At 47.3% G+C, this 90,682-nt stretch carries 83 protein-coding genes and 1 pseudogene (1 of these 84 running past the window's edge); 67 read left to right on the top strand and 17 right to left on the bottom strand.

Annotated elements, in window-relative coordinates:
• Positions 1-236: 236 nt before the first annotated feature.
• The 7 genes from PGL02S_RS16380 to PGL02S_RS16350 all read left to right on the top strand — a co-directional run bounded on the left by PGL02S_RS16380 (position 237) and on the right by PGL02S_RS16350 (position 7,342).
• Positions 237-1,352 carry an aminopeptidase gene (locus PGL02S_RS16380; RefSeq protein WP_036638359.1) on the top strand — a complete coding sequence of 372 codons (1,116 nt, stop codon included), beginning with the start codon at positions 237-239 and terminating at the stop codon, positions 1,350-1,352.
• Positions 1,353-1,820: 468 nt separating this feature from the next.
• Entirely contained in the window at positions 1,821-2,252 is a 432-nt protein-coding gene (locus PGL02S_RS16375; RefSeq protein ID WP_036638358.1) for a GNAT family N-acetyltransferase, read from the top strand.
• A gap of 255 nt (positions 2,253-2,507) precedes the next feature.
• Positions 2,508-2,903 (top strand): hypothetical protein, encoded by a 396-nt coding sequence (locus tag PGL02S_RS16370; RefSeq protein ID WP_036638357.1) that lies wholly within the window; start codon positions 2,508-2,510, stop codon positions 2,901-2,903.
• A 247-nt stretch (positions 2,904-3,150) separates the two neighbouring features.
• On the top strand, positions 3,151-3,819 hold the full coding sequence (locus tag PGL02S_RS16365) for an HAD family hydrolase (RefSeq protein ID WP_036638355.1): 669 nt from the start codon (positions 3,151-3,153) through the stop codon (positions 3,817-3,819).
• A 389-nt stretch (positions 3,820-4,208) separates the two neighbouring features.
• Positions 4,209-4,697, top strand: coding sequence for a hypothetical protein (locus PGL02S_RS16360; protein WP_051449133.1), 489 nt, complete (start codon positions 4,209-4,211; stop codon positions 4,695-4,697).
• Positions 4,698-5,366: 669 nt separating this feature from the next.
• Complete coding sequence (locus PGL02S_RS16355; RefSeq protein WP_006209879.1) at positions 5,367-5,975, top strand: sugar O-acetyltransferase; 609 nt, start codon at positions 5,367-5,369, stop codon at positions 5,973-5,975.
• A gap of 242 nt (positions 5,976-6,217) precedes the next feature.
• Complete coding sequence (locus PGL02S_RS16350) at positions 6,218-7,342, top strand: nucleotidyltransferase domain-containing protein (RefSeq protein ID WP_235187328.1); 1,125 nt, start codon at positions 6,218-6,220, stop codon at positions 7,340-7,342.
• A gap of 61 nt (positions 7,343-7,403) precedes the next feature.
• Here PGL02S_RS16350 and PGL02S_RS16345 read toward each other — a convergent pair whose 3' ends face one another.
• Positions 7,404-8,273, bottom strand: a complete 870-nt coding sequence (locus tag PGL02S_RS16345) for a cation diffusion facilitator family transporter (RefSeq protein ID WP_036638352.1) — start codon at positions 8,271-8,273, stop codon at positions 7,404-7,406.
• Positions 8,274-9,311: 1,038 nt separating this feature from the next.
• Positions 9,312-11,258, bottom strand: coding sequence for an elongation factor G (locus PGL02S_RS16340; protein WP_036638349.1), 1,947 nt, complete (start codon positions 11,256-11,258; stop codon positions 9,312-9,314).
• 266 nt (positions 11,259-11,524) lie between these two features.
• Here PGL02S_RS16340 and PGL02S_RS16335 point away from each other — a divergent pair, with 266 nt between their 5' ends.
• From PGL02S_RS16335 to PGL02S_RS16320, 4 genes are all read left to right on the top strand, one after another.
• Entirely contained in the window at positions 11,525-11,965 is a 441-nt protein-coding gene (locus PGL02S_RS16335; RefSeq protein ID WP_036638347.1) for a GNAT family N-acetyltransferase, read from the top strand.
• A gap of 228 nt (positions 11,966-12,193) precedes the next feature.
• Positions 12,194-15,832: a response regulator gene (locus tag PGL02S_RS16330; protein ID WP_036638380.1), complete on the top strand. Its 3,639-nt coding sequence runs from the start codon at positions 12,194-12,196 to the stop codon at positions 15,830-15,832.
• Positions 15,833-15,868: 36 nt separating this feature from the next.
• Positions 15,869-16,711 carry a CheR family methyltransferase gene (locus PGL02S_RS16325; protein ID WP_255308641.1) on the top strand — a complete coding sequence of 281 codons (843 nt, stop codon included), beginning with the start codon at positions 15,869-15,871 and terminating at the stop codon, positions 16,709-16,711.
• Positions 16,712-16,895: 184 nt separating this feature from the next.
• Positions 16,896-17,645 carry a metallophosphoesterase family protein gene (locus PGL02S_RS16320; RefSeq protein WP_306765997.1) on the top strand — a complete coding sequence of 250 codons (750 nt, stop codon included), beginning with the start codon at positions 16,896-16,898 and terminating at the stop codon, positions 17,643-17,645.
• Between the two features lie 345 nt (positions 17,646-17,990).
• On the opposite strand, the gene PGL02S_RS16315 is transcribed toward PGL02S_RS16320, so the two are convergent.
• A complete protein-coding gene (locus PGL02S_RS16315) occupies positions 17,991-18,806 on the bottom strand; it encodes an alpha/beta fold hydrolase (protein WP_036638342.1) in 816 nt (271 codons plus the stop codon).
• Between the two features lie 179 nt (positions 18,807-18,985).
• On the opposite strand from PGL02S_RS16315, the gene infC reads away from it, so the two are divergent.
• Together infC and PGL02S_RS16305 are read left to right on the top strand one after the other, a co-directional pair.
• The gene (infC, locus tag PGL02S_RS16310; protein WP_036638335.1) at positions 18,986-19,474 is read left to right on the top strand and encodes a translation initiation factor IF-3; all 489 of its coding nucleotides are present in this window, start codon (positions 18,986-18,988) and stop codon (positions 19,472-19,474) included.
• A gap of 294 nt (positions 19,475-19,768) precedes the next feature.
• Positions 19,769-20,065, top strand: a pseudogene (locus tag PGL02S_RS16305) (glutamate--tRNA ligase family protein); the annotation flags it as partial.
• Between the two features lie 49 nt (positions 20,066-20,114).
• Here the strand turns inward: PGL02S_RS16305 and PGL02S_RS16300 are convergent.
• Positions 20,115-20,978, bottom strand: a complete 864-nt coding sequence (locus tag PGL02S_RS16300) for a pentapeptide repeat-containing protein (protein WP_036638329.1) — start codon at positions 20,976-20,978, stop codon at positions 20,115-20,117.
• A 369-nt stretch (positions 20,979-21,347) separates the two neighbouring features.
• On the opposite strand from PGL02S_RS16300, the gene PGL02S_RS16295 reads away from it, so the two are divergent.
• From PGL02S_RS16295 to PGL02S_RS16245, 11 genes are all read left to right on the top strand, one after another.
• Entirely contained in the window at positions 21,348-21,773 is a 426-nt protein-coding gene (locus PGL02S_RS16295; RefSeq protein WP_006209895.1) for a DMT family transporter, read from the top strand.
• A 51-nt stretch (positions 21,774-21,824) separates the two neighbouring features.
• Complete coding sequence (locus tag PGL02S_RS16290) at positions 21,825-22,526, top strand: Crp/Fnr family transcriptional regulator (RefSeq protein ID WP_036638327.1); 702 nt, start codon at positions 21,825-21,827, stop codon at positions 22,524-22,526.
• Between the two features lie 39 nt (positions 22,527-22,565).
• Positions 22,566-23,024, top strand: coding sequence for a DMT family transporter (locus PGL02S_RS16285; protein ID WP_036638325.1), 459 nt, complete (start codon positions 22,566-22,568; stop codon positions 23,022-23,024).
• Positions 23,025-23,055: 31 nt separating this feature from the next.
• Positions 23,056-23,460, top strand: a complete 405-nt coding sequence (locus PGL02S_RS16280) for an NUDIX hydrolase (protein WP_036638322.1) — start codon at positions 23,056-23,058, stop codon at positions 23,458-23,460.
• Positions 23,461-23,744: 284 nt separating this feature from the next.
• A complete protein-coding gene (locus PGL02S_RS16275; protein ID WP_036638320.1) occupies positions 23,745-24,986 on the top strand; it encodes an MDR family MFS transporter in 1,242 nt (413 codons plus the stop codon).
• A gap of 147 nt (positions 24,987-25,133) precedes the next feature.
• Positions 25,134-25,586, top strand: coding sequence for a DoxX family protein (locus PGL02S_RS16270; protein ID WP_036638318.1), 453 nt, complete (start codon positions 25,134-25,136; stop codon positions 25,584-25,586).
• A gap of 26 nt (positions 25,587-25,612) precedes the next feature.
• A complete protein-coding gene (locus tag PGL02S_RS16265) occupies positions 25,613-26,239 on the top strand; it encodes a TetR/AcrR family transcriptional regulator (protein WP_036638316.1) in 627 nt (208 codons plus the stop codon).
• Entirely contained in the window at positions 26,236-26,697 is a 462-nt protein-coding gene (locus tag PGL02S_RS16260) for a DUF2269 family protein (RefSeq protein WP_036638314.1), read from the top strand. Before PGL02S_RS16265 ends, PGL02S_RS16260 begins: the two co-directional genes overlap by 4 nt.
• A gap of 214 nt (positions 26,698-26,911) precedes the next feature.
• Complete coding sequence (locus PGL02S_RS16255; RefSeq protein WP_036638312.1) at positions 26,912-29,422, top strand: WG repeat-containing protein; 2,511 nt, start codon at positions 26,912-26,914, stop codon at positions 29,420-29,422.
• A gap of 196 nt (positions 29,423-29,618) precedes the next feature.
• The gene (locus tag PGL02S_RS16250) at positions 29,619-30,854 is read left to right on the top strand and encodes a Bcr/CflA family efflux MFS transporter (protein ID WP_036638309.1); all 1,236 of its coding nucleotides are present in this window, start codon (positions 29,619-29,621) and stop codon (positions 30,852-30,854) included.
• Complete coding sequence (locus tag PGL02S_RS16245) at positions 30,851-31,156, top strand: Dabb family protein (protein ID WP_036638307.1); 306 nt, start codon at positions 30,851-30,853, stop codon at positions 31,154-31,156. The genes PGL02S_RS16250 and PGL02S_RS16245 overlap by 4 nt, the downstream gene beginning before the upstream one ends.
• Positions 31,157-31,285: 129 nt before the next feature.
• On the opposite strand, the gene PGL02S_RS16240 is transcribed toward PGL02S_RS16245, so the two are convergent.
• From PGL02S_RS16240 to PGL02S_RS16230, 3 genes are read right to left on the bottom strand one after another with little or no spacing between them, the layout of a single operon-like run.
• Entirely contained in the window at positions 31,286-32,338 is a 1,053-nt protein-coding gene (locus PGL02S_RS16240) for a Ger(x)C family spore germination protein (RefSeq protein ID WP_235187326.1), read from the bottom strand.
• A 32-nt stretch (positions 32,339-32,370) separates the two neighbouring features.
• Positions 32,371-33,465 (bottom strand): GerAB/ArcD/ProY family transporter, encoded by a 1,095-nt coding sequence (locus tag PGL02S_RS16235; RefSeq protein WP_036638302.1) that lies wholly within the window; start codon positions 33,463-33,465, stop codon positions 32,371-32,373.
• Entirely contained in the window at positions 33,458-34,792 is a 1,335-nt protein-coding gene (locus tag PGL02S_RS16230) for a spore germination protein (protein WP_036638300.1), read from the bottom strand. Before PGL02S_RS16230 ends, PGL02S_RS16235 begins: the two co-directional genes overlap by 8 nt.
• 68 nt (positions 34,793-34,860) lie before the next feature.
• Between PGL02S_RS16230 and PGL02S_RS28235 the strand changes: the two genes are divergently transcribed.
• On the top strand, positions 34,861-35,091 hold the full coding sequence (locus tag PGL02S_RS28235; RefSeq protein WP_164762869.1) for a hypothetical protein: 231 nt from the start codon (positions 34,861-34,863) through the stop codon (positions 35,089-35,091).
• A 144-nt stretch (positions 35,092-35,235) separates the two neighbouring features.
• Here the strand turns inward: PGL02S_RS28235 and PGL02S_RS16220 are convergent, their stop codons facing one another.
• Positions 35,236-35,601 (bottom strand): hypothetical protein, encoded by a 366-nt coding sequence (locus tag PGL02S_RS16220; RefSeq protein WP_006209915.1) that lies wholly within the window; start codon positions 35,599-35,601, stop codon positions 35,236-35,238.
• A gap of 145 nt (positions 35,602-35,746) precedes the next feature.
• On the opposite strand from PGL02S_RS16220, the gene PGL02S_RS16215 reads away from it, so the two are divergent.
• Both PGL02S_RS16215 and PGL02S_RS16210 read left to right on the top strand, forming a co-directional pair.
• Positions 35,747-36,337, top strand: coding sequence for a DJ-1/PfpI family protein (locus tag PGL02S_RS16215; RefSeq protein WP_036638298.1), 591 nt, complete (start codon positions 35,747-35,749; stop codon positions 36,335-36,337).
• A 232-nt stretch (positions 36,338-36,569) separates the two neighbouring features.
• Complete coding sequence (locus PGL02S_RS16210) at positions 36,570-37,091, top strand: GNAT family N-acetyltransferase (protein ID WP_036638295.1); 522 nt, start codon at positions 36,570-36,572, stop codon at positions 37,089-37,091.
• A gap of 97 nt (positions 37,092-37,188) precedes the next feature.
• Here PGL02S_RS16210 and PGL02S_RS16205 read toward each other — a convergent pair whose 3' ends face one another.
• Positions 37,189-37,662, bottom strand: coding sequence for a MarR family winged helix-turn-helix transcriptional regulator (locus PGL02S_RS16205; RefSeq protein ID WP_036638293.1), 474 nt, complete (start codon positions 37,660-37,662; stop codon positions 37,189-37,191).
• A gap of 175 nt (positions 37,663-37,837) precedes the next feature.
• Between PGL02S_RS16205 and PGL02S_RS16200 the strand changes: the two genes are divergently transcribed.
• From PGL02S_RS16200 to PGL02S_RS16150, 12 genes are all read left to right on the top strand, one after another.
• Positions 37,838-39,211: an MFS transporter gene (locus PGL02S_RS16200; RefSeq protein ID WP_036638292.1), complete on the top strand. Its 1,374-nt coding sequence runs from the start codon at positions 37,838-37,840 to the stop codon at positions 39,209-39,211.
• A gap of 175 nt (positions 39,212-39,386) precedes the next feature.
• Entirely contained in the window at positions 39,387-39,938 is a 552-nt protein-coding gene (locus tag PGL02S_RS16195) for a sigma-70 family RNA polymerase sigma factor (protein WP_051449131.1), read from the top strand.
• Positions 39,935-40,702 carry a DUF4367 domain-containing protein gene (locus tag PGL02S_RS16190; RefSeq protein WP_036638291.1) on the top strand — a complete coding sequence of 256 codons (768 nt, stop codon included), beginning with the start codon at positions 39,935-39,937 and terminating at the stop codon, positions 40,700-40,702. Before PGL02S_RS16195 ends, PGL02S_RS16190 begins: the two co-directional genes overlap by 4 nt.
• Positions 40,703-40,719: 17 nt before the next feature.
• On the top strand, positions 40,720-41,217 hold the full coding sequence (locus PGL02S_RS16185) for a hypothetical protein (protein WP_036638290.1): 498 nt from the start codon (positions 40,720-40,722) through the stop codon (positions 41,215-41,217).
• A 219-nt stretch (positions 41,218-41,436) separates the two neighbouring features.
• Positions 41,437-41,997, top strand: coding sequence for an RNA polymerase sigma factor (locus tag PGL02S_RS16180; protein WP_370511103.1), 561 nt, complete (start codon positions 41,437-41,439; stop codon positions 41,995-41,997).
• Positions 41,958-42,923: a hypothetical protein gene (locus tag PGL02S_RS16175; protein ID WP_235187325.1), complete on the top strand. Its 966-nt coding sequence runs from the start codon at positions 41,958-41,960 to the stop codon at positions 42,921-42,923. The genes PGL02S_RS16180 and PGL02S_RS16175 overlap by 40 nt, the downstream gene beginning before the upstream one ends.
• Before the next feature lie 113 nt (positions 42,924-43,036).
• Complete coding sequence (locus PGL02S_RS16170) at positions 43,037-43,831, top strand: hypothetical protein (RefSeq protein WP_036638288.1); 795 nt, start codon at positions 43,037-43,039, stop codon at positions 43,829-43,831.
• Positions 43,832-43,963: 132 nt separating this feature from the next.
• The gene (locus tag PGL02S_RS28525; RefSeq protein ID WP_006209929.1) at positions 43,964-44,092 is read left to right on the top strand and encodes a hypothetical protein; all 129 of its coding nucleotides are present in this window, start codon (positions 43,964-43,966) and stop codon (positions 44,090-44,092) included.
• Positions 44,093-44,281: 189 nt separating this feature from the next.
• The gene (locus PGL02S_RS16165) at positions 44,282-45,931 is read left to right on the top strand and encodes an FAD-binding dehydrogenase (RefSeq protein ID WP_036638286.1); all 1,650 of its coding nucleotides are present in this window, start codon (positions 44,282-44,284) and stop codon (positions 45,929-45,931) included.
• Positions 45,932-46,114: 183 nt separating this feature from the next.
• Positions 46,115-46,435, top strand: a complete 321-nt coding sequence (locus PGL02S_RS16160) for a GNAT family N-acetyltransferase (protein WP_051449130.1) — start codon at positions 46,115-46,117, stop codon at positions 46,433-46,435.
• On the top strand, positions 46,423-46,890 hold the full coding sequence (locus PGL02S_RS16155) for a GNAT family N-acetyltransferase (protein ID WP_051449129.1): 468 nt from the start codon (positions 46,423-46,425) through the stop codon (positions 46,888-46,890). The genes PGL02S_RS16160 and PGL02S_RS16155 overlap by 13 nt, the downstream gene beginning before the upstream one ends.
• A gap of 24 nt (positions 46,891-46,914) precedes the next feature.
• Positions 46,915-48,243: an MFS transporter gene (locus PGL02S_RS16150; RefSeq protein ID WP_036638284.1), complete on the top strand. Its 1,329-nt coding sequence runs from the start codon at positions 46,915-46,917 to the stop codon at positions 48,241-48,243.
• A gap of 49 nt (positions 48,244-48,292) precedes the next feature.
• On the opposite strand, the gene PGL02S_RS16145 is transcribed toward PGL02S_RS16150, so the two are convergent.
• On the bottom strand, positions 48,293-49,210 hold the full coding sequence (locus tag PGL02S_RS16145) for an aldo/keto reductase (protein ID WP_036638282.1): 918 nt from the start codon (positions 49,208-49,210) through the stop codon (positions 48,293-48,295).
• 191 nt (positions 49,211-49,401) lie between these two features.
• Between PGL02S_RS16145 and PGL02S_RS16140 the strand changes: the two genes are divergently transcribed.
• The 3 genes from PGL02S_RS16140 to PGL02S_RS16130 all read left to right on the top strand — a co-directional run bounded on the left by PGL02S_RS16140 (position 49,402) and on the right by PGL02S_RS16130 (position 52,975).
• A complete protein-coding gene (locus tag PGL02S_RS16140) occupies positions 49,402-49,911 on the top strand; it encodes a hypothetical protein (RefSeq protein WP_036638279.1) in 510 nt (169 codons plus the stop codon).
• 178 nt (positions 49,912-50,089) lie between these two features.
• Positions 50,090-51,001 carry an NAD(P)/FAD-dependent oxidoreductase gene (locus PGL02S_RS16135; RefSeq protein WP_036638276.1) on the top strand — a complete coding sequence of 304 codons (912 nt, stop codon included), beginning with the start codon at positions 50,090-50,092 and terminating at the stop codon, positions 50,999-51,001.
• A 237-nt stretch (positions 51,002-51,238) separates the two neighbouring features.
• Entirely contained in the window at positions 51,239-52,975 is a 1,737-nt protein-coding gene (locus tag PGL02S_RS16130) for an ABC transporter ATP-binding protein (RefSeq protein ID WP_036638365.1), read from the top strand.
• Between the two features lie 101 nt (positions 52,976-53,076).
• On the opposite strand, the gene PGL02S_RS16125 is transcribed toward PGL02S_RS16130, so the two are convergent.
• Both PGL02S_RS16125 and PGL02S_RS16120 read right to left on the bottom strand, forming a co-directional pair.
• A complete protein-coding gene (locus PGL02S_RS16125; RefSeq protein WP_006209941.1) occupies positions 53,077-53,901 on the bottom strand; it encodes a TerC family protein in 825 nt (274 codons plus the stop codon).
• 319 nt (positions 53,902-54,220) lie between these two features.
• The gene (locus tag PGL02S_RS16120; RefSeq protein WP_036638274.1) at positions 54,221-55,129 is read right to left on the bottom strand and encodes a DMT family transporter; all 909 of its coding nucleotides are present in this window, start codon (positions 55,127-55,129) and stop codon (positions 54,221-54,223) included.
• A 126-nt stretch (positions 55,130-55,255) separates the two neighbouring features.
• On the opposite strand from PGL02S_RS16120, the gene PGL02S_RS16115 reads away from it, so the two are divergent.
• The 3 genes from PGL02S_RS16115 to PGL02S_RS16105 all read left to right on the top strand — a co-directional run bounded on the left by PGL02S_RS16115 (position 55,256) and on the right by PGL02S_RS16105 (position 58,063).
• A complete protein-coding gene (locus PGL02S_RS16115; protein WP_036638272.1) occupies positions 55,256-56,125 on the top strand; it encodes a LysR family transcriptional regulator in 870 nt (289 codons plus the stop codon).
• A 188-nt stretch (positions 56,126-56,313) separates the two neighbouring features.
• Entirely contained in the window at positions 56,314-56,907 is a 594-nt protein-coding gene (locus tag PGL02S_RS16110; RefSeq protein WP_006209946.1) for an RNA polymerase sigma factor, read from the top strand.
• Positions 56,873-58,063 carry a DUF4179 domain-containing protein gene (locus PGL02S_RS16105; protein ID WP_036638268.1) on the top strand — a complete coding sequence of 397 codons (1,191 nt, stop codon included), beginning with the start codon at positions 56,873-56,875 and terminating at the stop codon, positions 58,061-58,063. The genes PGL02S_RS16110 and PGL02S_RS16105 overlap by 35 nt, the downstream gene beginning before the upstream one ends.
• A 59-nt stretch (positions 58,064-58,122) precedes the next feature.
• Here the strand turns inward: PGL02S_RS16105 and PGL02S_RS16100 are convergent, their stop codons facing one another.
• A complete protein-coding gene (locus tag PGL02S_RS16100; protein ID WP_036638265.1) occupies positions 58,123-58,674 on the bottom strand; it encodes an NADPH-dependent FMN reductase in 552 nt (183 codons plus the stop codon).
• Between the two features lie 259 nt (positions 58,675-58,933).
• On the opposite strand from PGL02S_RS16100, the gene PGL02S_RS16095 reads away from it, so the two are divergent.
• The 11 genes from PGL02S_RS16095 (at position 58,934) to PGL02S_RS16050 (ending at position 69,923) form a co-directional block, all read left to right on the top strand.
• Positions 58,934-59,398 (top strand): GNAT family N-acetyltransferase, encoded by a 465-nt coding sequence (locus PGL02S_RS16095; RefSeq protein ID WP_006209949.1) that lies wholly within the window; start codon positions 58,934-58,936, stop codon positions 59,396-59,398.
• Positions 59,399-59,446: 48 nt separating this feature from the next.
• The gene (locus PGL02S_RS16090; RefSeq protein ID WP_036638263.1) at positions 59,447-60,625 is read left to right on the top strand and encodes a GNAT family N-acetyltransferase; all 1,179 of its coding nucleotides are present in this window, start codon (positions 59,447-59,449) and stop codon (positions 60,623-60,625) included.
• Positions 60,626-60,642: 17 nt separating this feature from the next.
• Complete coding sequence (locus tag PGL02S_RS16085) at positions 60,643-61,422, top strand: GNAT family N-acetyltransferase (RefSeq protein ID WP_036638261.1); 780 nt, start codon at positions 60,643-60,645, stop codon at positions 61,420-61,422.
• Positions 61,423-61,625: 203 nt separating this feature from the next.
• On the top strand, positions 61,626-61,769 hold the full coding sequence (locus tag PGL02S_RS28230; protein ID WP_006209952.1) for a hypothetical protein: 144 nt from the start codon (positions 61,626-61,628) through the stop codon (positions 61,767-61,769).
• A 372-nt stretch (positions 61,770-62,141) separates the two neighbouring features.
• Positions 62,142-64,049 carry a threonine--tRNA ligase gene (gene thrS, locus PGL02S_RS16080; protein ID WP_036638260.1) on the top strand — a complete coding sequence of 636 codons (1,908 nt, stop codon included), beginning with the start codon at positions 62,142-62,144 and terminating at the stop codon, positions 64,047-64,049.
• 209 nt (positions 64,050-64,258) lie between these two features.
• Positions 64,259-65,728, top strand: a complete 1,470-nt coding sequence (locus PGL02S_RS16075; protein ID WP_036638258.1) for a spore germination protein — start codon at positions 64,259-64,261, stop codon at positions 65,726-65,728.
• A gap of 58 nt (positions 65,729-65,786) precedes the next feature.
• Positions 65,787-66,995 carry a Ger(x)C family spore germination protein gene (locus tag PGL02S_RS16070; RefSeq protein ID WP_036638257.1) on the top strand — a complete coding sequence of 403 codons (1,209 nt, stop codon included), beginning with the start codon at positions 65,787-65,789 and terminating at the stop codon, positions 66,993-66,995.
• Complete coding sequence (locus PGL02S_RS16065; RefSeq protein WP_006209956.1) at positions 66,992-67,213, top strand: hypothetical protein; 222 nt, start codon at positions 66,992-66,994, stop codon at positions 67,211-67,213. Before PGL02S_RS16070 ends, PGL02S_RS16065 begins: the two co-directional genes overlap by 4 nt.
• Positions 67,214-67,233: 20 nt before the next feature.
• Entirely contained in the window at positions 67,234-68,328 is a 1,095-nt protein-coding gene (locus PGL02S_RS16060) for a GerAB/ArcD/ProY family transporter (RefSeq protein WP_036638256.1), read from the top strand.
• A 156-nt stretch (positions 68,329-68,484) separates the two neighbouring features.
• A complete protein-coding gene (locus tag PGL02S_RS16055) occupies positions 68,485-69,270 on the top strand; it encodes a MerR family transcriptional regulator (protein WP_255308643.1) in 786 nt (261 codons plus the stop codon).
• Entirely contained in the window at positions 69,267-69,923 is a 657-nt protein-coding gene (locus tag PGL02S_RS16050; RefSeq protein WP_036638253.1) for a GAP family protein, read from the top strand. Before PGL02S_RS16055 ends, PGL02S_RS16050 begins: the two co-directional genes overlap by 4 nt.
• Positions 69,924-70,050: 127 nt before the next feature.
• On the opposite strand, the gene PGL02S_RS16045 is transcribed toward PGL02S_RS16050, so the two are convergent.
• The 3 genes from PGL02S_RS16045 to PGL02S_RS16035 all read right to left on the bottom strand — a co-directional run bounded on the left by PGL02S_RS16045 (position 70,051) and on the right by PGL02S_RS16035 (position 73,094).
• On the bottom strand, positions 70,051-70,998 hold the full coding sequence (locus PGL02S_RS16045; RefSeq protein WP_036638250.1) for an iron-hydroxamate ABC transporter substrate-binding protein: 948 nt from the start codon (positions 70,996-70,998) through the stop codon (positions 70,051-70,053).
• A gap of 241 nt (positions 70,999-71,239) precedes the next feature.
• Positions 71,240-72,031, bottom strand: a complete 792-nt coding sequence (locus tag PGL02S_RS16040; RefSeq protein WP_036638361.1) for a class I SAM-dependent methyltransferase — start codon at positions 72,029-72,031, stop codon at positions 71,240-71,242.
• A 292-nt stretch (positions 72,032-72,323) separates the two neighbouring features.
• Positions 72,324-73,094: a CAP domain-containing protein gene (locus PGL02S_RS16035; protein ID WP_006209962.1), complete on the bottom strand. Its 771-nt coding sequence runs from the start codon at positions 73,092-73,094 to the stop codon at positions 72,324-72,326.
• A 226-nt stretch (positions 73,095-73,320) separates the two neighbouring features.
• Between PGL02S_RS16035 and PGL02S_RS16030 the strand changes: the two genes are divergently transcribed.
• The 4 genes from PGL02S_RS16030 (at position 73,321) to PGL02S_RS16015 (ending at position 80,383) form a co-directional block, all read left to right on the top strand.
• The gene (locus tag PGL02S_RS16030; protein ID WP_036638248.1) at positions 73,321-75,162 is read left to right on the top strand and encodes a fibronectin type III domain-containing protein; all 1,842 of its coding nucleotides are present in this window, start codon (positions 73,321-73,323) and stop codon (positions 75,160-75,162) included.
• A 243-nt stretch (positions 75,163-75,405) separates the two neighbouring features.
• Positions 75,406-77,109 carry a molecular chaperone HscC gene (locus PGL02S_RS16025; protein WP_036638247.1) on the top strand — a complete coding sequence of 568 codons (1,704 nt, stop codon included), beginning with the start codon at positions 75,406-75,408 and terminating at the stop codon, positions 77,107-77,109.
• Complete coding sequence (locus tag PGL02S_RS16020; RefSeq protein WP_036638245.1) at positions 77,109-79,706, top strand: J domain-containing protein; 2,598 nt, start codon at positions 77,109-77,111, stop codon at positions 79,704-79,706. Before PGL02S_RS16025 ends, PGL02S_RS16020 begins: the two co-directional genes overlap by 1 nt.
• Positions 79,703-80,383 carry a DUF1266 domain-containing protein gene (locus PGL02S_RS16015; protein WP_063456003.1) on the top strand — a complete coding sequence of 227 codons (681 nt, stop codon included), beginning with the start codon at positions 79,703-79,705 and terminating at the stop codon, positions 80,381-80,383. The genes PGL02S_RS16020 and PGL02S_RS16015 overlap by 4 nt, the downstream gene beginning before the upstream one ends.
• A 111-nt stretch (positions 80,384-80,494) precedes the next feature.
• Here the strand turns inward: PGL02S_RS16015 and PGL02S_RS16010 are convergent, their stop codons facing one another.
• Positions 80,495-81,736 carry an MFS transporter gene (locus tag PGL02S_RS16010; protein WP_036642767.1) on the bottom strand — a complete coding sequence of 414 codons (1,242 nt, stop codon included), beginning with the start codon at positions 81,734-81,736 and terminating at the stop codon, positions 80,495-80,497.
• Between the two features lie 127 nt (positions 81,737-81,863).
• Here PGL02S_RS16010 and PGL02S_RS16005 point away from each other — a divergent pair, with 127 nt between their 5' ends.
• From PGL02S_RS16005 to PGL02S_RS15975, 7 genes are all read left to right on the top strand, one after another.
• Complete coding sequence (locus PGL02S_RS16005) at positions 81,864-82,652, top strand: AraC family transcriptional regulator (protein WP_051449290.1); 789 nt, start codon at positions 81,864-81,866, stop codon at positions 82,650-82,652.
• Between the two features lie 218 nt (positions 82,653-82,870).
• Positions 82,871-83,887: an ABC transporter substrate-binding protein gene (locus PGL02S_RS16000; protein WP_244892262.1), complete on the top strand. Its 1,017-nt coding sequence runs from the start codon at positions 82,871-82,873 to the stop codon at positions 83,885-83,887.
• Between the two features lie 207 nt (positions 83,888-84,094).
• Complete coding sequence (gene metE, locus PGL02S_RS15995) at positions 84,095-86,383, top strand: 5-methyltetrahydropteroyltriglutamate--homocysteine S-methyltransferase (RefSeq protein ID WP_036642764.1); 2,289 nt, start codon at positions 84,095-84,097, stop codon at positions 86,381-86,383.
• A 339-nt stretch (positions 86,384-86,722) separates the two neighbouring features.
• Complete coding sequence (locus tag PGL02S_RS15990; RefSeq protein WP_036642762.1) at positions 86,723-88,159, top strand: N-acetylmuramoyl-L-alanine amidase; 1,437 nt, start codon at positions 86,723-86,725, stop codon at positions 88,157-88,159.
• Between the two features lie 97 nt (positions 88,160-88,256).
• Complete coding sequence (locus PGL02S_RS15985) at positions 88,257-88,955, top strand: response regulator transcription factor (protein WP_036642760.1); 699 nt, start codon at positions 88,257-88,259, stop codon at positions 88,953-88,955.
• A gap of 3 nt (positions 88,956-88,958) precedes the next feature.
• The gene (locus tag PGL02S_RS15980; RefSeq protein WP_036642758.1) at positions 88,959-90,413 is read left to right on the top strand and encodes a sensor histidine kinase; all 1,455 of its coding nucleotides are present in this window, start codon (positions 88,959-88,961) and stop codon (positions 90,411-90,413) included.
• Positions 90,410-90,682, top strand: the beginning of a protein-coding gene (locus tag PGL02S_RS15975) for a hypothetical protein (protein WP_036642756.1). 870 nt of this gene lie beyond the right edge of the window; only the first 273 of its 1,143 coding nucleotides appear in the window; the start codon lies at positions 90,410-90,412; its stop codon lies off the right edge, out of view. The genes PGL02S_RS15980 and PGL02S_RS15975 overlap by 4 nt, the downstream gene beginning before the upstream one ends.

The following is a 90,682-nucleotide window of genomic DNA, read 5'->3' as shown; positions in this document are numbered from 1 at the left end:
CCCCCCCGAGGTGGAAGCAGGGGAGCATATACTCAGGGGACAACCCTGCACTGGCTAAGTCTTCGACCCGGCAGACCGATCGTTGCGCTCGATCGACCGGCTGCTTAAGCCAGTGAGGGTTCGTGAATGCCATAACGTTAGACGAAATTATTGTATGATAAACATCTACATGTATCCAAATACTATCAACAATAATATGAACAACAAATATAATGAAGTACTGAAGGAGACTAACAATGAAAGATCCAAGAATTGAACAACTCGCTAAAAATCTTATTCAATATTCGGTGAAGCTGCAACGAGGGGAAAAAATACTAATTGAGGTGGATGGATTGGAAATTCCCTTGGCCAAAGAATTGGTAAGGCAGTCTTATTTCGTAGGTGGAGTCCCATTTCTATTAATAAATAATCATGAGTTATTAAGAGAGATTTTGATTGATTGTACTGAAGAACAATTAATAGCAATGGCATCTTACGACCTAAATCGAGTAAACGATATGCAAGCCTATATACTTATTAGAGCTGGGGAGAATTTGAGTGAACTAAGTGGTGTTTCTCCTGAGAAAATGGGCTTGTTTAGAAAATATTACTCACAACAGATCAATGGCAGACGTTACACTCATACAAAATGGTGTATTCTTCGTTATCCCAATCATGCCATGGCACAGCAGGCGAACATGTCAACAGAGGATTTTGAGAATTTATATTTTAATGTATGTAATCTGGACTATTCAAAAATGGATGTAGCTATGGATAATCTAGTTGAATTAATGGATCGAACAGATAAAGTAAGAATTTTAGGAGTAGGAACAGATTTAACATTTTCGATTAAAGGCATGCCCTCTATTAAAGACGTAGGAATTATGAACATTCCAGATGGAGAAGTGTATACAATGCCAGTTAAGGATTCGGTCAACGGAGTTATCTCGTATAATACACCTTCTTTAAAAGAGGGCTTCACTTACGAGAACATTCGTTTTGAAATTAAGGACGGCAAAATTATACATGCTACCGGAAATGATTCAGAAAGAATTAATAAATTACTGAATACGGATCAAGGATCGAGGTATTTTGGTGAATTTGGAATTGGTCTTAATCCATATATTGAGAATGTTATGAAAGATACTTTATTTGATGAAAAAATATGGGGAAGCTTTCACTTTACACCTGGATGTGTTCCAGTTAGTTCACCTGGAAATGAAAATTGGTCCGAGCTTCACTGGGATATTGTTAATATCCAAAGGCCAGAATATGGCGGTGGAGAGATATGGTTTGATGATATATTAATCCGCAAAGATGGAATGTTTATTCCTGATATTTTAAAAGGATTAAACCCTGAAAACTTAAAGTGATGATATTGACTTCATATTTACATCCTTTACTTAGAAGACCCCTTCAAAAGTATAGAAAGTTCTAAATAATCCATTTTCTCTTTTTTGGGCTACATAAAAAAAATGGAGAACTAGGGTCTATCTTTGCAAAATCAGATATTTAGTGAAGGCATTGGTAGTAATTTCACTATTGTACGTTTTCATAGATTAAGAGAATTAGAAGAGACATGGATAAGATAGAGGAGTTTGAAGAAGCGCTCATTATTAGGAAAGTGTAATCGAAGAAGGCAGATACATCGCCTAACACAGTATCTAGACTGCGGGCTACGCCCTTGGTTCGCAAGATGAGGTAGTCAGGGAAGTAGAATCAGCTCACAACCCTGCGAGGCTAAGTCCGTCGGACCCGGTCGCGTTGCTCCCTTAATCCCCTCGGGTTCGTAGATATACAAACGTTATGTGAAATAAGCCTAAATACAGAGGAGAATGTGAATGATAATTCGTGAAGCTGAAACAAAGGACGCCGAAGCGATTGAACGACTATATAAAGAATTGCTTCCAAACAACACAAAAATAAAAGTGTTGGAAGATAGAATAGAAGAAATTAAACAAAATCCTAATAGTTTCTTGTTCATTTGCGAAGTAGACCAAGAGATCGTTGCAACTGCACATCTGCATCTATGTTTAGATGCGTTGATAGAGTCACAACCTTTTGGGGTTGTAGAACGTGTAGTTGTATCTGGAAACAGACAAGGTCTAGGTTATGGATCGCTCATTATGAAGCATATTGAAGATCTGTGTATTTCAAGGGATTGCGTTAAGGTCTTTTTAACCAGCGGAGCTTCGAGGAAGCAAGCACACGAGTTCTATACAAAGTTAGGTTATGATGGTGATTCGAGTAAAGCCTTTAAGAAGTACTTATAATTTTTGAAAGTTTTTCGAAGATGAGGCAGATATTACATAACACCATATTCCCGCAGCGGGGCGTTTGCCCCTTGGTGCGCCAAGAGCGAAGGGATTTCACTGCGGATAGAATTCAGAGGTACAGGGAAGCGTTGGCGGACAACCCTGCGAGCCTAACCGCGTCGCGGGCCGCCCTTCGGGCCTTAAGGTTCTCGGTTCGGGAATACATAAACGTTATGTGAAATCCTTGTAAAATCATTAAGAGAAGGAGATTAAATGAGGTATTTAATAGTATCAATAATTTTATTTTCTCTTATTACAGTTGGCTGTAACAATAATAATGAAATCGATTTTAATCAATTAGTAGATTCATTAGTTAAAGCGGAAAAGACCATGAATAGTAAAGAGCTAGTTACTACTACTGCAACGAGTTCGAGTTCAAGTGATGGTATGATCAATATTAGAATTATGGTAGAAGATAGAGTAACTAATGAACAAGCAAAAGAATTAGTCTTTGATTTCTTTGATGAAATAGAAAGAGGAATTACAGATTTAAACCTGTTTAGAAGAAGCTATCAAATTAATTTTGATATAAAGTCAGAAAAAGATGGAGATTTAATATATAAAGGGCAAAGAAATAAAGGTGAAGAGCAGATTTGGTGGCAGTTCTAGAAGACAAGGACATCGTATAACAGTATATTCACGCTTCGGCAGAAAAGCTGCCTCGGTCCGGCATGAAGTTAGAAGTGGATTCCGTGAGGCATTTCAGTTGCAGGGAAGCGCAATAAGCCGGACACATCCTCACCGACTAAGCGCACATCGCGCCCGGCGACATTCGTCGCTTTAAGTCGATGGGACGTCATGAATACAGGAACGTTAGGCGAACATCACTGAAACGCATTGAAAGGCGGAAAAACATATGATTCGATCAATTATCTTTGATCTTGATGGTACTATATTAAACCGTAACAGTTCACTATATGAATTCATTGTCGATCAATATGAACGGATCATAAAGAAGGCTAAGAATATAGATAAGGAGAGCTACATTAATCGCTTTATTGAACTGGATAATCGGGGATATGTTTGGAAGGATAGGGTCTACCAGGAATTAATAAAGGAATTTGATCTGCAACTTGATTGGAATGAGTTATTAGCTGATTATAAAAATGGATTTTGTAAGTATGCTATACCATTTCCAAATACCTTTGAAATACTTGAAAAGCTCAAAGAACAAGATTACAAGCTTGGGATGATCACTAATGGATTCAGTGACTTTCAATCTAGTAATATCCACGCTCTAGGAATACAGAAGTACTTTGAAGTGATATTGATCTCTGAGGTAGAGGGCCTTAGAAAACCTGACCCAGCTATATTTCTTAGAGCAGCTGATTTGATGAAAGTATTACCTGAGGAATGTGTATATGTAGGTGATCATCCAATTAATGATGTCACTGCAAGTAAGAATGCTGGTATGAAGGGGATCTGGAAGGAAGATACTTATTATACAGATCAATTTGAACATGATGGACTAGTAAGAGATTTGCTAGAAATCGAAACAATTATAGAACAATGGAATTGCGAGTAATACAAAGAAGTAGTGATCTTTGTATAACAATGTGTTCACTCATAGGCAGTCAAACTGCCTCGGTCCCGGAAGAAAAATCGGAGAAGTGATCGCCGGGACACATCCATTCACCCAACCGCATCGCGGCCGGCCGAGATCGAACAAATTTTGTGATATTCCAATTGAACTCCGCCTAACATAGTATTCACGCAGCGTCCCCTAACGGCCCCTTGGTCTGCAAGAGGTGATTCGAAGAAGTGAATCAGCAGACAATCCTGCGAGGCTATGTGCTGCGCACCCAGTCGCTGATCGCTCTTTTAAGCCTCTCGAATAGAATGTAAGAACGTTATGTGATATCCTTCAAAAAAAGATTGATATGTATGAGGGCTAAAAGACAAGGAGTGGAAAATATGTTTGAAAAAAGAAGGCATATTCATATAGGTGCAGAAGGATGGGCAGATGATGTAGAAGATGCTCAGGTGGATGTAGTCGTCACATTCCCTGATTCAACAAAATGGATTTCAAATTTCTATACCATCAAATGTATTGAATCAATTAGAAAAGATTATTTGCAAAATGGACATTGTTTAAACGGGGCATATTGGTGCGGATCTTCTCCAGTAGTCATTGTAGATAATATAAGCCGTGAAAGAATAGAACAAGTAGTTGATGAACTAATTAAGAATGCCGGATTTCAATATGTATTTGAATATTTTGGTGCAGTTCGAGAAGAAGATATTAGCCGATCCGAATACCCTGAAAATTTTTTTGATGAAGAATCTAAAATAGATTCTTCTTATGTATCTTATTATGCAAGTCAGTTGGTACAAATGTTAGAGCAATCAAGTGAAAAAGTTAGACAAACAATAATGAAAGACATATTTAGGGTGTCTCAATGAAGACGAGGATTTTGGATAACACGATATTCGCACTGCGGGCCAATTTCACCATCTGGTATGAGGAAAGTCGGAGTAAAGCTAATTGAATATCCTCGAGCCTCCTTTACAAAATGATGAAAATGACCTCATTTCAAAAAGCTGGGGAAGAATGCTGGGGCGTAGCATTTAACGAAAACTTATTTGACAGAGTTTCTGAAATTCTCGATTATTTATTGCCTGTAATTAAAGACAACAGAGACATCTGCACTGACTAACTGCCCGCAAACCCACTCAGGCTTTCGGCCTTAAAGTCGATGAGACGTCGTGAATGTCGAAATGGCATGAGAAGTGTAAAGCTACAGATAACATAGTATTAACATATCGATACATATAGGTCTCTTAATCTACAGAAGCTTATTCGGAGAAGCATGAGCAGCAGATAACCCTGCGAGGCTAAGTCTTCGACACGGCGCTAAAGTCGATCGAAAATACAGAATAGACGATGAAAGGTCCGGCCAATAGAAATATGGCCGGGCTTTCTTCATTGGTCATGACACCACCAAAGGAAGCTGATACTGGATAACCGTGTTGAGGAGACCGCTTTATCCAGCGGATTTAAGCGCAAGCGGCTTATTTGGTACAATAGCATGGACCAACATCATTTACATAAAGGAGATTATAGAAGAAATGATGAACCATAAAGAGAGAATGCTGGCTGGTCTTCCGTATAAAGCATGGATGGATGGACTTGCTGAAGAACAATTAGCGAACAAGAAGAAGATCCGCGAATATAATCTATGTCCTCCCGAGGAGAAGGAGAGAATAGATGAGATTATGAGAAGCATTCTGGGAAAAGCCGGATCAAATCTTAATATTTTACCGCCTTTTCATTGTGACTATGGCAAAAATATTGAGGTTGGGAATAACTTTATGTCCAACTTCAATTGTACGATCCTGGATGTAGGCAAGGTGACGATTGGGGATAACGTCATGTTTGGCCCCAATGTATCCATCATCACGGCTGGACATCCGATTCATCCGGATTCAAGAAACTCAGGATATGAGTATGGGATCCCCATTACCATAGGCGACAGCGTCTGGATAGGTGCTAACGTGGTCGTTAATCCGGGTGTAACCATCGGTCATAACGTAGTCATCGGATCAGGCAGCGTGGTTACCAAAGACCTGCCGGACAACGTGATCGCTGTCGGGAATCCGTGCAGAGTCTTAAGAACGATTACGGAAGAGGACCGACCGTATTATTATAAAGATAGGAAATTCGACGTGGAAGACTACTAAAGTGCGCTAGGATCACGCTGTTGGAGGAGGTTTATCCTCCTTGCTAAGGCGTTCATAAAAGAGTGATGCACATTAGGCTCGACTAATATGCATCACTCTTTTTTACATGTCTGCTCATTTTGCTCATTGGCTTTTTATTACGGAGTGTAAAATTAAACTATACTTGAAGTTTCCCTTAAGATGTTCGAATCCGTTCTGTTATCATAGAGCAAGCCATTCGAATTTGAAAGGGGGGAATCCTGGTGTTACATATAATGGACGTCGCTGAAACGTTGGTGGATCATATCAAAAATAATTATCCACAGGATATCGCAATTGTTGCCTATTACGGATCATACTCACAGGGCACGGCTACCAAGCGATCGGATCTGGATTTTTTCTTCATACCGGCCACGCCAAAAGGTTATCGTGCAAGTATACAGTTTGTTATGCAAGATATCAGCTTCGATTTCTGGCCGATCAGCTGGGAACGTGCCGAACGCATGGCAACCTATCAGGAAACGAACACCTCCATCATCGCGGACTCGATTCTGCTGTATTCGCGGAGCGATGAGGATCTGTCACGCTTTAAGAAGCTGCAGCAAACGATTATCGATATGCCTCCGAGCCAGCAGTCGTTTATTGATAAAGCCGAAGAACAGTTACGTGCCGTGTATCTTCATTTGTATAAGCTCGGGAAGGCGCCATGCGAGGGAAACATCACATACTACCGCAATGAAGCTCATGATGTACTAATCCAGGTGCTTTCGAGTCTGGCACTTCTCAATAGAGCCTATCTCAAGAGCGGCTGGGGCAAGAACCAAAGCCAGATCATGAATTTTGCGCTAAAACCCGCCTGTTTGGAAGAACAGATGGATTTCATCATGTGTGCAGATTCGGCAGAGAGCATTCGCGATGCATGCGAACATCTCGTCGAGAGTATGCTTTCGTTATTGATCGAGGAGAAAGCTGCGCTAACGGGGCAGCCCTCTTATCCGGACCGAATGAAGGGATTTTATGAAGAAGTGAAGGGGATTCTGGATAAACTCAAGACGGCCTGTGAAACTGGGAATTATCCAATCGCCTATTTCTGGTCGATTGGTGCCCAAGATGAGATCGCCCGTTTTATTTATTACGCTGAACATGGGTATTGGCCGACCTCATTAGACTCAAGTCTGAACTACCAACAGGTTTATCTCAGCAAAGGGCTGCCGGATCTGGTGTCAGTGCTGGATCCCGGCAATTTCGCTCCGCTTTACGAAGCGGTTCTATGCCTGGAATCGGGTCTGGAGAAACTCCTCATCGAGGAGGGAGTTACCATCATTCGTTATGAGACGCTGGAGCAATTTAAGCTTGATCTTGAAAAATCGCTCGAAGACGCAAAATAGACAAAACAAGGTCCGGCCAGTGTAGATACGGCCGGACCTTGTTTTGTCGTCTGTTGGAAGCTTAATTCGGTTCGATATGAACATGAACATCATAAACGCCGTGCGTTTCTTTTAACTCATGCTCCACTTGATCCGAGATATCGTGAGCAACCCGGATATCCAGATTTGATTTTACGAGAATAACGATATCGACAACTGTGTTGCTGCCATAATTTCTTGCACGAATGTCTTTGACTCCCTTTACTCCATAAACCTGCTTCACCGTTTCTTTATAACTCTTAATGATGTTCTCATCGAATCCATCGGTTAAATGGTGAGAGGCATCGCGGAAGATATCCCATGCGGTTTTGCATATCAGAAAGCCGACCAGGACGGCAGTTAGCGGATCAAGCCATGGCACATGAAATTGGGCGCCAACAATACCGACAACCGTACCGATGCTGACCCAGGCATCCGAGAGGTTATCCTTGGCGGCTGCCATAACGGCTTGACTGTTTATTTTCGTTGCGAGTCGTTTGTTATAGCGATAAACCATAAACATCACAATGGCACAAAAGATACCGGTCCACGCGGATATGAGATCAGGGGACTCATGATTTCCTTCAAATACGGAAGATATGGCCCCGTACAATACTTGGATACCTACGGCCATCATAATAAAGGAAGCGATTAAGGACGCCACCGTCTCCGCTTTCCAGTGTCCGTAGGGGTGATCCCGGTCAGCCGGTTTTTGTGACAATCGAAGTCCGATCAAGACTGCAATGGAGGCCACGATGTCCGTGGCGTTATTTAATCCGTCCGCCCGCAGGGCCTCGGAGTTCGCGGTATAGCCTATGAACAGTTTGATTGCAGATAAACATATATAAGCAATGATACTGATAATGGCACCTTTTTCACCTAATTTTAAATCATTGAAACGTTGTTGCTCCACATCTAGCCGACTCCTTCCGCACGCCCCTGAATAGTACCTGACTATATTACCAAGCCGATTATGGGTGGGTCTAGAGCAACGTTTTTTCCTCTCTCTTAATAATTGACAAGGGGCAAAAAGAGTTGCACCAGACTAAGAAAGATAGAGCGAGACTACGATGGGGCTTGAAGCGTTAATTAAGTATAACAGCTTAACAAACAACTTGGCTTGCTGGAGGTTATCGTTATTGAACGGATATGATAGGGGGATGAACCACTATGGATGATGATCAAGGTCTACTAGATCGCAGAAATAACCCAGCATAAGCTGCAGGGATGAAAGGTTGGTATTCGTGCGAAAAAGAGAGAATGGCGGTTACCTTAACATGAACTGGTGGATTATCGGACTATTGATCTTACTTACACTTGAAACCAGCTTAGACCCACAACCTCCGCGAAAAGAGAACGAGAATAGGCATAGGCATGCTTCCATTTCATGTGCCGCCTATAATTATTGTGAGGAGGTATTTACGGACCAGAATATCAATAGATTCAGTAATAATTCATTGTGGATGACAAATATGGCGAAATCGTGCTTATAAATGAATCTGAACAAGAAAGGTGGCTGCATTTGTACAGGATAAGTACCGGTCCATGGGGTTCTTCATACACATACACATACACATAAACATAAACAATAAACCGCCAGTAGGAGAACTGGCGGTTTTCTTATGGGTATGGGAGGGAAAGGTGGCTTAGCGATTATTCCTCCGGGATCTGCGTTTAACGACGCGCAACATCAGTATAACGGAAAGAACCCCTATTATTGCAGGCATAGCGTCTAGCCTCCTGATATATCATGATTAAGAATCATCTTACCTCTTCATAGTATAATATTCAGATTATATGAATAATGATTGGGTTGTTCGCCGCCTTTCGTAAGTGTAGCGTGCTCGAACTTATCTTTTCGCTTATTAGATATGGTGTTAGACAGAAGAAATTCCCTTCGCTTGGGCGGAGGGAATTTTCTTCTGTGGTGTATTGTGCCTGCTTCTCTTCATTACATGATCTTATTCAAGTGAAGCATATATTCACCGCGATTCAGCGGATTTACTTGTCGCCGTTTATTCTCAGGGATGGTGGTCTGCACCTTCACGTAGCCGCCTGGTCTAACGGAGAGCATGCCTTCACCGCTTGTCAGGGAATGGACTTCTGATTTCAGCTCGTCGGAAGTGCGCACAGGAATCGTGCCATGAAGATGAACGACGTTGTTACGGAATTCAGGTTCCTGGTAGGTTCCTTCAAGTGCAGCTAACCTGGATAAAACTTTGCTTAAGCTGCTTTCCGGCAGGATGAATTGGATATCATTCATGGGCTCGTATACCTCCGTCCCGGCTTGGTTCAGCGCTTCCATAAGGACAAGCGGGGTTAAGCTGCGAAAATCCTTGGCCGTGGATACGGGACTTGCGTAACCGGTATGCGTCAGCGTCACGATGATATCCGTTACGGACCATGCGTACAGCCCTTCCTGAAGCACCTCAATGACGGTATCCTTAATCGCTTTCTGGAAGGATAGAGGAAGGGAGCCCAGCTCAACGTCCAAGCGATACTGCAGACCGGATCCCGGTTCTCCCGGTTCAACCCGCAAGCCGACGGTTGCATAGAATGGGCACTCCCCTATATATTCAACAGCTTCTCCGACACCGCAGGGTTTCTCGATGCAAATGACCCGGGGAGCTGAAAAAACAGCTTCGATGCCGTATTGCCGCTGAAGCGTCTCTACCAGAATCTCTTGCTGGACTTTGCCGAACACATGGATGATGTTTTCCTTTGTGTTTGTATCCTGAACGTACTGCAGAAATGGATCCTCAACGGTCAGATCGCTTAGTGCATTGTGCAGTTTATGTTCGTCTTCGGGTTGTTTCGTTGAGACATGGACCTGAATGGGTGGCTTCTGAAAGTGAACAACCTTCATCTTGTCAGACACGGCTCCGATAACATCGCCGACCCTTAGCTCGCTACCGATCAGGATGCCGATATCCCCTGCATCAATATGACCGGCCGGAGCGGATTTTCCATGCTGCAGTGCATGCAGCTGCTTCACTTTAAGCATCGTGGTTTGTCCGTCCTGTGACGTAACCGAGATTTCATCACGGGCCTGGACTTTCCCGGCGAACAGCCGAAAATAGACATTCCGTTCCCCGTTCGGCTGTTTAATCACTTTGAACACCAAGCCGGATAGCGGTTCATGATTCAGCTCAGACGGGTCGTTAACCGGGAAAAAGTCGTTCAGTGCCGCTAGCAGCGGCTCCATGCCAACTCCTTTGGCGGCGGAGCCGGCAAACAGGGGATAAGCTTTACCCTGCCGGGTTTGCTTGCGCAATTCTTCCTTCAGCCGTTCGCTGGATACAGGAACATCATGAGCGTAATCTTGCAGCAGCTCGTCGTTAAGCAGCGCCAGGATCTCCAGCCAACCTGAGTTATGGGGATCTGCCATGTCCACGTGAACGGATGTGCTGCCTTCATTATCAACACGGCTCATTTCACAAATATGTTCATCCAGCAGATTCCGCAGCATGGTACGAACTCGGTTGTAGTCCGCACCCATTCGGTCGATTTTGTTCATGAACAGTAGGGTAGGGATACCTTGTTCCTTCAAACTCTGTTTAAGCACCCGGGTTTGGGCCTGTACACCTTCAACGGCGGAAATAACCAGAATGACGCCATCCAGAACACTTAAGGAATGCTCGACCTCCGAGATGAAATCCGCATGCCCCGGCGTATCGATGAGATTGACTTTAAGATCACCCAGCGTGAACGATACCGCCGCGGATTTAATCGTAATTCCCCGTCTTCGCTCAATTTCGAGGGAATCGGTGGTTGTATTGCCCTGATCGACCGAGCCAGCCTGCTCAATGATACCGGATCGGTAGAGAATTTGCTCTGTTAGTGTGGTTTTACCGGCGTCAACATGGGCCAGAACCCCAATATTCAATATTTTCTGCATATAGTATAACCCTCATTCGTTTCATGTTTTGTAGTCCTTTCGATTGGGTATGGTTTTTGAATTGCCGCATAGATAAACGCCTCCATTTAAATAAAGTTAACTTTAGTTTATCCGTCGCAGCATGTTCGGAATATGGAACAAACGCTTATAATTATTAATTATCTTGTTTTGAAGAGCTCTATTTGGATTTACATATTTAATACCGTGAAAAATAGCTCGCATTGGATTAGGATAGAGGCATAAACCATATTGAAGGGGTCTTGCACTTGATAACACTTCATGTCATAGATAAAGATAATTGGGAGGATTGCATCCGTCTCAAACCCAAGCCGGAACAAGAGAAATGGATTGCACCTAATCTATACTCGATAGCCGAGGCACAATTTATGGAAGGATTCGAAACCAGGGCGATCTATCATGATGACGAGATGATTGGTTTTGTCATGTACGGTCCTCATTCTTGCGATGATAACTACTGGATATACCGGTTTATGATCGACGGCAGGTTTCAAGGGCAGCATTATGCCAAACCTGCGATTCGGCTCGTTCTTGATGAGATTCGAAAGGCTTCGGACCGAACAGACCATGTGATGTTATGTTATAAACCCGAGAATGAGCGGGCCAAAACGGTATACACCCAAATGGGGTTCCAGGAAGCGGGTTATGCTCCGTGGGGAGATGCGATGGCCAAATATAGTTATATATAAAAGCCCCCTATGTAATCTAGACATCATCATAGAAACTATCGTAAACTTAAACGTGAGTGATAGAGACATTATCATATCAAGCTTCGAGTACGACATGTGCCAGAAGTATCCGTAATTACGCCAAGTCCTTTTTTCGATGAAAGGGTTCGGCGTATTCTTCTTTATGGTTTGGTTCCTCAAAAAAGGATGGATGCCGGGGAAAGGGAAGTGAAAAACGTGTTACATAATATGAGGCTTACCATAGGATCAAAGATTGTGCTTGGTTATTTGATCATCGTTATTTTTCTGGGAGCTTCCATCTTTGTTCTCAGCGATCGAATTTCATCTCTTGAGAAAGAGATTGATTTTATCGTGGAGCATGATATTGAAGTTCACAATTTGACGAATCAGATTGAAAAACATGTGCTCGATATGGAGACAGGACAGAGAGGTTTTGCCCTTACCGGGGATGACCGATACTTAATACCCTATACAGACGGACAGGCCAATTGGCAGAAGGATTTTTCCAATCTCCATGAGTTAATAGCCGATAATCCCGATCAGCAGAATCGTTTGGAGGAGATCAAGGCCAACATCGAAGAATGGATTGATACCGCTGGAGAGTCCGTTGTTGCTATGAAAAAAGCGAATGACAACGAAGGAGTCCTTCAATTCTTCATGGAGGACCCGGGTAAAAAAATCGTTGATCAAATGCGGTCACAGCTGGCAGATTTCCGCAGCACGGAGAAAAGTCTGACACAGAAGCGCGTAGATGAGCTCGATCAAAAAAACGCGGACTTCAAAAACGTGCTTTATATTGTTCTGGCATTGGTCATTGTTCTCTCCATTACAGTTGGCGTGGTGATTTCGAAGTCTATCGTGAACACGATCCGGGAAGTGGTCCATGCGATTTCGGACATTGCGTCTTCCGAAGGCAATTTACGCTCCAAGCGTATTGTGGTTCGAACCAAGGATGAGGTCAGGGATTTGGGTGAAGCCACCAACCGGCTGCTCGAAAATCACGAGAGACAAAGCTGGCTCCAGACCAGTACCGGGGATGTAGCTATCTCGTATCAAGGCATTAGCCATATCAACCCGCTTGCCGAGGCCTTCATTACCAAAATGGCACATCTGGTCAACGCCTCCTATGGTGTTTTTTACCTGCGGAAGGGTGACAAGCTTCATAAGACGGCTTCATTCGCTGCTTCAGGCACCGATATGGGCGCCTCGGTATTCAATATGGGTGAGGGTATGGTCGGTCAATGCGCCGTTGAGAAAAGAACCATCGTTATGGAAGCGATTCCTGATGATCACGTGAAAATAACGACCGGTCTCGGGCAATCTGCCCCGCGCAGCATTCTCATTTTTCCTGTTGAATATGAAGGAGAGCTTGAAGGGGTTATTGAACTTGCTTCGCTAGAAGCCTTTACTCCAATACAATTGAAGCTGGTAGATCAGGCACGGAGTACGCTGGGCATTGCGATGAATAACGTTCTTGCCCAGATGGAAGTCAAGCGTCTGCTGGAGGAGTCTCAGGCGATGTCCGAGGAACTTCAGGTGCAAACGGAAGAGCTAAAGGCACAATCGGATGAGCTGCTGTCACAGCAAGATGAGATGAAGGCGTCCAACGAGGCCTTGAAACTATCCGAAGAACGGCTGCAGCGTCAGCAAGAAGAGCTGGAGAAGAACAATATGGAGCTGAGCAACCGTACGGAGCAAGTGGAAGCGCATATGCGCAAGATTGAAGAAATCAAAGACGAGATTGAGAAGCAGAACTTCATGCTGGAGAAACAGGCTTCCGACCTGCAGTCTGCATCGAAATATAAATCGGAGTTCTTGGCGAATATGTCCCATGAGCTCAGGACGCCGCTGAACAGTTTATTGATCTTGTCCGAAATTCTGATGGGGAACAAGGAAGGGAACCTGAATGAGAAGCAGGTGGATTTCGCGCGAACGATTCACTCTTCCGGCAATGATCTGCTGCATCTGATTGATGATATTCTCGACCTGTCGAAGGTAGAGGCGGGACAGATGAAGGTTGAGTTGGAGCCTGTTATTCTCGAAGAGATTAAGGAAACCCTGCAGCGCAGCTTCGAGCCGCTTGCGGCGAAAAAAGGCATTGAGTTCCATATCGAGATGGAGCAGGGTCTGCCTCATTCGTTACATACCGATGTACAGCGCGTGCAGCAGATTCTGAAGAACTTGTTATCCAATGCTTTCAAATTTACCAGCCAGGGCTCTGTAACATTGCAGGTAACCCGTACGAATCATCAACAGCCTTTCAGTGAAATGAGTCAAGGGGGATGGACTGCATTCTCCGTGACCGATACGGGCATCGGCATATCGATGGATAAAAAGGATGTCATCTTCCAGGCGTTCCAGCAGGCGGATGGATCCACTAACCGCAAATACGGCGGCACGGGACTTGGGCTTACAATCAGCCGCGAGCTGGCTGGATTGATTGGCGGATACATTGATTTTAAAAGCCAGGAAGGCACAGGCAGCACCTTCACGCTATATGTGCCGGAAACTCCGGTTCTACCAGAGGCATCAGGTATTCAGGAAGCTGCCGCTGCCCAGGAAGCCGTTATCCCGGGCGTACCCTCATCTTCTTCGTCTTCGGAAGAGGTTCTGGCAACGGATATTGAATTATCCGATCCCGATCTGTTGACCGTCTCCGAAATGGAGGACGACCGGGAACATATTAAGCCTGGCGACCGGATCTTATTAATCATTGAGGATGATATCCATTTTGCGAAAATACTGCTGGATATCGTTCGCGCACATAAATTTAAAGGGATTGTTGCGCTGAAAGGGGACCGGGGCTTGGCGCTTGCGCATACCTATAAACCGGATGCCATTATGCTTGATATTCAGCTGCCTGTCATCGATGGCTGGACCATACTCGAGCGGCTGAAGCAGCAGCCGGATTTGCGCCATATTCCGGTGCATGTCATTTCCGTGGTTGATGAGCCGCAGCAGGGCTTAAGCATGGGGGCAATGGCCTACCTGAAGAAACCGGCCAACAAGAATCAGATTGAGGGAGCTTTGGCTCATATCGAAACCTTTGTGGATCGTGATCTCAAGCGGCTGCTGATTGTTGAAGACGATGTTATTCTGCGCAGCAGCATGGTAGAGCTGATTGGCCATGATGATGTCATCATAACGGCCGTTTCCACGGGGGCGGAAGCACTGCGCGAGCTGGGGCGGGAGCATTTTGACTGCATGGTACTGGATTTGGGGCTGGCTGACATTACGGGCTTCGAGCTGCTGGACCGCATTCGGCAGACCAAGCATCTTCAGCAGCTGCCGATTATTATTTATACGGGTAAAGAACTGGATATGAAGGAAGAAATCGAACTGAAGAAATATGCGGAGAGCATCATCATTAAGAACGTGAAATCGCAGGAACGGCTGTTTGACGAGACGGCGTTGTTCCTGCACCGGGTAGAGGCCAATTTACCGGAAGATCGACGCAATCTATTGCGTAAGCTGTATAACAATGAAGATGCGTTCGAAGGAAAACGGATTCTGCTGGTGGAGGACGATATCCGTAATATTTTCTCGCTGGTCAGTGTGCTGGAATCCTATAAACTGAACGTGGTCTTCACAGAAAACGGGCGGGAAGCGCTTGAGATGCTCCAGAAGGATCACAATTTTGATCTGGTGCTGATGGATATCATGATGCCGGAAATGGACGGTTATGAGACGATGAAGGCGATTCGAGAGATCCCGCAATTCGACAAGCTGCCGATTATCGCCCTGACAGCGAAGGCCATGAAGGAAGACCGTCAGCGCTGCATTGATGCGGGTGCTTCCGATTACATCACCAAACCGATTGATGTCGAGAAGCTGCTGTCCTTGCTGAAGGTATGGCTTTACACATAGAGGAGGCAGAAGATTATTCTCAACCAGGATGAGATGATGAATCCATCGGTCAACGATGAATATGCGGAACGCGAGAAGATTGAGGTAGAGCTGCTGCTGCAGGCTATCTATCGGATGTACGGTTATGACTTTCGAAATTATGCGTATGATTACATCCGGCGCAGGATTCGACATGGCATGCAGCGGATGGGTGAGGAATCGATTGCCTCTCTCATTCCCAGAGTGCTTTATCAACCGGACAGTATGCAGCAGCTTGTGAATTACTTCATGGTGAATGTCACGGAGATGTTTCGGGATCCTTCCATGTATTTGACCTTTCGGCAAAAGGTGGTGCCGTACCTGCGGACATACCCGCATATCCGCATCTGGCATGCGGGGTGCTCTACGGGCGAGGAGGTGCTCTCCATGGCGATTGTTCTCCAAGAGGAAGGCCTGTATGACAAAGCGCGTATCTACGCAACGGATATTGATGACGATGCGCTGGAATCGGCGCAAAAAGGCATCTTTCCCTTGCGTAACATGAAGGCATACACGCAGAATTATATCCGATCCGGCGGAATGCGGGATTTTGCGGATTATTATACAGCGCAGCATGAATCGGTTATCTTTCATTCTTCATTGATGAAAAATACCGTGTTCGCCAGACATAATTTGGTGACGGACCAGTCGTTTAATGAGTTCAATGTCATTCTGTGCCGCAATGTGCTCATCTATTTCAATAGAGAGCTGCAGCACAGCGCACATCAGCTTTTTTATGAGAGTCTGGCTAAACTGGGCTTTCTGGTTCTTGGGGATAAGGAATCCATTCTGTTTAATCCCTACACCCACTGTTATGAAGCGATGGATGACAGGGAAAAGCTGTATCGAAAAATAAAATAGAGATGACTGCAAGCTAAAAGAGGCGTTCCCAGCGGGTCAATAGGACTTGATGGAGCGCCTTTTTTTATGTGAGATCCACGGCAGGCCGTATAGAAGTGTTCTTCGCGAATGATAAGATTATGCTAGAATACCTAATTAGAATGTACAATTTATGGGTGTTTGGGTTTATATCATTTCCTAAGAAGTGGAGGGGATCACGATTCGGGTCTTAGCTATTAGTGACATTCATGGCTGTTATGATGAGTTTAATCAGTTATTGTTAGACGTTTGTTTTGATCCGGATGAAGATCGGCTCATCCTGCTTGGTGATTACGTGGACCGGGGACTGCGAAGCAAGGAAGTTGTGGAACAGGTAATGGCACTGCAAGATTGCGGAGTCATCACCCTTCGCGGGAATCATGATCAGATGATGCTGGATGCTATTCTGCTGGATACGGAGGAAGTGAATTCGCGCTGGATTCGCAACGGTGCGCGACATACGATTGAGAGTTACTGCGGCGCTGATTTCTTTGAAGGTGAAATGGAGCGGGACAAGTATAACGAGGGTAAAGCCTATATTAAGAAGCATTATGAACATCATCTCGCATTCCTCAATACACTCCGGCTATATTATGAGACAGACACCCACATCTTTGTGCATGCCGGGATTAATCCGGCTGTGGAGGATTGGAAGCAGCAGGTGCAGGATGATTTCATATGGATTCGCGACAAGTTCTATAATTATCCGACCCGTCTTCCCAAAACCGTTGTATTCGGGCATACGCCGGCCATCAACCTGCATGCATCCGAGAAGGTTTGGTTCAGTGAGGATGGAGACAAGATTGGCATTGATGGGGCATGCGTGTACGGCAAACAGCTGAACTGCCTGGAAATCAGGGAAGGAGAGGTTTACCAAACCTATTATGTCCCGTTAAAGCAGAACCTCGAGGAATGAAAAAAAACACCTTAAGTCGACAAAAGGGTGTAATTTCGTCGAGTAAAGGTGTTTGCTAGTAAGACTAATAATCCCTGCTATTTCTTAGCTTATCCACCATTACAGCGGACAAAAACATTTTGAAAAATGCGCTTGTCAAAATTTATGATATCAAATATCACAAACCTACCTAATAAGTAAAAAATCAAGAATAGAGGGATAAAGATGAGTATTCTGCCAAGCAGCTGCATACTCTTATCACCACGCTTACGTAGTTTCAGGGAGAATGTTATCTTGAAAGTCTATCCTAAATAAAAAAATTTCAACATTCTTCTCGTTATGCTGCCTGCTATCTGTTTGGATTTTTTATGTTAGCGTGTCTAGGAACTCCTTCACTGCCTGGGTATATCCTTCCAAATCGGTAGAATGGATATCGTGGCCGCATTGTTCAAAAACAACGAGAGAAGTATGAGGTCTCCGAGTTGCCATCAACTTGGCATGGGCTTCGTCCAAGGCGAAGCTTTGTTTGCCGTGAATAAGCAGGATCGGGCAAGTGGAGGCCAACCAATCCTTCCACCAGTCGCCTTTCGTATGCTGTGCAGAAACCGGAACTCCCTGAAGATCTGAACGGAAGCCCCAGCCTCTCTCATCTTCAAATACGCTTTCAGCAAAGTAATCGACATTTCTTAGGCCAATACGCAGAAGAGCCTCTTTAAGGTCGTCTAGTGTATCTGATCGTTCCGGCAGGTTCCCGATAAAGGACATGTCGACGTCAATCTCAGCCCCGATGTCTTCTACGATAACGGCTTTAACGTACTGCGGATACCGGGCGGCAAACTGGTATGCGTTGATACCTCCTAAAGAATGTCCGAGCAATGTTACCTGTTGTCCCTTTAACTCGGATGTAATCAAGGTGTGGATATCCTCCACATAACTCTCTCTTGAATAATTTTTATCCGGGGAATGCTCACTCCAGCCGTGACCGCGTTGGTCAAGCCCGATCACCCGCCAATCCGTAAACTTTGCGGCTAATTTCGTGAAGGTTTCGGCATCATTCATATGCCCATGCAGCATAAGGAGAACATTATGACTCTCGCCACCATAATCGAGGTAGGAGAGTTTCAAATTGCCTGATTGAAAATACTTGCGTTTGGTTGATTGAATATCCTGAGCGGACTGCATATCATATCCTCCTTAGGGCAATGGAACCTATCCCATTGCTTGTTGTTGTTTGTAGTTCAACTATAACCCATAATAGTGACAACTATTGTCATTATTAAAACAATCCATGCAGATAAGGGAATATGTTATTCTATCAAGAGAAGAAATGGGAGAGACACGTATGATGGGAGGATTTGTTTATGTTGATTATGAATGAAAAGATAAAGGCACGCGAGGTTGAACTTACCGGGTTAAACGGCGAGAGTCTGGGCATCGTCACAAGGGAAGTGGCGCTCGCACTGGCCAAGAGCCACAAAGCCGATCTGGTGTGTACCTCTTTGTTTAGCAGCCCGCCGCCATGTAAGCTGGTGAGCCGGGGGCAGGCTAAGCAGGTGGCTGCGAAGGAAAAGAAAGGCCATAATGAAACATCCGGTCCAATTAAAGTGAAGGAATTCCGCTTGTCTGTACATATCGAGGAGCACGACTACGATACCAAGCTGTCACAAATGCATAAGCTGCTTGCAGCGGATAAAGCCGTGCAGCCGGTCATCCGCATTCAAGGCAAGGAGGGAGAAGCAGCCCGCAAGCTGCTTGAGCGTCTGGTCCATGATCTGGCCGAGGTCGGCAAGAAGGAGACCGGCATTCAGGTCAGCGGCAAGTTGGCTACCGTTAAATTGCTGCCAATCTGATTCCTGGACCGTTTAACGGAGGGATTTTCATAAGATTTTTTGCGATTTTAAGTGACGCTTACGGTTTACTTTTTTATTTATAGATAGGATGGTGCGACAGGAGCTCCTGTTACAGAGCTAGGGTATAAGCTTGTTTTGTGATAGCCGTACCCGATAAGACTGATATCGTGATATATCGGTAAACAGGGGTGGCACCGCGAAACCAATCTCGTCCCCAAGACTAATGTCTTGGAGACGGGATTTTTTTATTTTTTCAGGAAGTTATTCGGGATGAATTCGAAGGAGGAGCTCAGCATGATTCATGATAAGAGTTTGGGAGAAGAAACGGTGAATTTTTTGACAAGAATGGTTAAGGAAGATATTGAAAAGGGAGTGTACCACAGACCCGTGGCCACCCGCTTTCCGCCTGAGCCTAACGGCTACCTGCACATTGGCAGCGCTTATGCCATACACATCAACCATTCCATAGCAAGCCAATTTCAAGGAACATTCAACCTTCGGTTTGACGATACGAATCCTCTGAAGGAGGATGTAAAATACGTACAAGCGATCCAGGAGGATATCGCGTGGCTCGGGTATACGCCGGAGATTTTGGTACGTTCGTGACCCATTTCATATGATATACCGTCCCTCATTAGGCTTAATCCACCCAATGTATCGGATGTGACAGGGAGGGTGGCAGTTTGGTATTGGCGTCGCCCTTCGCTGCATTAAGCTGGGACTGGGTAAGGAAAATGCTGTCCGTCAGGTCAGCTCCCCTTAGATCGGCATCCCTGAGATCCGCACCGATCAGATCAGCGGCTCTCAAATCAGCTCCACTGAGATCTGCGGCGATCAGATATGCGCCTCTTAAGTTCGCGTATCTCAGGTCGGCTCCTTTCAGTTTAGCTCCGATGAGATCGGCTCCACGGCTGCCGATCTTCCGGCGGACAGGATTATCTCTGTGTAAACGGCGCGCATTCTCCCGTACGAGTTCACTTGTTTGAAGGAGCAGCCGGTTCATCTCGGACCGGTGTGCTGAGATATCCAGCCGTAACAGGGATTCGGGTGGAAGCAGAGTGAACCGCTTCGTCTCGTCCAGTGCCTCTCTTAAATTGGAATGTATCTCCTGCGCAGGCTGCAATGTCATGGCTTCGTTCAGGTACCATAACAGTTCATGAAGCTGTCGCATGACCGGGAATACATTGAACATTTCCTGTGCCGTTTCCGGAGCTTGCCTCCAATCACGGCCGTTATAGGTAACCTGCGAAACCATCTGTCCCGCTCCGAAGCAATCAAATACGGCGCAGCCTCGCATGCCGCGCTGCCTCAAGCTGCCGTGAACGCCGCAGCGAAAGTCGGATTGCAGATGGTGACAAGGCGTCCCGCCATCTTTATTCATGGCAAAGTCAACCGAGGCCGCGAAGGGCAGAGCGACGCAGCATAATCCAAAGCAGCTGCTGCAGTCGGATTGCAGATTCATACGGTTGCGTTCATTGTGAGCATGGTCTTGTCTGTCTAACATCACTTACAGGAGCTCCTTCCCGTTCCAATATGTAAAGCGGTTTACATTTATATATTTATAGTAAAACATAATGATGGCCGCACCATATAAGCAAACTTGGTTATAACTGTTTTATACCATGCAAGACGATTAATATGAGGGGGCGTAAATGGGGCGTGCTATACGAATAAAACTTAAGTTGTCAAGAAACGCGGGCAGCTTATTTGTATGTTAAATGCAAAGTTGACGGATAGTATATAATGGAATTCGTGATTTCTTATAAGGAGAGCATGCAGGTTTTAAACCATTTCAGGACATATGTCCTTTCCTGAGTTCAGCCATTTCACTTTTAATAGTATACAGACCTATATATATGAAGGAGTTTGAACCATGAGGGGAATTATATTTGCATTCATTGGCGGAGCTTGCATTACACTGCAAGGCGTAGCGAATGCCCGGATCAGTCAGGATATGGGCACCTGGCAAGCCGCAACGGTAACGCAGTTGACCGGATTCATGATGGCTTTGGTTATTCTACTGTTCGTCCGGGACGGAAGCAAGCAAGGATTTGGACAGGTAAAGCCGCTTTATCTGATTGGAGGAGCCTTGGGAGCGCCCATTATATTCAGTGAAGTTACGGCCATTCAGAATATCGGTGTTACGTTAACGATATCTGCATTGTTAATAGCGCAGCTATTTTTGACTTTCCTGATCGATAGCAACGGCTGGTTCGGAGTGGTGAAGAAGAGGATGAGTTTGCCACAATTCATTGGCATCGGGATGATGATCGCTGGAGTGGTCATTATAAAATTATGATGAGGCACGGCTGGTGCCGAAGATTGGAAGGCTGGAGAGGGAGATAGAAACGTGAAGGAAATTCATAATGCAGAGCTTCTGCGAAACTTTCTGCTGAACCATGAGATGGAGTCCGTGTTTCATGAGGAGTTAATGCCTTATTTGGTGTTGTATCGCTTCGATCAGGGGGATATCATCTGCACGCAAGGAGAACCTGCCGAAATGCTGTACATCCTTGTCCAGGGGAAAATCAAAATATACACAACCTCTGCGGAAGGCAAAGCCCTCGTTCTTTCCTTCAAAACACCTCTTGAGGTGATTGGAGATATTGAATATATCCAAGGGAATCCGATGATTAATACGGTTCAAGCCGTCTCGCCCGTGTACATGATTGGCGTGCATTATCGCTGGTTACGAAAATACGGACAGGAGCATTCGCCGCTGCTGCAATTTTTATTGCGCATCATTACACAAAAATTTTATATTAAATCCAATTTCCTAAGCTTTAATTTGCTGCATCCGGTAGAGGTGCGGTTGGCCAGTTATTTGCTGTCGGTCTCGGTAGAGGATTCGGACACGCTCAAGACAGATGATCCAACCGCATTCAACCTCACCGATATCGCGAATTTACTCGGAACCAGTTACCGGCACTTAAACCGCGTGATTTTGAAATTTAGCCAAGAGGGTCTGATTGAACGCCGCAAGGGATTCATTCTGATTAAGAATCGAGAAGCTTTGACAATTGTAGCCGGCGGCAATATTTATGAAGAGTAACACGCAACAATATGAATCATTCAGCAAGGGAGATCGAGCATGATAGCAGGATTAATATTAGCACTTATCGCAGGTTCACTGGTCAGTCTGCAAAATATCTTCAATAATAGAGTCAATGAAAAAACAGGATCATGGTCCACAACCACCTTGGTGTTAGGCATGGGCTTTGTGGCTTCATTAAGCATGAGTCTTATCGTGGAGGGTAAGGGTACGTTTAATATTCAAAATATGGAGCCGTGGTACTGGATCAGCGGATTGATCGGTGTCGGTGTGGTGATCTGTCTCGTGCAGGCGACAAGGCTGCTGGGAGCAACGTTCGCTATTTCGATCGTCATGACCTCACAGCTCGGCTTTGCTTTGTTATGGGACTCCCTCGGCTGGTTAGGCCTGGAGAAGGTTCCCTTTACGATGAACCAACTGATCGGTGTTGTCGTTATTGTCGGAGGCATCATGGTTTTTAAACTGGGCGGGAAACATGAGCAGCAAGAGGCGGCATAAACACGCGTTGAAATGATGAGGAGGAATCCATATGAATACGGAGATTGATAAAATCGCCTGGCTTCATATCGTAGATGGAAGGATATTAACTGCTCGTTCCAAAGGCAAGGACACCTATTATCTGCCTGGAGGGAAACGCGAACCGGGAGAATCCGATATCGATACGCTGGTGAGAGAAATCGAGGAGGAGCTGTCTGTTCGAATCAACAGAAAGACGGCAGCGCGCGTCGACAGCTTTCATGCGGCCGCTCACGGTAAATTAGAGGGCGTTCAAGTAACGATGACCTGTTACACCGCGGACTATGAAGGAGAGCTGAACCCAGCTTCGGAGATTGAAGCATTAGCTTGGTTCACTTATAAGGACAGGGAACGTGTATCCGCCGTTTGTCAGATGATTTTTGATTATTTGCATAACGAGAAGATGCTGGCTGATTGAGCCTTCAGGCAAGCTGGAACAGCATGATAATGGCATATATGAATGCACTAAAAAAGACGCTCCGACCGGAGCGTCTTATTATATGTGGAACAAATGTTCGTTTTATGGGGCATCGAAATTAAATACTTGTATATTCGGCTTTGATATTATTAGTATAACTCAGCCCTCATTATAAGTCTATATTTTGGCAGGGAAATGCTCTATAGTTTGTAATACCCGGCCGGGAGACGTGTTAGCGCGGAAGCTTTTTACCATGCGCTGTTTGGATAGAAAGAGGGAGTCTTGTGCACATACGATTATGGGATAACAATTTAAAGGTCCGGTTGTTGGGCGAAGGGCTGTTCAATATGTTGTATTGGATGTACTTTCCCTTCATAACGGTTTATTTTGGTCAGTCTCTGGGCAATCATATCGCGGGTGTTCTAATGACGGTCCCCCCGATATTCAGCATTATCGGCAACCTGCTTGGGGGTGCCTTGGCGGATCGGTTAGGCCGACGGCCCATCATGCTGCTCGGTGCTTCGTTACAAACGCTCATGTTTGCGCTGTTTGCGCTATCGCCTTCACATTGGATGGATTATGCGGCTTTTATAGCGATTGGATTCGGCGGAGCTATCTATAGACCGGCCAGCACGGCGATGGTGGCGGATCTGGTTCCGGCACAAGAACGGCGACAAGTATTCGCCATGTTTACGACAGCCAACAATGTGGGCGCTGTACTGGGTCCGGCACTCGGGGCTGTTTTTTTCTTCCAATATCGGCAAGAGCTCTTGTGGTCCTGTTCCATCGTTTTGCTGGCATACTTCATCTCCATATACTTCATTGTTCATGAAACATTGCCAGCGTCAGCGAGAATCACGGAACGTTCAGCCTCGATTAAACATGCATTCAAGGAACAATGGAGAGGCTATGGCATCATATTCAGGGATAAGGTGTTTCTGCTGTATATTTTGGCGGGGATCTTTGCGCTTGTGACGATCATGCAATTGGATATGTATTTAGCGGTGTATGTCATCCATTATGTACCTTCCCAAGCACTGATCCATTGGAACGGAAATTCGCTTATGCTGTCGAGCACAGAAATATTAGGCTGGCTGCTGGGGTATAGCGGACTATTGTTTGTCCTGTTTCTGATCCCGATCACAAAATGGTTCCACCATTGGAAGGAGCGCAACGTATTTGTCCTGTCTTCACTGTTGTCCGGAATCGGTACGTTTGCCCTTGGTTTACACACGAATATTTGGTTCCTGTTCTTTGTAACGACGGTGTTCACGTTTGGCGAAATGGTTCGTTCTCCGGTGACACAGAGCTTTATCAGCCGTTATGCTCCCGAGCATGCAAGAGGTCAGTATATGGGGGCGGACAGTTTGCAGTATACGATCGGCAGGTTTTTTGCACCGGTGACGGTATTCCTGTCCGCTTGGCTGCCGCCTATGGGAATCTTCACCATCATTCTGGCAGCAGCACTGATCAGTGCGGTGCTGTATACCCTGCTGTTCAGAATTTATGAAGAGGGCAGGGCGTAGGAAGAGAATAGTGTTTGCAAAAGGGAGCAAGCCCGGTTGTATCACAGCCGTGAGCCTGCTCCCTTAAACATACAATAATTATATTTACAAACCGATGGTCGGTATATATAATAAAAATACAGAATATTCAAATTGGAGGTGAAGGAGATGGCACCATTAGCAGCCATGCTGGTTTCGCTTATATTGTTTCGGACGCTGGGCTGGGCAGGGTGGGATTACATGAATGATTGGGTTATTTCCCTGCGGTTTGCGGTTGCCATTATGTTTTTGGTAGCTGCATCCGCGCATTGGTGCAGACTTCGAGGTGATCTGATTGCCATGATGCCGCCAAGAATACCGAATGCCCAGATCCTGATCAGTCTTACAGGTATTCTTGAGATTGCGGGTGCGATTTTGCTCCTCATCCCAGCAACTGCGATGGCTGCCTCTACAGGGCTGGCACTGATGCTCCTGGCTATGTTTCCCGCCAACATATATGCGGCCCATAAGAAGCTGACACTTGGGGGCAAACCGGTCACCCCGATCGGGGCAAGAGTGATTATGCAAATGCTGTTCCTTGCTGCGGTTCTTGCAGCAGGATGGCTTCCGCCCCAGGGGTAACCAACCGAGAAGAAGGAGGATTCCAGATGAAGCAGGAAGAACGGCGCGAGCAGACCAAGCGGATATTGCTTGAATCCACGGAAGAACTGATAAGGGAGAAAGGCTGCAGCCAAACGACGCTTAATGACATAATGAAACGGTCCGGCATGTCCAAAGGAGCTATTTTTCATTATGTATCCAGTAAAGACGAACTGTTTGTCCATGTATTGAAAGCCAGGCTTGCGGAACAGAACGAGCATTTCATGAGTGAAGTGAACAAGCAAGGGGACATCAAGGAATTTGATGGTCCGATGAATACCATCATAAACAGCATGTCGAGCCTGGAAAGCCGGGATGACGTGAGCAACCTCATCTTGATGTACCTTATCGGCAAAAGCGATCAGCCCGAGATTGCTGACATCGTTGCGGGCTTCTATAAGGAAGCCACGGCCACCTCCAAGCAGTGGATTGTAACAGGCCAGGAGGCAGGTGTTATCAACGATACAATTGATGCTGAACGGACAGCCGAGCTGTTCGAGCTGTTATCCTTCGGGCTGCGGATGCGGGGACTGATCGGAGTGAAGGGAAATGTATTCAGTACCAAGGAATATTCGGATTTTATAACCGACATTCTGCGGCCCGGGAGCAAAGAGGGAGGCAGGGAAGGCCTATGACATTGTGGTTATTTCTTCACATCGCCGGATGCGTGCTGTTCCTGGGCAATATCATCACGGCGGCTTTTTGGAAAGTGAGGGCAGACCTGAAGGGGGATCCGACGGAAATCCATCATACGGTCAAAAATGTTATGCTAGCCGATTATGTGTTTACCTTGCCAGGCTTGCTGCTGCTGATTATTTCTGGAGTCGTCATGTCTGTACAGGCGGGATATGGAATGGGTGGAATGAGCTGGCTGGCGGTCTCTTTGATCCTGTTCGGCATCACAGGCATATTGTGGGCAGGGATTTTGATACCTCTGCAAAAAGGAATGATTCGCCTCAGTCTGGAATCGATAGGCGGCGGAGTTATTTCCGATAGATACAAGAGAGTGTCGATGTATTGGGCGGTAGGCGGGACGGCAGCAACACTACTGCCGGTAGTCATCTTGTACTTGATGATCAGCAAGCCTTTTTGAATCAAGAAGGACGGTCGCCTTGGTGACGGTCCTTCTTTTTAGTTGAGGATTAAATGGCAATCAGCTGCACTTGATTGACCGAGCGCCGACAGATGTTCCGGACCGCATCACGTAGTGGCGTCAGTTCCTCTTGCAGCTTCTCAAGCCAGCGAATATTTGGTAATAGACGGCATACGATTAGGCGAGAAAGCTTGCGAAGAGGGAGGATGCTGATATGTCCGCTTACAATGAGCAGCAGTTGGTGCAGGCGGTTAAGGCCAAATTGCCTAACGGCGCAGAACTGGTAGGGAAGGATGCGTCGGGTGCGCATGAAGCCGTTTATGCAGCTGACATTACGGGAGATCGGGTGCCTGAAATTGCGGGAGTATATCGATTAAACGGTGAACTTTATGTAATGGTCCTCATGCACCGTCAGGGAGGCTGGGAAGTCGTTGCCAACGTGAAGGGACAGGGATATGGCGTCACTTTAATGACGGCCGCACCGGTGCTGGGTCATAACGTAAACCAGTTGATCATAGGCTGGCAGATCGGCGCCATCTGGTCTAAGCTGTCGATATATGCCTGGACACCGGAGGGGCTGAAGGATGCAGCACCCGCGGATATGACCTACAGCCATATCGATATCGTTGATTTGCCAAGTTCGATCGGGACGGATGGTCAGGCTGAAATCGCGCTGTGGATTCATGATACAGGCGAAGCTTACCGGGTTGAGATCGTTAGATGGAATCATGGGGCGTTTGAAGCTGCGCCGGACGTTTATCCGTATTATTTTCCCGCCGTAGTGGGTTACTACGAGAGGCTGACCCAGGAACACCCGGGTTATTCATTCTATTGGTATTATCTGGCGGATGCGCAGTATCGTGCGGGAATGCCGGAAGCTGCGCTGAAGTCCGTCCGTAAGGCACTCTCTTTTGCAGAGCCATACCCTGAGCGCCATACGCTGCTTGAGCTTGAGCGCCGGATTCAGGAGATGCTGGCTGGAAGAGGAGAGGCACAGCTGGGTTCCCGGTTATACCCGGCATCTGTGAAGACAACGAGTGGAACCCGATGGGGATACATTAACCATAGCGGCGAGATGGTGATTCATCCGGTATATGATGATGCACAGGATTTTCAGGATAACGGTCTTGCAATCGTAAGTGCACACGGCAGCTATGGTGTCATTGATAGAAGCGCCCATTATGTTGTGCAGCCCCAATATCAGTCCATCAGTCCTTTCTCGGAGCATCGCGCGACGGTCATGGATGGTCAAGGCTTTAAGATGATTAACGAACAAGGGGTAATTCTGACAAGTCGGGCGTATCCATACATTGCAGAACTGCGTGAAGGAAGGGCCGTGTTCTATGTTACCGATCATAGCAGCGGTGATGGGGCAAACAGCCGTTACGGCTACCTTGATGCCGATGGTCATGAAGTGATTCCTGCTCGGTACGCGGACGCGAATGATTTTGTTGATGGTAAAGCTGTTGTGAAGTTAAAAGATGATGATTATGCGCTCATTGATCTTCATGGACGGAAACTGGCCACGTATCACTTTGCCTATTTCGGACCGCTTGGCGAGGGCTTGCTTGCCTTTCAGAAGGAGAGCACGGGCAAATATGGCTACATCGATGAGCAGGGGGAAATCGTCATTCCGCCGACCTATACATCGGCATTTCCGTTTCACGATGGCAGAGCTATTGTAAATACAGCTGAAGATTACAAGTCGAAGTATGGCGTCATCAATAGACAGGGGACCTGGGTGATCCATCCGGAATACAACGATATTCGAGATTTAACGGAAGAACGGTTTGCGCTTGGGCGCGCGATTGATCCTGAACAGCCTTTCATCGGCTCGATATATGCGATTGCAGATTTGGACGGGAAGCAGCTATCTGACTTTACGTATCGCGATATCTCCGACTACAAGCACGGTTTGGCCTCCGTGTATGATGCGAAGCAAACGTATTTGATTGACCGTACCGGCAAACCTGCGCCAGGTTTTCCCCGAGTGAACGGCAGCGGTACGCTTACGCTGGAACCCGGAGGGTTGATTAAGGCATCGGTCGATCTGCGTCTATCCTATCTGGACCGTTCGGGACGTATCGTCTGGGCGCAGAATACCGTTATTCCGCTGCAGCGGCCTTATCAGGTAACAGAAGAGAAGTATAAGCCGAATCCGGATTATCTGGTCTATTATCCGCAGGTCACAGGAATGAGAGACCAGGGGACTCAGCAAACCGTGAATACCAAGCTGAAGGATATGTCTGGGGTGAAGCCGATTCCTGCCGATAAGAAGCTGGATTATTCCTATTCCGGTGATTTCGATGTAATTTTCTTTAAGCAGAAGCTGCTTGAAATGGAGCTGAACGGATATCATTATCCTTTTGGAGCCGCCCATGGCATGCCAACCAAAGTGTATGCCGTGATCAACATGGAGAATGGCAGCATGTACAGCTTGAAGGATTTGTTTAAACCGGGCAGTGATTATGTTGCAGAGCTCAGCCGGATCGTTGGCAAGCAGATTAAGGAAGATCCCCAATATTCGTATGTATTCCCCGGCAGTTATACGGGAATCGCCGCAGACCAGCCCTTCTATGTGACAGAGAATGCCCTTCATCTGGTGTTTGCACCGTATGAGATCGGCCCCTATGCCGTAGGTTTTCCCACTTTCACGATTCCTTTTGTTCAGATTAAAGACATCCTCAATACGGAAGGCGAGTTCTGGAAGGCGTTTCATTCCTGATGCTGAGCACGGAGAAGGTGAACCGGATCTTGTATAAAAGCGTCGAAGAGCTCGGTTTGATCAGAACCGGGCTCTTTGGCTTGTGCAAATGCAAATATGTTATCATGCTGCCTTGCAATGGCACTATTCTATTTGGGACAAAGCTGTTACATTATATGAATACAAAACAATAGTAGAGTAGAGGTGTTTGACACGCATGCTTCATAACCCAACAGGAAAAGAACGCCTCGGATTAGCCTTGCTTCTCAGCTTGCTTGGTATATTAGGACCGTTCAATATCGACATGTATTTGCCCAGCTTTCCCGAGATTGCCCATGATTTTGGGGCGCGGGCTTCGCTTGTCCAGCTGAGTTTGACCTCCTGTCTCATCGGACTCGCGGTTGGTCAGATCATTGTTGGACCGATCAGTGACGCTCACGGAAGAAGAAAGCCGTTATTAGTCTCGCTAGCCTTATTTGCGATATCCTCCTTGTTCTGTGCACTGGCACCGAATATTACGGCACTGGTTGTTGCCAGATTCCTGCAGGGATTCACGGCGGCGGCCGGGCTTGTGATTTCACGTGCTGTTGTGCGCGATGTGTTCAGCGGGCGTGAGCTTACTAAATTCTTTGCGCTGCTGTCGGTCATTAACGCGGTTGCCCCGATGGTTGCCCCGATGTCAGGCGGAGCCATCCTGCTGATGCCGTTTGCAAGCTGGCACACGATCTTTTATTTCTTGAGCATATTCGGTGTCTTCATTGTACTGATTGTTGCCTTTCGTCTGAAGGAAACCTTGCCGCAGGAGAGAAGAACGCCAAGCTCGCTGGGCCATTCCGTCCGTACGATGGGAAGTTTGTTCAAGGATCGTTCCTTTATCGGGTACGCCCTGACGGTGGGTTTCATTCACGGAGGCAGCTTTGCTTACGTTTCGGGAACGCCGTTTGTGTATCAGGGAATTTACGGTGTTTCACCACAAATGTTTAGCGTACTGTTCGGGATTAACGGGATCGCTATTATTACGGGAAGTTTCATTATTGGACGGTTTGGCGGCATCGTTCATGAACGAAGCTTGCTCCGGGTCGGAGTCATCATGGCGGTGAGTGCAACGTTCCTGTTGTTGCTGATGACGATGCTGAAAGGGCCTCTGGCCATCGTTGTTATATTGATATTCATCTACATGATCACCATAGGAATGGTAGCAACAAGCACATTTACGTTGGCCATGGAGAAGCAAGGACACCGCGCAGGAAGTGCAAGTGCTGTCATAGGTTTGCTTCCACTCCTGCTGGGATCCATCGTATCACCGCTTGTCGGTATGGATGAGTCTACAGCCGTGCCGATGGGAGCCATCCTGTTCATCACGTCCGTACTCGGCTCGTTGGCTTTTTTCAAATGGACCAGGAAACATGAAACCGAATCAAAAGACGACATGAGAGGAGCGGGATTGACATGACATCAAACCGAATGATTCACTCCGTTATTTTTTCATTGAAGCATGAGAAGGGCTCTGCAGAGGAGCTGCGTTTTCTGGAGGATGGGCGATCTGCCCTTAGTACGATTGAAGTGGTTCAGGAGTTCAAGGTGTTCAAGCAGATCAGCCACAAGAATACATACGATTTCGGATTCTCCATGGCATTTGATAGCGAAGCTGATTATGAAGCATACCATGTGCATCCGCAGCATGTTGCCTTTGTAGAGGATCGCTGGGAGAAGGAAGTCGTACAGTTTTTGGAGATCGATTACAGCGAGGTTTAATATTCGCATCTCTGTAGGTACCGCCGAGGAGAATCAAAATACTGTTTGAGGCATTAAATGGAATTTTACTGCTTATGAAATAAGAGGAACGTAAAAAAAGGACCGCAAAGGGTCCTTTTTTCATATCTATCATAAATTTTTGAGATTGCCCCGGTTCTCGATTTTGGTCGTGACCTTAAGCTCGAAGTCCAGCTCCGGGTAATATTCGGATCGCCATCTGGACAATTGCTCACGGGTCAAATCGTTTCTGAAATATTGGCCTAATGCTAATATATCCGCTTCGTCCTGCTGGGTTTGCTTAAATAAATGCTCTAGTCGAGAGGTGAGCAGTTGCTCCAATTTATCTTTAATCTCTTGTTCCGTGGGATGGCCCTTTGAATCCAGAATGGTGACATTCAGCTTCAGATTGCTCCTCAAAAAAGCCTGGTCATTCTTCATCCAGCTCTTATGGGTAAGTTTGTTGCTGATAATCTGTACCGTCGCACTGTCCATAACTTCGAGCTTGCCATAGGCGCTTTTTCCATAAAAAGCATTAGCGACCAGCGTTTCCTCGGGACTGATCTGTCCCGTCATCTTCCCATTCTTGATAATGGCCGAGCCAATGCATTCGATATTCGTTGTCTTTCCTGATCGAATAAGCGGAACGATGACATCATGCGTATAGGAATTAATGCTGCGGAACATTTGCCATACCCTCGTGTCGGCTAATTGGGGATTCCATCCGGCGTTTTTTTCGAAAAAATCATAAAGGACATTCCCGCTGTTCAGAGTTTTTGCCTTCATCTCGGAGAAGAATTGCTCCAACGGCTGTTCACTGATAGCAAACAGCGTTTTGGAAGAAATATCACGGGAACGATTAAAGGCCGACACGACGTCCTGCATTCCGCTTTGCGCAAAGTTCTTATCCACAATAACAATTTTCAGATGAAGCAAATCAACTTGAGATTCCATATTCATGCTCATATGATCGATGATCTCGTTAATGGTGTCTCCGGTACCCGATACAATCGTAATGTTGTTGGAATCATCCGTTGACGGGATATCCAAGAAGATTTTGTACTGATTGTGCTCGGTCAAGGATATCCCCATGATGACAGGGAGGGCTCGATGGTTAATATCTTTGTTGTCCCAGCAGCCGCTTAATAAAGGGAGAAGGATTATCGAAACAGTCAGAAGTTTCATCCTCCAACGAAAAGGGGTTCGTATGATCATCATCAAGATACCTCCGCTTTACGATTGGCTTTGTTCTTGAGCCGCCATCCCATAATGAAAGTGAGCACGGGGATGACAATGAAAATGTATAACCTGAGCGGGATGATCCCGATCTGCAGCTGTTTCAGGAAGTCCCAGTCCGGAATGGCCAATGAGATAACAAATAGGAGAATCGTCAACCCGATTAGCCCGTAAGGATCGGGGATAAAGGGCAGTGCTTTTTTCGTTAAAGTCATTAAAGTCCATAGGGTGACTGCCATGTATAGCAGAGCAAAAGCCATCAAACTGAGCAGGAAGAATATGGTGATCCGGTCAAACATCAGCCAGGTCACGTTCACCGTATCGATCGTCATCAGCATGGGGAATTCATACAGCTCAGCGGTCGATTGGCCAAAGGTCAGCAGGGGAAGATATACCGACAGCAGGTACATTGGGAGCAGCAGCAGTCCGCCGATGGCCATCTTTTTCATGTTGATAGGAATAGAGACGGGGAGTAGTCCCAGAAAAAAGAATCCCCCCGCATACACAAACAGACTAACTTGAAATTCTACATCCATTATGAAGGTAAACGTTTGTTTATGGCCGACGAACGGCAAAGCGTAATACCAATCGACATTCTGAAAGGATAGATACAGGACAAACAGGAGTGGACCCGAGAACAAGATAGCAAGTAATAAGGCTGTTCTGGCCATACTGCCAATTCCCTGCCAAGCCATTACAAAGGCGACAAGGAACAGGAGCAGCAGGATGGCCCACAGGGGTGTGTTGGATAAGAAAATCAGCGTGAGCATTTCAGAGTAGGCACGAATAGTTACGATAAACGCAACGACCAGGTACAGGAAGGCAGGCAGCAGGACAATCCATGGAACAACCCTGCCTGCACTTCGGAATATATCAATGACCGTTTGATTTTTGGCAAATCGCAAGCCCATGATATATAAGAAAACAACGGTCATCTGTACGGCGTAGCTGAATACAATGCCTATCCAGTGCCCGGTTTGCATAGCAGAAAAAAACCTCGAGGGATATAGAAAAAAGATAAGCCCCATATGACAGACCACGTACATCACGGCTGATTGAAGTCCGCCTTTAGCCATTGGGTTCATCCTTCTGGGTCAATGAGGGCATGGACAAGTAAGGAACACCCATGCTGCTCTGGTTGCCTATGTAGGCGCAGATAAGCACAATCCCCGCGAGCAGACCCAATACCCCGTAAATAGCAGATAAAATAATGAGCAGATACTTGAAGACCCTGATCGGCACAGAGTTCTGAAATCCGACTACCGTCGAAGAGGCAATGGTGGTGCCCGCCAGCACGATGATTAACAGATTGCTGACGAGTTTCGCCGCAACTGCGGCTTGCCCGAGGATAATGCCTCCGACCATCGTAACGGTCGGTCCTATGCTCTTGGGCAGGCGAATGCTGGCTTCCAGTATGAGCTCCAGCACAACCAGAAGCAGTAAAGTTTCAACCATGGCGGGATACGGGACGTCTTGACGGCTGTGGGCAATGGATAGCGCCAATTGCAGCCTCAATACTTCTGGGTTTACGGACACCAGGGCAACATAGAGACCCGGAATGATGGTGGCAATCAGCGCGCCCAGAATGCGAAGTAAGCGGATAAGATACATGAAGGGCAGCGGGAAATTGTGATCATCCTTCATGCAGAACATATCCCAGATCAGACTTGGGATGATGACCGCAAACGGCAGTCGATCAATCATTAACACGACTTTCCCTTGCTGCAGGGAATGTGCCGCATTCTGCGGTAGCTCGGTTGCGTTAAACCGGGCTACCACCGTCCAGGGGTTTGATCCCAGAATTTTCTCAAGCTGCTGCAGATGCTGGATATCCTTATCCAAACCGGCTTCAATTTTCTTCCGGAGGTTGTCGATAAGCGCGGGCTTAACCTGATCCTCAACGTAGATTAACAAAACGGCTTTGGGATTGCTCTTTCCGACCTTGTAAGTTTCTACTTTCAAGTTGGCGCTTGTGCAGTGTTTCCGAAGGATGCCGATATTGGTGTTGAGATCTTCAAGAAAAGAGCTGCTGGACCCATACAGGGTGTTCTCCGTTTCAGCCGGTCCGATCGATCGGGTAACAACTTTGGATATAGGAAGGACAGCGCAGCATGTTCCTGACAGAGGTTCCAGCACAATCAAGTTGCCCTTTATGATGTCAGGCACAATTGCACCCAGATCAGGGTCCACAAGCTGTCCAATAATCTTGAGCAATGAATCCGGTGACAGCGAGTCATCGACCATGTTTGTTGTCTGCGTCTGGAGCATAGCAATGCTCTGAGGAAGATCGACCAAAGAATCCAAGCCGATCACCTGAACTCGATATTGCAGCAATTGAATTTCTACATTGAAATAATCGGCATTTGTCCTGAAATAATCAGCCAAACGCAGTTTGAGATCCATACACTCACTCCCTAGTCCATGCAATACATGATTTAGTTATCATTTCCATTCTATGTTTTAATTTATGCATGAAAGGAGAATGGGGAGGAGAAGCAACAGTCAAGTACAAGGATTCAACGTCCGGTATTGTTAACACCGATAAGCGATTGTATCTGCTGAAGGACTCGAGACAACACGGGTATCTGCGGCGGCCTTTATCCTGTGTCTCATTCCATTATGGTTCGAAAATCCGGCAGCTTCCCTTGCTGCAATTGGAATGCAAGAATGGCTGGCGCTCGTATGGTACGGACCGATCGTAACGGCGCTGGCATTCATTTGGTGGTACGCGGGTATTAAACGATGTCAAGTTGCGACGGCGGCTGCTTTTTCCGGCATGATGCCCTTTACCGCCTTAAAAAAAAGGAAACAGCACAGGAGCTGCTTCCTTTTGTAGGAGGAATGCTTTATTGTCGCTTGAGATTAAGGTGCCAGCTGTCAGAACGACTGAGTGAACGCTTGTTACGGGACGTATTGACGGCACTTACCAGTAAGAAGATCAAAACGGATGACCCCGTATTATTATTGAACAATACTTTGTTCGGGTGCAAATCACCAGCGCCACCTCTGGCAATATATACGCCGGGGGATGGCTGTGCCTCAATTTTGATTGCAAAAGCATCATTGTTAAACAAAAAGTTAATATCTTTGAGAACCAGTTTTCTGCCGTTTCTCACGTTGATTACAATTTGCTGCAACAAAATGGTCTTTCCAGCACCTACATCAATAGGATTCTTCCCACCTACAATCCCATTCAACTGTAACGGAGTCATATGCTCACCTCTTTTAATTAAGTCTTACATTCTATTCATCAAAGAGAGAAAAGGATATAGACAGATAGAATAGTTTCAGGAGGTATATTTCCATGAGAGGTAATGGGGACTATAATTATTAGTAAACATAAAGGCAGGGATGACGATGAAAAGAGTGCTGTTGCTGCTGGCCGATGGATTCGAGGCAGTGGAAGCAAGCGTCTTTACCGACGTATTAGGATGGAACATGCTTGAGGGAGACGGCACCACGCAGGTGGTAACGACCGGATTGCACGACCGATTAAAGTGTACCTGGAACTTCACCGTGATTCCTGAAGTGACACTGGATTCAGTCCGGGTTGATGACTATGATGCGCTTGCGATTCCAGGCGGATTTGAGGAAGCCGGGTTTTACAAGGATGCATACGATCCCAGGTTCTCCGCCGTCATTCAGGCATTCCATGCACAAGACAAGTGGATCGCCACCATATGTGTTGCAGCCCTGACGCTTGGCAAGGCCGGGCTGCTGGAGGGGCGCAGGGCAACAACCTACGATCATCCAACGAGCATCAGAAAGAAACAGCTGCGCGAGTTTGGCGCCATCGTGGTGGACGAACAAGTCGTTGTCGATGGGAATCTGATCACTTCCTGTAACCCGGCAACAGCCTTTGAAGTGGCCTTCACTTTGCTGGAAAAGCTGACAACGCGAGAAAATACGTTACATGTGAAAGATTTGATGGGTTTTGCGGAAAAGTAACGGACTAACACGCATATTAAGCAATGAGCATGTCTGAGCTGGACAGTGCTCGTTGCTTTTTTTATTGCGGCCGACGTCAGTTTATATAAAAGTTAATTATACTCATACCTCCTCTATTTATGGTTTTGGAACGATGTTACGCTTACGTTGAAGCCGTTAAATATCTGAATTAATAGGGCAAGATGCCGTATCTCAAAGGTTTCGAGATAGCCGACAGAATGGGGGAGAACGGATGAAAGTCACGGTGGAGTTAAGTGATGCCTCGACTAAATTTATCATTAATAATATGTATCCGCTGTACCTGCACGATTTGTCGGGAATATGGGGATGGAAGCCGAATCGATATGGCGTGTTTGAAGATGATGATACCAGAACCTTGAATGACCAGATTCAAGTGTTTGATATATGGTGGGATAAGCCAGAGGTGTTATTCCCGTATCTTATTCGGGCTGATGACATTCCTGCGGGCTTTGCATTGGTTGCAGCCCCGCCGTATACCTTTGGCAGTGAATTCTACATGAACGAGTTTTTTGTGATGAAGCCCTTCCGTGGCCAGAATATCGCAGAAGCGGCTGCGGCACAGGTACTCAACGAGCATTCAGGCAGCTGGGAGATTCAGACGAACGCCACGGACAGCAATAAGAGGGCACAAGCCTTCTGGAGAAAGACGCTTCATAGTTATAGAGCGGAACGGGGTTTTCAGGAATCTGTCGAAATCACGAATGATCATGTAAAGATCGTCTTTCGATTTTGATCATCATAAAGCAGGGAAATGAAATGGATGTTGAAGGAGCAGATCTCTCTGCTCCTTTTTCTATGGATGCAATCATGGGTTTTCGGAAACAAATCCGCTATTTAAGTTCTATACAGGCGGACAGATCCTTGTTCTTCGAGAGGCTTAACAACATGTCATAGAAAACCCTGCGGTCACTCTCGGTAAGGCTGCCGAGGATTTTCTCGGCGATTTCCGTTTGATAGTCCAGTACGGGCCTAATGGTCGCTTGTGCCTGTTCCGTGAGCTGAATCAGGATAGCCCGGCGGTCTTGCGGATCCTGGACACGGACAAGAAGTTGTTCCTTCTCAAGAGCATCCACTAAATCGGTAAGCGTGCGGGCTTTAATGCCCAGCCTTGCTGCTAATTCATTCATTCGAATGCTTCCGGTTTCCAGGACGACAGAGAGCACGCGAAGTCTCGGTCCGGACACTTGATATGGGGTTGGGAACATACCTAGTTGAGCGTCGAATTCTTTTTGGATGGCATGAGTAGTTCTTACAAGCATGTGAATGATATCGATGAATGAGGGTACAGCGTCGTTTGGTTTCATAAGTTCCTCCTTGACAAAAGCAGGCTTTATACTTAAGCTCATAATTAGTGAGGTTACTCACTATATAATAAACATATAATGAGTAGACTCATTAAATTATACACTCATTTCCATGCTGCAGCTAGGTGTTTATTATGGACGATTTTATCTTTCAAACGCGGGGGAAGGGATAACCATGAAAAATGATACGTATGCCAACGGGGACAAGCTGCTCCGCGTCCTCGTTGTAACACTCATATTCTCCGTCATGAACGGTACGATGTTCAATGTGGCTTTACCGGCCATCGGTAAAGAATTCGAATTGCTTCCATCTCAGGTAAGCTGGATTATGACCAGTTATATGGCTCTCTATGCAATCGGCTCGGTTGTCTTTGGTAAACTTGCAGACAGCTATAGCCTGAAGAGCCTGATTACGTGCGGGCTGCTCTTGTTTGCTGTCGGCTCGGTTGTCGGGATGCTGGCCGTTGATTTCTGGATGATTATTCTCGGCCGAGTGCTTCAAGCAGCAGGTGCTGCCGTACTGCCAGCCATAGCCATGATTATTCCAATCCGTTATTTTGAACCTGAGAAGCGCGGGAGAGCGCTCGGTACATCGGCTATTGGCTTGGCGCTTGGAGGTGCTCTGGGTCCGATCGTGTCCGGGATGATTATGAGTTTTGGCAGCTGGCGCATCTTGTTCTTGTTCTCATTACTGCCCCTGCTGACCATACCTTTCTTCAGAAGATATCTGAACGATGAGAGAGGGACAGCCAAGCCGCTGGATGTGATAGGCGGAGGATTCCTTGCGGCAGCGGTGGGCTTGTTCCTGCTAGCCATCACACAGAGCAGCTGGGCGGCTGCTGTTATCGGGGGGCTATTCCTACTGATGTTTGCGATCCGCATTCGAAAAGCGGTCCATCCGTTTATTCAGCCGGAGCTGTTCATGAATGCCAGATATACCGGTGCGTTGGTCATCGCTTTTATATCGACCTCCATGAATTTTAGCATTACCTTTATTACGCCCCAGTATTTGACGGCACTGAACAATCTGTCTGCAGGGAGCATTGGCTTTGTCCTGGTGCCTGCTGCCATTGCAGCGGCCACGCTTGGCCGTGTCGGGGGTAAACTTGCGGATGAACGCGGGAATTCAACTCTATTTTCTATTGCGGCTGCACTGCTGGTTCTATGCTTCATTCTGACCTCCACTTTTGTTGGCATTTCACCGTATGTCATTGCACTGCTGTTAATCATGGGTCAAGTAGGACAAACCTTTATGCAGATTGCGATGTCCAACACGATCTCAAGAACGCTTTCCAAAGAACAGGTCGGTGTAGGCATGGGATTGTTCTCCATGCTGAACTTTATATCCGGCGCGATGGCAATGAGCATTATAGGCAAGGTATTGGATCAGTCGGCAACCTGGCGGTTGAATCCGCTGACAGGTAACGAGTCGGCTTATGTTTACAGCAATATTTTCTTTATAATGACCGCTTTAAGCATCCTGGTATGGGGGCTGTATCAAATGCAGTTTGGTCCCAAGACGGACCGGAGACCGTTCAGGAATACCTGATGACATATGGGGTCCGTTATTTAAAAGCCTGATGAATCAGGCTTATTCGTATGATCGGGTCAGCCAGAATCTACTGGCTGGCCTTTTTTTCGACCGTTTTTATTTTCTTTTTTTCAGAATTCATGTAGCGGAATCGAGAGTTACCCCGTCTATAGGGTATGGAGGTGGTCAACAGATGGCAAGGCCGGCCGGCCCTAACGACAAATCCAGATACCCGTCTGAGCCCTCCCTGGCACTGGAGCAATTCATGACCGAGTATGGCACCTCCATACTGCGTACAGCCTACTTCTATTTGGGCGATCGACATTTAGCAGAGGACGTCAGCCAGGAGGTATTCCTGCGAGCTTTTCGCCACTGGACATCGTTTCGGGGAGATAGCAGCGTGAAGACGTGGCTCACCAAGATTGCAATCCATGCATGCCGGGATAAACAGGGATTGAAAATGATGAAAGAGCAGCCAACAGATCCGCTGCTAATGGAGAATTCCGTTCTCCGCAGCGTGGAGGAGGAGGCTTTAGAACGCTTGGATCAAACAACCATTCTTAAATTTATTGCTGCACTGCCGGTTCATTATCATGAGGTTATCTACTTGTATTACTACCTGGATTTGGGAACCCGTGATATCGCTGAAGCAACCGGCGCACCGGAAGGAACCGTTCGCGGAAGGCTTCACCGGGCAAGGGCGCTTCTGGGCGAATACCTGGCAAGGGAGGGACTCGCGTTATGACATCTCAGGAAGACAAACTTCGAGACTTTGTGAAAAGCGAAGCGGATGAAATGCTGTTCAGCAACCTTCACTTTGATTCGCATATGTGCGAAAAGGTGAAGCAGCGTATCCAGCATGAAGCGAACCTGCAGGAGGAGAGCCCGGTGCGTAGAACGAGAATGAGAAGTCTTCGGTGGTTCGCCGGAACAACAGTGGCCGCGATATTCATCGGACTATTTCTGTTCCTTGCTGAGCCCGATTTCTCCAATTCTCCGGGATCACCTCCATTAGATCAGGAACCGCCTGTAACCCTAATGGACCCTGACCCTCCAATCGATGATCCGCCAGTTAACTACAATAACGAGCCACGAATCCTTGGCAGTTATGAAGAGGCGGGCCAGGCATTTGGCGACAAGCTCCGCGTCCCGTCCTATCTTCCGGAGGGTTACTCCCTTCAGCAAATTTCAGTGACGGGACCGAATGAAGCGGCAAGAGCGGCCGTATTCAGTTATACAGCAGGCGAGCGTTCCTTCGGTTTATTTGCTGACAAAAGCGCGAATTCAAGCATGCCGCAGCATTTCGATGAAACCGTCGATGTGAACGGTGCCGCTGGTTACCTGATCGCAGGTGAACCTTTGCAGGATGACGGATTAACCACACCGAATGTTGAGCTTCACTGGTACACGGATGATATTCATTTCATGATATCAGGGCTTGTGAGCGCTGAGGAAGCTCTTCGCATTGCACGATCCATGGAGCCTGTTAAGCACATAAACCAGAGATAATCAGGAGGTAGTGAAAAATGAATAAGGATAATATAAAACAATGGGTTAAGCTCATGATGCTGGGGTGTGTCTTGCTCATGGCAGGGGCAGGCAATGCTGCGGCTGCGCCGAATGGCGTGATGTCCGCGTCCATGCATATCGTATCCGCCGCAGATGAGAGCCTGGATGATAAACAAGCGGAAATCGATGATTATGTTGCCGGAGCAGGCCAAGAGGAGCTTTCACGGGAGGGCTTTACTGTAACCCACACGGTTGTAGCAGGAGATAAGGTGGAAGTTGGCATTACGCCTTACAATGAAGAGCATGCGAACTTCCTCTACGAGAAATTTGGACGTGATCAAGTTCAAGTGGTGGAAGGAGAGCAAGCGATTCTCTATGGAGCGAATACGGTCGAAGCCAACGTGGTCGCAGCGGAGGAAGCGGGCATGAATCTGTGGATCTGGATCGGCGCAGCGGTGGTCATCGTGACTGGTGGACTGGTGCTCGCACGCAAGAAGCTCTTTTCACGGAGTTGATTGTACCTTGAAAAAGGGACCGGGGGCCTGGCCGCTGGCGGGCATTTCCGATTAAAAAGAAAATATCGACATTATATGAAAACAATTCATACTTAAGGTATGGATTGTTTTTTTATTTTTTGATTGCAGATGTCCCTTTTTCGGCAAGAGGGGTGTTATATAACGTAAATATGGTGTACGCGGGGGTGCGGCTTCGAATTGGATTACATCGAGGAGTGTGTGAGACGCGTTAAGGCCGGTGAGGTAGATTGCTTTGAGCCTATCGTCGAAACGTATAAAAAACAGATCTACATATACTGCTGCCGAATGCTTGGCTGCAAACAGGATGCGCAGGATGCCGTCCAGGATATATTCATCAAGGCTTTCACCAAGCTTCATCTTTATGAAGCCAAGGTATCGTTCTCGTCATGGTTGTACAAAATTGCCTATCATCATTGCCTCAACCTGATTCGCAAGCGACGCGTGCGTTTACGGGTAAGTCGGCTTATGAAACCGGCAGGGCATGCTGATAGCGTGGAGCAAACGTTGGAGCGCCGATGGTTCAGCGAACCGCTGGAGTATGCTATGAGCAAGCTGTCGGTTGAAGAACGGAATTTGCTGGTGCTGCGGGTGTTTGAAGATAAACCGTTCTCAGAGATCGCTCAGATTCTGGATAAGAATCTTAGTGCAGTGAAGAAAAAATATGCACGCATGAAACAGAAAGTCATCAAATTGATGGAGGAGAAGGGGGGCACGGAGTTATGCGAGATTACGGACAGTCGGACCAAGATCGAATGCTGAGAAGTTTGGAATTGCAATCGGTAGAGGATGAGGTTGACGTAACCCCTGCCATCATGCGCCAGGTTCGTCAAATTCATCAGAAGAAACAGGGAAGGGGATTCCGTAATCGGAGGAAATACATCATGATGGCCTCACTGTCTGCCATATTGATTCTTTCGTCGATGAGTGTCTACGCCAGTCAATACTTCATACAGATCAAAAACAAGGAAGGCGAAATCATACTGACTACCATGAAGCCATGGAAATACACCGAATCGGAATATAACGCCAAACGTGAAAGGGAAACGGAAGAAGAACTGAGCAAGAGGTTAAAGCCGGGAGAACAGGCCGTGTATTATATCAAGGACAGGCACATGACTTCATCCGCCAAAAAATATCCTCTGAACTATTTTTACAAAACGATTCAGCATCCGAATTATAACGATCTGGCCAAAGAAATCAAGGAGAAGGGGGCTCCCGTGTTACAAGAACCGGAATATGTCCCGGCAGGGTACTTCTTTGACCGGGGGCAAATCCAAATTAGGAACGAACCTGTATGGGGCACGCCAGAGTATGAGAGCCTTCTGAATGAACTCAAGGAGCAGGCTGCAAAGTCTGATGAAGAACAGGGGCTGTTTTATAAAAGGGTCTCTTGGTCGAAGATTGCGTCTACGGTGATGGAATACCGAAAAGACGAAAGCCGGATTATTTTCATCGCATTTGCCCGAGAAAAGGGCTCAAAGGCGGGTGTTCCTACAGAGCAAGCTGTAAAACTAACGGTGAATGGAAAAGAAATGATCCTGTCCTCCAACTCTGTTTCCGCGAACCGTAAGTTAACATGGCTCAGCGACAATGAAGAAGTGATGTATGTGATTACGGACGACCCGAAGGATCCGCTGTCCAACGATGATTTTGCGAAAATTGCCGCCGGTCTCCTGCCGGAATAAAGAATCCCCCTGATTTTTTAACAAAATGTCCCTTTTATTCGCGGCTGGGCGTTATACGAAATGTATTTAAAAACTTAGAAGGCCTAGCCGCCGAAAGGAGCACGAATTGTACCATGATGAAAAACAAGATGAAAGTTGCCTTATTTCTCGCCGCTACGATGATGATCGGATCCGCTAATGCTTATGCAGCAAGCACAACGGTACCGCAGACCAAGATCAAGCCTGCAGCAGCCTCTTCCGTGAAATCAGAGAAGTTGACGTCTTCGCTCGATGATCAAATTTATGAGCTGACCAAAGGACTTAAGCCGGGACAGATGGTTGCATACTATGCTGCCGACAAAGAATATAATCCATTGGATCAAATTTACTTTGCAAGCAAGGGTTTTGTTTACGATACGTATTCTGATTACTTGAAGAAGGCGAAGGCCATGGACGCCCCCGCGCTGACAAAACCGAATGTATTGCCCAAGGGCTATGTCTTTCAAAATGCCGTTCTATACTTAAAGAGCCCGGAAAAAACATCCGACCTCTATAAAAAGTTAGAGAAGGAACTGAAAGCAGAGGCCGCGAAAGGAAATAAAACGTTATACACCCAAGCAATACCTGACGTGAATGAAGCAACAGCAGTTGTTCTCAATTATGAGAAAGGCAGCGTGAAATTGGATGTCATTGCAAATTATATTCATCCGGCTCCGCCAATGAACGGAACTCCTGTACCGGCTGAGAAGCCAAACGAGAAAACAGAGACCATCGTCATCAACGGAGTGGAGTGCGTGTATACAGATGACTCCAAAGGGAGAGATCATTTGGATTGGGTAGATGAGGAAAGTCAGATTCGCTACACCATCTGGGCAGAAAGCGCCAAGTCGGACGTACTCAGTTTCGCGAAGAAAATGCTGGCGGATTAAGGTTTTTTCATGACATCGGATTTCCTGCCGCTTCCAAACGCCCGTTTGCTTTATTTTTTTCTCGAGAGTCTAGTCTCTTTGAATTATTGAGCATAGGATATGGTGTTCGGAAAAATAAAGGAGGTTAGACAAATGGGTGAAGTTGCTGGATATGGAGTTGGCGGTTACGGCGGAGGTTACGGATCCGTTGGTGCAGTACTGGTTCTCTTTATTCTCTTGGTAATCATTGTATCTGCATTCGGATTCGGATTCGGCGTTTAATAATTGAATACGGAAACCCACACCGGCTGCTCGGTGTGGGTTTCTTTTGTTATTGTACGGGCTTACATAGCAAGCTGTTTTGGCTTGGCAAACTATTTGGTTCTGTTACAGGAAAACGTTTACGCACCGACGAATATGATTTCTACATGACTTGAATTAGTCAGCTTAAGCTGAAGAACGGGGGCATGCATGAAATATGACGTGATTGTGGTGGGAGCCGGTCTATCCGGTCTGGTAGCAACCGCGGAGATGGCTGAGGCCGGGAAGAAAGTGCTGCTGCTTGATCAGGAGCCGGAAAGCTTCATTGGCGGGCAGGCCTGGTGGTCTTTTGGCGGACTATTTCTCGTTGATTCACCAGAACAGCGAAGATTGGGAATCAAGGATTCCCGCGACCTTGCATGGCAGGATTGGGTTGGTTCCGCTGGCTTTGATCGGGATGAAGACGAAGATCTATGGGGTCGAAGGTGGGCGGAGGCTTATGTTCACTTTGCGGCAGGTGAGAAGCGGGCATGGCTTCACTCACTGGGCGTACGATTCTTTCCGGTTGTAGGATGGGCAGAGCGCGGGGGATATTTGGCAGAGGGACACGGCAACTCCGTTCCCCGTTTTCATATTGTGTGGGGGACCGGTCCGGGAATTGTCAAGCCTTTTGAGTTCAGGGTTCGAGAGGCTATAAGCTCAGGACTGGTTGAATATCGGCCCCGGCATCAGGTGGATGAGCTTATGACGCATGATGGAGCGGTGATGGGTGTCAAAGGCTCGGTGTTAGCCCCAAGCCCGGTGTTGCGTGGCGAAAAAAGCTCGCGGGATGTAATTGGTGAATACGAGTGTTATGCAGAGGCCGTTGTTGTATCCAGTGGAGGAATCGGGGCCAACCATGCGTTGATCAGACAATTATGGCCGTCACGGCTTGGGAAAGCACCTCAAAATATGCTCTCCGGTGTCCCGGCTTATGTTGACGGACGCATGCTGGGAATCGCCGAGCAAGCAGGTGGCCGGATGGTCAACCGGGATCGGATGTGGCATTACACGGAAGGGATCCAGAATTGGGATCCAGTCTGGCCGATGCACGGAATTCGGATCTTGCCGGGCCCTTCATCTCTCTGGCTGGATGCAAGGGGGCAGCGGTTCCCGGCACCGAATTTTCCGGGCTTTGATACACTGGGAACGCTCAAAGCGATCCAGGATACAGGATATGATTACTCCTGGTTCATCTTAACCCGAAAAGTGATTGAGAAAGAATTCGCGCTGTCCGGCTCAGAGCAGAATCCCGATTTGACGGGGAAGAGCATACGTCAAGTGTTGGGAAGAGCAGGTGCCGGTACGCCGGGTCCGGTGCAGGCCTTCCTGGATCGGGGAGAGGATTTTGTCCAAGCGGGAACGTTGCCTGAGCTTGTAAGCAAGATGAACGAGCTTACGGGTCACGGACTCATTCAATTGGCAGATATGGAGAGACAGGTTCTTGCGCGAGATCGGGAGATGGACAACAAATTCACAAAGGATTTGCAGATTACAGCCCTGCGGGGAGCAAGGAACTACATAGGGGATCGTCTGATCCGCGTTGCCAAGCCTCACAAATTTCTGGATCCTGCCAACGGTCCGTTGATTGCGGTGCGTCTGAACATTCTAAGCCGCAAAACCTTAGGCGGACTGCAAACGGATTTATCCGGTCGAGTGTTGAACGCCTCCGGCAAGCCTGTGCCAGGGCTTTATGCGGTCGGAGAAGCGGCGGGATTCGGAGGGGGAGGCTTGCACGGATACCGGGCGCTGGAGGGAACTTTCCTCGGAGGCTGTCTCTTTACGGGCAGACAGGCCGGAAGATCGATTGCGAGGTTGTGATTCGCTCGGATGATGAAGAACAAGAGGATGGATGCAGTTGATGCAAACAGCATGCCGTATTCCGAAGATTGTTCATCTGATTTTTAATAAAGCTGTTTGTTCCCTTGAATTGTGATCCAATTGCTTATACATGAACTTGAACCAGCACAGTTTCATCGATGCCGAAATCTGGTGAATCGGGGGATGAACTTAGAGAGTAAGGCCATCATAGCAGGCATGAATCCTGGGAGGGTATTCGTTGATGACGTGGATCATCCACGGTCAGGCATGATATGGCAGGGTAATTTAGACGGTTTTCATTTTGTCGGGGATTCCGGAAATCCGGCATTCAATTACGAAATTCGGGCTTTTATCGATACCATCATTACACCCCAAGCCGTAGAACTCGGTGTCGAGTGGTTTGAATGTCTCGGTGACCATTTGAGCTGGTATCGGGTTTTTCAAGAAGAGCTTTTTGCGGATCGTCAGCTGGCGGAGACTGGAATCAATATGTGTATAATCTGAATCCTGCGGACTTTCGTTCCATTCGTAGACCTGAGCTCGGTGCGGACTATGAGGTTCAGCAAGTGACTATGGAATTGCTCCGGAATCATCCAATGCAGCATCTTGAGATGATTGAGGCAACCATCGGGGAGTTTTGGCAGAGCCAGGAAGATTTTTTGGAAAACGGCCTGGGTTTCTGTGTACTTTATCATGGGCAGGTCGTAAGCTTGTGTATGACCGGTTTCAGATATCGGAATATACACGCCCTTGATATCAAGACCATGGAATCACATCGAGGGAACAAGCTTGCACAATGCGCGGTTTATGCTATGGTAGAGCATTGTTTGAGACATGGTTTCATCCCTTATTGGGATTGCTCGGAAGGGAACTTGCCTTCAAACGGGATTGCACGTCGCATCGGTTTTCAAATAGAATTTGCTTATAAGGGATATGAATTCAACCTGGTTCCATCATGATTACTTAACTAAAGGAGAAATGGGATGACACAAGAATCTTCATCTTCCGAAGCAGGAAATAAGCGAACACCAACGATTCAACGTTATGTGGGTTCTCCGAAGCTGCAGGAGCAGCTATATAAAAAGACACTTATTGTTGTTATTCTATCGCAAATATTCGGTGGTGCAGGGCTTGCGGCAGGCTTAACCGTCGGTGCCCTGCTGGCACAGGATATGCTGAAGACGGACAGCTACGCAGGAATCCCCGTTGCTCTCATTACGGTCGGCTCGGCACTGGGAGCGTGGTTTGTCGGACGTCTAACCCAGCGATGGGGCAGGGGGCCGGCCTTGGCTAGCGGCTTCATCGCCGGCGGTGTTGCAGCTATCGGCATCATTATCGCGGCTGTTCATCAGAATATTTATCTGTTGTTCGCTTCGCTGCTGATTTATGGAGCAGGTACCGCTACGAATATGCAGGCCCGCTATGCAGGGACTGACCTGGCCAAACCTTCACAGCGAGCTGCTGCAGTTAGTATGGCGATGGTATCGACCACCTTCGGCGCCGTTGCAGGTCCCAATCTGGTCGGCGTCATGGGCAGAGTTGCGGAATCTATCGGTGTCCCTGCATTGGCAGGGCCGTTTATTCTTGCTGCGGGAGCCTTTATTCTTGCAGGTTTGATTCTTCTGTTATTCCTGCGTCCGGACCCGTATGGAATTGCCCAAGCGATAGAAGAGGCGAACATCCGTAACGTCGCTGATTCTTCGAATGAAGCTGTGAACAGATCCGAGCGAAATACACGGGGGATCTTGGTTGGAGCCTGTGTGATGATACTGACACAAGTGGTGATGGTCTCCATTATGACCATGACGCCCGTTCATATGAAACATCACGGCCATGATTTGAATGCCGTCGGGTTAGTGATTGGAATCCATATCGGGGCAATGTATCTGCCCTCGCTGTTCACGGGTTTCCTCGTGGACAAAATCGGCCGGATTGTCATGTCGGTCACTGCCGGAATCGTGATGTTATGTTCGGGGATTCTCGCAGCAATAGCTCCTGCGGAATCCATGGCACTCATCATAACGGCACTTGCCCTGCTTGGTCTAGGCTGGAACCTTGGCTTTATTAGCGGTACAGCAATGCTCATCGATGCAACGCCTGCTTCTACCCGTGCCAAGACACAAGGAACGGTGGATGTCTTGATTGCCTTAGCCGGAGCTTCCGGTGGAGCTTTATCCGGCATGGTGGTAGCGAGCACCAGCTATGGGACGCTCTCGATAGCAGGAGGATTGCTTGCGCTCGTGCTGATACCTGTATGTTTAAGCTCGATCAAAGCTCGCAAGGCTGCATCATCCCATAACGCGGCATCATAATAGAAACAGCCTCCTATCGCAGTCGATAGGAGGCTGTTTGGCAATGAATTTATGGCAGAATATTGCCTGCTGCACGGTAAATGGCATACCATTCTTCACGGGTCAATGTCACATCGCCGGCTTTAATGCAGTCCTTCAAACGGTTGATGTTCATTGTACCGATAATGGGCTGCATATGTGCAGGATGGCGGAGCAGCCATGCAATGGCAATCGTTGTGTTGCTTACGCTGTATTTTTCCGCAATTTCATCGATCTTCTGATTAAGCTCAGGGAATTTGTCGCTTCCAAGGAATACACCTTCAAAGAAACCATATTGGAAAGGCGACCAAGGCTGAATCGTTATATCATGAAGTCTGCAGAACTCGAGAATGCTGCCATCGCGGTTTACAGCAGCATCATTCTCCATATTGACGTTGATACCGCTTTGAATCATGGTGGTGTTCGTGATGCTGAGCTGCAGCTGGTTCGCCACGAGCGGCTGCTTCACGGCTTTTTTCAGTAACTGAATTTGCATCGGGTTCTGGTTGGATACACCAAAATGGCGCACTTTGCCGGAGCTTTCGAGTTTGTCAAAGGCTTCGGCAACCTCTTCGGGCTCAACGAGTGTATCCGGACGGTGAAGGAGAAGCACATCAAGATAATCGGTCTTCAGTCTCTTCAAAATTCCATCCACGGAGTCCAGGATATGCTCCTTGGAGAAATCGAACATGCCCTGACGAATCCCGCATTTGGATTGAAGAATGATCTTCTCGCGGATCTCTGCGTTCATATGTATGGCATCTGCAAAAATCTCTTCGCAAGCACCGCTGCCATAGATATCGGCATGATCGAAGAAGTTGGCTCCTTCCTCCAGCGCGCTTTGCACGAAGCGCTCGGCTTCTGCTTTTTCCAATGAATTTATTCGCATGCAACCAACGGCTACAACAGGTACTTCGAGTGAACTGCTTCCAAGCTTAATCGTTTTCATGATGAAATGCCTCCCATTCCTAATCGGTTTGAATATGCTTACACTGCTTATTGTGACATGCATTGCGTGAAGTGTTCAAGCTTTATTTCAGTGAGTACTGAGTTTGCGGCCAGATATGCAGGATTTCCTTCCATGCTCCCGAATTACATAGTTATTGTCAGAGGGAAACCAAATTCAGGAGGTAGAGGACAGTGGCAGCAGAAGTGACCAGGGTGTACAAAGAACATGTTCCATCAGCACGCTTGATCGGCAAACGGTATGGCGATGAGGACCGAGATGCAGCAGGAAGCTTTGCGGGGCGATGGGCGGAGTGGTTCGTCAATGGCTGGTTCGAAGAAATCGGAAAGCTCGGGGCGCTGCCGGAATCCGAAGGCTCTTCTTACGGTCTTATGCGTATGAACGGGGATCGGTTTGAGTATTGGATCGGCATGCTCTTCCCGACCAACACGGCGGCTCCTGACGGGTACCAGTACGAGGATCTGGCAGAAGGCGATGTAGGCGTGTGCTGGTTATACGGCAATGCAGATAACGGAGAGCTGTACGGCATGGACCCTCATAACGTATGCATGGCCAAAATCGCGGAACAAGGCTGGCAGCAGGGGGCGAATGCATGGTTCTTCGAGCGTTATCATCATCCCCGCTTCACGACACCCGATGAGAAGGGGAATGTGGTATTGGACTATGGTGTTTACTTGAAATAAGGGAAGAAACCCTTGTCCAGAAAAATCACTTGTATTGCGGATCTTTATTGTCTATAATAGACGCTGTGGGTCTATAATTGTCGAACCCAGCATGGCAAGATTGAGAAACAAGCAAGAAGTGGTGACTTCTTGCACTCTAATTATGGATATTAAGAATCCAGAAAGGTGGCGTTACTAGATGAGTGAACCCATGTATGATGCAGTTATTATTGGAGGCGGACCAGCCGGATTAAGCGCGGCATTAGTATTGGGAAGAGCAAGAAAACAAGTGGTAGTGATTGATGAAGGCAGGCCGCGAAACAAGGTTACTCGTGAGACGCATGGTTTTTTGACCCGGGACGGTATTAGTCCAAGCGAGTTTCGGAGAATTGCCAAGGAACAGATTAGCGTTTATCCTTCGATCCGGTTTGTAGAGGATACGGCTGCAGCAGTTACTGGGGTTGACGGTGATTTTCAGATTACAACGGGACAGGGAACGATATACCGCAGTAAAAAGCTGCTCTTCGCCGTTGGCAAAAAAGATTCCCCACTCGACATCAACGGGTTGGCTGACGTATATGGAAAAAGCGCATTTGTCTGCCCCTATTGTGATGGCTGGGAGCTGCGAGATCAGCCGCTGGTCGTGATTTCCAATGGTGCGGGAGCCTTTCACTTTGCCAAATTGATCGCAGGATGGAGCGAACGATATACAATTTGCACCAACGGTCCCGATGAATGGACGGAAGAGCAGCGTGAAGAGCTTAAGCAGCATAACATTCCCGTATTCAACGCCCCGATCGAGTCTATTGAATCGAGCGACGGAATGGTGGAGCAGGTTGTGCTGGAGGACGGAACCCGCATCCCTTGCACAGGCATCTTCTTTGCGCCGAAGCTGGTGTCCGGCTCGGATCTCCCTGCATCCATCGGCTGCGAATTCAATGAAGCCGGAAGCATCGTTGTTGATGCATATGGTAAAACCAGCGTGCCTGGTGTCTATAGTGCCGGAGATGCAGCAACGGAGATGTACCAGGCCATTGCAGCTGCCTCGTCGGGCTCGATAGCCGCCGCTGGCCTGAACGGAGAGCTGCTTGCGGAGCGCTGGAATCGATAGAATTTGAACATACTGAAGCAGGCTTGGGCAGGAATCCAAGCCTGCTTTTTTCATCCCAGAGGGGATTTTTTAATTATAAATGATTCTTACACTCCGGATTACGGCCGCTTCGGAGTAAGATGGAACTATCAAGCAAAAGGAAGGGTGTTATCGATGAGAAAAACAAAGGACGTCATCATGAATCACATTTGGAGGGGCATGAATAAGTAACCCTCCACTATAATGGAGGAGATGTATTTGAATTCTCGAACCAAGAAATTTTTGTCCTACTATAAACCCTATCTGGGGTTATTGTGTGTTGATTTGGCATGCGCCTTTGTTGTCTCAGCCATAACATTGATGCTTCCACTGTGTATAAGATACATCACCATCAACGTGTTAGAAGGAAATTCGCCCCATCCGCTGAGCCAAATCTATACGGTGGGGGCTGTCATGCTGGCCATGGTTATCATCCATACCTTGTGCGATATGTTCATTTCCTATAAAGGGCATATGATGGGGGCTTATATGGAGAGTGACATGAGAAGGGAACTGTTTGACCATTTTCAGAAGTTGTCGTTTAGCTTTTACGACGAGAACAAAACAGGACAGCTCATGACCCGCACTACCAATGACATTCTGTCGCTTACGGAACTGTACCATCATGGACCTGAAGATATCGTGATCTCCATTCTGAAGTTCCTTGGGGCATTCATCATTCTAATGTATATTGATGTGAAGCTTACCCTGATCGTATTTCTTTTTCTACCGTTCATGGCTGTGTTTGCTTTTTATTTCAACAAGAAGATGAATATTGCGCTGCGTGTAAGCAAGGATCGTATCGGTGATATCAATGAACAGGTGGAGGATTCCTTATCCGGCATCCGCGTGGTGAAGTCGTTTACGAATGAACCTGTGGAGAAGAAGAAGTTTGCTTATGCGAACGGGCGTTTTGTCGACAGCCGAAGGGAAGGATACAAGAGTGAAACGTACTTTCATGAAGGGTTGGTCGGTTTTACCCAACTCATTACGATTGCTGTCATTGTGTTTGGTGGAGCAGCGATTGTTGATGCCAAGCTAGCGCTTGCCGATTTGCTGACTTTTTTCCTCTGTATCGGCATCCTGATCGAGCCGATCCAGAGACTGGTTAACTTCGCAAGGCTGTATCAGGAGGGAATCACCGGATTTGACCGGTTTATGGAGATTCTGGAGGTGGAGCCGGATATTGAGGATTCCGTTAATGCCGCGGAGATTACGCAAGTTCGGGGGCGTGTGACGTTTCAGGACGTCAGCTTCAAGTACAAAGAGGACTATGGGTACGTGCTGAATCATGTGTCCCTAGATATCGAAGCCGGGGAATACGTTGCATTAGTAGGCCCCTCGGGAGTCGGGAAAACGACGTTATGTTCCTTAATTCCCCGTTTCTATGAAGTGAATGAAGGCCGTATCTTACTGGACGGACGAGATATCCGGGATATCACGCAGCGTTCATTAAGGAAGCATATCGGCATGGTCCAGCAGGATGTGTACTTGTTTGCCGGGTCCGTTTCCGATAATATCCGTTATGGCAGCATGGAGGCCGGCATGGATGAGATCATCGAAGCGGCGAAAAAAGCGAATGCCCATGATTTTATCATGGCATTGCCTGACGGGTATCATACGGATATCGGACAGCGCGGCGTTAAATTGTCCGGCGGACAGAAGCAGCGGCTGAGCATCGCCCGCGTGTTCTTGAAGAACCCGCCGATCCTTATCTTTGATGAAGCGACCAGTTCTCTGGATAATGAAAGCGAGAGAGCGGTTCAGGATTCACTGGAACGACTGAGTGATAACCGAACAACGCTTGTGATCGCACATCGCTTGTCAACTGTCCGGAATGCACAGCGAATTGTGGTATTGTCCCAGAATGGAATTGAAGAGGTGGGCACGCATGAAGAGTTAATAGCCCGCAAGGGCGTTTATGCGAGTTTGTCTCATATGCAATTAACCATCTAGGCATGAAAAAAAGGCGATTTGTGAACGGTCAGCACCGTTTGCAAATCGCCTTTTAGGTTTTTCGGGTCTATAATCTTTTGGTTCCTATACCCGGAAACGAATTATCCTTGAAATGTTTTTCCAGGTTGTTGGTCTTCCACTTCTTTAATTGCATTATCCTCATCCTGTACTTCTTGTTTCGATGAACCAAACCATCCGATGACGGCAATCAGAACAAGAACAATATAGAACGATGCTTTCCAAATCGAGCTCTCTGGGAAGTGATGATCGATGAGGGCGACATCAGGGTGGGCAAGGGTGATGACAGCCAGCTTGACTCCGACCCAGCCTACAATGAGAAATGCTGCAACTTCAAGTCCCGGGCGCTGCTGAAGCAGCTTGACGAAGTAGGAGGCAGCAAAACGCATAATGATCAAACCGATAAATCCGCCCAGGAAGATGACGATGAATTGACCTCCGTCCAGACCTCCGATATTCGGTAGTCCGCTTGCCGGCAATGCTACAGCCAGTGCGACAGCTGCGAGGATTGAATCGACGGCAAACGCGATATCTGCCACTTCAACCTTGAATACAGTCATCCAGAATCCGGATTGTTTCTTAGGCTTGTCCGGCTTCGGCTTAGCATCTTCTGTCGGTTTCTTACCTTTGATAAAGTGCTTCAGGGTGTGATTGATCGAGATGTAGAGAAGATAAAGTGCGCCGATGGCCTGTACCTGCCATACGTCTACCAGGAACGAGATTAAGAACAGCGATCCTATACGGAATACAAAAGCTCCGAGCAATCCGTAAAACAATGCTTTCTTACGCTGGTCTTCTGGCAAGTGTTTTACCATAATGGCAAGGACAAGCGCATTATCTGCCGCCAGCAATCCTTCCAGTGCGATGAGTACTAACAGTACCCACCCATACTCCAATAAAAGCTCCATGCAACTTCCTCCTTGTTGTAGTATTGAAGGCATAAAAAGACCTCCACCGGCAGGTGAAGGTCTCTAATAATAAAGAGACCTTCACCACAGTGTGTGTGGTAAAGGTCTCGCAAACAACGTAAAGTTGCCAACAAAGCCGGGGAATTATCCCGTAATGACGACTCTGCTGTGACAGCTACTCCCCTTTAATCACGTTCCTGCATAACTGATATCGTCATCAGTTAAGCCGTGATATAAAGATATAGATTTTTGCGTAAGAAGTCAAGGTTTTTTTGCTATTCTATCATGATTGCAGCATAAATCAAGAGAAGGTCCTTGCTTAAGCAGCAGTGTTCTCTTTCTTAATACGGGGTCTGTTCCTCATGTTGGAACGCTTCAACGTGTTCACTTCAACACTTGCTAAGACAACACTAAGAAACACAAGCGCTGCGCCAAAGTACTGAACGGAGTTCATGATCTCATGGGCAAACCAGAATCCGAACATGGCTGCGAACACAGGCTCCAATGAGAATACGAGTCCGGTTCGTGTAGCGGTTGTGTACTTCTGGGCGATAGTCTGGAGGATAAAGCCTAAGGCGCTGCAGACCACACTGAGCACAAGGATAGCGATCCATCCATTGGTCGAGCTTGGCAATACCGGAGTTTCCAAGATAAGCGACATGACAAACGCATACAAGCCGGTAAATCCGAGCTGCAGAATGCCAAGGCTAAGTGTATCGACCTTCTGTGCGGCCGAGCTTACCACATTGATGTGAAGGGCATAACATAATGCCGCCGCTATGCAGAACAGGTCTCCTATTTTAAACGTAAAAGGAAGCTGTATCGTCAGGAGGGCAATACCTGTTAAAGCCAACAGGATACTGGCGATCAGTTTCTTCTCTATTTTCTTCTTAAATAGGAACGTATGTATTAAGGGTACAAACACTACCGTTAAGCTGATCAGGAATCCAGCATTGGATGTTGTCGTTGTCTTCAAGCCAAAGGTAAGCGCTGTGAACATAATAAACAAGATAGAGCCCAGAAGCATGGCATAACGAATGGTCCTCAAGTTAACCTGGCGCAAGCGGGGGTAAAAAATGGCTGCTGCAAGTATAAAGGCCAATCCAAATCGCAGGGCAATCAAGTTAAATTCTCCTAGTGTATCCAGTCCCATTTTCATAAAAAGATAGGACGAGCCCCAACAAATGGTGATAAACAAAATCATAAGATCGGCCTTCAGCGGTTTCAAGTCTATTTCCTCCTTCTAATGATTGAACAGAATCAGTATACTCACGTACAATAGACAAGTAAAACGAATGTTTCTTATGATAAACATGAGTAAATCTAATGGAATATCCATCTGGAGGAATCCCCCTTGAGCATGAATAAATTTAAAGTATTGATGAAGGTCGTCGAGCTGGGAAGCCTGACAAAAGCCGCCGAAGCGATGGGATTTACGCAGTCCGGTGTCAGTCATATGATCAACAGTCTGGAGGATGAGTTTGGTTTCACGCTGTTGATTCGCAGCCGTTCTGGAACGAAGCTGACGACCAATGGCGAGGAGATTGTAAAGACGATACGGGAAATATTGAAGTGGAATGAGCATCTGGATCAAAAAGTGGCCTCCATTCATGGAATCGAACTGGGTACCATTCATATAGGAACCTTCACAAGTGTTGCTGTGCACTGGCTGCCGAGTATTATTAAGGATTTTCAACAGGATTATCCCCATATCGAGATTCGTTTGGCAGAAGGGGACTATCGGGAGATTGAGGATTGGATCGCAGAGGGCAGGATTGACTGCGGCTTTCTCTCGCTTCCAACGTGGGATGTATTCGATGCGATGCCGCTGCATCAAGATCCGATGCTGGTGCTGCTGCCCATGGAGCACCCTCTTAGCTCACAGGCCTCGATTCGTTTATCTCAGATTGAGAATGAGCCGTTTATCATGCCCAGCAAAGGCTCCGACGATGATGTGAATCGCGTATTGGAGAGAGCCTCAACGAAGCCGGATATTAAATATACCGTTGGAGATGATTATGCCATTATGGCCATGGTGGAGAAGGGGCTTGGCATCAGTATTCTTCCGGAACTGGTCCTGCGCGGGCAACGACGCAATATACGCCTAGTTGAGCTGCAGGAGCCCTATTTTCGCTCACTGGGGATTGCGGTTAGCTCTATGAGAGAAATGTCCCCGGCTACGAAACGATTCTTAAATTATGTTAAGAATTATCCAAAGCTGTAGCTGTGCTGTCATGCAGAATATGCCCAAAATAGGCTCTAATCCGGCAGGCCCCGTCCATCATATGATGGCGGGTTCATTTTATTGTGACGGATGAATCTATGATCATGCAGCTCATGAATATAAAGTCGTGTCACAAAATAGCAAGTTGGGATTGTTATATAGGTAAACAAAGAAGGAGGTGAGCTCGCTTGCAGCCAACCATCCCCGGGGAAGCGGAAGGAAAACGGAACGCCATTGAAGCGGTCATAGAACAGATCCAAGCAGGAGATAAACAATCCTATCATGCGATCATTATCCAGTTTGAACGGCAGATGTACACATACTGCTACTATATTCTGAAGAATCATGCGGAGACTGAGGATGCCGTACAGGAAATTTTCATTCGTGCCTATGAACATCTTCATCAGTACAAGAGGCAAGTATCCTTCTCTGCATGGCTGTACAAAATGGCCTATCATCATCTAATCAATATCAAGAAGAAGCAGAGCCGTTTTCTCAACCTGATCGAGCATTGTAAAGAGCAGCAGCCGGTTATGCAAATATCTCAGCACGAGTCGGTTGTGTACGAGCTGTTGACTTACCTTACAGCCGAAGAGCGCCATATCTTGCTATTGAAGGCAGTAGAACAGTATACCTTCGAGGAAATAAGCGAGATTATGGGACTCAAATCAGCAACGGTACGGAAGAAGTATGAACGCTTACGCCATAAACTGATGGACCGAATAAGCCAAAAAGGAGCGGTGGCACATGAGACAGTTGCCGGAACAAACGGAATTCGCTGAGATGGATGCAATTGAACAAATGGTTCGTGAATCCAATTTTCCGAAGCAGAGTATGAGTTATCAAATTATGAATCAGATTGGAGATCGTGACATGACAAGAGTATCAACCAAACAAAAACCGAATGTATTAAGAAAGACATTACTCGTTGCATCTGTTACAGCTGTACTAGGGGGGACCGTGATTGGCACGGGGTTCGTATCGCCGGCGATGGCGGCAACCCTTAAGCAAATTCCTATGATTGGCCTGCTTTTTGAAGGAACGAGCCATGAGGCTGTCGATGCAGCTATACAACAAGGGATCATATCGGAGCCTAACCTGAGTGTTACTCACGAGGGTGTAACATTGAAGGTAGCTGACTTACTGTATGATGGCACCCGTCTATCCTTTATTCTGGAGCGTGATGGGGTAGATCTGCCGAATACAGCTTCGCCGTACTTAGATGAGGGTGCAAAGATCATTGGAAATCCCGATAGCGATTATATCAAGTCGAGGCAGGTTGCTAAGGAAGATCAGATGAAAGGATACATTGAAACACCCAAAATTCTGGTCAACGGACAGGAAGTGAAATCGGGCGAAGGAGTCTTCGGAGACCACCCGAGACTGGAGAATACGTATGTCGTTGAGCTTACTAAGGATCTGCAGCTGCCGGATCAGTTTGAGTTGACCATTCAGACCCGTGTTACCCGGGTAGACGAGAGCTTTGACTTCACAATTCCTGTGAGTGTCACTAATAAATCTGTTGTCCTGAAGCCGAATGTTTCGAAATCAGATGGGCAGTTCAGTTATACCGTCAAGCAGCTGGATATGTCCCCCGTGTCGACTCGCCTGGTGCTGGACAGTAAGGGCGCCGTGCCGGCATCTTCACAGCAGAAGGGCAATTACAGTGCAAGCATGGTCTATTATGAGCTGGTAGATGACCAAGGCAACGTTCTGACTCCTAGAAAATTCGATTACTTTAACAGCAAACCACTAACCGAGTACCACATCGATCAGCTGTTCAGCCCGGTTAAGGGAACTCCTAAATCCATTACCATCAAGCCGTTTACGCTCACCGTAAACAACAAGGACTGGAGCGTTATCGGCCAAGGAGAGAACAGCTATGGCGATAAAACCTATCTGAAAGATTTGGAAATGACAATTCCTCTTAAGCCATAACAACAAAAAGCGAGGCCCGATAAATCTCCGGGCCTCGCTTTTTACTTCAGGATTAAAGATTAACGCAACGTTTTCAGTGCTCCGCTCCAAGCAAGCACTTGATCCAGCATACCGTTAAGGTTTACAAGATGCAGATCAGCTGGCTTAAAGGCCATTTCAGGTGTAAATGGATTTTCGAAATCAGTGAAGAGGGACAGAGCAGGGTGAACGCGAACATCCGCTACAGACAGCTCGCCCAGGATTCCACGCAAATGTTCGGCAGCACGAGCGCCACCAACAGATCCATAACTTACGATACCTGCAGCCTTGTCGTTCCATGCCTCGCGAGCGTAATCGAGCGCATTTTTCAAAGAGGCTGAAATACTGTGATTATATTCTTGGACGATAAATACGAAGCCGTCCAAGCTGGCAAGTTTCGTATTCCAAGCCGTTGCTTGTTCAGTAGCATCCTCTTCGCCCAACAAAGGAAGTTTGTAGTCAGCGATATCCACGATCTCATAATTGGCGTCTCCACGCTGATCCGCGATGTTTTTTACCCACTCACCCACTTGTGGACTTAAACGTCCTTGACGAGTACTACCTAGAATAATACCGATATTTAATTTTGACAATGATCTTACCTCCCGAATTGTTCTTGATTTATTTTTTCGTGATGTGTTTGCTTTTTTGCATGAGCTAATAATAATCTTAGTCGGTTAACTTTGTCAAGTAGCTTACAAAAAGTTTGTTCGAAAAATGATTACTTTAGCTGTCATGAGTATCTTGAAGTAATTCACGATGCTATATTAGTATTATAGAGAATAAGTTTTAAACATATCCACATTATGGATATCATTGCATTTTATTTCTACGAAGTTTAGGAGTGGGCCCATGGTAATAAAAGTCGATGATCTTACAGGATCCGCAATTATCCAATTGGTGAGTGAACATCTGCAGGGAATGACAGAGCATTCCCCGCCGGAAAGCATACATGCTCTGAATCTTGAGGAATTGAAGCAGCCGGAAATTACGTTCTGGAGCCTGTGGGAGCACGATGAATTAATGGGCTGCGGAGCACTTAAAGAGCTTGACGGTACACATGGCGAAGTCAAATCCATGCGGACGTCAACCTCCCATTTGCGAAAGGGCGTTGCCAGACGACTCCTTGAGCACATCATAGAAGAGGCGGAGCGCCGCGGTTATAAGAGGATCAGTTTGGAAACGGGGTCCATGGATGCATTTGAACCGGCAAGAAGGCTTTATGCCAGCTTCGGATTTCAATATGGCGAGCCTTTCTCGGATTATACAGAAGACCCGAACAGTGTGTTTATGACCAAAGAATTGCAAGGCAGGTAGACTGCTAACCAGATTACATAAAATATAATCGGTTGAGGTGAAGCTGTGATGGAACTTAGACAATTGAGATCTGACGAATTTGAAATCAGTGCGAAATTATCCGAATATGCTTTTCAATATACGCTGACGCCTGAGCAAAGAGAGTCCTCTCTGAAGCATTTTAAGCCTGAACGATTCTGGGGGATCTTTGATGGGGAAGAACTGCAAGCGAAGCTGACCATCATTCCGCTGCAGGTTTATATGCAAGGGAAGATTCTTGATATGGGCGGTATTGCCGGTGTGGCTACATGGCCGGAGAACCGCAGACAGGGACATGTATCTACATTGCTCAAGCATGCATTGCAGGAGATGAAGAACAACGGCCAGACTCTGTCCTTCCTGCATCCGTTCTCAATCCCGTTTTATCGTAAATTCGGATGGGAACTTTTCGCAGAGTATAAGAAGTATGTCATCCCGGCAGCTAAATTCCCGCGCAAAGCGGAGATGCCGGGCCGGATTGTCAGAGGCGTAGACGATATCCCTACGCTGGATGGCATATATCAAGCCTATGTCAGCCGATATCACGGTACCCTTGTGCGCGATGAAGGTTGGTGGAAAAGGTTCGTCCTGCAGGGTGATGGACACAGCGTTGTGTATTACTCTGCCGAAGGCAAGCCGACGGGATATGCGTTATATGAGTTAAAAGATAAAGAACTTGTGTGTGACGAGTTTGTTTACCTGAATGAAGAAGCGCGAACCGCGTTATGGACTTTTTTTGCCAACCATGATTCCAGGATTGAACAAGTCAACATGGTGATGGTGCCCATGGATGATCAGCTGCCGTTCATGCTGCCAGATCCGCGGATCACGCAGGAGATTATCCCTTACTTCATGGCGCGTATCGTGGATTTGAAATCCTTCGTGGAGCAGTACGCTTTCGAAGCGCAAGCTCATCATGCAGCTGAGTTGACCGTGGAGGTGGAAGATCCTGCAGCACCTTGGAATGCGGGTCTGTGGAAGCTGTCGGTCAATGAAGAGGGGAGAGCGAAGCTGTTGGAGCTTCCTTCAGATTACGAGGGTCCGGTTGATCTCTCCACTGATATTCAGAGTCTGTCTGCACTCTTTATGGGATACAAAAGGCCACAGGCTTTACATGCCATCCATCGGCTAACTGGAAACCCAGCAGCAGCAGCCCAATTGGAATCGATGATTCCTGCAGGGCAAACCTACCTCCTGGACTTCTTTTGAGACAGGGAGACGACTCAATGATTCGCAGACTTTTCTCTGAAGAACTGGAAATTATCCTGGCATCTATAAATAGAGAACAGCATTTTTTGTATTATTCTTACCTTACGTTCCGGAAAAAGCATACGGTTCATTACGGGCATTACTCGGAACATGGGGAGCTGCTGGGAGTGGCAGCCTTTCTGAAAGGACTGCCTTTCTATGCCTTTTCGGTTTATCCAGTACAGAAATCCTTCCGGCCTCAGCCAGTGTTGGCCCTAATGAAGCAAGAATTGGGTATACCCGACGGTGCAGTTGGAAGTTTTATTGTGAGTAAGGACGGATGGGCGTTTCTTGGCTTAAAGGTGGATGTTAAGAAACCTCCTAAGGGAATTTGGTTGATGAAACACCTGCATCCCGGAGATTTGCCGGCACAGGACGAGGATGTGTTTCGTTTAGGGCCGTCATATTTCGAGCAGATCGAGTCGATAATGACAGAGCTGGGTGCAATGGCTTTTGCAAGAGAGGAATTGCAGAATCCTTTTTATGGCGTAGTACATGATCAGGAGCTGATCGCGGTTGGCGGGTACCATATCTACAGCGAGGATTATGTTGAACTGGGGAATATAGGAACGGAACCTGCGTGGAGAAGGCAAGGATACGGGAAAAAGGTGTCTGCAGCCTTGACCCGCGCAGGGAGAGCAGTCACCTCAGACGTGTACCTGAATGTTCTGGAGGACAACTTAAACGCGGTGCGGCTATATCAGTCACTGGGATATGAAACCATTTGTGAGCAGTACCTTGTCGAATTCGCTTTGTAACGGGATGGATATAGAGTCATGGATGTGCGAGAAAGTCGCTGGATGCAGCGGCTTTTTTTTCATTTAGAGTTAGGGCTCCATTTAGGATGAATTTCATTTTTTTCGCAAAATTAAGGCTTGAAAGCGACGCGGCGTCATCTTGTAAACTGTATTTGGTCAAGGAATATGAGGGATCAAATACATACAAGAGGGAGCTGGAAAGATTGAATAAAGGAGATATCATCATTTACGCATGTGTCATTATCGGGGCTGGTATTGGATTGGCGCTGGGCAGTGCGTTGCCCGGGGTTCTTGTCGGTTTAGGTATTGGATATCTGGTTAAATGGTCAATGAAAAGTGAAAAGTGAATGATTGACAATTAGTAAGAACTGACTTATAGTACTTTACTATCAGCAACCATCAAAGACATGATTCTTGAAACGACCTGCCCAGAGAGAGAAGTGATTGGTGAAAGCTTCTTCCGTGCTTGCTTCATGAATTACCCCTTTGTAGCTGTGTTTTTGAACCCTTGAGTTATAGGTTTACTTATGGACAGGGCAGTAGAAAACACCGAATCATCCCCGTTAACGGATGTCTTAATGAGGATCCGATGAGCACGCGGCCACACAGCGCTGCAGGTCTGGATCAAATGAGGGTGGAACCACGAGCCGAACGCACTCGTCCCTTTGGGGATCGTGTGTTTTTTTTGCGTTCAATCTAAATTTGATGGAGGGATAACCATGTCAATCACAGTAACATTAGCAGACGGAAGTAAAAAGGAGTATCCCGCACAAACGACGATGAAACAAATCGCGGAATCTATTCATTCCGGGCTGAGGAAAAGTGCAGTCGCAGGAAAAGTAAATGGCAGGCTCGTGGATTTGAATTACGAACTTTGTGAGGATGCGGAAGTACGTATTGTGACGCTGGATTCAGAGGACGGACTGAACATTTACCGGCACAGCACAGCTCATCTGATGGCTCAGGCGGTTAAACGTTTGTATGGCAGCAAGCCCGTTTACCTCGGAGTGGGACCGGTTGTCGAAGACGGCTTCTATTACGATATGGATCTGGAGCATTCGATCTCAACCGATGACTTGATGGCCATCGAGCGGGAGATGCAGCAGATTGTCCAGGAAGATTTACCGATTATTCGAAGAGAAATTAGCCTTGAAGAAGCGGAACAACTATTCAGTGACGACCCTTACAAACGGGAGCTCATCCTTGGCTTGCCGGAGGATGAAGTCATTTCGGTGTATGAGCAGGGAGAGTTCATTGATTTGTGCAGAGGGCCTCATCTGCCCTCGACTGGCAGAATCAAGGCATTCAAATTGATGAGTGTTGCCGGAGCTTATTGGCGGGGGAACTCGGATCATAAGATGCTGCAGCGAATATATGGAACGGCGTTCCCCAAGCAGGCGCAGCTCGAAGAGCATCTCTTCTTGCTTGAAGAGGCTAAGAAGAGGGATCATCGCAAGCTCGGCAAAGAGCTGGGACTGTTTATGTTCTCGGATGATGCGCCGGGAATGCCGTTCTTTTTACCCAAAGGAACGATTATCCGTAACGAGCTGGAACAATTTGCAAGAGAGCTTCAATTCCACCGCGGTTATGACGAAGTTCGTACTCCGCTGATGATGAACAAACGCCTGTGGGAGATGTCCGGTCACTGGGACCACTACAAGGATAATATGTACTTTTCGAAGGTGGATGAGCAGGAGTATGTAATGAAACCCATGAACTGTCCGGGTCATATGCTGGTTTACCAAAACTCGCTGCATTCCTACAGAGAGCTTCCCATTCGATTGTCCGAGTTCGGTCAGGTGCACCGCCATGAATATTCAGGAGCGCTGAGTGGCATGATGCGGGTCCGTACGTTCTGTCAGGATGATGCGCATATATTTGTAAGACCTGATCAAATCCATGATGAAATTGGACAGGTGATCGACTTTATTAGTCAGGTATACCGAGTCTTTGGCTTTGATTATACGATTGAACTGTCCACTAGACCGGAAGACTCCATGGGCTCTGATGAGTTATGGGAGCAGGCGGAGTCATCCCTGCAGGAGGTATTGGATCAACTGAAGCTGCCTTATCGGATAAATGAAGGGGATGGCGCTTTTTATGGACCGAAGATCGATTTTCACATCCTCGACTCCCTGAAGCGCAGCTGGCAATGCGGCACCATCCAGTTGGATTTTCAATTCCCTGAGAAGTTCGATCTGTCCTACATCGCAGAGGATAACCAGAAGCATCGGCCGGTTGTCATTCACCGCGCGGTATTCGGCTCCATCGAGCGGTTTATCGGAATTCTTACAGAGCATTACGGCGGGGCTTTTCCGCTATGGCTCGCTCCCGTGCAAGTGATGCTCATTCCGGTGTCAGACCACTATATCGATTTCTCCCTTAAGGTGAAGAAGCGTCTGGAGCATGCAGGCGTACGGGTCGAGGTTGACATCAGGAACGAAAAGCTGGGATATAAAATCCGTGAAGCCGGTCTGCTGAAAACGCCCTACACGTTTGTCCTGGGGGAGAAAGAAATGAACTCGGACCTGGTAGCGGTACGCAAACGCGGCGAGGGTGAGCTTGGGGAGAGCGCTATCGATGACATGATTGCAGGCCTCCGGAAAGAGATTGCATCCAGGGAGTAAGAAACCTGACTGGTTGCGTTTAGAACGATTCGAGTCATACATACTCGGATCGTTTTTTTTGTTATGGCCTATAACGATCGGATGTTAAAGCGGCAAAAAGTATAATATATCCAACTCCGGGAACAGTAGAGAAAAAGATTCATGATGGTCGTACGGTCCGAGGTAAGGCGGAGCTCATCTTGAGTACCAAACGAGGAGTCGTGTATAGGATGCAGAACATAACCCGCAAGGAAGGTTTACAAGAAGCGCTGCCGATTCTCATCTCAGAATTCATAGAAAACATGAAGACCCGGTTCGGGCAGAGCGGGGACATCATCTACCGGGAGCTGCTGCTGGGTACTATACCTGCGGTCATCGTGTACATTGAAGGGATGGGAGACCCCCGCTTTTTAATAGAGGCTCTTCATATGGATTCGCCATTGTTTAAGGAATTAACGAATCAGTCCCCGGACGATCGCGTGAGGATGCTGAAGGACCTCACGATTACGATGGGGAAGGTGGGGGAAGCCACAACCTATTCTGAGGTTGAGGAGAACGTGTTGTCAGGGAATACAGTGGTTTTTATTGAGGGAACGTCTACCTCACTATATGTGGGTACTGAAAAGCTGAAGCAGCGCGGGGTTGAAGAAGCCAGCTCGCAATCGGTTGTCAGGGGACCGAGAGAGGGCTTTACGGAATCGCTTCGCGAGAACACGGCTTTGGTTCGGCGGAGAATTCAAAGTCCCAAGCTGCGCATCGAAGAAAGAAAGGTAGGCGAGCATACCCATACTCAGCTGGCTGTCATGTATATGGATGGTTTGGCCGATACCGAGGTGCTCGATGAGCTGCGCACACGGCTGAATGGAATCAAGCTGGATAGCGTACTGGAGAGCAACTATATCGAGGAGATGATTCAGGATCATCGATACAGCCCCTTTCCGACGGTGTACAACTCGGAGCGTCCCGATGTCATTGCTTCAGCTATATTGGAAGGGCGAATAGCCATTCTTGTGGAAGGAACCCCATTTGTACTGGTCGTTCCGGCATTGTTTGTGCAATTTTTTCAATCGAGCGAGGATTATTACCAGCGATGGGATTTTGCCAGCCTCGTTCGCCTGCTCCGATATTTATGTTTCGGTATTGCCCTTCTTACACCCTCGCTGTATATTGCAATCTCCACTTTTCATCAGGAAATGCTGCCGACCAATTTGTTGACTAGCTTGATTGGACAGCGGGAAGGGGTTCCCTTTCCGGCCTTTATTGAAGCGGTAATTATGGAAATCACATTTGAGATTTTGCGCGAGGCCGGTATTCGGTTACCCAAATCAATCGGCCAGTCTGTCTCGATCGTAGGGACATTGGTTATCGGACAAGCTGCTGTGGAAGCAGGTCTGGTATCAGCTGCCATGGTTATTGTAGTGTCCATTACGGCCATAGCCAACTTTGCGCTGCCGGCCTTTAATGTAGGGATTTCTGTCCGGATTTTGCGATTTGGCCTGATGGCGATTGCGGCGTCTTTTGGATTGTATGGCATGATTATCGGCCTGATTGTCCTGGGACTGCACCTGTGCAGCCTGCAGTCGATGGGAGTTCCGTACATGACCTCCTTTGCACCCATACGATGGAGGAGCCAGAAGGATGCACTGCTCCGATTATCCCGTCACAATATGAAGAAATATATGGGCAAAGTCAAATCATGATCTGCAGTTAAGAAATGGGCATGGGGATTCTACTTTAAACAGATGGGACAGGTTATGGATGCTGGGAAGAACAATACTATCAGTCCTGCTCATGACAAGCCTGATCATCACATCGGGATGCTGGAGCCGAAAGGAACTGAATGAGCTGGCTGTTGTTATGGCACTTGGAATCGACACTCATAAGGACGGTTACGCTGTATCCGCGCAAGTGCTCAATTCCAGCGAGCTGGCAACGAAGAGCGGGGGATCCATTGGAAGTCTTCCTGTGGTCACTTACAAGTCTGTAGGAAAAACGGTACCTGACGCCCTTCAGCGGATGTTAAGCATGGCGCCCCGCATGCTGTATCTGTCCCATGTCCGCGTATTGGTCTTGGGGGAAGATCTGGCGCGGCAAGGGGTCAGCGATGTGCTTGATTACATATCCCGAAATCATCAACTGCGAACAAACTTTTTCATGCTGATAGCCAAGAATGGAAATGCCTCTGAGATTCTGGAGGTGGTGACGCCATTCGAATATATCCCTGCGAACTCGCTCTATTCCTCCATTCTGATATCGGAAAAAAAATGGGCGGCCACGGGGAAAGTTACATTGCAGCAGTTTGTTAACGAATTAAAGCAAAGCGGTTCAGATCCGATATTGTCCGGGGTTCAATTAAACGGAAGTTCGGCGGAAGGCCAGTCCGTGGAGAATGTAAAAAAAATCAGTCCCTCTACACTCCTTCAGCATGCGGGATTAGGTGTATTCAAAGGGGATCGGCTGGTGGGATGGCTTGGGGAGCCACCAAGCAAAACGGTGAATTACGTTCTTAATAGAGTCGAGTCCACCGCTGGATATGTGTCTTGTCCGAGCGGCGGGATTGTTGGCTTCACAGTAAACCGGGCAGACACATCGCTTGATGTTATGCTGAGCGCTGAGAATATTCCTCGATTTTCCGTCAAAATGGAGATAGAAGCGGATATCAACTCCGTTCAATGTCCAATTAATATCAATCAACCTTCGGCCATAGAAGCATTGGAGAGGAGCATCGAGGATAAATATAACGAAAACATCGAGAAACATGTTAAGGATGTTCAACAGCGGTATGGAGCCGATATTTTTGCACTTGGTGAAGTCCTGCACCGGAAATATCCCCAGGTATGGAAAACGTACAGAAGTCACTGGGGAGAGAGCTTCCAATCGATGAGCATCGATGTGCACTCCCATGTCGCGATCCGGCGGATCGGGTCCATCATTCAACCCTTAAATCAGGAGGTCGATGAGAAGTGAATTGGCATTTTGTATTGATAACGTTTCTGTTGATTGTTGTGGTCACGGAAACAAGGCATCTGATTCGGCTGCGTTCTCTTCGGGATATGATCGTATTTTATGCCGTATGGGGATTGACGCTGCTTGCGATAATCGGGGACATGCTGGAGCTCACTGAGCTTCGGCCGCTGGATTGGATCAGCATCATGATGCAACCGCTGAACAGGCTGATTTCATAACAAGAAGGGTATGGTCGCACGTGATAAAATACAAGGGAATCGCGGCACGGCAGTTTTTTATATTAACCTTCGGCTTGACCATTGGCACCTCGATTCTGGTAACACCCTCTGGTTTAGCGCATACTGCACGGGAGGATGCGTGGATCGCCTCCTTGTGCAGTTTGTTGATAAATATCCTTATGGTTGTGCTGTATATTGCTATCGCAAGGCTATACCCTGGTAAAACGATTTTTCAAATGAATGAGCTGGTTCTGGGCAAAATCCTGGGTAAGGCCATGTCACTGATTTATCTTTTTTATTTTTTGATACTTACGGGAACATTGCTTGGCAATTTGGGTTTTTTTATAACCAGCGAAATGATGCCGGAGACGCCAATCGAAGCTATTCAGATTCTGTTTCTGATTGCGGCCATCATGTGCGCCAGAATGGGCATCATCATCTTAGCGCGGGTGGGCGAATTGATGTTTCCGTGGATCGTGTTTCTGTTTATGGTCCTTCTGCTCTCACTTATTCCCCAGATTGACTGGAATCATATCAAGCCTATACTTGAGGATGGATGGATTCCCGTTGCCAATGCCGGATTTCACTCCTCTATGTTCCAGGAGCTGATTGTACTGATGGTGTTCCTCCCTCTGGTCAAGGGTGAGCGGAAGGGGGAGAAGGCATTGCTGTGGGGAGCTGTTGCAGGCGGAATCGTGTTAAGTGTCACGGTCCTGCTCAGCGTGCTCATTCTTGGGATCGAACAAACGGAGAACAGCACGTTCCCGGCCTTTGCATTAGCGAAGACGATTAACGTCGGGAATTTCTTTCAACGCGTGGAAGGTATCTTGATTACGCTTTGGGTACTTACGTTTTTTATCAAAATCTCGCTGCTGTTCCTCTCCATGCTTCATGGAATAAAAACCGTATTCAGGCTGAAGGAGCAGAACCACTTAATCTATCCGTTCTCTGTTCTCTTTATCATTGTAGCCTGGAATACGTATATCAACACCGTTTATGTTGCTAACATCATTCAGCAAGTGTGGGCAAGCTATGCATTTCTTCATTTACTGGTGATTCCCTTCGGACTCTATTTAATCGGACTGAGCAGAACGAAAATATTAAAATCGAAATAAATATTCGATCTTCCATCCGATGCACTGGATGAGTTAAGCCTGACGAATCAGGCTTTTTTTGTTTATAAAGATAACTTTTTTCTAGAATATGCTTGAAAGTGACACTGCGTCATCTTATATAGTTAAGTTCATAAGATGAATGGAAGAAAGCAGGTGTTGAAGTTGAATTCGATTCCTATTCAGGAGTTATCAAAACAGACGGGGATTACGGTGAGAACGCTGCGCTATTATGATCAGATTGGTTTATTGATTCCTGCTTCCAAAACACCGGGCAAGCACCGGATATATAGCGATGTGGAGCTGCGGAAACTGCAGCAAATTCAGTTTCTGAAGAAGCTGGGCTTCAGCTTGCAGGAAATATCAGATATGATCTCGAGCCGGGAGTGGAATTGGTCTACCAGTCTCATGAATCAGTTAGACTTTGTTCATAAGGAACAAAGGAAGCTGAGTCAGATGGAATCGGCTTTACGAGCAGTACTCCACAGCATTGTGGTGGAAGGCGAGACGAGCTGGGCGGTTATTCAGAAATTAATCCAGCTATCAGGACAAGATCCATCGCTAAAACAATCGTTCCGCAATCAAATGTTTGATGAACGTGAGGTGGAAATGCTGAGTCTGCTTCCTAACATGAACAGTGCAGATCCCGACTCGCTGGAATGGATCGCTCTGCTAGGTCAGCTCAAAAGGCTGATGGAGAATTCTCCGGATTCGCCCGATGTGCAAAGAATTGTACGGCGCATGGATGAGAAACGCTTGGAGCATTTTGAAGAAGAGGACTCTTTCGTGGACAAGTTGTGGGAGATTCGTAAATCACCGGATCAGTCCGAGCAGATGGGGCTATACCCTATAGAACAAGAGCTTCTTGAATTTATGGAACTGGCATTTCATATTTATGTAACGCGCAAGGAAGAACAACAAACGGAGAGGGGGGAGACATCATGACACTGGAGCTGCTGCTATCCATTGGGGTATTGTCACTATTAGATATGCTAAGCCCGGCTGCGCTGGGGATAACGGTATATTTGCTTCTGAGCGAGCGCGATCGACTCATCTCCCGTTTAGGTGTTTACTTGGTTACGGTGGCCGGTTTCTACTTCTTGGTTGGAGCTGCGCTCATGCTCGGCTTGGATGCTGTCATGAAATCGGTATCCGATATCTTTCAGAATCGAACGGTCAGCTGGATGATGGCCATTCTCGGTGGAGTCCTGTTTGTTGCGAGTTTTTATGTTCCTACGAAAAAGACATCCGCACCGCGCCGCCCGAAATCAAAAAGCTTCGGCGCCATGATCGGGCTAGGTTTCACCACTTCACTCATTGAGGTGGCCACCGCGCTTCCTTATTTCGCAGCGGTCGGGCTAATGACTACCGCCCAATTGAACACGATTCAATGGGTTCCGATCCTGGCTGCTTATAATATGGTGATGGTGCTTCCTCCATTGATCTTGCTCGGATTACACCTTGTATTAGGCCGCATGATGCAGAGACCGCTGGAGAAGCTGCGTGTGAAGATTGCCGAAAGCTCCGGTTCCCTGTTATCGTGGGTGTTGTGTATTGCCGGAGTGATTTTGGTGTTAAACAGTATCGATTATTTGTAAACGCATATGCTTGAAACGAAAGTAACAGAAAGAAAATAACAGAAGGACCTGTCCATAACAGACAGGTCCTTCGATGTTATGCGAGTATAACTAAATCTCGGTGTGATTCAGGATGCGGGGGGAGCGATTATTTGCCGAGGAAATGTTGGGTGAAGAAATCCAGTTGATATTCGAGGCTTAACGGGTCATTGAAGTAGAATGTTTTGGCATCGACTTCGAATACACGGTTGTTTTTGACTGCCGGAATGTTCTTGTACATATCCGTATTTTGGAAGGAAGTGTCTTCCTCTGCGTTTTTACTGAAGATGACATAGTCAGCGAAGTAATCTTTCAGTACTTCGGACGACAAAGTGAAATAGCCGTCTTTTGCTGTAGCTTCCTTTACTTTCTCCGGCATGGCAAGCTTGAATTCGTTATACAGGATCTCTGTTCCGCGACCATAATTAAATCCATAAACGTAGAGCTGTTTATTGAACGTCTCCACGACGGAAACTGTTGCATCTTCACCGATTTTGGCTTTGATTTCTTCTCCGGCTTTTTGAGCACGGACTTTGAAATCGTCAACCCAGGCTTGTGCTTCTTTTTCCTTGTTCAACAGCTTGCCGATTTCGACCTGCTGTGTCAAATAATCAACTTTTCCATAGGTATAGGTTACGGTAGGAGCTATTTCTTGGAATTTATCGATATTTTTAATGCTGGATAGACCGATAATCAGATCCGGCTCCAGTTCGATGATTTTCTCCAGACTTTCGTCGGATACCACTTCAATATCTTTCAGCTTTTCCTCGAACTGAGGATTTGTTTTGGACATTTCGTCTACGCCTACGAGGGGTACTCCGAGGGCCATCACATTCCCCGTCAAGAATCGGGTAAGCACAACGACACGCTGTGGATTGGTTGGAACCTCTACGGGCCCGTTCTCCGATTGATAAGTAAAGGTATCGGATTTCGAAGAGGAGATTTCTTCGGAGGGCTTATTTTCATTACTTTCTGTATTGGTGCTGTTTGTTTGACCGCCACAAGCGCTTAAAAGCAGAAGGGCTAGCAGGATGGACAGTGTGAAATATTTTTTCAAAATGATTCTCCCCCAAAAAAGCTATGTATTTTTGAACAATCATCATTTCAATCGTGTGTGTTGAATTCAAAATCGATAATGATTATCATTCTCGGGTTATTGTAAGGCTACTCGCGATGCCTGTCAATAGCATTTATATGAATTATGACTCGGGAGATCGGCACAGCACAGCAGAGCAACAGAAAACCGCCTATGCTGGACATGGCGGTTTTCTGTCAAAATATATATTGTGCGTAGGAGCTCAGTTCAGTACAGAAGAGCGGCTCGCTTGAATATAGATGGACTCACCGGTAAAACCGGAGACAGCACCGGTCTTATCGCTTCGCACCAAGAAGTAGCGCCGTGCCTCCTCGGAAGCATGAAGCAGCTTCTGCTCCAGTAGAATCTTCTCCTCCTCAGCCAGCCCGGATCGCTCGCACCAGTCGTGGAATTGAAAGGGCTTCTGGAAAGTCACGGCCATTTCTGTGCGGAAGCCAGTGAGCTCCAGAAGATGAATCCATTCCGATTTCTTCCATGCACGGACGTGGCTGTAATCTCTTTGTTTTTCTATTTCATTATAGAATTCATCCAAATTCTCTTTTTCCGGAGCGACATTATCGATGAGCAGGATTTTACCACCGGGTTTGAGCACGCGAAGGGACTCGCGCACGAAAGCAGGTACATCCGGAAAATGATGAGCCGCAATCCTGCAGGTTACCAGATCAAAAGAAGCATCCTCGAAAGGCAGTTGTTCCGCATCCCCTTGCACGAAATCAACGTTGGTATGGCCGTTTCCATGAATGAAAGCAGCGGCGGTTGTCAGCATTTCCTCCGTCAAGTCAAAGGCCGTTACGCGGCGGACAAGTGGAGCGAGGGCATTAGCCACATGTCCACCGCCGGTTGCGATGTCCAGCACCTCCATGGTCTGGTCCGCCTGGGAACAAGAGACCAGCAGGGATAGGTCTTCACCTTTGGCATGCCCTTGACTTGTTACATATTTTCCAGCGTTCTTGGCAAATTGCTGCTGCACTTGGCTTTTTATTGAATCTTCGATGGTTATTCCTCCTACATTCAAAATGAGTTCAGAGATTAAAAACAAAAATTAAATATAGTTTCACTAGATGAAACTATATATTGCTTGGTGAGATATAACTTAATTTATCATACATTTTTTCTGCTGTAAACGGCAGCAACCACTAAATAACCACCGGAGAGCCCAAACGTCGATCCTTCTAAGCACGTTGAGATATATCCGCCTCAGGGGCAGCTACCTAGAGCGGCACCTTAGCACGATAAATCAAAAGCTAAAGCCTGGTCATATCGACCAGGCTTTAGCTTCTGAAGTGTTAACCGGTAAATTCCTGAACCCATTCGTTATTGTAAAAAGCAATGCCAATCTTGGTATAGCTTTTGTTCAAGATATTGGCTTTATGGCCCGGGCTGTTCATCCAATCTTTCATGACTTGAGAAGGGCTGGTCTGTCCCTTGGCAATATTTTCGCCGGCGGAGTTATAGGTGATGCCATATTCTTTCATCATGTCCATAGGCGACCCGTGCGTCGGGGAATTGTGGTCAAAGTAATTGTTATCATACATGTCCTCAGCCTTCGCCATAGCCATCTTGGACAGCTCTTCATCCATGGTTAAAGAGCCAAGTCCTGCTTTGGATCGTTCTTTGTTAACCAGGTCCAATACCTGCTGAGCGAATTGGGAGGAGTCTTTCTGATTTCCCTTATTGTTTCCTGCACCACTCCTGTCTGACGTTTGTTCTCCATTGTTATTTGCCGGAGCCGGAGCTTGTCCTGCTGGATTATTGGTTCCTGGCTGAAGCAGATCAAGCAGCTCCGATGGGAGTTCGTCCTGGGTTCCTTTAGCCGACAACCTTGAAGCATTCATCCAAAAAGTCGAAGTGGAAGATGCTTGTGTGGTGGTGGAGAGTGGCTTTGGTTGAGCATTGCGTGTATGGGACGATATTTGGACCGGAGCAGGATTCACTTGCTTCTGTGTTAAGGGTTTGTGGCTAACTTGCTGCTGATTTACCTGGTTATTTGGCGTACAGCCTGCAATCAGGATTAAGACAGCCAGTCCGAGCCCGATATCCTTCAAATGTTTGATCATGAACAGATCTCCTCAGTGTTATTTTAATGAAGTTGCCGGGAATTAGGATTTCCTGCCTGGCACTGAATTATTCGTTTTCAGCCAGAATTTATTACCATATATAAACATATGATCCCTAATGTCCTGATCGCCTTAATCGGGTAAGAAAGGAGGTTCGCTGAATGCAACTCTTTTTAAGGGTGATTTGAGAACGCTATCATTCGGTTGTGAAGGAGGAATACTCAGGATGCCCGTCAATCGCTTTAAACATCGCAAATCATCATGGATTAAGGCACTGATGGTTATGGTGGTCTTATCGCTTCTTCAGGTAACGGCGATTCATATCCCTAAAGCACACGCGGCTGTGGCAAGCAAAACCCTTGTCGGCTATTGGCATAACTTCGATAACGGATCCGGTTTTATCAAGCTTAGGGACGTATCTCCCAAATTCGACATCATCAACGTATCTTTTGCTGAACCAACATCCGGTGTAACCAACGGAACTATCGGCTTCATTCCTTACAACTATACGGAGGCAGACTTCAAAGCAGATGTTGCATATCTTCAAAGTCAGGGGAAGAAGGTCATCATTTCCATAGGAGGTGCAAACGGGCAGGTACAGCTTCCCAGCACTTCCGCCAGGGATAATTTCGTGAACTCCGTTATCGCGATCATCGAAAAATACGGATTTGATGGACTGGACGTGGACTTCGAAGGCCATTCGCTTTATTTAAATTCGGGGGACAGCGACTTCAAGAACCCGACCACGCCGGTCATCGTCAACTTGATCTCCGCCCTGCGCACAATTAATAACCATTTTGGAACGGGACCGTTTTATTTATCGATGGCACCTGAAACGTTTTTTGTACAGCTTGGCTATAGCTTCTACGGTGGCAGCTGCATCAGCTGTGACAACCGCGCAGGAGCTTATCTGCCGGTTATTTATGCCACACGCGATATCCTCGATTGGCTGCAGGTGCAGAACTATAACTCGGGTCCGATTACGGGGCTGGACGATCAGTATCATAATATGGGAAATGCCGATTTTCACGTTGCCATGGCAGATATGATCTTAACCGGATTCCCTGTTGCCAAAAACCCGAATCAGATGTTTCCACCGCTGCGTCCGGACCAAGTCGTGCTCGGGCTGCCGGCCAACGTCAATGCAGGCGGGGGTTTTACTTCGGTTGCGGAAGTACACAAGGCGCTGGATGCACTGATTAAAGGCGTCCAGCTGCCGAGCTATAAAACCCGGGGAAGCGTAAGCGGATATCCGAATTTCCGCGGTCTTATGACCTGGTCCGTCAACTGGGATAAATTCAACAATTTTGAATTCTCGAACAGTCATCGCGCTTATCTGGATGCTCTAAGTCCGCCGTTGCCGGACACGCAGCCGCCAACGGCTCCGACCCATGTGACCTCCATGTCCAAATCTGCAACGAGCGTAAGCTTAAGCTGGACGGCATCCACGGATAATGTGGGAGTGACAGGTTATATCGTGTACTACGGTTCCCAATCCGTCAGCGTGACCGGGACCAGTACAGTGATTTCAGGTTTAACACCGGACACATCCTATACGTTCACGGTCAAGGCGGTTGACGCGAGAGGCAACCAATCCGCAGCCAGCACACCGCTTACCGTGACAACCGATCCCCCAGGTACGGGGGGAGATACAACACCTCCGACGGCCCCGGGCAATGTTCAAGTGACAGCCAAGACGGCAACAAGCGTTTCCTTAAGCTGGAATGCTTCCACTGACAATGTCGGTGTAACAGGCTACATAGTCACCTACGGAACCAGCTCCGTTAATACAGCGGGAACGTCCGCTACGATTAACGGGTTGACGGCTAATACGAGCTACTCATTCACCGTGACGGCTAAGGATGCAGCCGGAAATGTGTCGGCAGGTACCATCATCAGTGTGACAACTGCTCCGCAAAGCGGTGCGCAGCCCTGGGCGGCAAATGTCAGCTACAAAGTCAACGACGAAGTGGCCTACGGAGGGAAAACCTACATCTGTCGTCAGCCGCATACATCGCTGACTGGCTGGGAACCGCCCAATGTACCGGCACTGTGGTTATTGAAATAATGTGTATACACTCTGAATGAACAAAAGGAAGCATCCAGAGGGCAGGAACTGGATGCTTCTTTATCGTGGATCCAGGAAGTTAGCCGAAAGGTTTGGATTAAATTCTATAGAACTGTTCTTGATTGTCCGATATACTGTATAGGCGTTTTAGACAACTAAGGTATTGAATGCGTCAAATTGCCTAACAGCTAAATTGAACGTTGATGCAGCGCTAATGCAGTTCATCGTGGGAGGTACAACATATTGACGATTATTGGAATTGATTTGGGTACAACGAACAGTGTGGTAGCAGTTTATTCTCCGGAAGGTGCCAAAATCTTACCGAACGCACTCGGGCAGCATTTGACCCCCTCCGTAATCAGCGTGGACGAAGATGGACAAATTCTCGTCGGGGAAGCGGCACAGCAGCGAATGATAACCCATCCGCAATTGACTGCCTCGGTGTTTAAGCGGTATATGGGAACAAATAAAACGTTTCTCTTGGGCGAACACCAATTTAGTCCGGAGGATTTGTCATCTTTTGTATTGCGGGCCTTGAAGGAGGATGCAGAGGCGTATCTTGGAACGCCCGTTACGGAAGCCGTTATCAGTGTACCCGCTTATTTTAACGATGCACAGCGCAAAGCGACGAAAAGAGCGGGCCAGTTAGCGGGATTGAAGGTCGAGCGTCTCATTAATGAGCCTACAGCTGCAGCTGTTGCTTATGGCCTGCATTTAGAAGAACCGAGCACGCGATTTCTTGTCTTTGACCTGGGTGGAGGGACATTCGATGTTTCGATACTGGAGCGATTCGAAGACCTGATGGAAGTTCAGGCGGTAGCAGGCGATAATTTTCTTGGCGGGGAAGATTTTACGGAACTGCTGATGCAAGAATTCATGATCCGGCAAAAGGAAGGCATGCTTGACCTGGAGGACCCCAAGCTGGCAAACCTGATCCGGAAGCAGGCGGAAAAGGCCAAGCATTCCTTATCCAGGGGAAAAGCTGCGGATATGGAAATTGTGAGCAATGAGGAGCTTCTGCGATGCACGATTACTGCGGAGCGGTTTGAGCTTTTGGCTAAACCCTTATTGGCCCGTCTCCGTCAGCCGATGGAACGAGCGATAAGAGATGCCGCAATACGTCCCTCTGATTTGGATGCGATTATTTTGGTCGGTGGAGCGACTCGCATGCCTATCATTACTGGATTTGCTGCCAGACTGTTTGGCAGACTGCCATCGGCTCATATCGATCCAGACGAGACAGTGGCTCTTGGTGCAGCCATCCAGGCTGGAATGAAGGCAAGAGATGCCGCGTTACATGATATCGTATTAACCGATGTGTGCCCCTATACATTAGGCATAGGCGTTTCAGTAGAGAATGCCTCCGGGTATTTTGAATCGGGTCATTTCAGTCCAATCATAGATCGTAATACGGTTGTGCCCGTCAGCAGAACAGAGAGCTATAGCACGATCCGTGAGAGTCAGAAAGATATGAGCATTGTTGTATATCAAGGGGAAAGCAGGCTAACGCAAAACAATATCAGACTAGGTGAATTTTCGGTCAAACTTCCAGCTTCGCCTAAAGGGGAAGAGGTGGTCGAGGTACGTTTTACATATGATATTAACGGCATTTTAGAAGTGGAAGCCACCGTGGTAAGTACTGGGGAACAATCCCGAATTGTGATTGAGGAGAATCCTGGCCAGTTCTCCAAGGAGCAGATTGAGCAGCGGTTTAAAGAGCTTTCGGACATTAAAATCCACCCTAGAGACCGAATGGAGAACAGGCTTCTGCTAGCACGCGGGGAACGGCTTTATGAAGAATCGCTCGGATCATCACGTGAACAGATTGCCTCCGTGCTTCGCCAATTCGAGGATATTCTCCGCCGTCAGAACGACAGGGAGATTCGTAAAGCAGCGGAGCATTGCAAGGCCTGGTTGGACGAACTCGAAAGGATGACGGATTTCTAATGACAGATATATGGAGTTTTCTTGGCATCCAGCCTACTGAGGATGCGGTACTTATTAAACGCGCTTATATGGCCCGGCTTAAATTTCATCATCCCGAAGAGGACCCTGAAGGCTTTCAGAAGCTTCGAACAGCCTATGATGCCGCTTTAAAAGAAGCTAAGGACATACAAAGACAAACTCAAGCACCTTCGGCAGTAAACGCAGACGCAGATCATCCAGGAGTGTTTGATGATTGGACGGAGGACTCGGTTCATGAGCGGGATTTACCCGATATACAAGAGCAGAATTCCTCTAACAGCCTGCCGGCTGCTTTAGCTAACGAGTTTTTACTTCAAGCTGTCGATCTGTATGATGACATTCAAACGCGAGTGGACGAGGATCGCTGGATTACCCTGCTGGAGGATGAGAGATTCTCGGGCTTCGAAACCAGACAGCGGCTTCAATTCGAGGTATTGCGGCTGTTTGCGGATAGAGCTTGGGCTCCAGGTCCGGTCTGGAGATTGCTGGATGAGACATTCGCGTGGAGCAGCATGGAAATAGAGATGCAGGAGCTGTTTCCCAAGACATATGTGGATTATGTGATGATGCAGCTTGAAGGCTTCTGGGATCTTCGCTATGACTATGTAACAGACAGCATGACCCCGCTGGATGAACTGGAGCAATTTCTGGCTGCCCGATCAAATGCACAGATTTGCTTAGTCCAAGGGAATGTGGAAGGTGCGGAGCACTGGCTTCGGGAAGCCGCTCAGATCATGCCGGGAGAACCTGATCTCAATCGGATGATTGGGGAGCTTTGCTTGCAGTACAGCAATTGGGAGGAAGCCTTCAAAGCCTTCAAGAGGATGGAAGCTTCCGGGAATGCGGAAGTCCATCACAACAGCGACCTGGCTTACTGTATGCTTCAATTAGGAATGCTGGAAGATGCCTATTCCATGTACCAAAAAGTTCTTGTGCATACCCCGGATCATGCCCAGGCTTTGACCGGGGCAGCTCAATGTCTTGAGCAGCTGGGCCGGATCAAGGAGTCAAGAGAGTTATACCTTCGAATCAAGCAGCTATGTCCCTGGGACCTGCATGCTCACACTCAGATAGACACGCTGAATCAGCGGCTTGAGCAGCAAATGAAGATGCGCTTGGAGGTTGAAGATCGACCGGATCAAATGAAAACGTTGGATGAATTGGCCGGTCTGTATATGGAGCAGCAGCAGTATGATCAGGCTGTCGGCGTATGGCTTCAGCTCGTGCAGCTCGGCGAGCTTACAGCTAGGCAGAACTATCAACTCGGCTATTCGCTGCATCAAGAGGAACAATACGAGGAAGCAACCCGATACTACGCTGCTGCCGGCAGCGCAGAGAATAAGGACGAAGCGTTTCTGTTGGAATTACGCTACCAAACAGGGATAAACGCGTACCAGCAGTCGGATTATCCCGCTGCTATTCAGCAGTTTGAACTGGTGCTGGCACTGGATCCCGGTCATCTGTTATCGCTTCGCTACTTGGCAGTCATGTCAAAAGAAGCTCAGCGGTTTGAAGAAGCGGTTCTTTATTATAAAAAAGCTCTGGACATCGAAGACCTTTGGTTTCTTCGTGCAGATCTGGGCAGCTGCTATTATCATCTGGATCAGTATGAGGAAAGTGTGTTTCATTTCGGAAAGGCGAAGCTGGATGATGACAAGGGACAAGAACACTATTTCGAATACGGATCTGCGCTTCGTCTGAACGGCCAGTACCGGGAAGCCGTTCAAATATTCGATGCGGATATAGAGCGGAATAACCATCCCTATGCATATTACAACAGGGCGTTTGCGAGATTCATGCTGAAAGAATTCGAGCTTTGCCGCGCCGATCTGCGGATATTTATGGAGCTTGTTCCTGGTGATTCGCAATTTGATGCCAACTTAATCAGCGGAATCAGCAGCTTTTACCTGAAGGATTGGAATGCTGCGGTCTCTTTTTTTAATGAAATGCTTAAGTATCTGCCATCGGATATGGACAGGGCCCAATACATCAAGCTTTTTGCAGCCGCTCTGCTGGCAGCTCGCAGATTTAAGGAGGTCATCCAGCCATTGGAAGAAGTGCTGCGTCTGGATGATCAGAACGAATGGGCGATGCTGCATACTGTAAGGGTTCATGCCGAATTGCAGAATTGGGACAAGATTGAAGGTAGTCTGGAAACGTATTTTGAGACTTTTGATCTGCAATCCCGAAATCCCTATATCTGGTTTTACGGCGGAGTCTTTTTGTACTATGTCAACAACTATAAGGAAGCAGCGAAGTTTTTTAAACTGGCTTACCAAGGGGGACTCCGCGGAGATACCTGCAGCTATTACAGTCTGGTTCTTTATCAGCTCGGGGAATCGCATGATGCACTTTCGATGGCACGTGAAGCGCTTCAGGATCGTCCGGGGCATGGGGAGTACGAGGAGCGTTTGAAGCAAATGGAGGAGCAAATGAATAAACGCAAAAATCTGTTCGCAAGGTTAGGTCTTCTTCCAACCGCAGCAAATAAACCGGTCGTGCAGAATTTGGATTACCCGGATATTCTGGGAGATCCGCAGCTTCAGAATGAATATCCGGGAGTCGTGATAAAACAATGAGCAGTCATTTAAGTAAAAGCCAGCTTTGGGCGCTAGCGCTGGGAGACGTTCTGCTTCATAACAACAGGGTCCATTTTACATGCCAATATGATCTGGCGCGAAGCGGAGCCGAAGGGGATCGGATTAATCAAGAGGTATTGGTCGACGCATGGGACATAAGGGACGAAAGCTCGGCTTGGCGCGTGTTGAATTGGCTCACGGTAGAGGGTGGGCATCGCGTGAAATTTGATCGTCTCCGTAGTGGTTTGCCACTCATGACGCCACAGCAGCAGAACCGTTATATTTCATCCATACAAGATGAATTCAGTGCAGTCGAATTACTCATCATTCAACGTTATCACAGACACCTGCCAACTGCCGGCATTCTGGCCTGGGATTTGGGACGAGCCGCTTTTATTTGTCATTTATGCATGACGTTTGGTCATATTCAGCAGGAAGAAGCTTGGCATTATCTGATGCAAAACGCACAATTGATTCAGCAATCGTACGCGAGCTGGGAGGAATATGGCATGGCTTATATCATCGGCCGCCAGTTCTGGGCCAAAGAGCTTGAGGATGAGGTAACAGTGGGACATATTCGTCATATCCGCCATTCGCTTAATCAGTCAGACAGTCCTTGGAGGATACTGTCATGGGATATGGAGCTGGAGTTTCAAGCTGCTAAAATAGGCCACTAACCGATTTAGAGTGTCATCTTTATATGTTTACAAGAGCTTGGCTTACCGCCAAGCTCTTTGCATTTAATGTTTCTTTTGCATCAAGCCAGTATCGATTCCATTCGATTAGTCTTAAAGGGTATGAGCACGGTTTTCTCCAGAAGTTGCACCCATAATGACGGAGTCTTTAGGAAGCAGCAGAGCAAACAAACCAAGCAACGGCAGAAAAGCGCACACCCGGATCATCAGTTCGACCCCATGCATATCCATCAGGGAGCCCATGATGACGGAACCAAGTCCGCCCATGCCAAACGACAATCCGAAGAACAGGCCGGCAACCGTTCCGACGTGACCGGGGAGCATTTCCTGGGCATATACGATGATGACGGAGAAGCCTGACATCAGGACGGCGCCGATCATCATGCATAGAATAACAGATCCAACCGGGCCAGCATACGGCAACAGAAGCGAGAAGGGGGAGGTGCCCAGAATCGAAAACCAAATCATTTTCTGTCGTCCAAAGCGGTCTGCCAGCGGGCCTCCCAAAAACGTTCCCACCATGCCGGCTAATTGAAGTGTGAAGATACAGATTTGAGCGTTTTTCAGAGGCAAATGGAATTTGTCCATGTAGTAAAACGAATAATATCCGGTCATACTGGCGAGATAAACAAATTTGGAGAATAACATCAGGATGAGAATTCCAAGCACATAGACAATAAACGGCTTGCTAAAACGGCTATCGTCTCTGACGTTGCTTGAATGCTGCGATACCTTAGCAGGTCTGGTCTGAACCGCATACCAGCGGCTGATCCAGAGTTGAAGTCCGATGCCTATCCCTGCGAGCAGAGTGAACCATAGAAATCCGAGCTGCCCCTGAGGAATGATAATAAAGGCAGCCATCAATGGCGCAAATGCCTGGCCGGTGTTGCCCCCTACCTGAAATACGGATTGGGCAAGTCCCTTGCGCTGATGCATCGCCAGATGGGCTACGCGGGATGATTCCGGATGCAGGACGGAAGAGCCGACACCGATCAAGGCCGCGGATAGCAGAAGATAGAAGAACGAAGGCGATAGAGCCAGTCCAGCCATGCCAAGCAAGGTGAACAACATCCCGAGTGGCAGCAGCAGCGGGATCGGACGCCGATCCGTAACGTATCCGATGGCGGGCTGTAGAATGGATGCGGTGATATTCAGCGTAAACGCGACCCATCCGATTTCTGCGTAGCTAAGCTGCATGTTCTGCTGAAAGAGCGGGAAGACAGCGGGTACGACCGACTGCATGGCGTCATTCAGCAGATGGGCGGCACTGACGCCCAGCAGTACAGCTAACGCTGTATTTTTACTTGTGTCTGCCGCTATGTTTTGTTGTGACATTTCTCCACATCCTTTATTTTTTTTCCATATTAGCGGATTTCATAAGGAGATGTCGTTGTGATTGTTGCTTAGGGGTGGAGCAAATTATGCTATAATCTGCTCGGGGTGAGAACGGATGAGGATCGAGATGATACTTCCACAGCTGGAACTGCATAAGATTTCCAATACATTTGAGAATATGACCCATAAACATGACAATCAATATCAATTGACGATCCCCATGCAGGGAACCTGTTTTTTTACGCACGAACATAAACCCGTAACGCTGTCAGCAGGCGAAGGTCTCATATTACAGCCGCGAGACAGTCATTCCTTTCACATTGAGAACGGAGCAAGCGTGTTAATTATACGAATAAAAACCCTTGATTCGAATAATCAATCCCACCGCATGCCAGAGGAATTTCGATTGAGACAGACGTTCGATATTGGTAAAGTAGCTGATTATTATCAACAATGGGCATCGGAATTACTGGTCCCGGATCGATTGGATCCGATGGCAGTCGATGAAACGGAGTCACGGATTCTGGCGGGCGTCGAGGAACTCCTGTGGGGCGATTCTTCCCGTAAAACCTGCAGGGAAAACCAGCCGGGCCCGGATTTTCATTATTCACGGGTGCTTGAATATATCCATGCACACTACGCCGAGCCGATCAACGTGGATACACTCGCGAGTATGGCGATGCAAAGCCGTTATCATTTCATTCGCTCGTTCAAGTCCATAACGGGATTATCGCCGTATCAATATGTATTGCAGCGGCGTGTTGAAGAGGCCAAAGTGCAGTTGAAGCGAACGGGGAAGACCGTGACCGAGATCAGTTTCGAGCTGGGCTTTGCCAGCACCAGTCAATTTCATAGGGCCTTCTTGAAGAACGTTGGCATGACGCCGGAACGGTACCGCAATGAGATGCGGATCTGAATCGGTCTCCAGAAAGCCAACACTTCGCTCACCACGATCAAAGCTATAAACCGCGTCATATTTCATTTCAATCTGCGCAGTATTCCGCATACAAGGAGTACACTTCCGGCAGAATTTAGCCGCTTCTAAAAAAACAATTGCTTGTCCATGATTCCCGTGATAAATTGATAATGATTATCAATATCAATTATAGGGGTGGATATTCTTTGTATCATTCTGTGTATAAAGTCACAAAATTGTATTTGATTCTGGTTGTGATCTTAGGTGCCGCGCTGCTATTGTCCGCATGCGGACAATCAGGAGGGGGCTCCGCTTCATCCGGAGCAGAGCTAAAATCAAGCTCTTCGACAACCGCGGAGACGGCGCCTTCTTCGAGTGGTGCGGAATCTTCGGACACAGGAGATACGGTCATCTTCCAGGCCGGTAACGGAGACATCGAAGTACCAAAAAATCCGCAGCGCATCGTGGATTTGACGAACTTTTATACCGGTTATTTTCTGGCTATCGGTGTAACACCGGTAGGGGTGTTGGAAGGAGCGACGGAAAATCCATATTTCCAAGACCAATTGGATGGCGTAGCGAATCTCGGCAATGAACCCTCGCCGGAGAATATCCTTCAGTTGAACCCCGATCTTATCGTCACGTTTAACGGAACGGAAGGAATCGATAAGCTCGAACAGATTGCGCCGGTTGTGGCAATCGATTACGGAAAGAAAAATTATAAAGACCAGGTGTTGGATTTCGGCAAATTGACCGGGAAAGAGAAGGAAGCACAAGAATGGGTCGATCAGTGGGAATTGAAGATCAGTGAGCTGAAACCCAAGGTTCAGGCAGCCGTGGGAAACAAAACCGTCTCCATCATTAATCCTTACGCCAAAGGGTTATACGTGTTTGGTCATAACTATGGGCGCGGGGGAGAAATCATCTATAGCGAATTCGGCTTGAAAGCACCGCCTGAAGCACAAAAAGCCGCTATTGACAGCGGTACGGGATGGGCCTCCATTTCACTGGAGAAGCTTCCCGAGTTTACGGGGGACATCATTTTTACCTGTGCATGGTCGGGTGATACGAGTGATCCGAAGGTCGTGTATGACAGCGCCATCTGGAAAGGGCTGCCTGCCGTCATAGCGGGCCATGTGTTCCAGTTGAATCCGAAAGGTGACACATACAACGATCCGGTATCCTTGGAAGCACAGCTTCAATTCATCTCGGACAGCTTGCTGTCGGTCAAATAACCAATCAGCTCTGACAAGTGCCTTTCATGGCCGTCAGGGCTATTTAAATTGGAGAGAGCTGCGAATGACGGACGGCTCTGGATAGATCGGTACTAGCAACTTTGTTATAGCCTTAAGCTATAACTGGATATAGCTTATTCGAGTTACACTATACCGATGAATACATGATATCTTCTTTGTAACAATTTGTATGGGAGTGTTACATAGATGACAAGAAGCAGCGTTTTGGGGTATCCACGAATTGGTGCGGATCGTGAATGGAAGAAAGCGTTAGAAGCGTTCTGGGCGGGGAAGCTTGAAGAATCGGAGTTCCACCAGCAGCTGCAGGAGATTCGACTGAATCATTTACGCAAGCAGCAGGAGAAGGGAATTGATCTCATTGCGGTCAATGACTTCAGTTATTACGATCACGTTCTGGATACGGCAACAATGTTTGGCATTATACCGAAGCGTTTTCCCTATAAGGGCGGCGAGGTGCCTTTGTCCGTTTATTATGGCATTGCACGCGGAACCAAGGATGCTACGGCAAGTGAAATGACCAAGTGGTTTAACACCAATTATCATTATATCGTGCCTGAATTGGATGGAGCGACGCCGGTTCTTACGGAGAACAGACCGCTTGCTGCCTATAAAGAGGCGAAGGAAAAGCTCGGGATTGAAGGCAAGCCGGTAATTGTTGGCCCGTTAACCTTCCTGAAATTGTCGAAGGGATATCAGCCCTCGGAGACGGATGCTTGGCTCAAGAAATTGTTACCCCTTTATGTGCAGATTCTTCAGGAATTGGCACAAGAAGGCGTTCAATGGGTACAGATCGACGAGCCGATTCTTGTCACGAAATTAAGCGATGGCGATCTGCAGCGGTTAAGAACGATCTACGAAACATTTGCAGCTTCGGCTCCTGGCTTGAACATCATGCTGCAAACCTATTTTGAAGCTGTAGAAAACTACCAGGACATCATTCAGCTGCCTGTCAGTGGCATAGGCCTTGACTTTGTGCATGGGCAGACTGGTAATGTCCAAGCCATCAAAGAATCAGGATTTCCTTCGAACAAAGTTCTGGGAGCGGGTGTCATCGATGGACGCGGTATCTGGAAGGCGTCACTGCGCGAGAAACTGACACAATTGGAGGAATTGACCCAATACGTGGCTGCTGAGCGTCTCATCGTTCAATCCTCATGCAGTTTGCTCCATGTACCAGTGACAGTAAACAACGAAACGAAACTTCTTCCCGAACTGAAGGGTGCTCTTGCCTTTGCGGATGAGAAGCTGAATGAACTGGTCCTGTTAACGAAAGCGGTCTCTACAGGCGCAGCCCGGATCGCTGAAGAACTGGAGCAGTCCGAGCTTGCAATTCAGGCGCTTAAGCAATCGGGTGAGCGTAACCGCCATGACGTTCAGCAGGCTGTTGCTGCGGTGAGTGCACAGGAGCCGGCTCGCAGTCTGCCGTTCGCAGAGCGTCACGTCGCCCAGCAGAACAAATGGCAGCTGCCGATTTTTCCGACAACTACCATTGGAAGCTTTCCGCAGTCAGCCGAAGTACGCAAGGCTCGCCAGCTGTGGCGAAAGGGCGAGTGGAATAATGAGCAGTATGAGGGTTTTATTCAGGAGCAAATCGATATTTGGATCAAGCTGCAGGAAGAGATCGGTCTGGACGTGCTTGTGCACGGAGAATTTGAACGCACGGACATGGTTGAATTCTTCGGTGAGAAGCTGGAGGGCTTTGCCTTCACGCAGTATGGATGGGTTCAATCCTATGGCTCCCGCTGCGTAAAACCACCGGTTATCTTCGGGGATGTTGCCTTCGAGAAAGCGATGACCGTTGAGGAAACGAAGTATGCACAGTCCAAGACCAACCGTCCTGTTAAAGGGATGCTGACCGGACCGATTACAATCATGAACTGGTCGTTCGTCCGTGAAGATATCACTCGCGAACAGATTGCATATCAACTGGCTTATGCCCTAAGACAAGAGGTCGAGGCGCTGGAGCAAGCAGGCATCGGAATGATTCAGGTGGATGAGCCTGCGGTGCGCGAAGGACTTCCGCTTAAGGAAGAAGATCAGGCGGAGTATCTGGCATGGGCTGTTAAAGCCTTCCGCATGACCACTTGCACGGTTCAGCCAACGACGCAAATTCATACGCATATGTGTTATTGCGAGTTCCATGACATGATTGATTCGATTGAATCCATGGACGCCGATGTGATCTCCATCGAGACTTCGCGCAGCCATGGCGAACTGATCCATAGCTTTGAAGTCAACACGTACAAGCTGGGAATTGGACTCGGTGTATACGATATCCACAGTCCGCGGGTACCTCGAGTCGAAGAGATGACAAGTATGATTGATCGCGCACTCCGTGTACTGGATCCGAAGCTGTTCTGGATTAATCCGGACTGCGGTCTCAAGACACGCGGTAAGGAAGAGACAGTGGAATCCTTGCGCAACATGGTTCAAGCGACAGAAATCGCTCGTTCGGCTTATTCATTGAACGTATAAATAGAAGGAATGTAGAAACATCTCTGCGATTGCGGGAGGATATAGTTTAGTTGCGATAGAAGCAGGCTGCCACGGCAGCCTGCTTTTTTTTGTTGTATCGAAACGGGTGGACTTTAGATAACAAGCAAGGAAGTCCAGCCAGGGCGGCAGAATGATAGATTTGTTTTGGATTTATATCGAGCAGCACTTTGACACAAGTTGTTGACATCTCGGTAAAATCGTTGTCACATCCAGCGATTATATTCTTCTTATGGAACGAGTCTAGCAAAATAAAAAGAGAGGTATTTCCTGCATAGTTCCATTAACAAAATATGAACCGATCACCCAGAAGGAGGAGCCATGATCCATCACAAGAAACGTAAAAAACCAGCGAAAGTCTTCTATATCATACTTATCGGAATCATTTTCTGCCTAGGATTCAAATTGGCATGGCACACCGGCTCAGCTACGGTGAAGTTAATACCGGCATCATCAGCTAAACATGGAGAGATCTATAAGACTCTTCCTGATTCACCTGACAATCATCAGACGTATCGAATCGCTATCGATCCTGGTCATGGGGGTAAAGATCCCGGTGCTACCGGTGTAAGCGGCGCATATGAGAAGGAATTCAACCTATCCCTTGCCGGGCGGGTGTTTGATATTCTGGAAGAAGACCCCCTGTTTGAGCCATTAATGACACGTATAGATGATCAATTTGTAGAATTGGAAGATCGGGCAGCTATCGCGAATGATTGGAATGCGGATGTTATGATTTCAATCCATGGCAACACGTATACAGATCCCACAACTTCGGGAACGGAAACCCTATATCGGCACGAGGACAGCATTCCGTTGGCTCAAACCCTTCAGAAGCATGTAGTGAAGGGGCTTGGACTCCGGGATCGCGGCATAAAAGAGGAACAATTAAAAGTGCTCGCTACGCCCAAGATGCCGGCAGTACTTGTGGAAGTTGGATATCTCACCAATGCGGACGACGAACATTTGCTCCTGAGCAATGAAGGGCTGGAGCGAGCCGCTCAATCTATTGTAGACGGACTCCGAGACTATTTTATGGGAGAGCAGGGACACTCGGCTGGTCAGCAAACAGATGGCAGCCCAAACGAGATAAGCTCATCCGGCACGAATCAGAATCAGAATCAGTCGATGGAGAAGAAGGTGTATTTTAACGGATCGGCAAAAGACGGTAAGCAGGTCGCATTAACGTTCGATGATGGTCCGGATGCCATCGTTACGCCGCAGATTTTGGATATATTGAGAGAGAACGATATTAAAGCTACTTTCTTTATTCTGGGAGATCGGGCTGCGTCCCATCCTGAGACCGTGCGGCGGATTGTGGAGGAAGGTCATGCCATAGGGAATCATTCCTGGTCTCATCCGAACTTCAAGGAGATAACCATGGAAGAAGCGATGAAGCAAATCAATGATACGCAGGACAAGCTGAATGATATTATAGGCTACCGCCCCTCCTTGTTTAGACCTCCGTATGGCGCTTTGGATGAGGAAAAAGTAGAGGCCATACAAAGTTTGGATTTAGCCATCGTGAACTGGTCCGTGGACACGATGGACTGGTCAGGCTTGCCTGCCCAGGGGATCATGCAGCGAATACACACGCAGTTAAAGCCGGGAGGCATTATTCTGCAGCATACGGCTAATGGTAAGAATCATCTTGCCAACACAATCGAAGCCCTTAAACAGTTGATTCCTGATTTGAAGGACCAAGGTTATTCATTTGTCACTGTACCAGAGCTGCTGCATTTACCGGATACACAGTAGACTCACCACGCTTGCAGCTTATCTAATTTATCATTTGCAGAAGGTATATGCTAAAATCGATTCATTAACAGGTTTAAGGATTAAGAATGGAGACCTCATGAAAAAAACGAAAATTCTCATTATCGAAGACGAGGGACCGATCGCCGATTTGCTTGCGTATGGGCTGGCTATGGAGGGGTTCGAGACCCGAACGGCAGCCAGCGGAGCCGCAGGTTTTAGGGAACTGGAAGATTTCAGTCCTGACCTGCTCTTGCTGGATTGGATGCTGCCGGATCAAAGCGGACTCGATATTTGCAAAAAAGTAACCGCAGATTACAACATTCCCATATTCATGATTACGGCTAAATCGGATATTACGGATAAAGTGCTTGGGCTTGAGTTTGGTGCGGATGATTATATCACGAAGCCTTTTGATTTGCGGGAGGTCGTTGCGCGAATTCGCACCATCCTTAGGCGGCTGGATCAGGCTAACCATGTTGAGAGAGAAGAGGCACAAGAGGTTGTTATCCGGTTTAAATGCATCGAAATCGTAATGGAGGAGCGTCTGGTCAAGAAAGACGGCAGTTTGATTGATCTCACACCGAAGGAATTCGATCTGCTCATGACCCTGTATCGCCACCGAGGGAAGATTTATACGCGCTCGGAGCTGCTTGATTTGGTCTGGGGTTATGATTTTATGGGGGATACGCGGACGGTGGATACTCATATTCAAAGGCTCCGCAAAAAGCTGGATGCCAGCGATCTCATCACAACCGTATTCGGCATCGGGTACAAATTCGAGAAAGTGGCGGAATAAGGGATGCTTCGGACTATCAGAGCCAAATTTATCGTTGGTTTTTTTCTGATCTTCAGCCTTTCTTTCCTTGTGCTCAATCAGACCGTCAAAGAAGTCATACGGACCAGCAATCAGAAGATTGTAACATCCGATTTGGTCGGGCTCAAAAACAATAGCAATGTCTATGTACGGCAAGCTTTTCTCATCAACCATTTCACAAACAACACACTTTATTTCGGGCAGATGGCCGAGGAAATGGTGAAAGACTTGAACCACGCCACTTCAAGTCATGTCAGTGCATATACCGTTGATGGCACGTTATTGTTCTCATCGGACGAGAAGGAATTCACGGGACAATCGAATGAGGATCTCCAGCAAGCCATTGAGGGTAAAACGGCTTATACCATCACTTACGGCCGCGACAGCGGAAGTGTTCTTTATTCCTATCCAGTAATTATTGATGGGGTTAAAGTGGGCATTTTGCGCTTTACTAAAGATTTCACACTCCTCTACGAACAAAGCGGACGCATCATGGATATCATTTTTTACATCGCGCTCGCCATATTCACTGCTGCATTTCTATTCTCCTACATGCTCTCCAGGCATATCACAATTCCGTTGGTGAAGTTAACGCGGGCTTCTACAGACGTTAAGAACGGCAATCTGGATGTCCGGATCCAGTTCCAGCGAAGAGATGAAATTGGCGAACTGGCGTTGAATTTTAATGACATGATAGACCGGATCGGCAGTCAAATTTCCACAATTGAACGAGATCGGGACCGACTGAAGAGTCTGAACGAACAGGAGAAGCGTTTTTTTGACAATGTGACACATGAACTCAAAACACCGCTGACCTCCATTCTTGGTTATGCCGAGATCATCAGGGAAAAGGGGGACGACGACAGAGAGTTCTTCGATAAAGGAATGACGCACATTGTCGAAGAGAGTCGCCGACTGCACAGCATGGTGCTGAAGCTGCTTGAGGTGTCCCAGCACAACGCTCATGATGGTGACCTGGAACTTGTAGATACGGGGGGAATACTTCACGATGTGATTGATTCGATGTCATTCCGAGCCAAGCGTTACAAGAAAAGCATTACCTGTGAAACGGAAGAAGAGCTGTTTGTGCTTGGTCAGCCGGACAGGCTGCGCCAGCTCTTTATCAATCTTCTGGACAATGCAATCAAATACAGCGCATCTCATTCCGAAATCTCTGTCAAGGCCAAGCATATCAACGGGGGCGTTCACTTCCTATTCGATAACCCGGGAGAACCCATCCCCCCGGACCAGCTTGCGAATTTGTTTCAGCCGTTTTTCTCGGGGCCACAAAGTTCCAAGGAAGAAGGGAGCGTCGGTCTGGGACTCAGCATCGTTAAATCCATCGTTGATGACCACAAGGGAACCATACGCATTGTCAGCGAGAAGTCCCATACCGTCGTCTATGTGGAAATTCCTTATGTAAGGGTGGAGAGATCATGATGACATACAATCGAACCGGGTTATGGTGTGTGACTCTCGCCATCCTGCTCTTGACCGGCTGTGCGAATGGACCGAGATCGGAGACCATCATTATACCGAGCAAGGAAGAGAATCATACGGTAGACGAAGGGAGGCGACCATTTCAGGTGAAGACGATATACCGTCTTCCCAATTCCATCACAAATCAAGGTGAACTGCTCGGCTGGGCAACACCGGAGTCTGTGATCGGTCTCTTTGAGGAGGCTAGTCCGTCAGAGGGCTTAAGTCTG

Source organism: Paenibacillus glucanolyticus NBRC 15330 (assembly GCF_004000885.1).
Classification (GTDB): Bacteria; Bacillota; Bacilli; order Paenibacillales; family Paenibacillaceae; genus Paenibacillus_AQ; species Paenibacillus_AQ glucanolyticus.
Note: the sequence above shows the minus strand (reverse complement) of the source record. Positions and strands in the feature narration are given on the sequence as shown.

What these genes read in the sequence shown, in the direction of transcription:
- PGL02S_RS16380 (WP_036638359.1), top strand. Translation starts at nt 237, where the DNA reads ATGAAAGATCCAAGAATTGAACAACTCGCTAAAAATCTTATTCAATAT.
- PGL02S_RS16170 (WP_036638288.1), top strand. Translation starts at nt 43,037, where the DNA reads ATGATGAAAAACAAGATGAAAGTTGCCTTATTTCTCGCCGCTACGATG.
- PGL02S_RS16365 (WP_036638355.1), top strand. Translation starts at nt 3,151, where the DNA reads ATGATTCGATCAATTATCTTTGATCTTGATGGTACTATATTAAACCGT.
- PGL02S_RS16185 (WP_036638290.1), top strand. Translation starts at nt 40,720, where the DNA reads ATGAATAAGGATAATATAAAACAATGGGTTAAGCTCATGATGCTGGGG.
- infC (WP_036638335.1), top strand. Translation starts at nt 18,986, where the DNA reads ATGTTGATTATGAATGAAAAGATAAAGGCACGCGAGGTTGAACTTACC.
- PGL02S_RS16240 (WP_235187326.1), bottom strand. Translation starts at nt 32,338, where the DNA reads ATGAAACTTCTGACTGTTTCGATAATCCTTCTCCCTTTATTAAGCGGC.
- PGL02S_RS16070 (WP_036638257.1), top strand. Translation starts at nt 65,787, where the DNA reads ATGCTGGGAAGAACAATACTATCAGTCCTGCTCATGACAAGCCTGATC.
- PGL02S_RS16085 (WP_036638261.1), top strand. Translation starts at nt 60,643, where the DNA reads ATGATTCGCAGACTTTTCTCTGAAGAACTGGAAATTATCCTGGCATCT.
- PGL02S_RS16150 (WP_036638284.1), top strand. Translation starts at nt 46,915, where the DNA reads ATGACACAAGAATCTTCATCTTCCGAAGCAGGAAATAAGCGAACACCA.
- PGL02S_RS16370 (WP_036638357.1), top strand. Translation starts at nt 2,508, where the DNA reads ATGAGGTATTTAATAGTATCAATAATTTTATTTTCTCTTATTACAGTT.
- PGL02S_RS16220 (WP_006209915.1), bottom strand. Translation starts at nt 35,601, where the DNA reads ATGACTCCGTTACAGTTGAATGGGATTGTAGGTGGGAAGAATCCTATT.
- PGL02S_RS16175 (WP_235187325.1), top strand. Translation starts at nt 41,958, where the DNA reads ATGCGAGATTACGGACAGTCGGACCAAGATCGAATGCTGAGAAGTTTG.
- PGL02S_RS16015 (WP_063456003.1), top strand. Translation starts at nt 79,703, where the DNA reads ATGAGCAGTCATTTAAGTAAAAGCCAGCTTTGGGCGCTAGCGCTGGGA.
- PGL02S_RS16030 (WP_036638248.1), top strand. Translation starts at nt 73,321, where the DNA reads ATGCCCGTCAATCGCTTTAAACATCGCAAATCATCATGGATTAAGGCA.
- PGL02S_RS16325 (WP_255308641.1), top strand. Translation starts at nt 15,869, where the DNA reads ATGAATCCATCGGTCAACGATGAATATGCGGAACGCGAGAAGATTGAG.
- PGL02S_RS16235 (WP_036638302.1), bottom strand. Translation starts at nt 33,465, where the DNA reads ATGGCTAAAGGCGGACTTCAATCAGCCGTGATGTACGTGGTCTGTCAT.
- PGL02S_RS16270 (WP_036638318.1), top strand. Translation starts at nt 25,134, where the DNA reads ATGGCACCATTAGCAGCCATGCTGGTTTCGCTTATATTGTTTCGGACG.
- PGL02S_RS16245 (WP_036638307.1), top strand. Translation starts at nt 30,851, where the DNA reads ATGACATCAAACCGAATGATTCACTCCGTTATTTTTTCATTGAAGCAT.
- PGL02S_RS16255 (WP_036638312.1), top strand. Translation starts at nt 26,912, where the DNA reads ATGTCCGCTTACAATGAGCAGCAGTTGGTGCAGGCGGTTAAGGCCAAA.
- PGL02S_RS16285 (WP_036638325.1), top strand. Translation starts at nt 22,566, where the DNA reads ATGATAGCAGGATTAATATTAGCACTTATCGCAGGTTCACTGGTCAGT.
- PGL02S_RS16165 (WP_036638286.1), top strand. Translation starts at nt 44,282, where the DNA reads ATGAAATATGACGTGATTGTGGTGGGAGCCGGTCTATCCGGTCTGGTA.
- PGL02S_RS16135 (WP_036638276.1), top strand. Translation starts at nt 50,090, where the DNA reads ATGAGTGAACCCATGTATGATGCAGTTATTATTGGAGGCGGACCAGCC.
- PGL02S_RS16195 (WP_051449131.1), top strand. Translation starts at nt 39,387, where the DNA reads ATGGCAAGGCCGGCCGGCCCTAACGACAAATCCAGATACCCGTCTGAG.
- PGL02S_RS16300 (WP_036638329.1), bottom strand. Translation starts at nt 20,978, where the DNA reads ATGTTAGACAGACAAGACCATGCTCACAATGAACGCAACCGTATGAAT.
- PGL02S_RS16215 (WP_036638298.1), top strand. Translation starts at nt 35,747, where the DNA reads ATGAAAAGAGTGCTGTTGCTGCTGGCCGATGGATTCGAGGCAGTGGAA.
- PGL02S_RS16090 (WP_036638263.1), top strand. Translation starts at nt 59,447, where the DNA reads ATGGAACTTAGACAATTGAGATCTGACGAATTTGAAATCAGTGCGAAA.
- PGL02S_RS16160 (WP_051449130.1), top strand. Translation starts at nt 46,115, where the DNA reads ATGAACTTAGAGAGTAAGGCCATCATAGCAGGCATGAATCCTGGGAGG.
- PGL02S_RS16005 (WP_051449290.1), top strand. Translation starts at nt 81,864, where the DNA reads ATGATACTTCCACAGCTGGAACTGCATAAGATTTCCAATACATTTGAG.
- PGL02S_RS16145 (WP_036638282.1), bottom strand. Translation starts at nt 49,210, where the DNA reads ATGAAAACGATTAAGCTTGGAAGCAGTTCACTCGAAGTACCTGTTGTA.
- PGL02S_RS16230 (WP_036638300.1), bottom strand. Translation starts at nt 34,792, where the DNA reads ATGGATCTCAAACTGCGTTTGGCTGATTATTTCAGGACAAATGCCGAT.
- PGL02S_RS16295 (WP_006209895.1), top strand. Translation starts at nt 21,348, where the DNA reads ATGAGGGGAATTATATTTGCATTCATTGGCGGAGCTTGCATTACACTG.
- PGL02S_RS16360 (WP_051449133.1), top strand. Translation starts at nt 4,209, where the DNA reads ATGTTTGAAAAAAGAAGGCATATTCATATAGGTGCAGAAGGATGGGCA.
- PGL02S_RS16035 (WP_006209962.1), bottom strand. Translation starts at nt 73,094, where the DNA reads ATGATCAAACATTTGAAGGATATCGGGCTCGGACTGGCTGTCTTAATC.
- PGL02S_RS16330 (WP_036638380.1), top strand. Translation starts at nt 12,194, where the DNA reads ATGAGGCTTACCATAGGATCAAAGATTGTGCTTGGTTATTTGATCATC.
- PGL02S_RS16125 (WP_006209941.1), bottom strand. Translation starts at nt 53,901, where the DNA reads ATGGAGCTTTTATTGGAGTATGGGTGGGTACTGTTAGTACTCATCGCA.
- PGL02S_RS16020 (WP_036638245.1), top strand. Translation starts at nt 77,109, where the DNA reads ATGACAGATATATGGAGTTTTCTTGGCATCCAGCCTACTGAGGATGCG.
- PGL02S_RS16315 (WP_036638342.1), bottom strand. Translation starts at nt 18,806, where the DNA reads ATGCAGTCCGCTCAGGATATTCAATCAACCAAACGCAAGTATTTTCAA.
- PGL02S_RS16250 (WP_036638309.1), top strand. Translation starts at nt 29,619, where the DNA reads ATGCTTCATAACCCAACAGGAAAAGAACGCCTCGGATTAGCCTTGCTT.
- PGL02S_RS15980 (WP_036642758.1), top strand. Translation starts at nt 88,959, where the DNA reads ATGCTTCGGACTATCAGAGCCAAATTTATCGTTGGTTTTTTTCTGATC.
- PGL02S_RS16280 (WP_036638322.1), top strand. Translation starts at nt 23,056, where the DNA reads ATGAATACGGAGATTGATAAAATCGCCTGGCTTCATATCGTAGATGGA.
- metE (WP_036642764.1), top strand. Translation starts at nt 84,095, where the DNA reads ATGACAAGAAGCAGCGTTTTGGGGTATCCACGAATTGGTGCGGATCGT.
- PGL02S_RS16265 (WP_036638316.1), top strand. Translation starts at nt 25,613, where the DNA reads ATGAAGCAGGAAGAACGGCGCGAGCAGACCAAGCGGATATTGCTTGAA.
- PGL02S_RS16340 (WP_036638349.1), bottom strand. Translation starts at nt 11,258, where the DNA reads ATGCAGAAAATATTGAATATTGGGGTTCTGGCCCATGTTGACGCCGGT.
- PGL02S_RS16190 (WP_036638291.1), top strand. Translation starts at nt 39,935, where the DNA reads ATGACATCTCAGGAAGACAAACTTCGAGACTTTGTGAAAAGCGAAGCG.
- PGL02S_RS16075 (WP_036638258.1), top strand. Translation starts at nt 64,259, where the DNA reads ATGCAGAACATAACCCGCAAGGAAGGTTTACAAGAAGCGCTGCCGATT.
- PGL02S_RS15985 (WP_036642760.1), top strand. Translation starts at nt 88,257, where the DNA reads ATGAAAAAAACGAAAATTCTCATTATCGAAGACGAGGGACCGATCGCC.
- PGL02S_RS28525 (WP_006209929.1), top strand. Translation starts at nt 43,964, where the DNA reads ATGGGTGAAGTTGCTGGATATGGAGTTGGCGGTTACGGCGGAGGTTAC.
- PGL02S_RS16200 (WP_036638292.1), top strand. Translation starts at nt 37,838, where the DNA reads ATGAAAAATGATACGTATGCCAACGGGGACAAGCTGCTCCGCGTCCTC.
- PGL02S_RS28235 (WP_164762869.1), top strand. Translation starts at nt 34,861, where the DNA reads ATGAAAGGAGAATGGGGAGGAGAAGCAACAGTCAAGTACAAGGATTCA.
- PGL02S_RS16105 (WP_036638268.1), top strand. Translation starts at nt 56,873, where the DNA reads ATGAGACAGTTGCCGGAACAAACGGAATTCGCTGAGATGGATGCAATT.
- PGL02S_RS16050 (WP_036638253.1), top strand. Translation starts at nt 69,267, where the DNA reads ATGACACTGGAGCTGCTGCTATCCATTGGGGTATTGTCACTATTAGAT.
- PGL02S_RS16375 (WP_036638358.1), top strand. Translation starts at nt 1,821, where the DNA reads ATGATAATTCGTGAAGCTGAAACAAAGGACGCCGAAGCGATTGAACGA.
- PGL02S_RS16355 (WP_006209879.1), top strand. Translation starts at nt 5,367, where the DNA reads ATGAACCATAAAGAGAGAATGCTGGCTGGTCTTCCGTATAAAGCATGG.
- PGL02S_RS16095 (WP_006209949.1), top strand. Translation starts at nt 58,934, where the DNA reads ATGGTAATAAAAGTCGATGATCTTACAGGATCCGCAATTATCCAATTG.
- PGL02S_RS16205 (WP_036638293.1), bottom strand. Translation starts at nt 37,662, where the DNA reads ATGAAACCAAACGACGCTGTACCCTCATTCATCGATATCATTCACATG.
- thrS (WP_036638260.1), top strand. Translation starts at nt 62,142, where the DNA reads ATGTCAATCACAGTAACATTAGCAGACGGAAGTAAAAAGGAGTATCCC.
- PGL02S_RS15990 (WP_036642762.1), top strand. Translation starts at nt 86,723, where the DNA reads ATGATCCATCACAAGAAACGTAAAAAACCAGCGAAAGTCTTCTATATC.
- PGL02S_RS16210 (WP_036638295.1), top strand. Translation starts at nt 36,570, where the DNA reads ATGAAAGTCACGGTGGAGTTAAGTGATGCCTCGACTAAATTTATCATT.
- PGL02S_RS16010 (WP_036642767.1), bottom strand. Translation starts at nt 81,736, where the DNA reads ATGTCACAACAAAACATAGCGGCAGACACAAGTAAAAATACAGCGTTA.
- PGL02S_RS16260 (WP_036638314.1), top strand. Translation starts at nt 26,236, where the DNA reads ATGACATTGTGGTTATTTCTTCACATCGCCGGATGCGTGCTGTTCCTG.